The organism is Saccharopolyspora sp. CA-218241 (genome assembly GCF_050954615.1).
In the GTDB taxonomy this organism is placed as follows: domain Bacteria; phylum Actinomycetota; class Actinomycetes; order Mycobacteriales; family Pseudonocardiaceae; genus Saccharopolyspora; species Saccharopolyspora cebuensis.
In genome coordinates this window covers 2,540,354-2,655,696 of sequence record NZ_CP191860.1, presented here as the reverse complement: position 1 = coordinate 2,655,696, position 115,343 = coordinate 2,540,354, and the positions used below count along the sequence as shown (strand labels likewise).

Annotated in this window: 90 protein-coding genes, 1 tRNA gene, 3 rRNA genes and 6 pseudogenes (2 of these 100 running past the window's edge); 37 read left to right on the top strand and 63 right to left on the bottom strand. The window is 72.4% G+C overall.

Going from position 1 to position 115,343, the window contains the following annotated elements; all coding sequences use genetic code 11:
* A protein-coding gene (locus ACQP0T_RS12745; protein ID WP_433873701.1) for a long-chain-fatty-acid--CoA ligase crosses the window boundary here: on the top strand, nt 1-232 show its 3' end. The gene continues 1,319 nt to the left of window position 1, outside the view; 232 of the gene's 1,551 nt are visible here — the last part of the coding sequence; the start codon falls outside the window, past its left edge; its stop codon occupies nt 230-232.
* Between the two features lie 5 nt (nt 233-237).
* Here ACQP0T_RS12745 and ACQP0T_RS12740 read toward each other — a convergent pair whose 3' ends face one another.
* Nucleotides 238-732, bottom strand: coding sequence for a MarR family winged helix-turn-helix transcriptional regulator (locus ACQP0T_RS12740; protein WP_433873220.1), 495 nt, complete (start codon nt 730-732; stop codon nt 238-240).
* Between the two features lie 100 nt (nt 733-832).
* Between ACQP0T_RS12740 and ACQP0T_RS12735 the strand changes: the two genes are divergently transcribed.
* Complete coding sequence (locus tag ACQP0T_RS12735) at nt 833-1,756, top strand: NAD(P)/FAD-dependent oxidoreductase (RefSeq protein ID WP_433873219.1); 924 nt, start codon at nt 833-835, stop codon at nt 1,754-1,756.
* Between the two features lie 43 nt (nt 1,757-1,799).
* On the opposite strand, the gene ACQP0T_RS12730 is transcribed toward ACQP0T_RS12735, so the two are convergent.
* The 4 genes from ACQP0T_RS12730 to ACQP0T_RS12715 form a co-directional block, all read right to left on the bottom strand.
* On the bottom strand, nt 1,800-3,569 hold the full coding sequence (locus tag ACQP0T_RS12730) for an acetyl/propionyl/methylcrotonyl-CoA carboxylase subunit alpha (protein ID WP_433873699.1): 1,770 nt from the start codon (nt 3,567-3,569) through the stop codon (nt 1,800-1,802).
* Nucleotides 3,570-3,630: 61 nt separating this feature from the next.
* A complete protein-coding gene (locus ACQP0T_RS12725; protein WP_345366811.1) occupies nt 3,631-3,876 on the bottom strand; it encodes an acyl-CoA carboxylase subunit epsilon in 246 nt (81 codons plus the stop codon).
* Nucleotides 3,877-3,902: 26 nt separating this feature from the next.
* Nucleotides 3,903-5,543: an acyl-CoA carboxylase subunit beta gene (locus tag ACQP0T_RS12720; protein ID WP_345366813.1), complete on the bottom strand. Its 1,641-nt coding sequence runs from the start codon at nt 5,541-5,543 to the stop codon at nt 3,903-3,905.
* Nucleotides 5,544-5,780: 237 nt separating this feature from the next.
* Nucleotides 5,781-7,001, bottom strand: coding sequence for a TetR/AcrR family transcriptional regulator (locus ACQP0T_RS12715; RefSeq protein WP_433873217.1), 1,221 nt, complete (start codon nt 6,999-7,001; stop codon nt 5,781-5,783).
* A 92-nt stretch (nt 7,002-7,093) separates the two neighbouring features.
* Here ACQP0T_RS12715 and recQ point away from each other — a divergent pair, with 92 nt between their 5' ends.
* Nucleotides 7,094-8,950, top strand: a complete 1,857-nt coding sequence (gene recQ, locus ACQP0T_RS12710) for a DNA helicase RecQ (RefSeq protein WP_433873216.1) — start codon at nt 7,094-7,096, stop codon at nt 8,948-8,950.
* Nucleotides 8,951-8,966: 16 nt separating this feature from the next.
* Here the strand turns inward: recQ and ACQP0T_RS12705 are convergent, their stop codons facing one another.
* Together ACQP0T_RS12705 and ACQP0T_RS12700 are read right to left on the bottom strand one after the other, a co-directional pair.
* A complete protein-coding gene (locus ACQP0T_RS12705) occupies nt 8,967-9,479 on the bottom strand; it encodes an XdhC family protein (protein WP_433873215.1) in 513 nt (170 codons plus the stop codon).
* A gap of 51 nt (nt 9,480-9,530) precedes the next feature.
* Complete coding sequence (locus ACQP0T_RS12700) at nt 9,531-10,169, bottom strand: class I SAM-dependent methyltransferase (RefSeq protein ID WP_433873213.1); 639 nt, start codon at nt 10,167-10,169, stop codon at nt 9,531-9,533.
* A gap of 293 nt (nt 10,170-10,462) precedes the next feature.
* Here ACQP0T_RS12700 and ACQP0T_RS12695 point away from each other — a divergent pair, with 293 nt between their 5' ends.
* Nucleotides 10,463-12,982 (top strand): ATP-dependent Clp protease ATP-binding subunit, encoded by a 2,520-nt coding sequence (locus tag ACQP0T_RS12695; RefSeq protein ID WP_433873211.1) that lies wholly within the window; start codon nt 10,463-10,465, stop codon nt 12,980-12,982.
* Between the two features lie 559 nt (nt 12,983-13,541).
* Nucleotides 13,542-13,826: a DUF3040 domain-containing protein gene (locus tag ACQP0T_RS12690; RefSeq protein ID WP_433873209.1), complete on the top strand. Its 285-nt coding sequence runs from the start codon at nt 13,542-13,544 to the stop codon at nt 13,824-13,826.
* Between the two features lie 377 nt (nt 13,827-14,203).
* On the opposite strand, the gene rrf is transcribed toward ACQP0T_RS12690, so the two are convergent.
* The 4 genes from rrf to ilvA form a co-directional block, all read right to left on the bottom strand.
* Nucleotides 14,204-14,320, bottom strand: a 5S ribosomal RNA gene (gene rrf, locus ACQP0T_RS12685).
* A gap of 131 nt (nt 14,321-14,451) precedes the next feature.
* Nucleotides 14,452-17,539: ribosomal RNA gene (locus ACQP0T_RS12680) — 23S ribosomal RNA — on the bottom strand.
* A gap of 258 nt (nt 17,540-17,797) precedes the next feature.
* Nucleotides 17,798-19,320: ribosomal RNA gene (locus ACQP0T_RS12675) — 16S ribosomal RNA — on the bottom strand.
* Together the 16S, 23S and 5S rRNA genes form the textbook arrangement of a ribosomal RNA operon.
* Before the next feature lie 491 nt (nt 19,321-19,811).
* Nucleotides 19,812-21,065: a threonine ammonia-lyase IlvA gene (gene ilvA, locus ACQP0T_RS12670; protein ID WP_345364257.1), complete on the bottom strand. Its 1,254-nt coding sequence runs from the start codon at nt 21,063-21,065 to the stop codon at nt 19,812-19,814.
* 257 nt (nt 21,066-21,322) lie between these two features.
* Here ilvA and ACQP0T_RS12665 point away from each other — a divergent pair, with 257 nt between their 5' ends.
* The 3 genes from ACQP0T_RS12665 (at nt 21,323) to ACQP0T_RS12655 (ending at nt 23,737) form a co-directional block, all read left to right on the top strand.
* Entirely contained in the window at nt 21,323-21,817 is a 495-nt protein-coding gene (locus ACQP0T_RS12665; RefSeq protein ID WP_433873207.1) for a DUF4287 domain-containing protein, read from the top strand.
* Nucleotides 21,818-21,832: 15 nt separating this feature from the next.
* On the top strand, nt 21,833-22,630 hold the full coding sequence (locus tag ACQP0T_RS12660) for an MBL fold metallo-hydrolase (protein ID WP_433873206.1): 798 nt from the start codon (nt 21,833-21,835) through the stop codon (nt 22,628-22,630).
* A 72-nt stretch (nt 22,631-22,702) separates the two neighbouring features.
* Nucleotides 22,703-23,737, top strand: a complete 1,035-nt coding sequence (locus ACQP0T_RS12655) for an alpha-hydroxy acid oxidase (RefSeq protein ID WP_433873204.1) — start codon at nt 22,703-22,705, stop codon at nt 23,735-23,737.
* Nucleotides 23,738-23,753: 16 nt separating this feature from the next.
* Here ACQP0T_RS12655 and ACQP0T_RS12650 read toward each other — a convergent pair whose 3' ends face one another.
* Nucleotides 23,754-25,181 carry an aldehyde dehydrogenase family protein gene (locus ACQP0T_RS12650; RefSeq protein ID WP_433873697.1) on the bottom strand — a complete coding sequence of 476 codons (1,428 nt, stop codon included), beginning with the start codon at nt 25,179-25,181 and terminating at the stop codon, nt 23,754-23,756.
* A gap of 176 nt (nt 25,182-25,357) precedes the next feature.
* Between ACQP0T_RS12650 and ACQP0T_RS12645 the strand changes: the two genes are divergently transcribed.
* Nucleotides 25,358-26,074 carry a DUF2267 domain-containing protein gene (locus ACQP0T_RS12645; RefSeq protein ID WP_433873202.1) on the top strand — a complete coding sequence of 239 codons (717 nt, stop codon included), beginning with the start codon at nt 25,358-25,360 and terminating at the stop codon, nt 26,072-26,074.
* A 233-nt stretch (nt 26,075-26,307) separates the two neighbouring features.
* Here the strand turns inward: ACQP0T_RS12645 and ACQP0T_RS12640 are convergent, their stop codons facing one another.
* The 3 genes from ACQP0T_RS12640 to ACQP0T_RS12630 form a co-directional block, all read right to left on the bottom strand.
* Nucleotides 26,308-28,554 carry a molybdopterin-dependent oxidoreductase gene (locus ACQP0T_RS12640; RefSeq protein ID WP_433873201.1) on the bottom strand — a complete coding sequence of 749 codons (2,247 nt, stop codon included), beginning with the start codon at nt 28,552-28,554 and terminating at the stop codon, nt 26,308-26,310.
* A gap of 95 nt (nt 28,555-28,649) precedes the next feature.
* Nucleotides 28,650-29,306 carry a transcriptional repressor LexA gene (gene lexA / locus ACQP0T_RS12635; protein WP_433873199.1) on the bottom strand — a complete coding sequence of 219 codons (657 nt, stop codon included), beginning with the start codon at nt 29,304-29,306 and terminating at the stop codon, nt 28,650-28,652.
* Between the two features lie 29 nt (nt 29,307-29,335).
* On the bottom strand, nt 29,336-29,764 hold the full coding sequence (locus ACQP0T_RS12630; protein ID WP_433873198.1) for a phosphatase domain-containing protein: 429 nt from the start codon (nt 29,762-29,764) through the stop codon (nt 29,336-29,338).
* Nucleotides 29,765-29,902: 138 nt separating this feature from the next.
* Here ACQP0T_RS12630 and ACQP0T_RS12625 point away from each other — a divergent pair, with 138 nt between their 5' ends.
* The gene (locus tag ACQP0T_RS12625; protein ID WP_433873196.1) at nt 29,903-32,896 is read left to right on the top strand and encodes a GH116 family glycosyl hydrolase; all 2,994 of its coding nucleotides are present in this window, start codon (nt 29,903-29,905) and stop codon (nt 32,894-32,896) included.
* Nucleotides 32,897-32,978: 82 nt separating this feature from the next.
* Entirely contained in the window at nt 32,979-33,434 is a 456-nt protein-coding gene (locus ACQP0T_RS12620; RefSeq protein WP_433873194.1) for an NUDIX hydrolase, read from the top strand.
* Between the two features lie 9 nt (nt 33,435-33,443).
* Here the strand turns inward: ACQP0T_RS12620 and ACQP0T_RS12615 are convergent, their stop codons facing one another.
* The 7 genes from ACQP0T_RS12615 to ACQP0T_RS12585 are packed head-to-tail and all read right to left on the bottom strand — an operon-like array spanning nt 33,444 to nt 40,103.
* Entirely contained in the window at nt 33,444-34,064 is a 621-nt protein-coding gene (locus ACQP0T_RS12615; RefSeq protein ID WP_345364234.1) for an L-threonylcarbamoyladenylate synthase, read from the bottom strand.
* Between the two features lie 46 nt (nt 34,065-34,110).
* Nucleotides 34,111-35,634, bottom strand: coding sequence for a carboxylesterase/lipase family protein (locus ACQP0T_RS12610; protein ID WP_433873191.1), 1,524 nt, complete (start codon nt 35,632-35,634; stop codon nt 34,111-34,113).
* Entirely contained in the window at nt 35,631-36,449 is an 819-nt protein-coding gene (locus tag ACQP0T_RS12605; RefSeq protein WP_433873190.1) for an alpha/beta fold hydrolase, read from the bottom strand. The genes ACQP0T_RS12610 and ACQP0T_RS12605 overlap by 4 nt, the downstream gene beginning before the upstream one ends.
* A gap of 9 nt (nt 36,450-36,458) precedes the next feature.
* Nucleotides 36,459-37,172: a YqjF family protein gene (locus tag ACQP0T_RS12600; protein ID WP_433873189.1), complete on the bottom strand. Its 714-nt coding sequence runs from the start codon at nt 37,170-37,172 to the stop codon at nt 36,459-36,461.
* On the bottom strand, nt 37,172-38,200 hold the full coding sequence (locus tag ACQP0T_RS12595; RefSeq protein WP_433873187.1) for a type III polyketide synthase: 1,029 nt from the start codon (nt 38,198-38,200) through the stop codon (nt 37,172-37,174). The genes ACQP0T_RS12600 and ACQP0T_RS12595 overlap by 1 nt, the downstream gene beginning before the upstream one ends.
* Before the next feature lie 5 nt (nt 38,201-38,205).
* Nucleotides 38,206-39,387 carry an acyl-CoA dehydrogenase family protein gene (locus ACQP0T_RS12590; protein ID WP_433873185.1) on the bottom strand — a complete coding sequence of 394 codons (1,182 nt, stop codon included), beginning with the start codon at nt 39,385-39,387 and terminating at the stop codon, nt 38,206-38,208.
* 5 nt (nt 39,388-39,392) lie between these two features.
* Nucleotides 39,393-40,103 (bottom strand): methyltransferase domain-containing protein, encoded by a 711-nt coding sequence (locus ACQP0T_RS12585; RefSeq protein WP_433873183.1) that lies wholly within the window; start codon nt 40,101-40,103, stop codon nt 39,393-39,395.
* Between the two features lie 27 nt (nt 40,104-40,130).
* Between ACQP0T_RS12585 and ACQP0T_RS12580 the strand changes: the two genes are divergently transcribed.
* The gene (locus ACQP0T_RS12580) at nt 40,131-40,943 is read left to right on the top strand and encodes a UbiA family prenyltransferase (protein ID WP_433873181.1); all 813 of its coding nucleotides are present in this window, start codon (nt 40,131-40,133) and stop codon (nt 40,941-40,943) included.
* A 5-nt stretch (nt 40,944-40,948) separates the two neighbouring features.
* On the opposite strand, the gene ACQP0T_RS12575 is transcribed toward ACQP0T_RS12580, so the two are convergent.
* Together ACQP0T_RS12575 and ACQP0T_RS12570 are read right to left on the bottom strand one after the other, a co-directional pair.
* Nucleotides 40,949-41,287 carry a plasmid stabilization protein gene (locus tag ACQP0T_RS12575; RefSeq protein ID WP_433873180.1) on the bottom strand — a complete coding sequence of 113 codons (339 nt, stop codon included), beginning with the start codon at nt 41,285-41,287 and terminating at the stop codon, nt 40,949-40,951.
* Nucleotides 41,288-41,345: 58 nt separating this feature from the next.
* Nucleotides 41,346-42,749, bottom strand: a complete 1,404-nt coding sequence (locus ACQP0T_RS12570) for a serine/threonine-protein kinase (protein WP_433873178.1) — start codon at nt 42,747-42,749, stop codon at nt 41,346-41,348.
* Between the two features lie 168 nt (nt 42,750-42,917).
* On the opposite strand from ACQP0T_RS12570, the gene ACQP0T_RS12565 reads away from it, so the two are divergent.
* Nucleotides 42,918-42,991, top strand: a tRNA-Pro gene (locus tag ACQP0T_RS12565).
* 68 nt (nt 42,992-43,059) lie between these two features.
* Here ACQP0T_RS12565 and ACQP0T_RS12560 read toward each other — a convergent pair.
* Together ACQP0T_RS12560 and ACQP0T_RS12555 are read right to left on the bottom strand one after the other, a co-directional pair.
* On the bottom strand, nt 43,060-43,524 hold the full coding sequence (locus ACQP0T_RS12560) for a tyrosine-type recombinase/integrase (protein WP_433873176.1): 465 nt from the start codon (nt 43,522-43,524) through the stop codon (nt 43,060-43,062).
* A gap of 564 nt (nt 43,525-44,088) precedes the next feature.
* Complete coding sequence (locus tag ACQP0T_RS12555) at nt 44,089-44,721, bottom strand: Na+/H+ antiporter NhaA (RefSeq protein ID WP_433873175.1); 633 nt, start codon at nt 44,719-44,721, stop codon at nt 44,089-44,091.
* A gap of 204 nt (nt 44,722-44,925) precedes the next feature.
* On the opposite strand from ACQP0T_RS12555, the gene ACQP0T_RS12550 reads away from it, so the two are divergent.
* From ACQP0T_RS12550 to ACQP0T_RS12540, 3 genes are all read left to right on the top strand, one after another.
* Nucleotides 44,926-45,423, top strand: a complete 498-nt coding sequence (locus ACQP0T_RS12550; protein ID WP_433873173.1) for a GbsR/MarR family transcriptional regulator — start codon at nt 44,926-44,928, stop codon at nt 45,421-45,423.
* Between the two features lie 77 nt (nt 45,424-45,500).
* The gene (locus ACQP0T_RS12545) at nt 45,501-46,736 is read left to right on the top strand and encodes a cytochrome P450 family protein (protein ID WP_433873172.1); all 1,236 of its coding nucleotides are present in this window, start codon (nt 45,501-45,503) and stop codon (nt 46,734-46,736) included.
* 124 nt (nt 46,737-46,860) lie between these two features.
* The gene (locus tag ACQP0T_RS12540; RefSeq protein ID WP_433873170.1) at nt 46,861-47,052 is read left to right on the top strand and encodes a ferredoxin; all 192 of its coding nucleotides are present in this window, start codon (nt 46,861-46,863) and stop codon (nt 47,050-47,052) included.
* Nucleotides 47,053-47,324: 272 nt separating this feature from the next.
* Here ACQP0T_RS12540 and ACQP0T_RS12535 read toward each other — a convergent pair whose 3' ends face one another.
* Both ACQP0T_RS12535 and ACQP0T_RS12530 read right to left on the bottom strand, forming a co-directional pair.
* Complete coding sequence (locus ACQP0T_RS12535) at nt 47,325-48,533, bottom strand: cytochrome P450 family protein (protein ID WP_433873169.1); 1,209 nt, start codon at nt 48,531-48,533, stop codon at nt 47,325-47,327.
* A 16-nt stretch (nt 48,534-48,549) separates the two neighbouring features.
* Nucleotides 48,550-49,386, bottom strand: coding sequence for a TauD/TfdA dioxygenase family protein (locus ACQP0T_RS12530; RefSeq protein WP_433873167.1), 837 nt, complete (start codon nt 49,384-49,386; stop codon nt 48,550-48,552).
* Between the two features lie 155 nt (nt 49,387-49,541).
* Here ACQP0T_RS12530 and ACQP0T_RS12525 point away from each other — a divergent pair, with 155 nt between their 5' ends.
* Nucleotides 49,542-50,564 carry a methyltransferase gene (locus ACQP0T_RS12525; protein WP_433873166.1) on the top strand — a complete coding sequence of 341 codons (1,023 nt, stop codon included), beginning with the start codon at nt 49,542-49,544 and terminating at the stop codon, nt 50,562-50,564.
* A gap of 2 nt (nt 50,565-50,566) precedes the next feature.
* Here ACQP0T_RS12525 and ACQP0T_RS12520 read toward each other — a convergent pair whose 3' ends face one another.
* From ACQP0T_RS12520 to ACQP0T_RS12500, 5 genes are read right to left on the bottom strand one after another with little or no spacing between them, the layout of a single operon-like run.
* Nucleotides 50,567-51,850: an FAD-dependent oxidoreductase gene (locus ACQP0T_RS12520; RefSeq protein ID WP_433873165.1), complete on the bottom strand. Its 1,284-nt coding sequence runs from the start codon at nt 51,848-51,850 to the stop codon at nt 50,567-50,569.
* A complete protein-coding gene (locus ACQP0T_RS12515) occupies nt 51,847-53,523 on the bottom strand; it encodes a prenyltransferase/squalene oxidase repeat-containing protein (RefSeq protein ID WP_433873164.1) in 1,677 nt (558 codons plus the stop codon). The genes ACQP0T_RS12520 and ACQP0T_RS12515 overlap by 4 nt, the downstream gene beginning before the upstream one ends.
* Complete coding sequence (locus ACQP0T_RS12510; protein WP_433873162.1) at nt 53,520-54,524, bottom strand: UbiA family prenyltransferase; 1,005 nt, start codon at nt 54,522-54,524, stop codon at nt 53,520-53,522. Before ACQP0T_RS12510 ends, ACQP0T_RS12515 begins: the two co-directional genes overlap by 4 nt.
* Nucleotides 54,514-55,530, bottom strand: a complete 1,017-nt coding sequence (locus tag ACQP0T_RS12505; protein ID WP_433873160.1) for a polyprenyl synthetase family protein — start codon at nt 55,528-55,530, stop codon at nt 54,514-54,516. The genes ACQP0T_RS12510 and ACQP0T_RS12505 overlap by 11 nt, the downstream gene beginning before the upstream one ends.
* Entirely contained in the window at nt 55,527-56,621 is a 1,095-nt protein-coding gene (locus ACQP0T_RS12500) for an aminotransferase class I/II-fold pyridoxal phosphate-dependent enzyme (RefSeq protein ID WP_433873695.1), read from the bottom strand. The genes ACQP0T_RS12505 and ACQP0T_RS12500 overlap by 4 nt, the downstream gene beginning before the upstream one ends.
* A 515-nt stretch (nt 56,622-57,136) precedes the next feature.
* On the opposite strand from ACQP0T_RS12500, the gene ACQP0T_RS12495 reads away from it, so the two are divergent.
* Together ACQP0T_RS12495 and ACQP0T_RS12490 are read left to right on the top strand one after the other, a co-directional pair.
* Complete coding sequence (locus ACQP0T_RS12495; RefSeq protein WP_433873159.1) at nt 57,137-57,676, top strand: pyridoxamine 5'-phosphate oxidase family protein; 540 nt, start codon at nt 57,137-57,139, stop codon at nt 57,674-57,676.
* A 179-nt stretch (nt 57,677-57,855) separates the two neighbouring features.
* A complete protein-coding gene (locus ACQP0T_RS12490; RefSeq protein WP_433873157.1) occupies nt 57,856-58,107 on the top strand; it encodes a hypothetical protein in 252 nt (83 codons plus the stop codon).
* A gap of 674 nt (nt 58,108-58,781) precedes the next feature.
* Here ACQP0T_RS12490 and ACQP0T_RS12485 read toward each other — a convergent pair.
* Both ACQP0T_RS12485 and ACQP0T_RS12480 read right to left on the bottom strand, forming a co-directional pair.
* Complete coding sequence (locus ACQP0T_RS12485; RefSeq protein WP_433873156.1) at nt 58,782-59,834, bottom strand: NAD(P)-dependent alcohol dehydrogenase; 1,053 nt, start codon at nt 59,832-59,834, stop codon at nt 58,782-58,784.
* 124 nt (nt 59,835-59,958) lie between these two features.
* Nucleotides 59,959-60,504: a TetR/AcrR family transcriptional regulator gene (locus ACQP0T_RS12480; protein ID WP_433873155.1), complete on the bottom strand. Its 546-nt coding sequence runs from the start codon at nt 60,502-60,504 to the stop codon at nt 59,959-59,961.
* 563 nt (nt 60,505-61,067) lie between these two features.
* Between ACQP0T_RS12480 and ACQP0T_RS12475 the strand changes: the two genes are divergently transcribed.
* Genes ACQP0T_RS12475 through ACQP0T_RS12465 form a run of 3 tightly spaced genes read left to right on the top strand, consistent with a single transcriptional unit; the run spans nt 61,068 to nt 64,141 of the window.
* A complete protein-coding gene (locus ACQP0T_RS12475; protein ID WP_433873154.1) occupies nt 61,068-61,997 on the top strand; it encodes a ParA family protein in 930 nt (309 codons plus the stop codon).
* Nucleotides 61,994-62,737 carry a hypothetical protein gene (locus ACQP0T_RS12470; RefSeq protein WP_433873153.1) on the top strand — a complete coding sequence of 248 codons (744 nt, stop codon included), beginning with the start codon at nt 61,994-61,996 and terminating at the stop codon, nt 62,735-62,737. Before ACQP0T_RS12475 ends, ACQP0T_RS12470 begins: the two co-directional genes overlap by 4 nt.
* Before the next feature lie 6 nt (nt 62,738-62,743).
* Nucleotides 62,744-64,141, top strand: coding sequence for a hypothetical protein (locus tag ACQP0T_RS12465; RefSeq protein ID WP_433873151.1), 1,398 nt, complete (start codon nt 62,744-62,746; stop codon nt 64,139-64,141).
* Nucleotides 64,142-64,192: 51 nt separating this feature from the next.
* Here the strand turns inward: ACQP0T_RS12465 and ACQP0T_RS12460 are convergent, their stop codons facing one another.
* The 3 genes and pseudogenes from ACQP0T_RS12460 to ACQP0T_RS12450 form a co-directional block, all read right to left on the bottom strand.
* Nucleotides 64,193-64,483, bottom strand: a complete 291-nt coding sequence (locus ACQP0T_RS12460) for a hypothetical protein (protein ID WP_433873150.1) — start codon at nt 64,481-64,483, stop codon at nt 64,193-64,195.
* Nucleotides 64,484-64,497: 14 nt separating this feature from the next.
* Entirely contained in the window at nt 64,498-65,067 is a 570-nt protein-coding gene (locus ACQP0T_RS12455; protein ID WP_433873148.1) for a hemerythrin domain-containing protein, read from the bottom strand.
* A 600-nt stretch (nt 65,068-65,667) separates the two neighbouring features.
* Nucleotides 65,668-66,548, bottom strand: a pseudogene (locus ACQP0T_RS12450) (manganese catalase family protein).
* A gap of 1,150 nt (nt 66,549-67,698) precedes the next feature.
* Between ACQP0T_RS12450 and ACQP0T_RS12445 the strand changes: the two are divergent.
* Complete coding sequence (locus tag ACQP0T_RS12445) at nt 67,699-68,823, top strand: aromatic acid exporter family protein (RefSeq protein WP_433873146.1); 1,125 nt, start codon at nt 67,699-67,701, stop codon at nt 68,821-68,823.
* A gap of 309 nt (nt 68,824-69,132) precedes the next feature.
* Here the strand turns inward: ACQP0T_RS12445 and ACQP0T_RS12440 are convergent, their stop codons facing one another.
* On the bottom strand, nt 69,133-71,019 hold the full coding sequence (locus ACQP0T_RS12440) for a heavy metal translocating P-type ATPase (protein ID WP_433873144.1): 1,887 nt from the start codon (nt 71,017-71,019) through the stop codon (nt 69,133-69,135).
* Nucleotides 71,020-71,191: 172 nt separating this feature from the next.
* On the opposite strand from ACQP0T_RS12440, the gene ACQP0T_RS12435 reads away from it, so the two are divergent.
* The 3 genes from ACQP0T_RS12435 to ACQP0T_RS12425 all read left to right on the top strand — a co-directional run bounded on the left by ACQP0T_RS12435 (nt 71,192) and on the right by ACQP0T_RS12425 (nt 73,341).
* Nucleotides 71,192-71,554, top strand: a complete 363-nt coding sequence (locus tag ACQP0T_RS12435; protein ID WP_433873142.1) for an ArsR/SmtB family transcription factor — start codon at nt 71,192-71,194, stop codon at nt 71,552-71,554.
* Nucleotides 71,555-71,713: 159 nt separating this feature from the next.
* Nucleotides 71,714-72,526 carry a class I SAM-dependent methyltransferase gene (locus ACQP0T_RS12430; protein ID WP_433873141.1) on the top strand — a complete coding sequence of 271 codons (813 nt, stop codon included), beginning with the start codon at nt 71,714-71,716 and terminating at the stop codon, nt 72,524-72,526.
* Nucleotides 72,527-72,771: 245 nt separating this feature from the next.
* The gene (locus ACQP0T_RS12425) at nt 72,772-73,341 is read left to right on the top strand and encodes a flavoprotein (protein ID WP_433873140.1); all 570 of its coding nucleotides are present in this window, start codon (nt 72,772-72,774) and stop codon (nt 73,339-73,341) included.
* Nucleotides 73,342-73,354: 13 nt separating this feature from the next.
* Here the strand turns inward: ACQP0T_RS12425 and ACQP0T_RS12420 are convergent, their stop codons facing one another.
* Genes ACQP0T_RS12420 through ACQP0T_RS12360 form a run of 13 tightly spaced genes read right to left on the bottom strand, consistent with a single transcriptional unit; the run spans nt 73,355 to nt 89,773 of the window.
* On the bottom strand, nt 73,355-74,998 hold the full coding sequence (locus ACQP0T_RS12420; RefSeq protein WP_433873138.1) for an ABC transporter substrate-binding protein: 1,644 nt from the start codon (nt 74,996-74,998) through the stop codon (nt 73,355-73,357).
* On the bottom strand, nt 74,995-76,713 hold the full coding sequence (locus tag ACQP0T_RS12415; RefSeq protein ID WP_433873136.1) for an ABC transporter ATP-binding protein: 1,719 nt from the start codon (nt 76,711-76,713) through the stop codon (nt 74,995-74,997). Before ACQP0T_RS12415 ends, ACQP0T_RS12420 begins: the two co-directional genes overlap by 4 nt.
* Nucleotides 76,710-77,504: an ABC transporter permease gene (locus tag ACQP0T_RS12410; RefSeq protein WP_433873134.1), complete on the bottom strand. Its 795-nt coding sequence runs from the start codon at nt 77,502-77,504 to the stop codon at nt 76,710-76,712. The genes ACQP0T_RS12415 and ACQP0T_RS12410 overlap by 4 nt, the downstream gene beginning before the upstream one ends.
* Nucleotides 77,501-78,499 (bottom strand): ABC transporter permease, encoded by a 999-nt coding sequence (locus ACQP0T_RS12405; protein ID WP_433873132.1) that lies wholly within the window; start codon nt 78,497-78,499, stop codon nt 77,501-77,503. The genes ACQP0T_RS12410 and ACQP0T_RS12405 overlap by 4 nt, the downstream gene beginning before the upstream one ends.
* Entirely contained in the window at nt 78,496-79,941 is a 1,446-nt protein-coding gene (locus ACQP0T_RS12400) for an amidase family protein (protein ID WP_433873130.1), read from the bottom strand. Before ACQP0T_RS12400 ends, ACQP0T_RS12405 begins: the two co-directional genes overlap by 4 nt.
* Nucleotides 79,938-80,960: a methyltransferase gene (locus tag ACQP0T_RS12395; protein WP_433873128.1), complete on the bottom strand. Its 1,023-nt coding sequence runs from the start codon at nt 80,958-80,960 to the stop codon at nt 79,938-79,940. The genes ACQP0T_RS12400 and ACQP0T_RS12395 overlap by 4 nt, the downstream gene beginning before the upstream one ends.
* Nucleotides 80,957-81,859: an NAD(P)/FAD-dependent oxidoreductase gene (locus ACQP0T_RS12390; RefSeq protein WP_433873127.1), complete on the bottom strand. Its 903-nt coding sequence runs from the start codon at nt 81,857-81,859 to the stop codon at nt 80,957-80,959. The genes ACQP0T_RS12395 and ACQP0T_RS12390 overlap by 4 nt, the downstream gene beginning before the upstream one ends.
* Nucleotides 81,860-81,887: 28 nt before the next feature.
* On the bottom strand, nt 81,888-82,358 hold the full coding sequence (locus tag ACQP0T_RS12385) for a group II truncated hemoglobin (RefSeq protein ID WP_433873126.1): 471 nt from the start codon (nt 82,356-82,358) through the stop codon (nt 81,888-81,890).
* Nucleotides 82,355-83,242: a GNAT family N-acetyltransferase gene (locus ACQP0T_RS12380; protein ID WP_433873125.1), complete on the bottom strand. Its 888-nt coding sequence runs from the start codon at nt 83,240-83,242 to the stop codon at nt 82,355-82,357. The genes ACQP0T_RS12385 and ACQP0T_RS12380 overlap by 4 nt, the downstream gene beginning before the upstream one ends.
* A gap of 18 nt (nt 83,243-83,260) precedes the next feature.
* A complete protein-coding gene (locus ACQP0T_RS12375) occupies nt 83,261-84,394 on the bottom strand; it encodes an acyl-CoA dehydrogenase family protein (protein ID WP_433873123.1) in 1,134 nt (377 codons plus the stop codon).
* Nucleotides 84,391-85,119, bottom strand: coding sequence for a thioesterase II family protein (locus tag ACQP0T_RS12370; protein ID WP_433873121.1), 729 nt, complete (start codon nt 85,117-85,119; stop codon nt 84,391-84,393). The genes ACQP0T_RS12375 and ACQP0T_RS12370 overlap by 4 nt, the downstream gene beginning before the upstream one ends.
* The gene (locus ACQP0T_RS12365; RefSeq protein ID WP_433873120.1) at nt 85,107-86,687 is read right to left on the bottom strand and encodes a GMC family oxidoreductase; all 1,581 of its coding nucleotides are present in this window, start codon (nt 86,685-86,687) and stop codon (nt 85,107-85,109) included. The genes ACQP0T_RS12370 and ACQP0T_RS12365 overlap by 13 nt, the downstream gene beginning before the upstream one ends.
* Entirely contained in the window at nt 86,684-89,773 is a 3,090-nt protein-coding gene (locus ACQP0T_RS12360; protein WP_433873118.1) for a non-ribosomal peptide synthetase, read from the bottom strand. The genes ACQP0T_RS12365 and ACQP0T_RS12360 overlap by 4 nt, the downstream gene beginning before the upstream one ends.
* Nucleotides 89,774-90,085: 312 nt before the next feature.
* Between ACQP0T_RS12360 and ACQP0T_RS12355 the strand changes: the two genes are divergently transcribed.
* The 3 genes from ACQP0T_RS12355 (at nt 90,086) to ACQP0T_RS12345 (ending at nt 94,004) form a co-directional block, all read left to right on the top strand.
* Complete coding sequence (locus ACQP0T_RS12355) at nt 90,086-91,540, top strand: class I adenylate-forming enzyme family protein (protein ID WP_433873116.1); 1,455 nt, start codon at nt 90,086-90,088, stop codon at nt 91,538-91,540.
* Between the two features lie 65 nt (nt 91,541-91,605).
* Entirely contained in the window at nt 91,606-93,048 is a 1,443-nt protein-coding gene (locus tag ACQP0T_RS12350) for an MFS transporter (protein ID WP_433873115.1), read from the top strand.
* Entirely contained in the window at nt 93,045-94,004 is a 960-nt protein-coding gene (locus tag ACQP0T_RS12345; protein ID WP_433873114.1) for a class I SAM-dependent methyltransferase, read from the top strand. The genes ACQP0T_RS12350 and ACQP0T_RS12345 overlap by 4 nt, the downstream gene beginning before the upstream one ends.
* 917 nt (nt 94,005-94,921) lie before the next feature.
* On the opposite strand, the pseudogene ACQP0T_RS12340 reads toward ACQP0T_RS12345, so the two are convergent.
* From ACQP0T_RS12340 to ACQP0T_RS12295, 10 genes and pseudogenes are all read right to left on the bottom strand, one after another.
* Nucleotides 94,922-95,200, bottom strand: a pseudogene (locus ACQP0T_RS12340) (trehalase-like domain-containing protein); the annotation flags it as partial.
* Between the two features lie 38 nt (nt 95,201-95,238).
* A complete protein-coding gene (locus tag ACQP0T_RS12335) occupies nt 95,239-96,219 on the bottom strand; it encodes an SDR family oxidoreductase (protein ID WP_433873113.1) in 981 nt (326 codons plus the stop codon).
* A 441-nt stretch (nt 96,220-96,660) separates the two neighbouring features.
* Complete coding sequence (locus ACQP0T_RS12330) at nt 96,661-97,569, bottom strand: DMT family transporter (protein WP_433873111.1); 909 nt, start codon at nt 97,567-97,569, stop codon at nt 96,661-96,663.
* 107 nt (nt 97,570-97,676) lie between these two features.
* The gene (locus tag ACQP0T_RS12325) at nt 97,677-98,555 is read right to left on the bottom strand and encodes a (Fe-S)-binding protein (protein ID WP_433873693.1); all 879 of its coding nucleotides are present in this window, start codon (nt 98,553-98,555) and stop codon (nt 97,677-97,679) included.
* 282 nt (nt 98,556-98,837) lie between these two features.
* Nucleotides 98,838-100,561, bottom strand: a pseudogene (locus ACQP0T_RS12320) (FAD-linked oxidase C-terminal domain-containing protein); the annotation flags it as partial.
* Nucleotides 100,562-100,829: 268 nt separating this feature from the next.
* Nucleotides 100,830-102,637 (bottom strand): annotated as a pseudogene (locus ACQP0T_RS12315) (thiamine pyrophosphate-requiring protein).
* Nucleotides 102,638-102,785: 148 nt separating this feature from the next.
* On the bottom strand, nt 102,786-103,832 hold the full coding sequence (gene nrfD / locus ACQP0T_RS12310) for an NrfD/PsrC family molybdoenzyme membrane anchor subunit (protein ID WP_433873109.1): 1,047 nt from the start codon (nt 103,830-103,832) through the stop codon (nt 102,786-102,788).
* Entirely contained in the window at nt 103,829-104,770 is a 942-nt protein-coding gene (locus ACQP0T_RS12305) for a 4Fe-4S dicluster domain-containing protein (protein WP_433873107.1), read from the bottom strand. Before ACQP0T_RS12305 ends, nrfD begins: the two co-directional genes overlap by 4 nt.
* Before the next feature lie 3 nt (nt 104,771-104,773).
* Nucleotides 104,774-108,028 (bottom strand): formate dehydrogenase, encoded by a 3,255-nt coding sequence (gene fdh, locus ACQP0T_RS12300; protein WP_433873106.1) that lies wholly within the window; start codon nt 108,026-108,028, stop codon nt 104,774-104,776.
* 295 nt (nt 108,029-108,323) lie between these two features.
* Nucleotides 108,324-108,767 carry an ArsI/CadI family heavy metal resistance metalloenzyme gene (locus ACQP0T_RS12295; RefSeq protein WP_433873104.1) on the bottom strand — a complete coding sequence of 148 codons (444 nt, stop codon included), beginning with the start codon at nt 108,765-108,767 and terminating at the stop codon, nt 108,324-108,326.
* A gap of 82 nt (nt 108,768-108,849) precedes the next feature.
* On the opposite strand from ACQP0T_RS12295, the gene ACQP0T_RS12290 reads away from it, so the two are divergent.
* Nucleotides 108,850-109,209, top strand: coding sequence for an ArsR/SmtB family transcription factor (locus tag ACQP0T_RS12290; RefSeq protein WP_433873102.1), 360 nt, complete (start codon nt 108,850-108,852; stop codon nt 109,207-109,209).
* 85 nt (nt 109,210-109,294) lie between these two features.
* A pseudogene (locus ACQP0T_RS12285) lies at nt 109,295-109,372 on the top strand (arsenate reductase ArsC); the annotation flags it as partial.
* A gap of 60 nt (nt 109,373-109,432) precedes the next feature.
* Here ACQP0T_RS12285 and ACQP0T_RS12280 read toward each other — a convergent pair.
* Nucleotides 109,433-109,699, bottom strand: a pseudogene (locus ACQP0T_RS12280) (alcohol dehydrogenase catalytic domain-containing protein); the annotation flags it as partial.
* Between the two features lie 154 nt (nt 109,700-109,853).
* On the opposite strand from ACQP0T_RS12280, the gene ACQP0T_RS12275 reads away from it, so the two are divergent.
* From ACQP0T_RS12275 to ACQP0T_RS12250, 6 genes are all read left to right on the top strand, one after another.
* Nucleotides 109,854-112,382 carry a LuxR C-terminal-related transcriptional regulator gene (locus ACQP0T_RS12275; RefSeq protein ID WP_433873100.1) on the top strand — a complete coding sequence of 843 codons (2,529 nt, stop codon included), beginning with the start codon at nt 109,854-109,856 and terminating at the stop codon, nt 112,380-112,382.
* Between the two features lie 199 nt (nt 112,383-112,581).
* The gene (locus tag ACQP0T_RS12270; protein ID WP_433873098.1) at nt 112,582-112,839 is read left to right on the top strand and encodes a hypothetical protein; all 258 of its coding nucleotides are present in this window, start codon (nt 112,582-112,584) and stop codon (nt 112,837-112,839) included.
* Complete coding sequence (locus tag ACQP0T_RS12265) at nt 112,806-113,759, top strand: WXG100 family type VII secretion target (protein WP_433873096.1); 954 nt, start codon at nt 112,806-112,808, stop codon at nt 113,757-113,759. Before ACQP0T_RS12270 ends, ACQP0T_RS12265 begins: the two co-directional genes overlap by 34 nt.
* 15 nt (nt 113,760-113,774) lie before the next feature.
* Entirely contained in the window at nt 113,775-114,122 is a 348-nt protein-coding gene (locus ACQP0T_RS12260; protein WP_345364109.1) for a hypothetical protein, read from the top strand.
* Nucleotides 114,119-114,934, top strand: a complete 816-nt coding sequence (locus ACQP0T_RS12255; protein WP_433873094.1) for an ESX secretion-associated protein EspG — start codon at nt 114,119-114,121, stop codon at nt 114,932-114,934. The genes ACQP0T_RS12260 and ACQP0T_RS12255 overlap by 4 nt, the downstream gene beginning before the upstream one ends.
* A 225-nt stretch (nt 114,935-115,159) precedes the next feature.
* On the top strand, nt 115,160-115,343 hold the beginning of the coding sequence (locus ACQP0T_RS12250) for a YbaB/EbfC family nucleoid-associated protein (protein ID WP_433873092.1). It continues 224 nt past the right edge of the window; the window shows 184 of its 408 coding nt (coding positions 1-184); its start codon is at nt 115,160-115,162; the stop codon falls past the right edge of the window.

Sequence of the window (115,343 nt, the reverse complement as noted above, 5' to 3'; positions counted from 1 at the left end):
CGACGAGCGCTGGGGCGAAACACCGCTGGCGGTGCTGGCCCCGCGCGAGCAGCAGGACCCGCCCACCGCCGCCGAGGTCGAGCAGTGGTGCCTGCGGCACCTGGCCCGGTACAAGCGGCCCCGGCGGATCGCGGTGCTGCCCGCGCTGCCGCGCAACCCCAGCGGCAAGGTGCTCAAGACCGAGCTGCGCGCCGACCACGCCGCCGGACGCCTCCAGGTCGAGACCGCCTGACCCGCTCACCGCTCCGCATCGGCGTCCAGGTGCGCCTCCATGACCTCGGCGAGGCGCGCCAAGGCGTCGACGACGCGCTGCCGGTCCGACCCCAGCCCGGCCAGCACGTCCGCGTGCGCGGCGAGCTCGCGCGGGAAGAGCTGATCGATGGCGTCCTCGCCGGTCGCCGTCATGCTGATCAGGGCGGCGCGCCGATCAGCGGGATTGACCGAGCGGGCGATGAGACCTCGCTTCTCCATCTTGGCCAGGGCCTTGCTGACCCCGGCCCGCGACATGCCGAGGCGGAAGGCGAGCCCGCTGGCGGTCACCGGCTCGTCGGCGTGGCGGAGCGGGACGAGCAACTCCACCTCGGCGGCGGTCAGCGCCGCCCCCTCGTAGAGCGGTGCAACCGCTCGGTCGAGCGACGCGACGACGCGCTTGACCTGCGCCACCACTTCCATCGGCGACGTGTCGAGTCCGGGGTTGTGCTCGCTCCACAGCTCACGGGTGCGTGCGCGCATCGAAACCATTGATCACCTTTCGTTAACCAGCGAACTACATGTTAACTTCCTGGGCGCCGGGAACCGCCAGGACGGCGGGGAGCGACAGCGGAGGTGCTCGATGGAATACGACGTGGTGGTGGTCGGCGGCGGCGCGGCCGGACTGGCGGCCGGCACGATGCTGGGCCGATCCCGCCGACGGGTGGTCGTCGTCGATGCCGGTGAACCGCGCAACGCCCCGTCCGGGCACCTGCACGGATTCCTGTCCCGGGACGGGACCCCACCGGCAGAGCTGTTGGCGATGGGCCGGGACGAGGTGACCCGCTACGGGGGTGAACTGCTCACCGATCGGGTCCGCGGCATCGAACCCGGGTTCGTGGTGCGCCTGGCAGGCGGGAGGGCGTTGACGACCCGCCGGGTGCTGGTGGCCACGGGCTTGCGCGACGAGCTTCCCGACGTTCCGGGCGTGCTGGAGCGGTGGGGCGACGATGTGCTCCACTGCCCCTACTGCCACGGGTACGAGGTCCGGGACACGCCGATCGCCGTGCTCGGTGGCGACAACCGCCCGTTCACGCTGCACCAGGCCCACCTGGTGCGGCAGTGGTCCGACGACGTGGTGTTCTTCCCCCACCGGATCGAGCTGACCGACGAGGAGCGGGAGCGGCTGACCGCGCGCGGAATCCGGATCGCCGACGGGGAAGTGGCCCGGGTCGTGGCCGACGACGGCGGTGTGTCCGGTATCGAACTCGCCGACGGTCAGGTGGTACCGCGGGCAGCGGTGTTCGTCGGACCTCGTTTCGTGCCGCACGACGAGCTGCTGACCGGCCTGGGGTGCGAGCTGGGCGACAACGGCTGGGTGGCCGTCGATCCATCGGGCCGCACCAGCGTCGACGGACTGTGGGCGGCGGGCAACGTCGTGGACAGCCCGGCCCAGTTGATCAATGCCGCGAGCGCCGGATCGACCGCCGCCATCGCCCTCAACCACGACCTGCTGGCCGCCGACGTCGACCGGGCCGTCGCACAACAGGACCCGGCCGGCGTCTGACGGAGCCGGGGACGCACCCGCTCGGTGCGTCCCCGGTCGGTGGTCAGCCCTTGATCTCGCAGAGCGCGGTGCCCTGCGTGACCGGGTCGCCCGGCGCGGCGCTCAGGCCGGTGACGGTGCCGGCCTTGTGCGCGGTCACCGGGTTCTCCATCTTCATCGCCTCGAGCACCGCGATGAGGTCCCCGGCGGCGACCTCGTCACCGTCGGACACCGCCACCTTGACCAGGGTGCCCTGCATCGGCGCGGTCACCGCGTCACCGGAGGCCGCGGCCTTGGACTTGCCCGCCGACCGCTTGCGCGGCTGGGGCTGCCCGCCGCCCGCGCCGCCGCCGGTCGCCGCGAGGGCGGCGGGCAGCGTCACCTCCAGCCGCCGACCGCCGACCTCGACCACGACGGTCCGGCGCGGCTCGGTCTCGTCCTCGGCCGGGGCCCCGCCGGTGTGCGGCTCGATGGTGTTGTCGAACTCGGTCTCGATCCAGCGGGTGTGCACGTCGAACCCGTCCGCACCGGTGAACGCGGGGTCGCGCACGATCACCCGGTGGAACGGCAGCACCGTCGCCATGCCCTCGACGACCATCTCGTCGAGCACCCGGCGGGAGCGCTCCAGGGCCTGCTGCCGGGTGGCGCCGGTGACGATCACCTTGGCCAGCAGCGAGTCGAACTGCCCGCCGATCACGGTGCCGGTCTCCACGCCCGCGTCCACCCGCACGCCCGGCCCGGCCGGGGCGACGTAGCGGGTCACGGTGCCCGGGGCGGGCAGGAAGCCGCGACCGGCGTCCTCGCCGTTGATGCGGAACTCGAAGGAGTGGCCGCGCGGCGCCGGGTCCTCGGTGATCTCCAGGTGCCGGCCCTCGGCGATGCGGAACTGCTCGCGCACCAGGTCCATCCCGGTGGTCTCCTCCGAGACCGGGTGCTCGACCTGCAGCCGGGTGTTGACCTCCAGGAACGAGATAGTCCCGTCCTGGCCGACCAGGAACTCCACGGTGCCCGCGCCGTGGTAACCGGCCTCGGCGCAGATCGACCGGGCGGCCTCGTGGATGGTGCGGCGCTGCTCGTCGGACAGGAACGGCGCCGGGGCCTCCTCGACGAGCTTCTGGTGCCTGCGCTGCAACGAGCAGTCGCGGGTGCCGACGACCACGACGGTGCCGTGCTGGTCGGCGAGCACCTGCGCCTCGACGTGGCGCGGGCGGTCCAGGTAGCGCTCGACGAAGCACTCGCCCCGGCCGAAGGCGCTCTCGGCCTCGCGGACCGCCCAGTCGTAGAGCTCCGGAATCTCCTCCAGCGAACGGGCCACCTTCAGGCCCCGGCCGCCACCGCCGAAGGCGGCCTTGATCGCCACCGGCAGGCCGTGCTGCTCGGCGAAGGCGATCACCTCGTCGGAACCCGACACGGGGTCTTTCGTCCCCGGGACCAGCGGCGCCCCGGCGCGGGTGGCGATGTGCCGGGCGGTGACCTTGTCGCCGAGGTCGCGGATGGCCTGCGGCGACGGCCCGATCCAGAGCAGCCCGGCGTCGAGCACGGCCTGGGCGAAGTCGGAGTTCTCCGACAGGAAGCCGTACCCGGGGTGCACCGCGTCGGCGCCGGAGCGCTTGGCCGCGTCGATGATCTTGTCGATGACCAGGTAGCTCTCCCCCGGCGTGCTGCCGCCCAGCGCGAAGGCCTCGTCGGCCAGCCGCACGAACGGCGCGTCGGCGTCGGGTTCGGCGTAGACGGCCACGCTGGTGATGCCCTCGTCCTGGCAGGCGCGGATCACGCGCACCGCGATCTCACCGCGGTTGGCGACCAGGACCTTGCCGATCGGCGTCACGTCCACAGTGGTCAACTCCTCTTCGTCCGGCGCGACGCCGGGATAGCGTTTCGAAGCTCGTCGGGGTTCAGCACGGCAGCCCGGAGGCCCGCCACGCGTGCGGGCCCGGCCGCAGCGGACGGCGGCCCGCCGGGTACCGCAGCGCGGCAGCCGGGTCGCCCCAGCGCGACATCGGTCGCTCGCCCGGCTCCGCGGGGACGTTCGCGGCCGCCACCGCGCTCAGCGCGGCGGTCAGCGCGGCGATCTCGACGTCGTCGGGGGCGCCGCGGACGATGCGCAGCACCGGCCGCTGCGGGTCGGCGTCGTCGCTCATGGGTTCCTCCGGTCCTGGCGCCCGCGTCACAGCGGGATGTTGCCGTGCTTCTTGGCGGGCAGGCTCGCCCGCTTGTCGCGCAGCATCCGCAGCGAGCGCGCCACGTAGCCGCGGGTGTGCGACGGCGGGATCACCGAGTCGACGTAGCCGCGCTCGGCCGCCACGTACGGGTTGCACAGGGTGTCCTCGTACTCCTGCTGGAGCTCCGCCCGCACCGCCTCGACGTCCTCCCCGGCCTCGGCCGCCTCGGCGAGCCGCCGCCGGTGCAGGATGTTGACCGCACCCTGGGCGCCCATCACCGCGATCTGGGCGGTCGGCCACGCCAGGTTGATGTCGGCGCCGAGGTGCTTGGACCCCATCACGTCGTAGGCACCGCCGTAGGCCTTGCGGGTGATCACGGTGACCAGCGGCACGGTCGCCTCGGCATAGGCGTAGAGCAGCTTGGCGCCGCGCCGGATGATGCCGTTCCACTCCTGGCCGGTGCCCGGCAGGAAACCCGGCACGTCGACGAAGGTGAGCACCGGGATGTTGAAGGCGTCGCAGGTCCGCACGAACCGGGCGGCCTTCTCGCTGGCGTCGATGTCCAGAGTGCCGGCGAGCTGGGTCGGTTGGTTGGCGACCACGCCGACCGGACGGCCTTCCACGCGCCCGTAGCCGGTGAGGATGTTCGGCGCGAACAGCGCCCCGACCTCCAGGAACTCGCCGTCGTCGACGACCCGGGAGACCACCTCGTGCATGTCGTAGGGCTGGTTCGCCGAGTCCGGGACGAGGGTGTCCAGCTCGCGGTCGTCGTCGGTGATCGCGTCGGCGATCGCACCCGCGCCGGTGTCGGCGCCCTCGAAGACCGGCGCCTCGGCCAGGTTGTTGCTGGGCAGGAACGACAGCAGTTCCTTGACGTAGGAGACCGCGTCCTCCTCGTCGGTGGCCAGGTAGTGCGCGTTGCCCGAGGTGGAGTTGTGGGTGCGGGCGCCGCCCAGGTCCTCGAACGTCACGTCCTCGCCGGTGACGGTCTTGATCACGTCCGGACCGGTGATGAACATGTGCGAGGTCTGGTCGACCATCACGGTGAAGTCGGTGATCGCCGGCGAGTACACCGCGCCGCCCGCGCACGGCCCCATGATCAGGGAGATCTGCGGGATCACGCCGGAGGCGTGGGTGTTGCGCTTGAAGATCTCGGCGTAGAGGCCGAGCGCGGCCACGCCCTCCTGGATGCGGGCACCACCGGAGTCGTTGATCCCGATCAGCGGGCACCCGGTCTTGAGCGCCAGGTCCATCACCTTGACGATCTTCTCGCCGAACACCTCGCCCAGCGATCCGCCGAAGACGGTGAAGTCCTGGGAGAACACGCAGACCTGGCGGCCGTCGACGGTGCCGTAGCCGGTGACCACGCCGTCGCCGTAGGGCCGGTCGGCGTCCATCCCGAAGTTGGTGGTGCGGTGGCGCGCGTGCACGTCGAGCTCGACGAACGACCCGGGGTCCAGCAGCATGTCGATGCGTTCCCGCGCGGTCTTCTTGCCCTTGGCGTGCTGCTTGTCGACCGCGCGCGCCGATCCCGCGTGCACCGCCTCGTCGTTGCGCCGGTACAGATCGGCCAGCCGCCCGGCCGTCGTGTGGATGTCCGGCACGTCAGCCGGCGGCTGTCCGACCGGCTCCGTCGCGCTGCTCATGCAACCAACCTGTTCTCGTCACCTGCTCACCCGTGGTCCACCGCCGCGCACGACCACGGCGCGGGCCGGACCGCCCGGTACCGCGATGCCCGGGACGCCCGCCCGGGCAGACCTCTTCGGCAGGCGAGCCTAATCGAACGGAATCGCGGAGGTCAATTTCCAAGTGACTGTTCGATAGCCGTAGCCGACCCTGCACGCTGCGCTGAGCTGGCCGTTCCTCAGTTAAGTGAATCACCCCTAGCTCGAAGCGACATCGGCGGGGACCGGCGTCTCCAGCATCAGCGCGACACCGACCCGCAGCAGCGCCTCGGCGTCGCGCACCGCCCCGGTCCGCGCCATGTCGTTGGCCGCGGTCAGCGCCGACTGCACCAGCACCCGGGACCGCAGCGGGTCCAGCTCGGGCCGGGCCTCCCGCAGCAGGCCGACCCACTCGGCGACGTAGGCGTGCTGGGTCTGCCGCGCCCGATGCCGTTCGGCGTCGGGCAGGTGGTTGACCTCGCTGACCAGGATGTCGATGAACCGGCCGTGGTCGTAGGCGAAGCCGATGTAGGAGCGCAGCAGCGCGCGCAGCGCCTCGTCGGCGGCCGGGGTGGCGGCCAGGGTGCGCTCCAGGTCCACCTCCAGCCACGCCATGCCCCGGTTGAGCACCGCCTGCAGGAGTTCCTGCTTGCTGGCGAAGTAGTTGTACAGGCTCGGACCGGCGATCCCCGCCGCCGCGCCGACGTCCTCGGTGGTCACCTCCGCGTAGCCCCGGTCGGAGAACAACCGGGCGGCGGCCGCCAGCAACCGCCGCCGCCGCGAGGCCCGCCCCGCCAGCAACCGCTGGTCGAACTCCGCCGGGCGCGGGGCGCTGCGGGCCAGCGCGGCGGCGGGCTGCTCGCCGATGACCACCACCATGTCGCGCAGCAGTTCGGCGAACTCCCGCTTCGGCAACTGCACCTGGTGGTAGGACGGGCTGGTCAGCACGCTGAACATGCACCACGCCCGGAACCGGGCCTCCTGCCGCGACAACCCGGGGCGGAACGCCTCGGCCACCCCGGCGAGCCCGGCCGCCACCCCGCGCAACTCCTCGCGCAGCACCGCCCGCTGCTCGGCGGGCAGGTGCCGCGCCTCGCGCTGCCACAGCACCCCGAGCTGCCGGTGCTCCAGCGCCGCGTCGGCGAGCGCGCCGACCACGTCGCCTACCTCGCGGTCGCGGATCGAGCGGCTGATCTCGCTGAACGGGCGCATCTCGTCGAGCACCAGCCGGGTCAGCAGCTGCTGCTTGCCCGGGAAGTGCCGGTACAGCGCGGAAGTGCCGACCCCGACGGCCTCCGCGATGTCGCTCATGCCCACCCGCGCGTAGCCGACCCGGTAGAACAGGTCCGCCGCCACCGCAGTGATCATCGCCCGCCGGTTGCGCGGCCGGGTGCCGCGGGCCACCGGCCCGGCCGCCTTGGAGGTCACCACCTCAGCCATCGTCCCACCCGCCATCGCACGCCTCGGAGCCCGCGAGCATACGGCCGACCCACCGGCCGTGCCGTTGCGGAGCCGGGCACTAGGATGCCCGGGTGGCTTCGCCTGATCTCGCCCCCGGTCTCGACGCCGCCCGCGACGTGCTGCGGCGCGTCTTCGGCTACGAGTCGTTCCGCGACACCCAGCAGGAGATCGTCGAGCAGGTCGTCGGCGGCGGTGACGCGCTCGTCCTGATGCCCACCGGCGGCGGCAAGTCGCTGTGCTACCAGATCCCGGCGCTGGTGCGGCCCGGCACCGGCGTGGTGATCTCCCCGCTGATCGCGCTGATGCAGGACCAGGTCGACGCGCTCACCACGCTCGGCGTGCGGGCCGGGTTCCTCAACTCCACCCAGTCGCCCCAGCAGCGCGCCCAGGTCGAGGCCGACCTGCTCGCCGGTGAGCTGGACCTGCTCTACCTGGCCCCGGAACGGCTGTCGATGGACTCGACGCTGCGGCTGCTGGACCGCCGCGAGATCGCGCTGTTCGCCATCGACGAAGCGCACTGCGTGTCCCAGTGGGGCCACGACTTCCGCCCCGACTACCTGGCGCTGTCGGTGCTGCACGAGCGCTGGCCATCGGTGCCCCGCATCGCGCTGACCGCCACCGCCACCGAGGCCACCCGCGAGGAGATCGCCACCCGGTTGAAGCTGACCGGCGCGCGGCGGTTCATCGCGAGCTTCGACCGGCCCAACATCCAGTACCGGATCGTGCCGAAGAACGATCCGAAGAAGCAGCTCCTGCAGTTCCTCCGCGCCGAGCACGCCGGGGACGCCGGCATCGTCTACCGGCTGACCCGCTCCGACGTGGAGAAGACGGCCGAGTTCCTGGTCGCCAACGGGATCGACGCGGTGCCCTACCACGCGGGGCTGGACAGCGCGACGCGCGCGGCGCACCAGTCCCGCTTCCTGCGCGAGGACGGCTTGGTCGTGGTCGCCACCATCGCGTTCGGGATGGGCATCGACAAGCCGGACGTCCGCTTCGTGGCCCACCTCGACCTGCCCAAGTCCGTCGAGGGCTACTACCAGGAGACCGGCCGCGCGGGCCGGGACGGCGCCCCCTCGACGGCCTGGCTGGCCTACGGCCTGCAGGACGTGGTGCAGCAGCGCAAGCTCATCGACAACTCCGACGGCGACGCGGCGCACCGCCGCCAGCTCAGCGGGCACCTCGACGCCATGCTCGCGCTGTGCGAGGCCGTCGACTGCCGCCGCACCCAGCTCCTCGCCTACTTCGGCGAGCGCGCCGAGCCCTGCGGCAACTGCGACACCTGCCTGACCCCGCCGGAGTCCTGGGACGGCACCGTCGCCGCGCAGAAGCTGCTGTCGACGGTGGTGCGGCTGGACCGCGAGCGCAACCAGAAGTTCGGCGCTGGCCAGGTCATCGACATCCTGCGCGGCAAGACCACCCAGAAGATCACCCAGTTCCGGCACGACGCGCTCAGCGTGTTCGGCGTCGGCTCGGACCTGGGCGACGGCGAGTGGCGCGGCGTGATCCGGCAGCTCCTCGCCCAGGGCCTGCTTGCGGTCGAAGGCGACTACGGCACGCTGGTGCTCACCGAAGCCAGCTCCGAGGTGCTGCGCCGCGAGGACCCGCGTCCGGTGCGGCTGCGCCGCGACCCGGCACGTCCCGTCGCCGGGGCGCGCGCGAAGGCGCCGAAGGCCGCGAAGGTCGCGGCCGAGGACCTGCCGCCGGAGGCCGAACCGGTGTTCCAGGAGCTGCGGGCGTGGCGCACCGCCACCGCCAAGGAGGAGGGCAAGGCCCCCTTCATGATCTTCCACGACTCGACGCTGCGCCAGATCGCGGCGGTGCACCCCACGACGCTGGAGCAGCTCAGCGCGGTCAGCGGCGTCGGCGAGCACAAGCTGGAGAGCTACGGGCAGGGCGTGCTGGACACCCTGTCCGCCACGACCGCCTGACCTGCCGCGGACCGGCTCAGAACTCGAAGCCGCCGGGTTTGCCGTTGCGGTCGGCGAGCAGCCCGGCCAGCGTCGCCACGGCGATCTCGGCGGGGCGCCGCGAGCCGATGTTGAGGCCGATCGGCCGGTGCACGGTGAGGATCTCGGCCTCCCCCACGCCCAGGTCGCGCAGCGCCTCGACGTGCGGACCGCGGTGGCGGGGGTTGCCCATCACCCCGATCCACCGCGGCCCGCCCGCCAGCGCGTCGCGCAACGCGGGCCCCAGCTCCGGGCGGTGGTGGTCGGTCACCACCACATCGGCCGAGCCGTCCAGCTCGGGCATCGAGGCCACCACCGGCACGTCGAGCGCGGCGGCCTCCGCCGCCCGCCCGGCCTCGGGCTCGACGAGGACGGGCCGGAAACCGGCGTCGCGCGCGTAGCGCAGCAGGTACCCGGACACGGGAGAGGCGAACACGGCCACCAGCACGCGGACCTCGGGATCGTCCGCCGCCCCGCCGTGGGCGACCCCGCAGGCGGAATCGTCGATCATGCGGTCAGTCTGCCAGCCGCCCCGGCCGCCATGAAGCCTCTACCGCACCCGTCAGAGCCGGACGGCGGTGGCCAGCCAGGCGGGCGAGTCCACGAGGGCGCCGGGCTCGACGCCGAACGCCTCGGCGGACTCGCCCCGGGCCACGCCCCGGTAGCTGCTCGGCCGCAGCTCCACCAGCCGCCACCCGGCACCGAAGGCCTCCCGGAGCACGGGCTCACCGACCTCCGGCCCGAACCCCGGCCCGGTGTCGGCCAGCGCCAGCACGTGCACCGCCGCCCCCGGTCGGCACACCGCGTGCAGGCTCCGGACGTAGGCGGCGCGCTCGACGTCACCGAAGATGTGGAACAACGCGCTGTCCACCACGGTGTCGAACGGCCGGTCGCCGAGCTCCGCCGGGAGCCGGAGCGCGTCGGCCACCTCGAACCGCGCCTCGATCCCCCGTCGCCGTGCGCCGTCCCTGGCCAGATCCACGGCGGCGGGCACCAGGTCCACGCCCAGGACGTCGTAGCCGAGCGCGGCGAGGTGCAGGACGTGCTCCCCGGTGCCGCAGCCCGGGTCCAGCACCCTGCCCCGGATGCCGCCCCGGCGCTCCAGCTCGACGATCGCCGGCTGCGGGGCGTCGATCACCCAGGGCGGGGAACCCTCGGCGTAGGCCGCTTCGAAGGTGCTCCCGGGAACTGACTCCGCCATGACGACTCCTCTCCACGCGACGACCCTCGCCGCTGCGCCCACCCTCCGACTTGCACCGCGCTGGAGGTCAAGCCGGGCGCCGAGCACCGGAATCACAGCGCGCCGCGACCTGTTCCCGCGAATAGGGCGGTGCTCGCCAGGTCCGGACCGGAGCGGGGCCGCGACGCCGGGCGGTGTGAGAGCCGACACAAGATCCCCGGCTCGGAACAACCCGCACGAGACTGACGTTGGTTGATAGCAGAAGGCTCAACTTGGTGGCGGCGGACCTTGGCAACCGTCGCGAGGAGGTAATCATGGCGACGTTCTTCGGACCGGCCGGCTTCGGGTCGGGACCGTTCGACGAGTACTTCGCGCGCTTCTTCGCCGGCAGCGACGCCGCGCCCGGCTCCCGTCGGATCGACATCACCGACCTGATGACCGAGCAGGCCCAGCAGCTCCTGGCCGAAGGGGCGCGGTTCGCGCGGCAGCGCGGGCAGAACGAGCTGGACGCCCTGCACCTGCTGTGGGCCACGACCAAGCACCCCACCACCAGCGACATGCTGGGTCGGGCCGGGGTGAACACCGACGAGCTGGCCACCGAGATCGAGGGGCACCTGCCCCGGGCCGCCGAGCCCGCCGGCGGGGACGGCGCCATCGCGCTGACCCCGGAGGGCAAGGCCGCTCTGGCCGATTCGCACCGGGTGGCCCGCGCCGTCGGCTCGACCTACATCGGCCCCGAGCACGTCCTGCTGGCGATGGCCGCCAACCAGGAGTCCTCGCCCGGCCGACTGCTCGGCTCCGCGGGGATGACACCCGAGGGGATGCAGGCCGCCGCGCGCGGCGAGCGCACCGAGCAGCGCACCGCCGAGCGCCCCGGTGAGGACACTGGCACTCCCACGCTGGACCAGTACGGCCAGGACCTGACCGCCAAGGCGCGCGCGGGCGAGCTGGACCCGGTCATCGGGCGCGCCGACGAGATCGAGCAGACCGTCGAGATCCTGTCCCGCCGCACCAAGAACAACCCGGTGCTCATCGGCGAGGCGGGCGTCGGCAAGACCGCGATCGTCGAGGGCCTGGCGCAGCGGATCACCAACGAGCAGGTGCCGCAGGCGCTGCTGGGCAAGCGGGTCGTGCAGCTCGACCTGTCCGGCATGCTGGCGGGCACCCGCTACCGCGGTGACTTCGAAGAGCGGATGACCAAGGTCATCGACGAGATCGCCGAGCAGCGCGACCGGCTGATCGTGTTCATCGACGAGCTGCACACCGTGGTCGGCGCCGGTGGCGCGGAGGGCGCGGTGGATGCCGGGAACATGCTCAAGCCGCGGCTGTCCCGCGGTGAGCTGCACGTGGTGGGCGCGACCACGCTCGAGGAGTACCGCAAGAACATCGAGAAGGACCCGGCGCTGGAACGCCGCTTCCAGCCGGTCCAGGTGCCGGAGCCGACCGTGCCCGACACGATCCTGATCCTCGGCGGGCTCCGCGAGCGCTACGAGGAGCACCACCGGGTCCGCTACACCGAGGAGGCCGTCGAGGCCGCCGCGCGGTTGTCCGACCAGTACATCTCCGACCGCTTCCTGCCGGACAAGGCGATCGACCTGATCGATCAGGCCGGCGCGCGCAAGCGGCTGGCGGCGGTGTCGAACACCCGCGCGGGCGAGCTCGCCCAGCGCATCGAAGAGCTCGAGGAGGAGAAGGCCGAGGCCGTCGCCGCCGAGGAGTACGAGCGGGCGTCGACGGTGCGCGACCGGATCCAGCAGGCGCAGACCGAGCTCGACGGGCTCGGCGGCGTCCCGACCGACGACGTCCTGGAGGTGACCGCCGAGGACATCGCCGAGATCATCTCCCGGTCCACCGGGGTGCCGGTCAGCCAGTTGACGGAGCAGGAGAAGGTGCGGTTGCAGCGCCTGGAGGAGGAGCTGCACGAGCGCGTCGTCGGGCAGGACAGCGCGGTGCGCGCGCTGTCGCGGGCGGTGCGCCGGTCCCGCAGCGGTCTGGGCGACCCGGACCGCCCGGTCGGCAGCTTCCTGTTCCTCGGCCCGACCGGGGTCGGCAAGACGGAGCTGGCCAAGGCGCTGGCCGCGACCCTGTTCGGCGACGAGCGCCGGATGGTGCGGCTGGACATGAGCGAGTTCCAGGAGCGGCACACCGCCAGCCGGCTGGTCGGCGCGCCCCCGGGGTACGTTGGGCACGGCGAGGCCGGTGAGCTGACCGAGGCGGTGCGGCGGCAGCCGTACTCGGTGGTCCTGCTCGACGAGATCGAGAAGGCCCACCCGGACGTGTTCAACACGCTGCTGCAGGTCCTCGACGACGGCCGGATGACCGACGGCCAGGGCCGGACCGTGGACTTCCGCAACACGGTGCTGATCATGACCAGCAACCTCGGGTCCGAGGTCGTCTCCAGCCGCGGGGGCGCGATCGGGTTCAGCACCGGCGAGGGCGAACCGGACCTCGACGAGCGGATCATGCCGAAGCTGCGGGACGTGTTCCGCCCCGAGTTCCTCAACCGCATCAACGAGATCGTGGTGTTCAAGCGGCTGGAGGGCGACCAGTTGCGGCTGATCACGCGCAAGCTGCTGGACCACACCGTCGAGCGGCTGAGCAGCCGGGACATCGGGGTGGAGTTCACCCCGGCGGCCGTCGACTGGATCGCCGAGCGCGGCTACCAGCCCGAGTTCGGGGCCCGGCCGCTGCGGCGGGCCATCGAGCGCGAGGTGGAGGACCGGATCAGCGACCTGCTGCTGGACGGCGCCCTCGACGAGCACGACTCGTTGCGGGTCGACGTCGAGGACGGCGAGCTGAAGTTCACCGTCGCCGGTCGCACCCCGGTGGCCTGACCGGAACCGCGGACGAAGGGCGGACGCACCTGGTGCGTCCGCCCTCTCGTGCGTTCGGCACCCGTGCTGACCTGCGGCGCCGTTTCACGACCTGCTCCCGGGGGTAATCAGAGGTCACCGGGAGTCGTCGACGGAGGGGCCCAACCCGATGCCGAAGTGGGATGCGGTGGCATCCGGCCGGTCGGAGCGCCGAGCGCACCGTCCCGGGGACCACCGCGGCGCCGTCGTCGGCGGTGCCGACCGGACGTGGCCTTTCCCCAGGCCCGGCGATGCCCGCCTCGCCGCCCTCCCGGATGCGGTTCCCGGCGGTGCGCACGTCGTCCGGGCCAGTCCCGCCCGGCCCCGTCCGGCGTCCAGCAGTCCGGCGGCGGGTGGTTCGTCGAGGTGGCCGATGCGGGTCTCGGGCCACGCGGTGCGCCAGGTCCGTGGATCGCGGCGACGGCCCCCGGCACGCGGATCTCGCGAGCACGATCGACGGCCCGGGCCGTACGGCCCATCACAGCGGCATCGCATGCAGTGCACCATCTGTTCAACCGGCCGAGGACCTGCGGAGGTGGCCATGCTCCCCAAGGACGAACAGCGCCGCCTGAGGGAGATCGAGCAGCAGCTCAGCACCGACGACCCCAAGCTGGCCCGCCGGCTCGGTGAAACCGGGCCGATCGAGCGCGTGCGCGCCGGGCTTTCCCTCACGACCGTGCTGGGCGCGTTGGCGGCGGTGCTCGCGGTCGCCTGCCTGTTCCTCGGCGAAGGCGCGGGCATGTTCACCGCCACGGTGCTCGCAGTCGTGCTCTTCGCGCTGCGGCGCTGGTCGATGATGCCGCACGGCGACGAGGAACAGGCCTAGCCGGCCGCGCGCGGTGACCCCGCTGCACCGGCAGCGAGCAGCGCGTGGTCGTGGTCGGCACGGTCCTCCGGCCGGTGCGACCGCTACGGCCGCTGGCACCGCCCCTCCGGACAGGCCGTCCCGGCAGCGGGAGCCGTCCCGGGGCTCTCCCCCACGCCGCGCCGTCCGGGCACCTCCGCTGTGGCGAGAGACGCCAGCCACTTCCCGACACCACTCGGTGACCCGAACTCCCTCCAGCCGCGACGCGGTCCGGGGGCGCAGACAAAAAAGCGGGACCCCCAGGCCCACCAGGCCCCGGAACCCCACACACAATAAAAAGAAAGGGGCGGGGCACGAAGAACCCTCGTTCTTCGTGCCCCGCCCCTTCCATCGTAATGTGTCGGCGGTGTCTTACTCTCCCACACCCTCACGAGTGCAGTACCATCAGCGCTAAGGAGCTTAGCTACCGGGTTCGGAATGGGACCGGGCGTACCCTCCCCGCCATCGCCACCGACAACCCACACCCCCACACCCCGGTGGGGGAAACCCATGAGCAGCCGCCAACCAGCGGACACACAAAACAATCCAGTTATCAAACACGTCCCGGGTTGTTGTCCCAGAACCATACAGTGGGTGCAAACATCTCGTGAACAAGCCCTCGGCCTATTAGTACCCGTCCACTCCATCCGTTACCGAACTTCCATGCCGAGCCTATCAACCCAGTCATCTCCTGGGAGCCTTAACCCCACAAAGGGGGCAGGAGACCTCATCTAGGAACAGGCTTCCCGCTTAGATGCTTTCAGCGGTTATCCCTCCCGAACATAGCCAACCAGCCATGCACCTGGCGGTACAACTGGCACACCAGAGGTTCGTCCATCCCGGTCCTCTCGTACTAGGGACAGCCTTCCGCAAGTCTCCAACGCGCGCGGCGGATAGGGACCGAACTGTCTCACGACGTTCTAAACCCAGCTCGCGTGCCGCTTTAATGGGCGAACAGCCCAACCCTTGGGACCAACTCCAGCCCCAGGATGCGACGAGCCGACATCGAGGTGCCAAACCATGCCGTCGATATGGACTCTTGGGCAAGATCAGCCTGTTATCCCCGGGGTACCTTTTATCCGTTGAGCGACACCGCTTCCACCAGCCAGTGCCGGATCACTAGTCCCTGCTTTCGCACCTGCTCGACCCGTCAGTCTCACAGTCAAGCTCCCTTATACACTTACACTCAACACCTGATTGCCAACCAGGCTGAGGGAACCTTTGGGCGCCTCCGTTACCCTTTAGGAGGCAACCGCCCCAGTTAAACTACCCACCAGGCACTGTCCCTGAACCCGATCAGGGCCCGAAGTTAGATGCCCAGAACGACCAGAGTGGTATTTCACCAACGACTCCACACCCACTAGCGTGAATGCTTCCCAGTCTCCCACCTATCCTACACAAGCCGAACCAAACACCAATACCAAGCTATAGTAAAGGTCCCGGGGTCTTTCCGTCCTGCCGCGCGAAACGAGCATCTTTACTCGTACTGCAATTTCACCGGGCCTGTGGTCGAGACAGCGGAGAAGTCGTTACGCCATTCGTGCAGGTCGGAACTTACCCGACAAGGAATTTCGCTACCTTAGGATGGTTATAGTTACCACCGCCGTTTACTGGCGCTTAAATTCTCCGCTACACCCCAAAGGGGTTCACGGGTCCTCTTAACGTTCCAGCACCGGGCAGGCGTCAGTCCGTATACCTCGCCTTACAGCTTCGCACGGACCTGTGTTTTTAGTAAACAGTCGCTTCTCCCTGGCCTCTGCGACCACCACCAGCTCCCCCAGCACGTGGGTTCACCAGCAATGGCCCCCCTTCTCCCAAAGTTACGGGGGCAATTTGCCGAATTCCTTAACCACAGTTCACCCGACCGCCTCGGTATTCTCTACCTGACCACCTGTGTCGGTTTCGGGTACGGGCCATGCACACACTCGCTAGAGGCTTTTCTCGGCAGCACGGGATCACTCACTTCACCACCACGGCTACGCATCACCCCTCACCCCCATGGTGTGCGGATTTCCCTACACACCGGGCTACAGGCTTACACCAGTACAACCACTCACTGGCAGAGCTACCCCCCTGCGTCACCCCATCGCTTGACTACTCCGGCATCAGGCCCCATGCCAACCACGACACAAACCCGAAGGTCCACGCCGCGTCGGGATGGTTAGTCTCAACCGTTCCATCACGGACGCGTGCACACGGGTACGGGAATATCAACCCGTTCTCCATCGACTACGCCTGTCGGCCTCGCCTTAGGCCCCGACTCACCCTGGGCGGACGAACCTTCCCCAGGAACCCTTAGTCATCCGGCGGCAGAGATTCTCACTCTGCACTCGCTACTCATGCCTGCATTCTCACTCCCGCACACTCCACACCACGATCACTCGGGCGCTTCACCGCATACAGGACGCTCCCCTACCCAACAACACCCCACAGGGCATCGCCGGCATGGCTTCGGCGGTGCGCTTCAGCCCCGCTACATTATCGGCGCAGGACCACTTGACCAGTGAGCTATTACGCACTCTTTCAAGGATGGCTGCTTCTAAGCCAACCTCCTGGTTGTCTCAGCGATCCCACATCCTTTTCCACTAAGCGCACACTTAGGGGCCTTAGCCGATGCTCTGGGCTGTTTCCCTCTCGACGACGAAGCTTCTCCCCCGCCGTCTCACTGCCGCGCTCCAACCCGGGCGTATTCGGAGTTTGGCTGACCTCAGTAACCCGCGAAGGCCCATCAGCCAACCAGTAGCTCTACCCCACCCGAGCACCACACGACGCTGCACCTAAATGCATTTCGGGGAGAACCAGCTATCACGAAGTTTGATTGGCCTTTCACCCCTACCCACAACTCATCCCCCAGGTTTTCAACCCTGGTGGGTTCGGGCCTCCACACGGTCTTACCCGCGCTTCACCCTGGCCATGGGTAGATCACTCCGCTTCGGGTCTGCACCACGCGACTCCACGCCCTCTTCAGACTCGCTTTCGCTCCGGCTACCCCCCAACGGGTTAACCTCGCCACGCAGCAGCAACTCGCAGGCTCATTCTTCAAAAGGCACGCCATCACCCACCACAAGGACAGGCTCTGACGGATTGCAGGCACACGGTTTCAGGAACTCTTTCACTCCCCTCCCGGGGTACTTTTCACCATTCCCTCACGGTACTATCCACTATCGGTCACCAGGAAGTATTTAGGCTTAGCGAGTGGTCCCGCCAGATTCACAGCACCCTCCACGGAAACGCTGCTACTCGGGAACACCACCACACACCCAGCATGCATTTTCGCCTACGGGACTCTCACCCACTCCGGCCAGGCATCCCAACCTGTTCAACTAACACACACCGACGGTGCTGAAGGGCAGACAGACCCCTCCAACAGTGCCCCACAACCCCGCACACGCAACCCCTGTCCGGTCTCCCACGCGCACGGTTTAGCCTCCTCCGCTTTCGCTCGCCACTACTCACGGAATCACCAGTGTTTTCTCTTCCTGCGGGTACTAAGATGTTTCACTTCCCCGCGTTCCCCCCAACACCCTATACATTCAGATGCTGGTAACCCGGCATCACCCGGGCTGGGTTACCCCATTCGGACACCCTCGGATCACAGCTCGGTTGACAACTCCCCGAGGACTCTCGCGGCCTCCCACGTCCTTCATCGGCCCCTGGTACCAAGGCATCCACCATGTGCCCTACATTACTTGGCCACAAAGATGCTCGCACCCACTATACAGTTCTCAAACAACAACCCAAGACAACACACCCACACAGAGCGTGCCCTCTCAGACACCCAACAGCGAACCATTCTTGATCACACCAGTGCTGTTCCACAATCCCTCAAGCACCCCACGGCAGGAACACACACGGTCCCTCCACCACAGGCCACTCCACCACCCCCACCACAGCACCACCAACAAAGGGCGACCACTGCACAGGGCCTCGGCGGGTGTTTTCGTGCTCCTTAGAAAGGAGGTGATCCAGCCGCACCTTCCGGTACGGCTACCTTGTTACGACTTCGTCCCAATCGCCAGTCCCACCTTCGACCACTCCACCCCAACAGGGTTAGGCCATGGGCTTCGGGTGTTACCGACTTTCATGACGTGACGGGCGGTGTGTACAAGGCCCGGGAACGTATTCACCGCAGCACTGCTGATCTGCGATTACTAGCGACTCCGACTTCACGGGGTCGAGTTGCAGACCCCGATCCGAACTGAGACCGGCTTTAAGGGATTCGCTCCACCTCACGGTATCGCCACCCTCTGTACCAGCCATTGTAGCATGTGTGAAGCCCTGGGCATAAGGGGCATGATGACTTGACGTCATCCCCACCTTCCTCCGAGTTGACCCCGGCAGTCTCCCGCGAGTCCCCACCATTACGTGCTGGCAACACAGGACAAGGGTTGCGCTCGTTGCGGGACTTAACCCAACATCTCACGACACGAGCTGACGACAGCCATGCACCACCTGTACACCAACCACAAGGGAAACCCCCTCTCAGGGGCAATCTGGTGCATGTCAAACCCAGGTAAGGTTCTTCGCGTTGCATCGAATTAATCCACATGCTCCGCCGCTTGTGCGGGCCCCCGTCAATTCCTTTGAGTTTTAGCCTTGCGGCCGTACTCCCCAGGCGGGGCGCTTAATGCGTTAGCTACGGCACAGAAACCGTGGAACCGATCCCCACACCTAGCGCCCAACGTTTACGGCGTGGACTACCAGGGTATCTAATCCTGTTCGCTCCCCACGCTTTCGCTCCTCAGCGTCAGTATCGGCCCAGAGACCCGCCTTCGCCACCGGTGTTCCTCCTGATATCTGCGCATTTCACCGCTACACCAGGAATTCCAGTCTCCCCTGCCGAACTCAAGTCTGCCCGTATCGACCGCACGCCCACAGTTAAGCTGCAGGTTTTCACGGCCGACGCGACAAACCGCCTACGAGCTCTTTACGCCCAATAAATCCGGACAACGCTCGCACCCTACGTATTACCGCGGCTGCTGGCACGTAGTTAGCCGGTGCTTCTTCTACAGGTACCGTCACCCGAAAGCTTCGTCCCTGTCGAAAGAGGTTTACAACCCGAAGGCCGTCATCCCCCACGCGGCGTTGCTGCGTCAGGCTTTCGCCCATTGCGCAAGATTCCCCACTGCTGCCTCCCGTAGGAGTCTGGGCCGTGTCTCAGTCCCAGTGTGGCCGGTCACCCTCTCAGGCCGGCTACCCGTCGTCGCCTTGGTAGGCCATCACCCCACCAACAAGCTGATAGGCCGCGGGCTCATCCTGCACCGCCGGAACTTTCCACACCCCACCATGCGGCAGAATGTCCTATCCGGTATTAGACCCCGTTTCCAGGGCTTATCCCAGAGTGCAGGGCAGATTACCCACGTGTTACTCACCCGTTCGCCACTCATCCACACCCGAAGATGCTTCAGCGTTCGACTTGCATGTGTTAAGCACGCCGCCAGCGTTCGTCCTGAGCCAGGATCAAACTCTCCAACAATGACTGTTGAAACAATCCCAGCAGACACTCCAACCACACCCCCACACACAGTGCAAAGGCCGGCGAGCGCCATACTCAAAGAAACCCCAAAAAAGGGGCTGTTCATCATGAACACTAGCCAAAAACAGTTCGCTGTTGAGTTCTCAAAGAACACACCCACACCACAACCACACACCCAAGCATGCAGTCGCAGGGAGCAATTCCCATGTCGTTTCGGTGCTGATCACCCTAGCAGGCCCGAAACACCGGCTTTCCCGGGGGGTCCCCGTTCCAACCCGGCCGCTTCACGCCACCGCATCGAGTTCTCAACGGACAGCCCACTCTACCACCCGAAAGCAGGAGCTTGGTTCGCCATCCCCGCCAGCACCCGGTCCGTTTCCCGGCCCGTTCCGCGCTGACCTGAACAACTCTACACACCCCGTCGAACCCCCTGCGAACCACCCCCCGATCAAGGGTGAACGCGCAGGTCAGGACGAAGATCGGCGGGCTCGTCAGAGCAGGAACGAGAACAGCGGCGAGCCGGGCGACACCTGCTCGATCTGCAGCGGGCTCTCCTTCATCCGCTTGAGCAGCTCATCGAGCTCGCCGGCGTGGTCCAGTTCGATGCCGACCAGCGCGGGCCCGTGCTCCCGGTTGTTCTTCTTGACGTACTCGAAGGCGACGATGTCCTGCCCCTCGGCGAGCACGTCGTCGAGGAAGTGGCGCAACGCCCCCGGCTCCTGCGGGAAGGAGACCAGGAAGTAGTGCCGCAGCCCCTCGTGCACCAAGGAGCGCTCCACGACCTCGGCGTAGCGGCTGAGGTCGTTGTTGCCACCGGAGACGACGCAGACGACCGGTCCGCGCGGGGCCCGCTCCAGCGGCATCCGCGCAGCCGCGCTGGCCAGCGCACCCGCGGGCTCGGCGATGATGCCGTCGGTCTGGTACAGGTCCACCATCTCGGTGCACACGGCGCCTTCGGGCACCGCGACGAGCTCGTCGACGAGGTCGCGGGCCACCCGGTACCCGAGGTCGCCGACCCGGCCGACCGCCGCGCCGTCGACGAAGGTGTCCACGTGCGGCAGCGCGACCGGCCCGCCGTTGTCCAGGGCGGCGCGCAGGCTGGTGGCCCCGGCCGGCTCGGCGCCCACCACGTGCACGTCCGGGAAGTGCTCCTTGAGCCACAGCACGACACCGGCCAGCAGCCCGCCGCCGCCGACCGGGACGATCACCGTGTCGATCGGGCCCTCGTGCTGCTCGGCGATCTCCAAGCCCACGGTGCCCTGCCCCGCGATGGTCCGCGCGTCGTCGAACGGGTGCACGTAGACGGCGCCGGTGCTCCGGCCGTCCTCCTGCGCGGCGACGCTGGCCTCGTCGAACGAGCTGCCGACGATCACCGGCTCGACCCACTCCCCGCCGATCGCGGCGATGCGGCGGCGCTTCTGCCGGGGCGTGTTGGTGGGCAGGTACACCCGGCCCTTGATCTGGAGCTCGCGGCAGCTGAACGCCAGGCCCTGCGCGTGGTTGCCCGCGCTCGCGCAGACGACACCGCGCTCGCGCTCCTCCGGCCCGAGCGAGGAGATCAGGTTGAACGCCCCGCGCATCTTGTAGGAGCGGCAGAGCTGCTGGTCCTCGCGCTTGAGCCGGACCGGGACGCCCAGCTCGGCGCTCAACCGGCTGCTCTCGTCGAGCGAAGTCCGCCGCGCGACCGGCCTCAACCGGGTGGCGGCGCGGTAGATGGCTGCGGGGGTCAACTCGTCGTACACCACTCGATACTAAGACCGCTCGACGGCTGCGGTGCGGAGCGGGGCGCCCTCCCCGGGGCACACCGTGGCGAGCGTCACCGGGATGGGCTGACCTGCTGCGGAGTCCCTGCGCGGCCGCCGGGGTGGTCCCCGGGCAGGGCGAAGACCGCCCTCGGGATCGCGCGGCGGGCGGGGCATCTCACCCGGACCAGCGATGCGCCGGGTGCCCCGGGCCCCGCGCGCGAGTGGCCGGGGTCACGTCGGCTGCTTACCCTCCGGGCATGGCGACGACGAGCACCTCAGCGGCGATCGGGAGCGTGGTGGTGCGCACCGGCCGGACCCTCGACGAGTGGGTGCGGATCGTGCGGGCGAGCGGGCTGGACCCGCACGACCAAGAAGCCGTGCACCGGTGGCTGCGCACCGAGCACGGCCTGCTGCGCGGCCCGGCGTGGACCGTCGCCGACGCGGCGGCGCGGGCGAGCGCGGGTCCGCGGCCGGTCGTGGAGCGGTTGCGCGACGTGGTCGAGCAGTTCGGCGACGACGTGGTGGTCGACGAGGACGGCGGCCGGGTGCTGTTCCGGCGCGGGCACCCCTTCGCGTCGGCCGCCGCGCGCGGTGCGGGGGTGCGGCTGGAGCTGCGCTTCGCGCATCCGCCGGGATCGGACCGGATGGCCGAGGCGGCGGACGGGGTGCACCGGCTGGAGCTGGGATCGGTGGCCGAGATCGACGGTGAGGTCGAAGCCCTGCTGCAGGTGGCATACTCGCAGTGCGGCTGATCACCGGAGGCGCCGATGTCCGTCCTGCCCGTGTGCGTCACCTGCGGCACCCAGTACGCCGAACCTCGGCCGGAGTGTCCGATCTGCGAGGACGAGCGGCAGTACGTCCCACCCTCCGGGCAGCGGTGGACCGATCTGGAGTCGCTGCGCGCGGGCGGGCACGCGGCGGTGGTGCGCGAGCAGGGCCCTGAGGTGATCGGGCTCGGCTGCGAGCCCCGGTTCGCGATCGGGCAGCGGGCGCTGCTGATCAAGGCACCGGGCGGCAACGTGCTGTGGGACTGCGCGGCCTACCTCGACGACGCGCTGGTCGAAGCGGTGCGGGCGCACGGCGGGGTGTCGGCGATCGCGATCAGCCACCCGCACTACTACACGACGATGGTCGAGTGGAGCCGGGCGTTCGACGCGCCGATCCACCTGCACGCCGCCGACCGGGAGTGGATCGGCAGGCCGGATCCGGCGATCCAGCTGTGGGACGGCACCACCGCGACCTTGGCCCCGGGCCTGACGCTGCTGAACCTGGGGGTGCACTTCGCGGGCGGCACGGTGCTGCACTGGGAGCGCGGCGCGGGGGCGCTGTTCAGCGGCGACATCGTGCAGGTCATCCCGGACCGGGAGCACGTGGCGTTCATGTACAGCTACCCGAACCTGATCCCGGAGCGGCCCGGGGTGGTGCGCCGTGCCGCCGAGCTGCTGGCCGACTACCGCTTCGAGGCGCTCTACGGGGCGTGGTGGGACGCGGTGCTGCCGGACCGGGCCTCGACCATCGTGCAGCGATCGGCCCGGCGCTACCTCGACTTCGTCCTGGAGCGCTGAGCGGCCGAACCGCACCGCTGTGCGCCGATCGGCCCTTATGCCGCGTCGCGGCGGGCTCGCATCATGCAGGGCATGGTGCAGAACCCACCGGCTCCGATCACCCCGGAGGACGAGGCGGCGGCTGCCCGGGCGGTGCTGAGCGATCCGGTCTGGGCGTTCATCACCGGGGCGGCGGGTTCCCGGGAAGTGGCCAAGCACGCCAACCGCGAGGCGTGGGACGAGGTCTTCCTCGGCCACCTGCTGCCGCGCGACGTGTCCCGGGTCAGCACGGCCACCTCGGTGCTCGGCGCCCCGGCCGCGGCGCCGTTCGCGGTGGCGCCGATGGGCCTGCCCGCGCGGATCTGGCCGCACGGCGACCTGGAGATCGCCGCGGCCTGCGCCGAGACGGGGATCCCGCTGGTGGTCTCGACGATGGCCTCGGCCCGCGTCGAGGACATCGCGAAGTCCGGGGCGCGCTGCGCCTTCCAGCTCTACTGGCTGCGCGATCCGCGGGCGCGCCGGGAGCTGGTGCGCCGCGCCGAGCAGGCGGGGTGCAGCGCGCTGGTGATCACCACCGACGCGCCGGTGCGGCGCGGCAGCGAGCGCGAGCGGGCGGCCGAGTTCAGCCCCGGCGCCGACGTCGCCCCCGCGATGACCGACGACGTCGAGATCGATCCGTCGCTGGACCTCGCCGACGTGGAAGCGGTCGTCGGCGCCACCTCGATGCCGGTCTACGTCAAGGGCGTGCTGTCGGCGGCGACCGCGAGCCGCTGCCGCGAGGCCGGTGCCGCCGGAGTGGTGGTGTCCAACCACGGCGGCAGGCAGCTGCCGTGCGCGGTGCCCACGGCCACCGCGCTGGAACAGGTGGTGCGCCACGGCCCCGGAGGGCTCGACGTGCTCGTCGACGGCGGGATCAGCACCGGCACCGACGTCCTGCGGTCCTTGGCGCTGGGCGCGACCGGCGCCCTGGTCGGCAGGCAGGTGCTGTACGGCCTGGGCCGCAGCGGGATGCAGGGCGTGCTCGGCGTGCTGCAGCGGATCAGCGCGGAGCTCGCGGAGCTGCTGGTGCTCACCGGCTGCCCGGAGGTCGCCGACGTGGCGCGGCTGCCGGTGCTCATCCGTCCGTGAGGGCCGGTCCCGCCCGTCAGGTGCCCGGCAGCACGGGCGGGACGAGGTGGACGACCTTGGTCGCGGTCATCTCGTCGAGGAGTTCCGGGCCGAAGCCGAAACCGCTGCCGCTGGCGCCCCTGGGCTGCGCGGCGCCGCCCGGGGCGCCGCCGAATACCTCGTTGATCTTGACCGTGCCCACCCGCAGCGCGCGCCACGACCGCTGGGCGTGCGCCATGTCCGGGGTGAGCACGGTGGCCGCGAGCCCGTGCCGGTCGGCGGCCGCCTCGCGCAGCGCCTGGTCGAAGTCGTCGACGACGCGCACTGCGGCGACCGGACCCAGCACCTCCTCCCGCAGCACCTCCATCTCGGGTCGGCAGTCGGTGAGCACGGTCGCCGGGTAGTAGCTGCCGTCGCCGTCGGGGAGCACACCACCGGCCAGCAGGGTCGCTCCGGCGTCGAGCGCATCGCGGACCTTGCGGTGCACCTCGGCGCGGTGCTCCTCGGCGACCAGCGGGCCCATCGGGATCTCGTCGGCGGCGGGTGACCCGAAGACCCGGCGGCGCGCTTGCTCGACCAGCGCCGCGAGGAAGTCCTCGGCCAGGTCGCGGTGCACGTAGATGCGCTCGACGGAGGTGCAGATCTGCCCGGAGTTGGCGAACGCCCCCACGGCGGCCTGCTCCGCGGCGTGCTCGGGGTCGATCCCGGCGTCGACGATCAGCGCGTCGTTGCCGCCGTTCTCCAGCAGCGTCTTGGCCCCGGTGGCGGCCGCGGCGGCGGCGATGCTGCGCCCCGCGGCGGTGCTGCCGACGTGCGCGATGACGTCCAGCGTCGAATCGGCGACCAGCTCCGCCCCGCACCGCGGCCCGCCCGCCACCGAGCCGAGCAGCCCTTCGGGCAGGTGCGCGGCGAGGACCCGGTTCAGCAGCACGCCGGTCCGGACGGCCCGTTCGCTGGGTTTGTGCACCACCGCGTTGCCGGTGACCAGGGCGGCGCCGAGCACTCCGCAGGCCACGGCCACCGGCTCGTTCCACGGGGTCAGCGCGGCCACGACGCCCCGCGGTTCGTGCACCATCAGGTCGGTGGCGTCGTGGTCGCCGTTGAGCGAGCGGCCCCGGTGCACCGGCCCCAGCGCGGCGTACTCGTCGAGGGTGCCGGCCGCGGCTTCCACCGCGGCCCGGGCCTGCTCACGCGGTCGGCCGGTCTCCCGGTGCTCGGTGGTGGCCAGCTCGTCGGCGGCGTCGCGGACCGCGTCGGCCAATCGGGCCAGCACCGCGCCGCGCTCCCCCGCGGGCACCCGGGCCCACTCCGCCTGGGCCCGGTGGGCGGCGGCGACGGCCGCGGCCACCTCGTGCCTGCCCGACCCGACGATCGAATCGATGAGCTCGCCGTCGAGCGGGCTGCGCACCTCCACGACCTCGCGGTCCTCGTCCCACGACGTCGCCTCGACCAGCCCGCCGGACATCGACTCCGCTGCCACCGCACGGTCCACGCGTTCCTCCTCGCACTCGGTTCCGGTCCTGGGATTGCCCGCGGGGAGCCCCGGTCAATCCCCGCACCGCTCGATCAGCCGACCGGTTTGGTCCGGCGGCGCCCGGGCAACGCCGAGGGGAGCAACGTCCGGCGCGTGGGGGAGGCATCATGCCCGTCCAGTACCAGCAGTTCGTGGAAGGCGTCCGGGAACGGGCCGAGCTGGGCTCGGCGGCCGACGCCCGCGAGGCGACCGTGCACACGCTCGAAGCCCTGGCCCGCCACCTCGACACCGTGGACCGCCAGCAGCTCGCCACGGTGGTGCCCGGGGCCATCCGGGAGTCGGTGCACTGGGACGTCGCGGTCGACCAGGAGCAGGACGTGATCGCCGAAACCGCCCGCGAGCTGGGTCGACCGCCGGAGCAGGCCCGCTACGTGGTGCAGGCGGTGCTGTCCGAGATCGCCGCCGAGGACGACGCGCTCACCGCCTCGCTGGAGCACCGGCTGCCCGACGAGCTCGCACCGCTGTTCGCGGCCCCGGGCCAAGGGCCGCCGCCGGAGTGGTCGGCCGCCGCGGCCGAGCCGCGCCCGCGACCGCTGGACCAGGACGAGCTGGCCCGGACCCTCGCCGAGATGCCCGGCTGGACCGGCACGACGGAGCGCATCGAGCGGACCGCGAGCCTGCCCCCGGAGCGGTGGAAGCCGGTGTTCAACCGGATCGACGCCGCCCAGCAGGAGCTCAGCCACCACGCCACCATCGACGACCACGGCGACGGCACCGTCTCGTTCGCGCTGTCCACCCGGTCGCTCGGCGCGGTGACCGAGCTCGACCTGCAGCTCGCCCGGCGCATCGACGACGCCATCGCCGACATCGGCTCCGGCGGCTGACCGCGGCCCAGGAATGCGCGGTCAGCCCGGTGGTGTTGCCCGGCCAAGGTGGTTGAGCAGCAGCTACCGCGATGTGGGACGAGGAGCTGCTCATGGCCGCTTTCGGATTCAGCGGCCCCGACCGCGGCGCGCGGACGGGGCTGTGCGGGGTGTGCGGGCAGGACGCCCGGTTCCGGCCCGTGCCCGGCGCCCCGGGTCGGCGGGCGTGCGCCCGCTGCGGCGCGCACCGGACCTCAGCCGTGGGCGCGCACCGGGGGTAGCGGTCCGTCCCACCGGGTGACCTCCACGCGGCTGAGCTGGCCGGTGGCGCCCTGGCCCAACCGGGACGTGCCCTCGTCGGTGGTGAGCACGTTCGGATTGCCGTGCACGCAGGTGGCGACCTCCGGAGCGCTGGGGTCGAACCACGCGCCAGTGGACAGCTGCACGACCCCGGGCCGCAGCGCCTCGCTGAGCACCGCCCCGGCCAGGCAGCTCCCGCGCTCGTTGTGCAGCCGCACCACGTCACCGTCGGCGATGCCGCGCGCCGTCGCGTCGTCCGGGTGCAGCCGCACCGGTTCCCGGCCGCGCACCTTCGACCCGGTGCTGAGCGCACCGTGGTCGAGTTGGCTGTGCAGGCGGGTGGCGGGGTTGTTCGCGATCAGGTGCAACGGGTACGCCGACTCGGCGGGCGGCAGCCAGGTCGGGTGCGGGGGGCAGTCGTCGTAGCCGAACGACTCGATCGTCCGGGAGCGCAGTTCGATCCGGCCGCTCGGCGTGGGCAGCGGGTGCGCCGCGGGGTCGGCGCGGAAGTCGGCGTAGAGCACGTGCTCGGCGTTCGGGACGACCAGGTCCACCCGGCCGGTGCGCCAGAACCCGGCGAAGTCCTCCTCCGGCGCGACGTCGGCGGGCAGCGCGGCCCGCCAGGTCTCGTAGAGGTGCTCGAGCCACTGCCGCTCGTCGCGGCCCTCGGTGAACTCCGCGGCCGCGCCCAGCCGCTCGGCCAGCGCGCTGAAGATCCGGTAATCGTCGCGGGACTCCCCGACCGGGTCCAGCACGCGGTGCATGGCCACCACCGCGCTGTCGTGCCGGGCCGCCCCGATGTCGTCGCGTTCCAGGGTCGTGGTGCTCGGCAGCACGATGTCGGCGTGGCGGGCGGTGGCGGTCCAGAACGGCTCGTGCACCACCACCGCGTCCGGGCGGGTGAAGGCGCGGCGCAGCCGGGCGAGGTTCTGGTGGTGGTGGAACGGGTTGCCGCCCGCCCAGTGCACCAACCGGATGTCCGGGTAGGTCAGCACCGACCCGTCGTACTCGACCGCTTCGCCCGGGTGCAGCAGCAGGTCGGCGATGCGCGCCACGGGGATGTGGTCGGGCACGGGGTTGCGGCCCTGCGGCAGCGTCGGCAGCGGGTAGGGCAGCGACACGTCGCCGACGCCGGACATGCCGCCGTAACCGTGTCCGAACCCGCCGCCGGGGAGCCCGACCTGGCCGAGCAGGCAGGCCAGCGCGATGCCCGCCCACAGCGGCTGCTCGCCCCGGTGGGAGCGCTGCAACGACCAGCTCAGCGTGATCATGGTCCGGTTCCGCGCCATCTCCCGCGCCAGGTCGGCGATGACCGGCGCCGCGATGCCGCAGATCCCCTCGGCCCAGTCGGGGGTCTTGGCGGGACCGCCGTCGCGACCGAGCACGTGGTCGCGGAAGGCCTCGAAGCCCTCGCAGCAGCGCCGCAGGAACGCCTCGTCGTGCCGGCCCTCGGTGATCAGCACGTGGGCCAGCGCCAGCATCAGCGCCGTGTCCGTTCCCGGCACCGGAGCCAGCCAGTCGGCGTCGAGTTCCGCGGCCAGATCGTCGCGCAGCGGGCTGACCAGCACGAACCGCGCCCCGCCCCGGCGGGCCGCGGCCAGGTGCCCCGGCGTCCGGTGCCGGGTGGCTCCACCGGAGTTGACCTGCGAGTTCTTCGCCGGGATGCCGCCGAAGCAGACGAACAGCCCGGTGTGCCGGGTGAGCACCTCCCAGGTCGTCGGCGTGGTGACCGGGGCGTCGTCACCGACCACGCGTCGCAGCAGCGGCAGCGCGGCACCGTAGCTGTAGTTGCCGACCGACCAGGTGTAGCCGCCGGTCACGCCGAGGAACCGGTGCACCTGGCTCTGGGCGTGGTGGAACCGTCCCGCGCTGCTCCAGCCGTAGGACCCGCCGTAGACGGCCTGCGGGCCGTGCTCGGCGCGGACCCGCGCCAACTCCCCCGCCACCAGGTCCAGCGCCTGCTCCCACGGGACCGGGACGTGCTCGTCGCGGCCCCGGGCGTCGTCCGGACCGGGACCGCGTTCCAGAAAACCGCGCCGGACGTGCGGGCGCAGCACCCGGGACCGGGTCGAGGCGGGCACGTTGCGCAGCAGCGCGGACGGCTCCGGGTCGACGGGATCGGGCCGCACGTCCAGCCCGTCGCGTCCGGCCGCCGCGTGGAAGGCGCCCCAGTGCGCGCTGTGCTGGCGGTGCTCGGCCATGGGGCGGCGCTCCTGTCGGTCGTGGTCGGCCGACTCACGGTCGCCCGGCGCGGGACCGATGTCAAAGGCCCGCCGCGCATCTCACAACGCGCCGGTCAGATGCTGCGCAGCACCGAGACGACGATGCCCAGCACCGCGGCGCCGGCACCGTCGATGACGTCGTAGGCCGGGTTGCGCGGTTCGAGCAGGACCTGGCCGCCGCGGCGCCGGTACACCTTGACGGTGGCCTCGTCGTCGATCATCGCCGCGACGATCTGCCCGGAGTGGGCCTCGGGCTGCTGCCGCACCACCACGACGTCGCCGTCGCAGATCGCGGCGTCGATCATCGAGTCGCCGCGCACCCGCAGCGCGAAGACGTTGCCGCGGGCGGCGAACTCGCGGGGCAGCGCCAGCACGTCGTCGGCGTGCTGCTCGGCCGTGATGGGGGCGCCCGCCGCGATGTCCCCGACCACGGGGACCGGCACCGAATCCCCGGAGGTCTCCGATTCCCCGCCCGCCCGGAGGAACGGGCGCACGTCGGTCGGCCGGGACAACCCGGAACCGCGCCGCAGGTACCCCGCCTCCTCGAGCCTGGCCAGGTGCCGGGCCACAGAGGACGGTGACCGCAGGCCGACGGCGTCGCCGATCTCCCGGGTGCTCGGCGAGTACCCGTACCGGACCACCCAGTCCCGGATCGCGGCCAGGATCTGCTGCTGCCGCGGCGGCAACGCCGAGGCGTCCTCGAACACCCCGTGATCGTCGAATGCGGTCATCCGCCGAATGGTAGAGGGCAGCGGGCCGGTCAGCCGAAGCGGGCCGCGTACCGGCGCTGCCACGGCGTCTCGGCGGCGTGCCGGCAATAGCGCTCGCGGACGTAGGCCACCGCCTCGGCCCGGGGCACCCCGTCCAGCACGGCCAGGCAGGCCAGCGCCGTGCCGGTCCGGCCGCGCCCACCGCCGCAGGCGACCTCCACCCGCTCCCCCGCCGCGCGCTCCCACACCTCGCGCAACGCCGCGTCGGCCGCCGCGCGGTCGGCGGGCAACCGGAAGTCCGGCCAGCGCAGCCAGCGCGATTCCCACCGCGGCGGTGCGGGCCGCTTCCCAGCCAGGTACAGCCCGAAGTCCGGCAGCGGGCCGTCCGGCAGCCCGTGCCGCAGGCCCCGGCCGCGCACCAGCCGTCCGGAGGGCAGGCGCAGCACCCCGGCCGCGGTGGGTTCCCAGGGTCCGGTCACGGCGCCGAGCGTAGTCGCCCGGAGCGGCACCGTGCTCAGAACAACAACCGTGCTCCGATCAGCTGATGATCGGTGCGTCGCGATCCTCGGGTGCGGGAAACTGCGCCGACCCGGCCTCCGACGGCGAGGAGCGCTCCCGTGCCCGCTGAGCACCCGCACCACGACGCACTGCCCGAGCACTGGTGGCGTTCGCTGTCCGAGCGGGGCACCGGGAGCGCGCTGCGGGCCGCCGACGCCGCCTTCGTCGGGATGCCGGTGGGCGGCATCGGCTGCGGACAGCTCTACCTCGGCGCGGGCGGCAGGCCGTGGCTGTGGGACGTGGACAACCGGCGGCCCCCGGGCAACGTCCAGGACGCGCACTACCTCGACCCGCTCACCCCGAGCTCGCCCTTCGACCACGCCGTCGCGGTGCGCACCGGCGGCCAGGACCGGTGGCTGGACGAGCGCGACGTCCCGGACGCCGTCTTCGCCGGCCGTCCCCCGCTGGCCGAGGTCGACTACGGCGGCGAACCGGTGCGGATCGCGCTGCGGGCCTGCTCCCCGTTCGTCCCCGGCGAGGTCGAGGACAGCTCCTACCCCGCCGTCGTGCTGGAGTACACCGCGACCAACGACGGCACCGAACCCGCCGACGTGGTGCTCGCCGCCTTCCTGGAGAACCCGGTGTGCCTGGACAGCAGGCAGCGGCGCCCGATGCGGCTGCACGCCGGGGAATTCCGCGCCGGCGGCGCGCGCGGCGTGCAGTTCAGCGCCACCGAACCGCCCCGCGCGGGGCATTCCCGGCCCGACATCGTCGTCGAGGACTGGGACGAGGAGACCGACCGGGGGTGGACCGCGACCGGGGACGCCTTCGGCGACGGCCCGGTGCGCCTCGTCGACCGTCCCGACTACCAGGGCGAGTCCGGTGCCTTCGGGCAGCGCATGGTCGATTCCCACGCCAGCGCGCCGGGTTCCGACGCCCCAGCCCGCGACCGGGCCACCGGTACGCTGCGCAGCGCACCGTTCCGGCTCGACCGCGACTACCTGCGGTTCCGGCTCAGCGGCGGGTTCTTCCCCGGTACCTGCTGCCTCAACCTGCTCGTCGACGGTGCCGTGGTGGGCACCGCCACCGGCTCCTCCCGCGACCAGCTCGCCGACCGGGTGCTGCACGTGGCGCCGTGGGCGGGGCGCGAAGCGGTGATCGAGCTCGTCGACGCCGAAACCGGTTCGTGGGGGCACGTCGGCGCCGGGCGCATCGTGCTCAGCGACCACGCCCCGAGCGGACCGCCGCTGGCGGAGCTGCCCGACCACGGCACGGTGGCGCTGGCCGCCTCCGGCGCGGACCGGATCAGCACCACCCCGGCGCTGGCCGCGTGGGACACCCCGAGCGCGGTGCTCGACGCCCGGCCCGCCGAGGTCGAGCCGGACGGGGTGCGCGACCGCTCGGCCGGTGCGGTGCGGGCCGAGCTGCGGCTGGCTCCGGGCGAGCAGCGCACGGTGCGCTTCCACCTGGCGTGGTCGTTCCCGGTGCCCGACCGCGAAGGGCTCGGCTTCCTCACCGGCGCGGCGGGGTTGCGCAGGCACTACGCGGAGCGCTTCGACGTGGCCGCGGACGTGGTGCGGGAGCTGGTGCTGCGCGCCGAACCGCTGATCCGGCGCACCGCCGAGTGGGTGCGCACCTGGTACGAGGACAGCACGCTGCCGTGGTGGCTGCTGGAGCGGGTCGCCGCCGGCACGACGATCCTGGCCACCTCCACCTGCTACCGGTTCGCCGGCGGCCGGTTCTACGGCTGGGAAGGCGCCTACTGCTGCGCGGGCACCTGCACCCACGTGTGGCACTACGCGCATGCCGTGGCCGGGCTGTTCCCGGACGTCGAGCGCGACACCCGGGAGCGGGTCGACCTCGGCATCGGGTTCCACCAGCTCACCGGGCAGGTCAGCATGCGCGGCGAAGCCGACCGGGGTCCGGCGGTGGACGGTCAGGCGGGCACGGTGCTGCGGATCTACCGGGAGCACCGGATGAGCGCCGACGACGGCTGGCTGCACCGGATGTGGCCGCGCACCAGGCAGGCCGTGGAACACCTGATGCGCCACGACGCCGGGGCCGACGGGGTGCTCGACGGTCCGCAGCCCAACACCCAGGACGCCACCTGGTTCGGCCGGATCAGCTGGCTGTCCGGGCTCTACGTGGCGGCGCTGCGCGCCGGGGAGGCGATGGCCCGGGAATGCGGGGACGCCGACTTCGCCGCGCGGTGCGCGGAACTGGCCGAGCGGGGCACCGAGGTGCTCGGCGGGCAGCTGTTCAACGGCGAGTACTACGTCCACGAGCTCGATCCCGCGCGGCCCGGTTCGGTGAACACCAACCGGGGCTGCTTCGCCGATCAGCTCCTCGGCCAGAGCTGGGCCGAGCAGCTCGACCTGCCCCGGGTCTTCCCCGCGGCGCAGACCCGCATCGCGCTGGAGAGCATCTGGCGGCACAACTTCGTCCCGCGCCCGCTGGAATTCCGCGAGGCCAGCCCGATCCCGGGCGGCCGGACCTTCTACGACGCCGACGTGCCCGCCCTGGTGATGTGCACCTGGCCGCGGGGCGGCGGCGAGGAAGCGGGGGCGAACTGGTCGACCAGCTACCTCAACGAGGCGTGGCACGGCATCGAGTACCAGGTCGCCGCGCACCTGATCGCCGAGGGCATGGTGACCGAGGGGCTGGCGGTGGCCCGCTCGGTGCACGACCGCTACGACGCCTCCCGCCGCAACCCCTACAACGAGATCGAGTGCAGCGACCACTACGCCCGGTCGATGGCCAGCTTCGGCGTCTACCTCGGCGCGCTGGGCTTCGAGCACCACGGTCCGCGCGGCCACCTCGGCTTCGCGCCGAAGATCCGGCCGGAGGACTTCGCCGCCGCGTTCACCACCGCTGCGGGCTGGGGCCGCTACGCCCAGGTCCGCGGCGCGCGGCGGCGCAGCGAGATCGACCTGCGCCACGGCCGGTTGCGGCTGGCCAGCCTGGCGCTGGACGTCGCCGCGGCGCCGACCGAGGTCGCGCTCGACGGTGCGCCGGTGCCGCACGAATCGCAGGTCGCGGCCGACCGGGTGCTGATCCGGTTCCCCGAAGCACTGCACCTCGAGGAGGGCCAGCGGTTGGTGGTCGAGTTCTGACCCCGCGCTCCGGACCGCCGCAGCGGCGTTCCTCAACTTCCGGGGGAACCGCCGACCGCGCCGCCCGGACTAGGATCGAGGCGTGGCGAACGGGTTCAGCGTGGTGCCGTCGGCGTACGTCCTGCTCCGCCGAGCCGACGAGGTGCTGCTGCAGTTGCGCCGGGGCACCGGCTACCGCGACGGGTTCTGGGCCTGCGGGGCCGCCGGGCACGTCGAGCGATCCGAATCCGTGCTGGACGCGGCGCGGCGGGAGGCCGCCGAGGAGCTCGGGATCACCGTGGCGCCGGAGGACCTGCGGCCGCTGACGGTGATGCACCGGACCGGCGGCGACGGTCGGCCGGTCAACGAGCGGGTGGACTTCTTCTTCGAGTGCCGCCGCTGGTCCGGGCAGCCGCGCCTGGTCGAACCGGACAAGGCCGCCGAGCTGCGCTGGGCCGGGCTCGGCGCGCTGCCCGACCCGGTGGTCCCGCACGAGCTCGACGTCCTGCGGCTGCTGGGCACCGGTGCGGTCGCGCCGCTGCTCACCCACGGGTTCTGAACGAGTCCGCTACTCGAACCGGCTCGGATCACCGCCGCCGCGCCGCACCACCTCGGGTTCGCCGGTGGAGAAGTCGACCACCGTGGTCGGCTCGACGCCGCCGTCCCCGGAATCCAGCACCGCGTCGAGCTGGTGGTCCAGCCGCTCCTTGATCTCCCAGCCCTGCGTCATCGGCTCGTCCTCGCCGGGCAGCAGCAGGGTCGAGGACAGCAGCGGTTCGCCGAGGGCGTCCAGCAGCGCCTGCGTCGTGACGTGGTCGGGGATCCGGATGCCGACGGTCTTCTTCTTCGGGTGCAGCAGGCGGCGCGGCACCTCGCCGGTGGCGGGCAGGATGAAGGTGTACTGGCCGGGCGTGGCCGCCTTGATGGCGCGGAACACCGCGTTGCTGATGTGCACGAACTGGCCGAGCTGGGCGAAGTTCTGGCACACCAGGGTGAAGTGGTGGCGGTCGCCGAGGTTCCGGATGGCGCGGATGCGTTGCATCCCCGAGCGGTTGCCGAGCTCGCACCCGAGCGCGAACCCGCTGTCGGTCGGGTAGGCGATCAGCCCGTCCCGCTCCAGCAGGTCGACGATCTGGCCGATCGCCCGCGGCTGCGGGTTGCGCGGATGCACGTCGAAGTACTTCGCCATCCACCGAGCATAGGCGCCGCCGGCCGCCGGCGGCGCACGACCGCCCTCAGCCGAGCAGCGGCAGCGGCGCGAAGACGTGGTCCCGCCAGATCCGCCGCGACGTCTCCTCCGGGTAGCCGGTGACCGCCGGGGGCACGTCGAGCACCCGGGTCGGCCGGTCGTCCAGGTCGTAGGCCGGCCACCCCGGGTCACCGCCGACGGCGAACGCCACCCAGGCCGCCCGGACGTGCGCGGACAGCTCCTCGGCCGCCGGGGTGAAGTCCGCGCCGATGAGCCGGGCGCCCAGGTCCGCACCGGCGGTGCCGAACACCAGCGGCACGTCGAGCCCGTGGCAGGCGCCGCGGGGGCCGTCGGCGGCGGGCGCGGTCCAGGTCAGCTCGTAGAGGTGCGCCCGCCCACCGCCCGCGAGCTGCGCTTCGGCCAGGTGCAGGCTGGGCATCCGGAACAACCAGTCCGACCGCACCAGCTCGTCGAGCCGTTCCGGACCGGCGTCCGGGTGGGCCTCCCGGTAGCGGCGCGCGCCGTCCGGTCCGGGCGCGAAGACCCGCAGCGCGGTGGCGGCCTCCTGCTCGGTCACCGCGCCGAGCCGACCGTCCAGCCAGGTGAACAGGCGCTGCTCGTCGCGAGTGTGCCCGACCAGCAGGTCGACGTCGCGGCCGGCACCGGCCGCCAGCGCCTGCCACGGCGCGACCGGCAGCACCTCGCCGTCGACGACCGGGGCGAACGGGGTGGTCGTGCGCGCGACCGGACCCCAGCGGTGCTCGTGGCTCCCGAGGTCCGCGGCGACCGCGTCCCCGGCGGCGACCAGCCGCGCCGGTTCCACCTCGGCGAGCTCGGTGGCCGACGGCCGCCGCCCGGCCGCTGCGGCCAGGACCGCACCGACGTCGGCGGCCAGCGGGGCCGAGAAGAAGGTCCCGGCCACGCTCTGCGCGATGACCCGCCCGAACAGGCCCGCCGCGCTCGGCATGGCCAGCAGCGCGGCGGCGGATCCGGCGCCCGCCGACTCGCCGAAGATCGTGACGCGGCCGGGATCGCCGCCGAAGCCCCGGACGTTGTCCCGCACCCACTCCAGGGCGGCGACCTGGTCCAGCAGTCCCCGGTTCGGCGGCGCCCCGTCGAGCTGCGCGAAACCCTCGACCCCGACCCGGTAGTTCAGCGTGACGACCACGACGCCGCCGTCGCGCGCCAACCGGGCACCGTCGTAACCGGGTTGCGACGAACCGCCGAGCAGGTACGCCCCGCCGTGGATCCACACCAGCACCGGCAGCCCCGCATCGCGCCCGGGGTCGGGCGACCACACGTTGACGGTCAGCCAGTCGTCCCCGGTGCCGCCGGGAATCCCGATCGGCTGCGGGGGCGGTGGACCGAAGTCCGACGCCGCGCGAACCCCGTCCCACGGCCGGACCGGCTGCGGTGCGGCGAACCGGCGCGGGCCGACCGGTGCGGCGGCGAACGGGATGCCGAGGAACACCCCCACCCCGCCGGACCAGCGACCGCGCACCGCGCCGGACGCGGTGCGGACCTCGGGAGCGGCCGTCGCGGCGTCCTCCCGTCGCGCGCGGGCGGTCACCGCCCGTCCCGCTCGACGCCGGTCCCGGACGCGGGCATCGGGTGCCGGGACAGGAAGTCCAGCACCACCTTCGCGGCGAGCTCCCGCTGCTCCTCGAAGTAGGCGTGCCGGGCGCCGTCGAGCAGCACGAGCTCGGCACCGGGGATGTCGCGGGCCAGCAGCCGCGCGTTGTCCGGCGGGGTCAGCAGGTCGTCGGTGCCGTGCAGCACGAGCGTCGGCGCGCCGATCCGGCCGAGCTCGGCGGCGGCGTCGTGGGCGTTGCTGGCCCGCAGGTGACCGCGCCGCGCGGGCAACCGCATCGGCGACCCGAGCGTGCGGTGCGGTCCGGGGTGCGCGCGCGTCCACTCCGGGGTGTACATCAGCTCGGCGAGCGCGCGCCGGGCCTCCGGACCCGCGCCCACCAGCGACCGGGACACCTCCGCCGAGGCGCGCACGGCCGCCGCCCCGCCCGCCGAGGTGCAGCCGAGCACCAGCGCACCGACCCGGTCCGGGTGGTCCAGGGCGACCCGCTGGGCGACCTTGCCGCCCATCGAGGTGCCGTAGACGTGGGCGCGGGCGAGGCCCAGCGCGTCGAGCACCGCGATCACGTCGGCGGCGAACCGCCGGGTGCTGTACTCCGCCTCCGCGGGCGAATCGCTGTCCCCGGTGCCGAGGTGGTCCAGCACGACGGTGCGGTGCGCGGCGGCGAAGTCGTCGCGGACGGAGTCCCACCAGCGGTGGTCGTTGGCCTGCCCGGCCAGCAGCACCAGCGGTGGACCGGACCCGATCGCCTCGTACCAGATCCGGGCCCCGTCGTGACTCCTCGCGTGCGGCACGACCTCATCCTAGGGGCGGCGCGGCGGGAGCAGAGCCGGGAATCCGAAGCGGGCGCTCACCCCGGCCCCGACCAGGACGTGCGGCCACCGCGGCCCGGTGGCGCACCCGGCGAACAGCGGTGCCAGCCCCCGGTGCGACAGGCCGAGCAGCTCGGCGGAGCGCAGCCGCCACGGCTCGTGGGCCACCGGCAGCCGCACCGTGCGCCCGGCGCGGGCGAAGTGCAGCGCCCAACGGGCCGTGAGGAACCGCTCCAGCGGGCCGGTTTCGACGGCCTCGCCGGGGCGCACCAGGAACCGGACCCGCAGCCCGCGCCGCTCGGCCCGGTAGCCGAGGGTGCCGCCGTCCCGTTGCTGCCGCACCCGCGACCCGCGGCACGGCAACCCGGACAGCATCCGCAGGCCCGCCCCCAGCTCCGGTCGGGACAGCTCCATCGCGAGGAACACCTGGCCGCGCCCGCCCGTCCGGTCGACGCAGTAGGTCCGCACGTTGAGCTGGGTCATCCCGCCCAGCGGCACGCCCGCGAGGCGGATCACCGGCATCCGCAGCGCCACCACCCCGAGCCAGCCCGTCCCGGCGAAGACGTCGGGACGGGTGCCGGGCGGCAGCAGCGGGGCGAGCCGGTCGGGATCGCACGGCCAGTGCAGGAACACCGCATCGCGCCAGAGCTGCGAAGTCGGCGCCGGGCCGATGCGGTGCGGCGCGGTGTCGCCGGTCGGCCCCATCAGCCCGCGCGCAGCAGCGCGGCGTAGAGGGTCAGGCCGGGACCGAAGGCCATCGCGACGACGGGACCACCGCCGTCCAGCGCACCGCCGCGGCGCAGTTCGTCGACGACCAGCGGCAGCGTCGCCGAGGAGCAGTTGCCGTGCTCGGCCAGCACCGACCACGAGGCGTCCAGCGCTTCCGGCGCCAGCCCCAGGGCCTCCCGGACCGCGTCGAGGATGCGCGGTCCGCCCGGGTGCACGGCCCACGCGCGCACGTCGTCCGGGCCGTAGCCGTTGCGCCCGAGCAGGTCCGCGGTGACCTCGGTGACGTGATCGGCGAGCACGTCCGGGACCTTCGGCGAGAGCCCCATCCGGAAGCCCAGGTCGGTGATGTCCCACGTCATGTACGCGCTCGCGGAGGTGTCGGTGCGGGCGTCGACGTCGAGCAGCTCCAGCCCGCGCCCGCCCGGGCGCACCACGAGGGCCACCGCCGCGTCGCCGAACAACGCGTGCGGCACGATCTGCTCCGGATCGGAGGTCGGCGGCTGCAGGTGCAGCGAGGTCAGCTCCTCGCACAGCAGCACCGCCGGGCGGTCGCGGGCGGCGGTGAAGTCGCCCACCGCGCCCAGCCCGGGAACCGCGGCGTAGCAGCCCATGTGGCCGATGCACAGCCGCTGCACCCGGTCGGGCAGGGCCAGCGACTCGGCCAGCCGGACGTCCAGCCCCGGAGTGCTGTACCCGGTGCACGAGACCACCGCGAGCAGGCCGATGTCGGCGGCGTCGAGTCCGGCATCGGCCAGCGCGGCGGTGATCGCCCGGTGCCCCAGCGGCGGGGCCTCCTCGGCGTAGCGGCGCATCCGCCGCCCGGTCGACCACCCGGAGACGTCCTCCAGCACCGGGTTCACCGCGGCGTGCCTGCGGCGCAGGAACGGGGCGCGGAAGATCCGCTCGGCGACCCGGGAGCCGCCGAAGTGGTCCCGGAAGAACCCCTCCCACAGCACGTCCTGCGCCACGGCCGCGGGGAACGCGGTGCCGATGCCGGCGATCACCGGCCTCACCACCGCGGGGTCTCGCTGTCCCGATCGGGATCCCCGCCCAGCGCGGCGACGCCCAGCCAGTCCGCGCAGACGTCGGAGGTCGCCGGTTGCAGCGCGCCGCAGCGGGCATCGCGGTAGATCCGCTCCAGCGGATGTCCTCGCCGGGTCGCCGAGGCCCCCGCCGCCTCCAGCACCGACGAGCTCACCGCGGCCGCCGTGTCGCCCGCGACCAGCTTGGCGCGGAACACCCAGCGGTTGGTCTCGCGGTCGCCGGGCCGCTCGGCCACCCGACGCGCCGCCTCGAGCACCACCGCCTCGGCCGCCGCGACCGCCGCGTCGGCGCGCCCCATCCGCGACCGCACCTGGGGCAGCTTCCCCAGCCCGCGCTCGTGCAGGTGCTCCGCGCCGGCCAGCAGCGCCGACCGCGCCACCCCGAGGTACACCGCCGCGTAGGAGGCGACCAGCCACTGCGGCATCACCTGCGCGAGCGCCAGCGTGATGCCCTCCACGCCGCCGAGCAGGGCGGTGGGTTCCACCTCGACGTCGAAGTGCACGTCGTGGCTTCCGGTGGCGCGCATCCCCATCGAGTCCCAGGTGGGTTCCACCCGCACCCCTTCCCCGGCCGGCACCAGGAAGTACGAGACGAGCGGCTCCTCGGCCGCCTCGTCGCGGGCGGTGACCAGGTAGGCGTCGGCGTGCCCGGCGCCGGAAACGAACGCTTTGCTGCCGGTGATCCGGTAACCGCCGTCGCTGCGGCGGAACCCCGTGGTGGTGCGGGACAACCGCGATCCGGCGCCGCGCTCGCTCATCGCCACCGAGTACAGCGCCCCGGCGGCCGCGCGGCGCAGCACCCGGTCGCGGGCGTCGACGAACCCGCCCGGGGCGCCCATCTGCCGGATCAGGTCCTCCGGGGTGTGCGCGAGGGCTCCGGTCACCGAGGCGTGCATGTTGAAGATCAGCGCGGTGGACCCGGCTCCGGTGGCGATCCCGGCGGCCACCGCCGCGTAATCGGCGAACGTGGCGCCGAAGCCGCCGTGCTCCACCGGGACCATCAGCCCCAGCAGCCCCCATCCGCGCAGGTCCGCGAAGTCCTCGGCGGGGAAGGTCCCCGCGTCGTCGTGGGCGGCGGCCCGCTCGGCGAACCGGGGCACCAGCTCCCCGACCGCCTCCGAGACGACCGACACCGGATACGCCGTCACCCCTGTCACCCCCGTTTGCACCCGACCCCCTGGAACAGCACCGCCGTGCTCGCGCACGGCACCATCCGCACGTCCTCGGTCCGCCCGCCCCACCAGCCGAGCAGGTCGCGGACGCTCGGCCGCATCCCGCGCAGCCGCAGCTCCACGCCCCGCGCCGCGGCCAGCTCGACCAAGGCGCGCCGGTCGACCAGCAGCGCGGGATCGTGCGTCCCGCGCGGCGCGATCCCCGGCAACCGCTCGCCCAGGCCGATCGCCACCCACCGGCACCGCGCGGTGGCGGCCAGCGCGTCGAGCACCAGCACCCCGCCGGGCCGCAGCAACCGGCACGCCTCGCCGACCGCGGCGGGCAGGTCGGTGACGTGCTCGAGGATCTCCCCCGCCACCACGCAGTCCGCGCAACCGTCGGGCAGCGGGACCGCACCGACGTCGGCGAGCACCGGCTCGACGCCGTGCGCGGCGGCGGTCCGCAGCGCCGAGGCCGAGCGGTCCACCCCGACGTGCCGATAACCGCTCAGGTGCGGGGCCAGCAGACCACCGCCGCAGCCGAGGTCGACCAGCACCGCGCCCGGCCGCGGCGCGGGCGGGACCAGACCGGCGCGGGCGGCGGCCAGCCAGTGCAGCATCGCGAAGGCCCCGCGCCGGTGCCACCACTGGTCGGCGAGGGTCTCGTAGAGCTCGGGATCGTTGCGGCGGACGGCCTCGCCGGAGCGTGCCATGCGCTTCAGGCTGGCACACTCGGCCAGGTGCGGCACTTCGCAGCGCCGGCCCTGCTCCGCGCCTCGCACCCGGTTCCGACGGTGGTGGTGTCGGCGGTCGCGGCGGCCTTGGCGGCGTCCACCGGCGCGGGTCCCGGGGCGCTCGTGGTGGTGACCGCGGCGGTGCTGGCGGGCCAGCTCTCGGTGGGGTGGCTGAACGATCTGGTCGACGCCGAGCGCGACGCGGCGGTCGGCCGCCGGGACAAGCCGGTGGCGAGCGGGTGCGTGTCCCGGCGCGCGGTGCTGATCTCGGTGCTGGTGTCGGCGGTCGCGGCGATCGGGCTCTCGCTGCCGTTCGGCGCCGCCGCGGCGGCGGCGCACCTGCTGGCGCTGGGCTCGGCGTGGGCCTACGACCTCGGGATGAAGACCGGTCCGCTGTCCGTCGTGCCCTACGCGCTGTCCTTCGGACTGCTGCCGGTGTTCCTCTCCCTGGCCGCCGGGACGGTGCCGCCGCCGTGGCTGGTCGTGGCCGCGATGCTGCTGGGCTCGGCCGCGCACTTCGCCAACGCCCTGCCCGACTTGGCCGACGACCGCGCCACCGGTGTGCGCGGGCTGCCGCACCGGCTCGGGGCGCCGACCAGCGCCGGGGTCGCGGCAGCGCTGGTGTTCGCCACCTCGCTCGCCCTGGGCTGGTCGGCCCCGCTACCGGTCGCGGTCGGCCCGCTGCTGGTGCTGACCTCCGGACTGCTGCTCGCAGCCGGGCTGCTGCTGGGCAGGCGGCCCGGCTCCCGAGCGGCGTTCGGCGCCGTCCTCGTCGTGGCGCTGGTCGACGTCGGAGTCCTGGTCGCGACCGGGGCCTGAGCGTGCTACTTCTTGCGCCGCAGCGCCTGCTCCAGCTGGGACTTGGTCATCGTGGACCGGCCCGGGATGCGGGCCCGCTGGGCGTCGGCGTAGAGCTGGTCCTTGGTGCGGCCACCCGGACCGGTGCGGTTGCCGGATCGGATCCCGCCCCGGCGCTGCGGCGGGACGTCCTGCGTGGCGGTCTTGCTGCGCCGCTTCGACTCACCCCGCTGCGCCCGGTTCTTGTTGACCGTCCTGGCGGCGATCTCCTCGGCGCGGCCGCTCCTGGTGCCGCGCTCCTCGGCCTGGTTCTTGATGTGCTCGTACTGGCGCTCGCGCTTGGAGTTCCAGGCTCGCTGGGGCATCGGTGACACCTCCCGCGTCGGGTCCAGGCACCGACTACCCACCGCGATCGGCACCGAATCACCGGCCGATCGGGAAGTACTCGGTCCACCGGGTCTCGGTGACGCGCTTGCCGTCGTCCCACAGCTCGACCTGGAACCGCATCCGGCCCTTCTCCGAGAGGTTGAACTCGCACTCCACCTCGGGACCCCCGCTGCCGATGTCCCGGCATTCCTCGGTGCGCCCGTAGTCGGTGGCGACGTCGGTGCGGATCGACATGCCGTCGGCGCGGGTGTCGTGGGCGTAGACCCGGTCGCCGTAGGGCTTGAAACAGCCGGTGCCGCGTGCGACACCTCCGTGCTCCAGGGTGCGGCAGTAGCGGGTGGCGCGCGGCACCGCCGGTTCGGACTCGGCTTCGGTCCTCGGCGGCGGTTCGAGCCCGGGCGAGGTGGCCGGGACCTCCGCGGAGGCCGACGTGGGCGCGCTCGTCGCGGCAGCGCTCGGCGGACCCTCCGGTGCGGCCACCCGTCCGGCGATCTCGGTCGGCCGCGAGGCGAGCAGGGCGGCCACCGCGCCGACCACCACCACCGCGGCGACCGCGGCGAGCCACGGCCAGCGCCGCGGTCCCCGGGACGGCTCACCGGCCACCGCGTCCGAGCCCAGCGGGACCGGGCTGGTCAGAGCCGCCCGCGCGGCCCGGGCCAGCTCCCCGGCGCCGGCGAACCGGTGGTCCGGGTTCTTCGCCATACCGCGCTGGACGATCCGGTCGAACCCCGGCGGCACGGCCGAGCGCAGCGACGTCGGACGCGGCGGCGGGTGGTTGAGGTGGGCGTTGATCATCGAGGCGGCGGTGTCCCCGGCGAACGGCTTCGCCCCGGTCAGGCACTGGTGCAGCACGCAGGCCAGCGAGTAGACGTCGGAACGCGGATCTCCCGGCGAGCCGTCGAAGCGCTCCGGCGCCATGTAGTCGAGGGTGCCGATCGCGAAACCGGTCGAGGTCAGCGTCGTTCCCGTGCGCACCGAGTGCGCGATGCCGAAGTCCACCAGGTAGGCGAACCCGTGCTCGCCGAGCAGGATGTTGGACGGCTTGACGTCCCGGTGCACGAGCCCCTGGGCGTGCGCGGCGTCCAGCGCCTGCGCCACCTGCTCGACCACGCCCACCGCCTCGGCGGCAGGCATCGGCCCGGCCCCGGCCAGCCGCGACCCCACGTCACCACCATCGACCAACCGCATGTCCAGGTACATCCGGCCGTCGATCTCCCCGTAGGAGTGAATCGGGACGACGTGCGGCTCGTTGAGCCGGGCCGCGGCGTGCGCTTCCCGCTTGAAGCGCTCGCGGAACTCGGGATCGGCGGCGGCGTGCTCGGCCAGCACCTTCAACGCCACGATCCGATCGTGACGGGTGTCGTAGGCGCGCAGGATCTCGCCCATGCCGCCGCGCGCGATCACCCCGTCGACCCGGTACGGCCCGAACTGCCACGCCACGGTGCGCCACTCCCCCCGCCGACAACGACGGATCATCCTATGCGCCCGCGCCAGCACCCCGCCGACACCCACCCGAACCCCGACGACCAGCGGAAACAGCCGAACCCAGCCCCCGATGATCGCCCGTTCGGCGGTGCGCTAAGCTGGTTCCACACCGCAAGCGGTGACCGGGACGTAGCGCAGCTTGGTAGCGCACTTGACTGGGGGTCAAGGGGTCGTGGGTTCGAATCCCGCCGTCCCGACGGTCGTGATCAGGGCCGATGCCACAGGGCATCGGCCCTGATCTCGTTGTGCCTGTCTAACTGCCTGTCTATCGCTCGGGCTTGAAGACGGTGTCCATGACCGTCCCGCCTCCCACGAGCACCGGGCCCAGCTCCTTCCGGTAGACCCGCTCGGTCACCGCGGTCCCGCTGCGTCCCACGATCCGCGCGATGTCCTCCACCGGGACGCCGGAGGCCGACTTCACCGAGACGAAGCTGTGCCGCAACTCGCGCGGCGCCCACTCGTCCGGCGGCAGCCCGGCGGCCTTGACGCCCCTGCGGAAGTCGCGGCGCACGTTGTGCAAGTCGAGCTGCGTGCCGGTCCAGGACGGGAAGACCAGCCCGCAAGGGTCCCACCGGCGGCCGGCGCGCTGGGCCGCCGCGACCTGGCGCAGGCGGTGCAGGCGCAACGCCACGACGCAGCGCATCGGCAGCGCCAGCGTCCGCCGGGACTTCTTGGCCTTGATGTCCCCACCCGCTCGGACGGAGTGCCACACCTCGATGCTGCGCGGCACCGACAACTGTTTTTTTAACGACTACCTGCGATTCTCTGCGGCAGATTCACCCATGCCGCTCGTGCGCTGCGCCGGGACGCTACGTGGCTTGACATTCCGGCGCGGTGGAGCGATTCGCGCGATGCTGTGGTGACGATTCGACGGCAGGTTCTCAGCGGCAGAGCCCCAGGGCCTCGTTGTGCGTAGAAAACCTGAGGGTCGACAGCGCCGTTGCCGGTGTCGATTTGGAGGCGCAGGTGCGGCTCGGTGGACTCGCCCGCGGTTGCCGACTTCGGCGATGAGCGCCCGTAGGCTTCCGCCGGCGGCGCCCGAGCCGAAGAGATAGCAGGCGGCGACGAAGATGGCGTCGTGCGGGCGATAGCGCGAGGATGAGGCGACCCCGCCGGGCGGAAGGGTGCAGCCTGCGACGACGGAGTCGAAGGCGGCTGGAGAATCTGCGTCAGAGTTTCGGTTATCGCTATGAGAATGGGAAAGCACCTGGCAGGGCGGCTGCGGCGTCGCGAGCCATGAAGGCCACGTCTGCGTCACGCGATACGGGCTGGCGAGCCTAGGCCAGGTCGTCGCTCAGCCCTGGGAGCACGTGGCAGCCCGAGGCAGCGCGGTTCCCGAGCACGTCCGTCGCATCGCGGCGGACGCGGCCGCCGATGAATCCGTCGTCCTTGCCCGGTTGGCAAGCATGAGCGCCGCCGAAGCAAGCTGCTCCGGCCGCGCGCCAGCGTCGGGATCACCACCACCCAAGCGCCAAATGTGTCGCCGGAAGAGCTTGCCGCGCGAGTCGGTGAACCAGTTCGGCCCCTGCACACCGACCGACTCCAGCGGCGCGTTGACCGCCCCGGAGCCGGAGAACAGGAACAGGAAGATCACCGAGATCGCCACCGAGCTGGTGATCGAGGGGAAGTAGAACACGGAGCTGGTTACCGCCACGCCGCCGATCGCGGCGGCAACGGGAAGCGCCGCTCGACACGGGCCCCGGAGATCACCGGCGACGAACCCGCGCCTGAGTTCCAGGCCCGCGACGAAGATGAGGGCGAGCAGGCCGTCCGCGGTCCATTGCGCCAGGGTCAGTCCGCGGTGCAGCGCGGCCGGTCCGATCTTCCACGCCGCCAGGCTTGAGTACGCCTCGCGCCACGGCGAGTTCGCCCAGAACGGCGGGCTTCGGGCCAGGAACCGCGCCTGAGGAGGCAGCGGGCACGGCACGCTGTGGGGCTGGCACGAGTCTCCTGCGTCCACGGCTCATCGAACGCCGACCAGCCTTCCCGGCACGCCTACTCGCCAGCGTACGTGGCGCCCTCACGCGTGCACCGCGACCGCAGCCGGTGTGCCAGGCCACGACGCCTCGCCCGCAGCGGAGCCGGAGAGATTTCATTGATTTGTGAAACGCGTGGTGTTTATGATGAGTATATGACTGCTGAAGGAGGCGAAGACTCCAGCGCCCGGCTGCTGCGTTACGTCGAGCGCTTCGCCCAGGTGCTCGAGGAGTCCGGCGTCCCGCGGATGCCGGCTCGGGTCTTCGCCTACGTCCTGGCCGAAGACCGCGACCGCTACACCGCCAGCGAGCTCGCCGCCGGCTTGCGGGTCAGTCCGGCGGCGATCTCCGGGGCGGTCCGCTACCTCGTGCAGGTGGGGCTGGTGACCAAGGAACGCGAGCCCGGCATGCGCAGCGACCTGTACCGGATCGACGACCGGGACATCTGGTCACGCATCTTCCTGCAGCGCTCGGACCTGCTCAGTCACTACGAGAAGGCCGCCGCGGAGGGCGTCGAGACGCTGGGGCCGGATACCCGCGGCGGTCGGCGGATGCGGGAGAGCCAGGAGTTCTTCGCGTTCCTGCGTGCCGAGTTGGACGCGGTGATGGCGCGCTGGCGCGAGTACCGGCCCCAGCTCGATCTCGACCGCTGAGGTCCGTTCCTCGCCCGCTACCGCGGCAGCAATCCGACCGTTCACCCACCACGAGCAGCGCCGCATGGAGGTCCGAGATGACCAGCTCGACAACGCCGATGACCGAGGGGCTGCCACCCCTCGGCAGCCCCGAGTTCGCCGCCGACCCGCAGCGGCACTACACGTGGCTGCGTGAGCACGCCCCCGTTGCGCAGACCCGGATCGATTACGGACCGGTTTCCCAGCCCGCCTGGGTGCTCGCGCGCTACCAGGATTGCCGGGCGATGCTCACCGACCCTCGCCTGCCCCGCTCGCCCGGCGACGGCTCGGCGATGGCAGCCGGGCTACCCGAGCACATCCGGATGGTGAGCCAAGAGTCGCTCATCATGAAGGACGGAGCCGAACACAAGCGCCTGCGCGCACTCGTGGCCAAACCCTTCACCCCGAAGGTGATCGAACGACTCGGTGAGCGGGTCCGCGCGCTGGCCAACCGAAGGCTCGACGCACTGGTCGGACAGGACGTCGTCGACCTGCGGCAGGAGTACGCCTTGCCGATCCCCTTCACAGTCATCGCCGAGATGGTCGGGGTGAACGAGGCCGATCGCGCACGGTTCCAGCTCGGCGTGGCCGCCATGCTCAGCGACTACGAGGGCACCCGGGAGGACTGGGACGCCAAGATCCGCGACCTGGTCGACTTCGTGCGCGAGCTGGTGGCCCGCAAGCGCGCCGAGCCCGCCGAGGACATCCTCACCGGCCTGGTCCAAGCCGAGGAGGACGGCGACCGCCTCTCCGAGGACGAGCTCGTGGCCATGGTGTTCACCCTGATCGTCGCCGGCTACGAGACCACGTTCAACCTGATCACCAACGCGGTGGTCACCCTCCTCGACCACCCTGAGGACCTCGCCCGCCTCCGCGAGGCACCCGAGGACACGGCGCTGTGGCGCTCGGCCATCGAGGAGATCGTGCGCTTCGCCGGACCGGTCGGGGGTACCAAGCCGGCCACCGCCATCGAGGACATCACCTGGTACGGGCAGACCGTCCCCGCCGGGTCCGTGGTGATTCCGCTGCTGGCCTCGGCCAACCGAGACCCGGCGGTCTTCGACGAGCCGGACCGGTTCGACATCACGCGAACGCCCAACCACCACCTCGGGTTCGGTCACGGCCAGCACTTCTGCCTCGGGGCCAGCCTCGCCCGCATGGAGGCCCGAGTGGCGGTGCAGGTGCTACTCGCCCGGCACCCGGCGATCACCCTGGCCGTCCCGCGTGACGAGCTGGCTTTCGAGCCGATGCCGCTGTGGACCCGATACCAACAGCTGCCCGTCCACCTGGGCTGAACGTCAGCCGAACGGCACACGCGCGTGCCCGGCACAGGACCCGTGAGCTCATGCTCCTGACGCGGTGGTCGAGGAAATCGCGTCGGCCCCACCGAGGAGCGAACCGCAGGGAAGGAGACGCACGATGCGTATCGAGGTGAACTGGGATCGGTGCGCCGGCAACGGCCTCTGCGAGTTCGAGACCGACAAGTACTTCGAGGTCCAGGACAACGGCAAGCTTGACGTGCTGCAGTGGGAGGTTGACGGGGACGACGAGCAGAACGTCCATCGCGCAGTGGCGGCCTGCCCCACCGAGGCGCTTTCGATCACGGAATAGGGAACCTTGTCCGAAATGCGGGTACTCGACGGTCCGCTGATGAGGTCTGTTCCGGGGCGCACGAGCGCCACGAGAACGTCGCCTCGGTCAACCCCTGCTGGCGGCCGGTTCGGGCTCGGGGCGGTGGGATCGTGTGGTCGGTCCGCCCATGTCACGACGGGGACGTTCTCGGGTGACCGGACCCACCGGCGTGGCTCGTCGGCAGCGGTCGCCCGACCGATGGAGCGGGACCGGGTCCGGACGGGCGGACCGGGGAGTCCGCCCGTCCGGCATCACACCCCGAGCAGCACCGGGAACGTCCGGGGGGCGTGGACGTGCACGCTGCGCCGGAAGGTCAGCACCTCGTCGGGTCCGGCGGCCCGGAGGTCCGGGAAACGCCGGAACAGCGCGGTCAGGGCGATCTCCGCCTCCAAGCGCACGAGCGCCGCGCCCAGGCAGCGGTGGATGCCGTGGCCGAAGGCGACGTGGCCGGCCGGATCGCGGTCCGGGTCGAGCCGGGCCGGATCGGAGAACCGGTCGGGATCGCGGTTGGCGGCTCCGGTCGAGAGCGTGACCGAGGCACCGCGCGGGATCGCGGTCCCGCCGATCTCCAGGTCCTCGGTGGCGAACCGCAGCGAGGCGTTGAGCGCGGGCGAGACCCACCGGAGCAGTTCCTCGACCAAGCCGGGGACGGTATCTGGAGAGGTCACCCCGGCCCGGGCAGCCGGGTCGGCCAGCAGGGCCCGCACGCTGTTGGTGATGAACACCGCCGTGGTCTCGTGGCCGGCCATCAGCAGCAGCATCGCCATCGCGACGATCTCGATGTCGGAGAGCCGTTCCCCGTCCTCCGAGGCCGCGATGAGGCCGGAGAGCAGCGCGTCGTCCGGGTCGTCGCGGCGGAGGGCGACGAGTCCGCCGAGGTAGTCGGCCATCTGCGCCGAGGCCCGGGCGAGTTCGGGTTCGGGGCACTCGTCGATCAGGATGGTCGACCAGTGCGCGAAGTCCTCCCGGTCCAGCTCGGGCACGCCGATCAGCTCGCAGATGACCTCCATCGGCAGCGGGATCGCGTAGCGGGCGACGAGGTCGACCGGCTCGTCCCCGGGGAGCCCGGCGAGCAGGTCGTCGGCGAGGGACTCGATCCGCGGGCGCAGCGCGGCCAGCCGGCGCGCGGTGAACGCCTGGGTGACCAATCGGCGCAGCCGGGTGTGCTCGGGCGGATCGAGCGAGGTCAGCATGTGGGACATCGGTGCGGGCAGGCCGGGCGGGGCCGACGCGCGCTCCTCGGCGGGCAGGGTGGCGCGCCAATCCTTGGCCAGCCGGGGATCGGCCAGCCCGGCGCGGACGTCGGCGTAGCGGGTGACCAGCCAGGTCGGTCCGGTCTCGAAGGTCACCTCGCGGACCGGGGCGTGCTCGCGGGCGTGGGCCAGGGTGGCGTGCGGGTCCCGCCAGTAGGACTCGAGGAAGGCCGCCTCGGTGACGGCTCCGGGGGTGGGCTCGCTCATCGGTGCCTCCGTTCCCTCAGTCCTTGACCGCGGTCGCGCTCATCCCGCTGAGCTGGTGGTTCGGCCAACGCGGCGGATCGCCCGCGGGGGTGTCGCCGAGCACCGTGACCCGGCGGCCGACCCGGCGCCCGGAGTAGTCGTTGACGGCGTAGTGCTGGGTCGCGCGGTTGTCCCACACCGCGACCGCGCCTTCGACCCACCGGTACCGGCACACCCGCTGCGGGCTCTCCGACACCGCGAACAGGTGGTTCAGCAGCGCCGCGCTCTCCTCGGCGGTGAGCTGCGGGATGCGCCGGGTGAACATGCGGTTGACGTAGAGCGATCGGCGACCGGTCTCGGGGTGCACCCGGACGACCGGGTGTTCCGCCTCGCTGCGGTAGGAGCCGGCGGGGTGCTCGAAGAGGTGGATCGCGGTGAGACCGTCGACCAGCTCCCGGATCGGGGCGGACAGCGCCTCGTAGGCCAGGTGCTGGTTGCTCCACATGGTGTCCCCGCCGACCTCCGGGCACTGCACGATCTGGAGGACCGAGGCGATGGGCGGGGACGGGGAGAACGTGACGTCGGTGTGCCAGACGTCGGCCTTCGCGCCCTGGTCGGAGTCGAGGACGACGATCTCGTCGTGCCCGGGCAGCTTCGGCAGGAACTGGTGGACCTCGAGCGGGCCGAAGCGGCGGCCGAACGCCTCGTGGGCGGCGGGGTCGAGCCCGGCCGCGTCCGGGAAGAACAGCACCAGGTGGTCGAGCAGCAATTTGTTGATCTGGGCGAACGAGCCGTCGTCGACGTCGGCCAGCGCGATGCCCCGGACTTCGGCTCCGAGCGCCCCGGAAATGGGTCGGACGTCGAGAGGAATCATGTTCATCTCCCTTTCTCGCGTATTCTTCGGGTCCGTTCCGCGGCGCGCGGAACGGAATGGAACCGGATGCCGAAGGGGCTTGCCCGCATCCCGGCGCGGTGCGATCGTCACGGGGAATCCCGAATTCGAACGTGACCATCCAGGAAAGGATTGCCGTGGCCAGTGGGACCACCGATTCCGCGTCCGGCACCACCGCTCTCGCCGCCCTCGTCGACCTCGCCACGCCCTTCGCGGTGCGGACCGCGGTCGCCCTGCACCTGCCCGAACTCGTCCGCGACGGGCACACCACGACGGCCGGGCTGGCGCGGGCATCCGGGGCCGATCCGGACGCGCTCGCCCGCCTGCTGCGCCACCTGGTGGCGGTCGGGTTGTTCGCCGAGCCCGCGCCCGGCGAGCACGCGCTCACCGCGGTGTCGCGGGCGCTGCTGGACGACCGCAACGCGCTGCTGCGCGCCTGGCTCGACGCCGATGGGCCCGGTCTGAAGATGGACCTGGCCTACGGCGGGATGCTGCACGCCGTCCGCACCGGCCGGTCGGCCTACGGCGCGGTGCACGGCACCGACTTCTGGTCGGACTACCGCGCCGACGAACGCCTGCGGTTGTTCTTCGGCGCCACGATGGCCGGGTTCTCCTGGCAGACCGGCCCGGAGGTCGCCGCCGGGTACGACTGGGGGCCCGTGTCGAGCGTGCTCGACGTGGGTGGCGGCACCGGGGCGCTGCTGGGCGCCGTGCTGACCGCGCACCCGCACCTGACCGGAGCCGTGCTGGACCTGCCCGAGGTCCGGCCGGAGGCCGAGCAGTACCTCGCCGGAGCCGGGCTCGCCGACCGCGCGGCGTTCGTCGGCGGTAGCTTCCTCGAGCCGCTGCCACCGGGCTACGACGTGCTGCTCGTCTCTCGGGTGCTCACCGACTGGCCCGACGACGACGCCACCCGGATCCTGCGCCGCTGCGCGGACGCGGTCAGCGGTGACGGCCGGGTCGTGGTGGTGGAGGTCCTCGCCGGTGCCGAGCACGCCAAGAACAACGCGTCGTTCGACCTCCAGTCGCTGACCCTGCTCGGCGGCCGCGAACGCCGGCCGGAGGACTTCGACGCCCTCGCCGCCGATGCCGGGCTGGTGCCGCGCGGGCGGCGGGACGGCGCCGGCGGTCTGGTGGTCCTGGAGTACGCCCGCGGCTGAGCTCACCGGTTCGCCGCCCCGGATCCGGCGGGGTCCGGGGCGGCGGGCACCCAGGCGGGCAGCCTGCCGGAGCGCGGGTCGGGCAGCACCCCGACCTGGTGCAGCCGGTCGAGCGGGGACAGCCGCCGCACCCCCAACCCGGACATGGTGTGCATGACCTCGTGGCGGATGCGGTCGTTGCCGCCCGTCCCGGCGAGGGCCCGGCGGCCGACCCAGGACCGGCTGGTGATCATCCGGGCCGCGTTGTGGCTGGTCCGGCCGATGTGCCGGAGGTCCTGCCGACGTGCGGCGTCGTAGCGGCGCAAGGCGTGGTCGACGACGTCGGCGGCGAGCGAGCCGCCCTGGCGCAGCACCGCGGCGAGCTGGTGGGCGTCGGCGATGGCGCTGTTCATGCCCTGCGCGGCCATCGGGTGCACCGAATGGCCGCTCTCCCCGACCAGGGCGAGGCCGGGGGCGGTCAGCGTGGCGGCCAGGGAGCGCGACACCGGCAGCACCTGCCGGTCCCCCGCCCCGGCGCGGAACGCCTCGGCCAGCGGGGCCAGCGCGGGGCAGCCGTCCAGGACCCGATCGGTCCACCGGCGCAGCCCGGTGGCATCGAGCCCGCGCAGCTCGTCCGGCCCGACCTGGACGTAGAGCCGGGCACGGCCGCCGGGCAGCGGATAGCGCAGCCGCAACCCGTTCTCGGTGACGTAGGCGGAGAAGTCCGGTTCCACCTCCGCCACGCCGTCGAGCTCGAAGGCCGCCAACCGGTGCGGGTAGTCCTGGCGCGGCGCGGTCAGCCCGACCGCGCGCCGGACCCGCGAGGAGATCCCGTCGGCGGCCACGACCAGCGACGCGGGCACGTCGCCGTCGTCGCACCGCACCCCGGTCACCCGGTCCCCGGTGCGCAGCGGCTCGCGGACCACCACCCCGCGCCGCACCTCGACCCCGGGCGGCAGCGCGTCGGCCAGCGCCGCCAGGATCGCCGGGTAGTCGTGGGCCAGCAGCCAGGGCTGCTCGGTCGGGAGCCTGCCGTAGTCGAGGACCATCCGCGGCCGGCCATCCGCGGCCCGGGCGACCAGTTTCGTCAGCCGCAACGCGCCGGCCCGCTCCAGGCGGTCGGCCACGCCCCACTCCCGCAGCACGGCCAGCGAACCCGGTTGCAGCACCTCCCCCTTGGCCACGGGCTGGGGCGCGGGGCGCTTCTCCAGCACGAGGACCCGGTGCCCGAGCCGGCCCAGCGCGCACGCGGCGGCGAGGCCGGCCACCCCCGCACCGCAGACGACGACGTCGTGCCGGGCGCTCATCGGATCGCCTCCCGATACCGGCCCAGCGCCCGGAGCGCCATGCCGTGGGTGAACCCCGGGTTGGCGTACCTGCTGACCCGACGGACGTACTCGTGCACGGGCTCCGGCCGCCACCCGCCCCCGGGCAGGCGGGCGTCCAGCAGCCACCGGATCGCGGTCTCCACCGAGGCCGGGTCGGCCCCCGCCGCCAGCAGCGACGACACCACCCACCCGGTCTCCTCGACCGTTCCGGGAGCCCCGTGGCCATCGCCCCAGGAACCGTCGGCGTTGCGGGCGCGGGTCAGCCATTCCCTCGCCCGCACCGCCGGCGCGGCCCCCGCCTGCCCGCACCGGGCGAAGGTCTCCAGCACCGCCGCAGTACCCATCGCGTGCTCCCGGTACCAGACCGACTCGAAGGCCCCGTCGCGGAGCTGCGCCCGGCCCAGCCAGCGCAGCGCCCGCCGGATCCGACGGTCACCTGCGGCGACGCCCGCGTCGAGCAGGGCGTCCACGGCCTGCGCGGTGGTCATCGGGCACGGGCCGCTGTTGGCGACCCGGGTGTTGCGGACGCAAAGCCCCCAGGAACCGCGGTCGTCCTGCCGGTCGCTGAGCCACTCGACGCCCCGCCGGACGGCGTCGGCCTGCCCCGTGCCGGGCAGCCGGGACAGCGCGGAGACGATCTCACCGGTCTCCAGCACCGCCGGCCACCCCCGGCTCCCGGTCCAGCCCCAGAACCCCGGCGGGCATCCGAACGCCAGGAAGGGCTCGTGCTGCTGGTTGCGGACGAACAGCTCCCGCGAGGCCGCGAGCCGGGGATCGTCCCGGTAACCGGCCTCGATCAGGCCCCGCACCGCGTACATCGTCCAGGCCGAGTCCAGCGGGGTCGTGGCCCACGAGCCGTCGGGGTGCATCCCGCGCCGCAGCCACCCGACCGCCGCGTCCACCATGTCCTGCCCCAGACCGGCCCGCGCCAGCCCGGTGCAGACCAAGCCGGTCACCCAGGCGTCCTCGGACCAGGACCCGACGGCGCCCTCGTGCTCGTAGGCCTGCCGGATCACGCGCAGCGCGTGCGGCTCGGCCCGGCGGGCCAGCAGCCGCTGCACCCGGGTCAGCGGGCGGTGCCGGGTCTGCGCGAGCCCGAGCGCCGAGGCCATCGGCAGCCGCAGGTCGAACACCCGCCGGTACAGCGCCGGCAGCATCGCCAGCTCCAGCGGGAAGCGGCGCATGTCCTGCGCGGCGAGCCAGCCGGCGAACCCGTAGAACTGCCGGCACCACAGCAGGACCTCCGGGTGCGGGATCGCCTCCAGCCCGCCGCGGTCGTCCATCCACCGCCGGCCCGCCGCGACCTGCTCGGCGCTGCCGACCGGATCCACCAGGTGCAGCGTCGCCGCCGACACCGCCGTCGGGCCCTGCTCGCTGGCCAGACCGGGCACCATCGCCCACCCGCCGTCGTCGTCCTGGGTGCGGCGCAGCCGCTCGGCACCCGCGGCGATCAGGTCGGCGGCACCACCCGGGTCCGCGAAGTGCAGCGCGGTGACCGCACCCGCCGTCGCCAGCGTGGACCGCAGGCCGTCCGCGCCGAAGTCGAAGACCCCGTCCGGCCGCTGCGCCCGCAGCAGCGCCTCGGCGCCGCCCGCGATGGCGGTCGGGAGTTCGTCCGGGATCCGGCCGGTACCGGTGCGGACCGATCTCATGGCGTGTCCTCTCCGCCCCCGGCGGTGGCCGGGAACTCGTGCCGGGCCCGCATCCGGGCCTGCATGACGATCGAGAAGGCGAGCGCGGGCACCAGCAGCGCCACGGCGGGCCCGAGGCCGACCGCGCCCGCCACCACCGCACCGGCGAGCACGAGCCGCTCGGCGACCAGCAGCTCGTGCGACCGCAGCGCGCGCCGCGCCGTCGCGGCCCCGGGGCGGACCGCTGCCAGGGCGCACCCGCCGACGACCGCCGCGACCGCGAGCAGCCCGAGCTGCGCACCAGGTCGCGCCGCGTGGACGGCGCCGAGGCCGACCGTCACCGTCCCGGCCGCCCACAGCGCGGCGGCCAGCCGCACCGCCACCACCGGCCCGTGCCGCACCGGCACCGACCGGTACCCGCCGGCCCGGTCCCCGTCGACGTCGCGCATCGTGCCGATCAGGTTGGACGCCGTGTCGTGCAGCAAGAACACCACCGCCGCTGGGACGATCGCCCAGGGCGGCCACGGAGCCGCGGTCATCGCACCGATGACCAGGGCGAGCGCCGACAACGCCCCCCGGCTGAGGTTCCCGGCCAGCCCCATCCGCTTGAACACGGTGCTGTAGGCGACGATCCCGCCCATCGCCAGCGCGAACACCGGCAGGATCCGCCAGTTCACCGCGAGCGCCGCCACCAACGACGCCACCGCGCAGCCGACGCCGCAGGCCACCGCCGTGGTCGGCGCCAGCCGACCGGAGGGGATCGGTCGCTGCGGCTTGGCGATCGCGTCCAGGTCCCGGTCGAAGTAGTCGCCGAGGTAGTGCCCCGCGAGCCAGCCCAGGGCGGGCACCAGCGCGGCGACGACGAGCTCGGCCGCCTCGCGCCCGCCCGCGACCAGGGCTCCGGCCAGCCCGAGCAGCGCCGGGTAGCACGTCGTGTAGGGCCGCCAGGTCTGCCAGTGCGCCGCCACCCGCCCGCCGCGCACCGGGAGCGCGGCGGGGCGGCCGTGCATCTCAGCGGTCACGATCGGCGGCGATCGTGGCGATGCGGGCGAGCCTGCGCGCGGCAGCGGGCCGGGGCAGCTCGTCCAGCCTGGCGACGGCGCGGTCGGAACGCTCCCGGGCGCCCCGGCGGGCGGTGGCCAGCGCACCGCTGCCGGTCACGGCGGACCGGAGCACCTCGAGCGTCTCGTCCGCGGGGAGCGCGCCCGACAGCGCGGTCTCGACGGCCTCCCGGTGCTCGGGTCCGCCGTCGCGGTGGGCGAGCAGCACCGGCCAGGTCGGCCGGAGGTTGCTCGCGTCGCTGGTGGTGGGTTTGCCCGACGCCCGGGAGTCGACGAGGTACGGCAGCAGGTCGTCGTGCAGCTGGAAGGCGATCCCGGTGTGGTGGCCGTAGTCGCCGAGCAGGTCGACGTGCTCGGGCGTACCGCCGCCGAGCAGCGCACCGGCCCGGCACGCAGCGCGGAACAGGGCCCCAGTCTTGAGCGCGGCCACCTCGAGGTAGTCCGCCAAGGCGCTGCCCGTCCGCCCGGCACCCGGCGGCTCCAGCGCCGCCTCCCGCACCTGCCCCCGGCACAGCTCACCGCCCGCGCGGGCGAGCTCGGAGATGACCGCCACCACCGTCCGCGGCGGCGCGTCGCACTCGGAGACCGCGTCGAACAGCTCGAACAGCAACGCGTCACCGGTCACGATGGCGTCGGCGACGCCGTAGCGGGCGTGCACCGAAGGCTGGCCGCGGCGCAGGTCGTCGCCGTCGATGATGTCGTCGTGCACCAACGACGCCACGTGCAGGTGCTCGATCGCCACGGCGGCGGGGAGCGCGGCGGCATCGCGACCGCCGACCGCCTCGGCCGACGCGACGAGCATCATCGGGCGCAACAGCTTGCCCGGCGCCAGCATCGCGTAGCGGGTCATCTCGTCGAACCGGTCGCCGGACTCGGGACGCCTGCGCCCGAGCGCGTCGCGGATCCCGGCGAGGTCGTCGTCATCCGCGCCCGGGCGGAGCGGGACCGTGCTCATCGTTTCGGTCATCGGACGGCCTCCCCCGCGAACCCGTCGGAGCGGTCGCCCTGCCCGGCGAAGCCGCGGGCCGCCGCGAGCACGGCGTCGTTGGCGACCGGGAGGCCGGTGCTGACGCGCACCCCGGCTCCGGCGATCTCCCGCACGGCCACCCCGTGCGCGGCCAGGTGATCGACGAACTCCTGGTTGCGCGATCCCAGGCGGACCCACAGGTAGTTGCCCCCGCTCGGCGGGACGTCGAAGCCGAGCCCGCGCAGGTCGCGGCGGACCCGGTCCCGCTCGGCGGCCACCTCCCGGCACTGGCGGCGCATCCGCCCACCGGCGTCGAGCGCGGCCAGCGCCGCCGCCTGCGCGACGGTGGGCACGCGGTGGAACGGCGTCGTCCGGCGCAGCGGCGCCACCACCTCCTCGGCCCCGGTGAGGTAGCCGACGCGCAGGCCGATCAGGCCGTGCGACTTGGAGAACGTGCGCACCGCCGCCACCCGCCGGTCGACCTCCGCCAGCTCCGCCGCGTCGGCGATCGCGTCCGGGTCGGCGAACTCGCGGTAGGCCTCGTCGACGAGCACGAGCACGTCCGGCGGCAGGGCGTCGAGCAGCGCGGCCAACCGGTCCGGGCCGAGCACCTCGCCGGTGGGGTTGTTCGGGTTGCACACCAGCACGACCCGGGTCCGGTCGGAGACCGCCGCGGCCACGGCGGCGAGGTCCTGGCGGCCTCCGGGGTCGTCGGGCACGGCGACCGGCTCGGCGCCGGCGTTGCGGATCAGCAGCGGATAGAGGTCGAACGACGGCCAGGTGTGCAGCACGGTGCTGCCCGGCCCGGCGTGCGCGGCCAGGAACTGTTGCAGCAGCGCCCCGGAGCCGGCACCCGCCACGACGCGCCCGGGGATCGTCCCGAGTTCGGCCGCCAGCCGGGATTCCAGCCGCGCGGCGAGCGCGTCACCGGTGAGGTTGATCGAGGCGAGCGACGTCGACGCGGCCTCGTGCACACCCGGCAGCATCGGCCAGTGATTCTCGTTCAGAGACAATTGGTGAACGATCGGGGTCAATTCACAAACCTTCCCTGGCGGAACGGAATGGCAAGGCCCCCGAACTCCCCCTCGCACAGGGATCTCGGCGCCGAATGTATCGATCACGGAGCAATGAAGTCAAGGATCTTAATCGCCTTCTGCGCGCAACATCCGCGCAATTCCGGTGCCACCGGAACGGCGGTTGCGGTTACCGATATCCGGCAATGTCAAGCATTTCCGGTAACGCGATTTCACTGGAGATGAGCGCCGGTTGCGATGCTCGGCGGTTGCGCGACCGGCGAGCGCCGGTACGGCCCCGTGCCGACCGGGAGCGGCACCGCTGGACCGCGCATGCGGTTCGCAGCCTCAGCGATCCCCGCGCGGAGGAGCCGCGACGCCGGTGCGGGGCCGCCCGAGGTCCCGCCACGCACGTGAGGATGTCAGCCCGGCCCCACCGTGTCGGTCCGGGCTGTCCCCACCGGCGCACGGTCTGGTCGCGCACCGTCATCGACCCACGTCTCCGCGCCGCGATCATCGACCCACTCGCCCACGCCCGGTCGGCGACTGCGCGCTGAGCCGACACTGTCGGTGGGAGCTGGTTACCTGACCGGATGTTCGAAACTACCGACGAGCTCCACAGCCTCCAGGTCCTGCTCGACACGTCTTGGGCCGGCTCCAGCAGCCACCTCAAATCGATCGTCCGGCCAGGTGAAAGCACCTTGGACGCCGAACAGGTCGTCCGAGTCTGCCAAGGCATGTGCACCCTGGCCATCGCCACAGTCACCCGGCGCGGTGAGCCACGCATCAGCGGCGCTGACGGGCACTTCCTGCACGGCAGTTGGATCGTCGGCACCCACCGCCAGGCCGCCAAAGCCCGCCATCTCGCGGCGCGGTCCGCCATCAGCGCGACCTTCATGCGCGGCGAGCAGCTCGGCATCTTCACGCATGGACACGCCGTTCCGCTGAACCCCGAGGCGACGAGCAGCGACCCGACTTGGCCGACCGTCCGCGACTACCTCGTCCACCACTACGACGGCGACGGCGACGATCCGTTCTGGGACGAGAACGTGTGGTACCGCATCGACCCCAACTGGATGGTCGCCTACAGCGCCGACCCCGCCGGACTGCCCGACCAACAACCATCAGTCTGAAGGAGTTCGCCCGGGTCCGCCTCCGGCCGTCACTCCGACGGGCGATTGCTGACGCACTTCGAAGTGCCTTTTGCAAGCCCCGCTCACTCACTCATGATGTTGTTACGCACTACTAGTGAGGTGAGCAGGATGGTTGAGCGGTCAACTCGGTCCGGGGGTCGAAGACCGGCCGACAGGCGGTGCTGATCTCCGCCCGAGGCGGCAGCTGCGCTCCCGGTGCGCCCAACCACGGCCCCGACTACGTGGTGCCCACGACCGAGACCGCGCTCGGACATGAGGGGCAGCTGGGCCTCGATGTGACCACCGTGGTTCCCGAGCTGACACTGGCACTCCACTCGCCGTCCCTGGCCGAGCTCCTCCCGAAGCACGAGGCATCCCTGCCCGACGCCCACGACCGCGCCCGCCAGCTCGCCGCGATGATCACCGCCTGATTCCCAACGGCCGCGGAACCACAACACCCGCGACGGCTGAGCAGCCCTACGCCGTGGCGAGACGCTCCGCTGAAAGGTCGCAGCCCGAAGTGACCGGGCCGCGGCTCGAATCCCGACGGCGCAGTTCAGGCCCGCCGGGTTTCGAGCCGGACGAGCGGTGTCGCCGCTGCGGATCCGAAGGCAGCCGTCGCCACACCGCCGTGCGGCGGTTGGCCACGAGCCGCTGGGCCGGCGGCCGGACCACCTTGGTCATCACAGCCACCCACCGCAGCGGCTGGCGGCGTTCTGCTGGCCGTTCATGGCAGGTGTGCGGGGTACCCGCAACGCCGCGGATCCGGCGAGGAACTCGCCGCGGTCGTGGACGCGGCGACCCGGTGGCGGGTGGCAGGGCAGCCCGCAGCCCACACCGGGTTCGTTCGCTGACGGTCGGCACAGCCGATCGGACCCTCCGCGGTGCTGACCCGGCCAGAACGCATGCGGTCAAAATCCTGTGCCCGTACACGAGGAACGTCTGCTGGACACACGGACCTCGCTACCACCGCATGAACGCCCGATGTCACCGCCACGCGCCGGCAGAGCTGCCGAGGTGCCCGACCGCCGGGCTCCCCGCAACTCGCGGAGCCTGGCGACCTCGGGCACCACCGCGCTCCGGGCGCCCTTCCTCGTGCACAGCATCAGGGCGTGCTCCGCCGGAGCCGCGCCGGGGTCCACCCGCTCATCGTGAAGTCGACGACGGCTCGGTAGCGGGCGCGGCCGTTGCGGACGTGATCGAGTGCGTCGTCGATCCGTTCCGCGGGGAAGACCTCCACTTCGGCGCGGATGTCGTGCAGGGCGGCGAAATCGAGGAGCCGGCGCGTGACGACCGGGGGCCCGACCACGGCCGACACCAGCGACTTCTCGGCGGGGAGGACGCTGATCGGGCTGATGGTGAAGGGGCTGGCCGGGAAACCGACGACGCACAGCTTGCCGCGCGGGCGCAGGGCAGCGAAGTAGTCGTCCCAGGGCAGGTCGGCGCCGACGGTGTCGAGCACGAAGTCAAACTCGTCGCGGACGCGCGGCAGTTCGCGGGCGTTGCGGAAGGCGTGGGCGCCGAAGCGGAGCGCGTCGTCGGCCTTGTCGTCACTGGTGGAGATCGCGGTGACGTGGCAGCCCCAAGCGGCGAGGATTTGCAGTGCGAGGTGCCCCAGGCCACCGATACCGACCACGGCGACGCGGTCGGTGGGGCGGACGCCATGCTCGACGACGACGTTGAACACGGTGGTGCCGGCGCACAGCAGCGGACCGGCCTCCTGGGATTCCAGGGCGTCCGGGATCGACGGGACGTGGCGCCAGTCGCTGGCCCGCACCTGGCTGGCGAAGGTTCCGCCCATGCCGCGCAGGACCGTGTCGTCCCGGTCCGGGCACAAGTGCTGTGAACCGGTGAGGCACCATTCGCACCGCGAGCAGGAACCCGCGATGGCGCCGACGCCGACCCGCTGACCGATGGGCAGCAGCTGCGGGTCGACGGCGGAACCGATGGCGCTGACCACGCCGATGGCCTCGTGCCCGGCGACGAGCGGGAAACGCGCGTAGCCGTGGTGGTCGTCGATGATCCCCAGGTCGGTGTGGCAGATGCCACTGTGGGTGACGGTGACGTCCACCTCCAGCGGACCGAGCGGCCGGGGCTCATACTCGTGCAGCTCAGTGGGCCCGCTCGCGTGCTTCACCGCATGGGCTCGTACGGTCATGGTGCGCTCCTGTTTCGCAGTCGGTCGTTGTGTCGTCCGGTGACCGGCGCCGGTGGGTCGCGGTGGTCCCGGCCCGCACCGGCCGGATGAAGCCGCTGCCGGAAGGGCGGTTCCCCCGGGGCGGTCAGCCGGAATGCCCGCGGGTGATGATGCGGGCGGCGGTGTGCAGGGCCTCGTACTGCCGCGCGGTATCGCTGCCGGACTGAGCGACCGCCGGGTTGATCAGGTAGAGGTGCTCGGCCAACTCGGTGGCGCTCAATCCGGCGTCCCGCCACTGGGCTTCGACGCCGGTGACCCGCAGCAGGTCGGCGATCTCGGCGACCACGTCGTCGTGGAGCCGGTCCAGCAACGGGCCGCTGATATCGGCGGCGGTCTGCAGGAGTTCGCGCACGACGGCGCGGTCCGCGTCGACCGCACCCCCGTGCAGAGCGGTCATCGCCAGGGCCAGCCGCTGGGGCAGGTCGACATCTTCGCGCTCCAGCGCGGTCAACGCCGCGGTGCGGACCTGGCCGACCATGCGTTCGATGGTCGCGTGAAACAGCGCCTGCTTGCCGGGAAAATGCAGGTAGAGGCCCTGTCGTGAGAAGTCCGCGGCGCGGGCGACCTCGTCCATCGAGGTCTTGCGGTACCCGAAGCGCAGGAACACCTGGAGCGCCGCGTCGAGAATCACTTCCTCACGGCTCGCCGGGACGGAGCCGGCCTCGCGACCGTGACCGGCCTCAGCACTCCTGCTCGCCATACCTGTTCTCCTCCCCGCGGCAACCAGTATGCATACTTGACTATATAGCACTATCTTGTCAAATATGCCCAGCGAAGGTGCTTCCGCGACGCCACCGGTCCCGCACACGCGTGGCGACGTGCCCGCAGCTTCATGCCCAGCCGTCCGACCTCGGACCACGTCGCTGCCCAGCTGCAGAACGCGCAGGCGGCCGCGCCGTCTCGGCCATGTCGACGAGGTCGTGCTACGTGACGCCCCGGGGAAATCCCGGCGCACTCCTCCGCCTCGCCAGGAGTGAGTGCCAACCACCTCCCGCCCCAGCGGCGTCCCGCGAACCCGTTGCGGCGAACGGGCCAGCACCCTGCGTACATTCGTGTCGATGCGACTGCTGGCCGGTTGTCCTCCTGGCGCGGTCTCTGCAAAGGTCATCGAGCCAGATCGACGAGTGATATCGAGCATCGTTCACCGCATTGTGGGGCGCCGAGGAGCGTGGGGAACTTTTGCGGATCGTAGCTGTGATGAACTACAAGGGCGGAGTCGGGAAGACGACTCTTACCGCGAATCTCGGCGCGGTCGCCGCGAGCCGCGGTTTGCGCGTGCTCCTCATCGACCTCGACCCGCAGACCAACTTGACCTTCTCCTTCTTTTCGATCGATGAATGGCAGGACCGGATCAAGGACGAGGGGACCATCAAGCAGTGGTACGAGGGCGAGATGCCGGGGCGGAACATCTCGCTGGCGGATCTCGTTCTCACCCCAGGACCGGTCAACAAGGCGCTCGGCGGCACGACCGGCAAACTCGACCTGATCTCCTCCCACCTCGGTCTTATCAACATCGACCTCGAACTCGCCGCGCTGCTCGGTGGAACCACCACCCTGAACGCGTCGAAGCGGAGATTCCTCGATCTGCACGGCTGCCTCCGGCGCGCGCTGGAAGACGAGCACTTCGGCCAGTACGATCTGGTGCTTCTCGATTGCGCACCGAATTTCGGGCTCGTGACCAAGACGGCGATCGTCGCCAGCGAGCACGTACTCGTACCGGCCAAGGCGGACTACCTGTCCACGTTGGGACTGGATTACCTCGTGGGCAATTGCGATGAGCTGAAGCAGCAGTTCAACGACTTCGTCGACCACCGGGGCGGGTCCGACGACCACCGTCCGATCACCTCCGAGTTCCTCGGCGTGGTCTTCACCATGGTGCAGATATATTCGCAACAGGTCACCGCCGCTCAGCAGACCTACATCGATCAGGTGCACCTGAATTCCCGGGTACCCGTGCTGAAGAGCAAAATTCGCAACAGCACTCGCCACTTCGGCAGCTCAGGGGAGGGCGGTGTACCGGCGATGCTCCGCGCCACGAGCAAGGACGAGGTCGTCAGGGAGTTCGACGAGCTGGCCGACGAGGTCCTGGGTGCGCTCGCGTTGTCCTCGGGCGGCGACCGATGAACGACCTGCGGAAGCTCATCGCGCTGAACGCCCGGTGGTACGAGTTCCTGGCGGAACAGGACGATACCGCGCTCGACGACATCATCAGCGGCACGTCCCGGTTGGCCGCTCTCCGCGATGATGGGTCACAGGCCGGCCCCGAACCGCGCCGGGACGCCCGAAGCAGTCCCCCTGCCGCACCACCGTCCCGCGGTCCGTTGCAGGCGGCGCAGGACCTCCCGAAGCTGAGTTCGGCGACCGAGCGGCGGGATTACCTGCACGCGGCGGGGTTCTCTGTGCCAGGGCTGCGGAAGGTGGCCAAGCTGTGCGGTCTCACCCGCTACAGCAAGCTCACCCGCACCGCGCTCCTGGACCTCCTCGCCGACTTCGGTCCCGACCGGGTCGACGAACCCGTGGCTCACCGCGACACCCAGGACTCCGGGCGACTGGACGATCCCGGGGCCGAAGGGACATCGACCGAGCAGAAGGCCCGGCCTGCGAACCCGGTGCCGCCGAGCGGAACCGCGCGAACGAACGCCGAGGCCGTGGCCATCGCCGCGCGGCTGCGCGAGACCGACACGGAAGAAGAGGGCTCCAGCTACCTCGACTCGCTGGGCCTGGACCGGGAGGCCCTGCTGGCCGTTGCCGCCCAGTTGCAGCTCACCCGGGTGGAACGCCTGTCTCGGGCGGAGCTCAAGCGGAGAGTGCTCAACCAGGCGATCGGTGCCCGGCGCAAGTTCGCCGGGCTGCGGAAGTGGTGAGCACGGATGGCTTCGGACGCGGCGGCGGACAATGACGAGACGAGCCGCCGCGCGAAGTACCTGATCGACGGTCGCCGGGTCATGGTGTCGGATCTGCTGGAAGCCGGCCTGATCCAACCCGGCGCGGCGCTCAGGTTCGCACGCAACCGCATCGGGACAACCCATTGCGCGACGGTGACGGACAAGGGCCGGATCCGGCTCGAACCCGACGGCGAGGAGTTCCGTTCGCCTTCCCGGGCGGCCATGGTCGCGGCGGGGATGCGGGCCGTCGACGGCTGGCGGGCATGGACGGTGGTCGGGCAGGACCGGTTGCTGGACGCGGTTCGCCAGGAGCTGCTCGACCGGACGATGGTCGGGGTTCCTCGGCAGCACGAGCACGCCACGCGGCAACATGTCCACGACCGCCTGCGGCAGGCACGTCGGCGCGCCGAGGACGCCGATCCCGAGCTCCTCTCCGTCCGCGAGCTCCTCGCGCTCTGGGGAGCGACCGATCGTGGTGACCAGGTTGGCCAGATCGAAGCGGATCTGGCCAACCACGGGTTAGTGACCTCGCCCAGCTTCCGCGCGGTGACGCTCGATGCGGTGATCACGCTGACCACGCCACCCGACGACGCCGCGGGGAGCGAGACCGCCGAGGCTCCGGATGACGGCCACGTGCAGGTCGCCGAGAACGACGAGGGGGACGACGACCTGAATGTCCGCCTCACGGTGGGAAACCTCTCGCCATTGTGCGGGGTGGAGTCCGTCGGCCCCAACAGCACGCTGGCCGAGGCGATCACGAAGCTCTCCCTCAACGACTTCTCCCAGCTCGCGGTCCTCAGCGGCCCGCGGAACGTGCGCGGCGCCGTGACTTGGCGCTCGATCGCACTCGCGCTGCAGCAGAAACCCGACGCGAGTGTCGCGGACGCAATCAACCCGCGCGTGGAGGTGGTCTCCTACGACCGCGACCTCTTCGAAACCCTCCCCGCGCTGCAACAGCGCGATTTCGTGTTCGTCCTGGACGAGACGAAGGCGATCAAAGGCATCGTCACGACGGCTGACGTGGCACATCGCTACGGCGAAATGGCCACACCCTTCTTCCAGGTGGGCGAGCTGGACCAGACGTTGCGCTGGATCTTGACCCGCGCCTTCGACATCGGAGAGGTCCGCTCGGTCTGCGGCAAGCACGTCACGAGCTTCGAGCGGCTCACGATGGGCGACTACCAGCGGGTTCTGGAGAACAAGGAGATGTGGCAGACGTTGGGTTGGCCCCTGGACCGATCCGCTTTCATCGCACGTCTGGAGGAGATTCGTTCGATCCGCAACAAGGTCATGCACTTCCACTCCGACCCCGTACCCGAGGACGCCGTGGACAAGCTGCGGAACTTCACCAACCTCCTTCGCCACTACCGCGACCTGGCATAGATCTCGCCGCAATCGGCCGACCGCTGTCCAGCGCGTCCAGCGCCCGGTGCGCTACGGCGCCTGCTCGCCCAGGCGGGCACGCAGTTCGGGCAGGAACTCGGGGTCGTTCTCGTCCACCTGGTCCAGATCGATGTCGTGCGGCAGCGACGTGACCGGGAGCTGCTGCAACAGGCACTTCAGGGATTCGCTGACCAATCGCTGCTCGTCCACTCCTTCGAGGAGCAATTTGTCGCGGAACCGGTCCGAGACCACCACGCGGTGTTCAGTGACCTGCTCGCCCTCGTGCACCTCGGCCGCGAACTCCCCGGTCCCCAGCTTGAGCACGCGCACTTGTTCGCTCATCCGGAGCCCCCAGCTCACCTTCCGCGCTGCGACAGCGCGTCGCGCATCCGGTCGATCAAGCCTGCGCCCGGATCGAGGATCATGTTCGCGGGCGGTGTTTTCGGTGCCGACGGGTGCGGTCGAGTCGGTGCGACCTCCTTCGCCCGGACGATCTTGGCGCCGAGCTCCTGCAGCTCTTCCTGGTCGCAGGCCTGCTGCAACCGTGGGAACAGGTCGCGCTCCTCGTCCTCGACGTGGTGCCGGATCTCGCTGATCAGCTTCCGGACCTTCTGGTCGAACTCGGCTTCGCTCGGGCTCAAGCTCTCGAGTTCTTTCAGGATCTCTTCGGCTCCGACGTGCTCCTCGATCTCGTGATCGGCCACCGCGTCGCCGTCCGGCAGGCTCTTCCGCGCCGTCGGGTAGAGGTACTGCTCTTCAGCCACGGAGTGCCGGACCAATTCGGTGATGATGTGATCGACGAGCGCGCGACGGTGCTCATCGGACAGCCCACCACGCTCGTAAGTTCCGAACGCCTCCTCCACCGCACGGTGATCCTTGACCAGGACGTCGATGAGATCACCCTTGTGCGTGGTCGCCTGCGCCATGACCAACCTCCTGCATTACCGATCGGTTCCCGGGCTGGGAACCGCACCCCCGAGACTGCCCGCAGGACGGCTATCGCCAAACCGCGATCACATGGACCAGGCAGCTATGGACGCAGAGTCGTGAACCACTGCGCCCGACGCCGGCACGGGTGCCCTCATCGTGCGCCCACCAATGCGGCACGGTGCCCATCCGCGTGACGGGACGCACTGCCGAAGTGCTCAAGCACCGTTCGCAGTCGTGCCTGCACGCGACCTTGCTCGTCCTCCTCGCGCCACCGGTTCCGTGATCGCGGGCAGCGGACTCGGCAATCGTGGTTCCGCGCACGGACCGGGTGGAGTGCGGTGCGGGTGCCTCCGCCGGGTCGCTCCCCTCGGTGTGCAGCTCGTGCCCTGCCGCGCGCGTGTCCGGCGAGGTGATCGCCAGGCACCGGTCGGGGACGTAGCAGTGCGGCGCGGCACCCGAGGGGTGCGGCGGATCCGATTGCACGGGCGTACCTCCGATCGCATCGTCGAATGCGAGGAGCCCCGTGCGCGCGGTGCACGCGCACGGGGCAGGAATGCGGGAGGCGCTGCACGCGCCTCCCCGATGGACCGAGGCGGTCATTCCTTCTTGAGCTTGTCCTGCGCCGTCCCGGCCGCCTTCTCCATCGCGTTGGGCAGTTCCGTGGTGCCGTAGAACCGGGAATCCGGGTGCGTGGGCGAGGGCATCGGGGCGGTGGTGGTCGTGCCGTCGTGGTAGCTGAACTCGCCCTTGCCGTCGGGGGCCGGGCCGGACGCCCACGGGCCCTCGGACGCCTTCCCGCCGTCGCTGAAGTTCAGGTACTGGTAGGCCACGTCGCGGTGCTCGTTGGCCAGCGGGAAGTTGCTGGGCACCGGCAGCTCCTCGGCGCCCTGCTCCCGGAGCTCGGCCGCCGCGGCCAGCCACTGGTTCTGGTGCATCGTGTCCCGGGCCAGCAGGAACGACAGCATGTCCCGCACGCCCTTGTCATCGGTCATGTGGTAGAGCCGGGCGACCTGGGTGCGGCCCTGCATCTCGGCGTTGGCGTTGGAGGTGAAGTCCGCCAGCAGGTTGCCGCTGGCGGTGATGTAGGCGCCCTGCCAGGGATTGCCCATGCTGTCGACCGGGCGGGCGCCCGCACCGGCCACGATCGCCTGCTGCACGTCGGTACCGCCGACCACCGCCGCCACGGTCGGGTCCGCCTGCACCGCTTCCTCGGTGATCCCCAGCGGCGACTTCTCCAGCAACTGCGCGATCATCGTGGCCAGCATCTCCACGTGGCCGAACTCCTCGGCACCGATGCCGAACACCAGGTCGCGGTACTTGCCCGGCACGTGCATGTTCCACGCCTGGAACATGTACTGCATCGCCACCGTGATCTCGCCGTACTGGCCCCCAGCACCTCTTGCAACTTGCGGGCGTACACGGCATCGGGCTGTTCCGGCTCCGCCTTGAACTGCAACTCCTGCCGGTGGAAGAACATCAGACCTCCTGGAATGGCGACTGGGTGCCGTGAAGGGTGGCCGTGCCGGGACCGGACGCACGCGGCACCACCGCTTCGAGCAGCCGTCCCGCCGCGCACGGCAGAGCGTAGGACCGCACCGGCAACACCGCATGATCAGCGAGCCCGCCTCCGGTCCGGGGAACAGGCACCGACACCCGCACGGTCCGAGCGGCGCTGGGCGGGCGGCCCTCCCGTCCCGCCGGTCGAGCCGGCATGGACATTCCCTCCTCGGTGGCCGTTCGAAGGCGTTCGAGCACCACGGCCGCTCCGGGATTCCCCTCGGCACGCCGTTCAAACCCGCGCGCCAATTCGGCTGGCGACGACCGCCTGCGCGGCTCGCCTTAGATCCCGGCGTGTCCGATGTCCGCGACTCGGCATGCCGCGGAAGCCAAGCGGAAAGGCTCCGGGATCCGGTCCCGCGCAGGACCGACGCGCCGGTGTTGGCCGCACCGCTCGCTCGAATGTCCGGCGCTGGTGGAGCAGTTCGTCCAGTGGGTCCTCGATGCGCGCGATGTCTTCGGAATCCACCTGGAACAGCCAGCGCTGGGCACCCATCAGCAACATGGCCTGGAACACGAGCTGGAGCCATTCCGATTGCCAGTTCTCGAAGGTGGCGGAGAAGAAACCGGTACAAGAAAGCAGCCCACTCGAACGGCTGACCGTGCTGCGCTTGGGTGTCGGCGAACTCGACCAGGGAGGCTGTCCGGCCTGCGCGACATCGCTGCCCTACCCCTTCGTCGTCGCGAGCGGTGCGGTCGGACAGCGCCACCCGTCCACGCAGGACGTGCCACCCGGCCCTGCGCGAGCGGCCCCGCAGCAGGACGCCGCTCGGGCGCCTCCCGCAGCTACCCGGTACGGCGGCACGGCAACCGGCCGGACCGAGCGAGCCGCCATGCGGCGCCTCCCAGCGGGCGGGCCTCGGACTGGAACCGCAGCACCGCCCGGACCACCGGGCGTGTCCTCACGCCTGTGTCCCGGCGCGGCCACGACGCGTGAACCCGTGCCTGTTCGGGTAGCGCAGGTTGGCGTCATGGTCTTGGTGGTGCCTTCTCGCGAGGGGTGTCGGATGGGTGTGGAAGGTCAGAACCGGGGCTCGCAGGACGGCGTGGGCACGGGGCGAGCAGGACGCATGCTGCGTGGTGGTATGACCCTCTTCGGGCGTTTTCACGGTTACGCCGATACCGGGCTGCTGGTGGTCAAGAGCGCGGTGGCGGCCACGGTGTCGTGGTGGATCGCCGCGGAGTTGCTGCAGGCGCAGGCGGCGTCGTTCGCGCCGTTCTCGGCGCTGCTGATGGTGTACATGACGGTGTCGAGATCGGTGCACCACTCGGTGCGGTACGTGATCGCGATGGTCGGGGGCATCATCCTGGCCGGGGCCCTCACCACACTGCTGGGCGAGGGCATGCTCACCTTCCCGCTGATCGTGCTCGTCGCCCTGCTCATCGGGCAGTGGCGGCGGCTGGGCAGCCACGGTTGGCAGGTGGCGGTGGCGGTGATGTTCGCCTACCAGTACTTCGCCCAGGCCACCGACTGGCGCGCGAGCTGGATCCAGCTCGGGGTGCTGTGCGGGCTCGTGGTGCTCGGTGCGGTCATCGGGGTGGTCACCAACCTCGTGCTCGTGCCGCCGTTGCGCTACCAGCCGGCCGAGGACAACGTCCGGTCGCTGAGCCGGTCGGTGACCGACTGCCTCGCCGAGTTCGCCGACGCCGTGAACGAAGGCCTGCCGCCCCGGGACCGGGCGCAGGAACTGTGGGAGCGCACCCAGGAGCTGTCCCGCCTCGCGACGCAAGCGCGGCTGAGCGTGGACGACGCCGCCGAGTCCCAGCAGTACAACCCGCGCAGGCTGCTGGCCCGGGCGCCGTCGTTCACGGGGCACTACTTCACGGTCAACGCGCTCGCCCGGGTGGTCAACGACCTGCAGTCGGTCGCCCGCGCGCTGGACACCGACGACGAGGCCGACGCGGCCTCGCAGCAGCAGTGGCTGGGTTCCTACGGCGAGCTGCTGTCCTCGGTGGCCGAGGTGTGCCGCCTGCTGGGCGAGGTGCACTCCGCGGCCGACCTCGGCGAAGACGGCGAACTGGCCGAGCGCCTCGACCGGACCCAGCGGTGCTGCCAGGAACTCGGCAACCGCCTGGAACGGGAAGGACTCGACTCACCGGACCGCTGGCCGACCTTCCAAAGCCTGTCCACCGACGCCCACCGCCTCGTCGACGACCTCGCCAGCGCCCGCGACGAACTAGCCCAGCTGACCTGACAGCAGCCCTGGTGGGCAGCCGGGCCGCACGGGGCCGCCGCGCCCACCGGCCCGGGGGCGCGTGGCCCTCCGCCCCTCGACCACCACCCCAGCCCGCGTCGCACATCGCGCAACCGTCGGCCTCGACGATCGGGAAGCGCAATGCTCGGTGGCACGATCAGCATGCGCAGGAGCGGGATCGGATCCCGGCTTGTCACCGCAGCTGCTCCATGAGCCAGCCAGCGCGCACGGGGTCGGGACGGCCGCGCACACTCGCCAGCACGGCCGCCCGGTCGCCCTCCGCCCGGTTCGACCGCGGCGAACGTGCCCTCAGCGCGGCGCCTTCTGGAGCGCTCGTTCCCAGGCCGATCGGCGGAGCAGCCGCAACCCGTTGAGCGCGACCAGGATCGTGGAGCCCTCGTGCCCGGCCACCCCCAGCGGCATCGGCAAAGTCCCCACCAGATCCCACACCACGAGCACGGCGATCATCGTGCCCGCGAGTGCGAGGTTCGCCTGGACCACCCGCCGTGCTCTCCGGGACAGGGCGATGGCTGCGGGAAGTGCGGCGAGATCGTCGCGCACGACGACGACGTCGGCGGCCTGCACGGTCATCCCGGATCCGGTGCCTCCCATGGCGATCCCGGTGTGCGCGGCGGCCAGGGCCGGTGCGTCGTTGATGCCGTCGCCGACGGCCGCGACGCGCTGCCCCCGGTCCTGCATCTCCCGCACGGCGGCGATCTTGTGCTCCGGCAGCAGGTCCGCCCGGACATCGGTGATGCCCACGCTCGCGGCGACCCCGCCGGCCGCGGCGGCGTTGTCGCCGGTGAGCAGCACCGGAGTCCGCCCGGTCAACCGCGTGAGCGCGTCGGTCGCCGATGCGGATTCGTCCCTGATCTGATCTCCGATGCCCAGGACCGCGACCGCCCGGCCGTCGAGCAGCACGACCACGGCGGTCAATCCGCCGCCCTGGAATTCCTCGACGGCTGCCGCGTCCTCGGCGCCGAGCAACGCGGGCGAGCCGACGCGGACGTGGACACCCTCGACGTGCGCGGACACGCCCCGGCCCGGCTGGGCGGCGAAATCCTCCGCACTGGGCAGTGCGAATCCGCGCTCCCGCGCCGCGCGCACGATCGCCACCCCCAGCGGGTGCTCACTCGGGAACTCCGCCGCGGCGGCCACGCGCAGCACCTCGTCGCCGGTCATCTCCACGCCGGGCACCACGCGGATCTCGGCGAGCCTCGGCACGCCCCGGGTGAGGGTTCCGGTCTTGTCGAAGCAAACCTGCGTCGTGGTGCCGAGCTGTTCCATGACGACGGCGGACTTCACGAGCACGCCGTGCCGCCCGGCGTTGGCGATTGCCGCGAGCAGCGGCGGCATCGTGGCCAGCACCACCGCGCACGGCGAAGCGACGATCATGAAGGTCATCGCCCGCAGCAACGCGCTCTCCAGGTCTTCACCCCACAGCAGCGGCACGGTGAAGACCGCGATCGTGGCGATCACCATGCCGATGGAATAGCGCTGCTCGACCTTCTCGATGAACAGCTGCGTACGGGCCTTGGTCCGGGTGGCCTGCTCGACCAGAGCGGCGATGCGTGCCACGACCGTTTCCCCGGCAGGACGCATCACCCGCACTCGCAGCGCCCCGGTGCCGTTGACGGTTCCCGCGAACACCTCGTCGCCTGCGGTGCGGTCCACCGGCAGGGGTTCACCCGTGATCGTCGCTTGATCGACCTCGCTCGCCCCGGACACGACCACGCCATCGGCGGTGAGCCGCTCGCCCGGGCGGACCAGCACGACATCACCGACCGCGAGCTCACCTGCCGCTACGACCTCCTCCACGTCGCCCGGACCGAGCCGGGTGGCCGTGTCCGGGGCCAGATCCAGCAGCCCGCGGACCGAATCCTCCGTACGAGCGGTGGCCAGCGCCTCCAGCGCTCCGGAGGTCGCGAAGATCACGATGAGCAGCGCGCCTTCCACGACCTGCCCCAGAGCCACCGCCGCGACGGCGGCGACCACCATCAGCAGGTCGACGTCCAACGTCTTGTCCTTGAGCGCCCGCAACCCGGCCAGCCCCGGCTCCCACCCGCCGGCCGCGCAGCACGCCAGGTACAGCGCCCACCACAGCCACGCGGGCCCACCGGCCCACTGCGCCACCAGCCCCGCCAGGAACAGCACCAGCGCGGCCGAGGCCCACCGCACCTCCGCCAAGGCGAACAACCGCGTCCTCCCCGACGACACGTCGGGGCCCGGCCGCACGGTCGGCTCTGCAGAGGCGGACGACGCCGCCGGCGGAGAAACCACTGGACACCTCCACGGGTTCGAGTCGAAGCACGACCATAGCAGAACGAATGAATACGTCTTCATGCATAGGTGGGGCTAGACTGCTGCCATGGGACACGGCGCGCAGGAACAGGACCGGCCGACCGCACGGCTGGACGCCGACGCCGCCGCACACGTCGCGACGACCCTGCAGGCGCTGGCGACCCCGAGCCGATTGCTGATCCTCACCGAGCTGCGGCACGGTCCGCGACAGGTGACCCCGCTCGCCGAAGCGGTCGGCATGGAGCAGTCAGCGGTCTCCCACCAGCTCCGACTCCTCCGCAACCTCGGCTTGGTCGTGGGCACCCGCTCCGGGCGCCACATCGTCTACAGCCTCTACGACAACCACGTCGCCCAGCTCCTGGACGAGGCGATCTACCACAGCGAACACCTCCGCCTCGGCGTGGCCGACCGCCCTACCGGTAGCCGCTGAGGCCGTCGGCGAGCTCCTTCCCCGCCGGCTGTCGCGCCGGACGCAGAGGGCGCGCCGGAGCCGCGAAGGCGCCCCGCCGCCGGTAGGCGTCCGCCGCGGCTCGGCACCACGGCGGCTGAGCTATCGACAACGATTATCAGTACGGTCTAGTGTGGTCGCGTGACCCGACATGAGGATGCGCGGCCCCGAGAAGCGTTCGCCGCGGCGGATTTCGCGGCGTTGGGCGAACACCTGTGGGATCCGATCGGCGCGGACACCACGGCGGCGGCCGACCCCCGCCCGGGGCAGCGGGTGCTCGACGCGTGCTGCGGTACCGGCGCCTCGGCCCTGCCCGCCGCCCGTCTGGTGGGCGCCGAGGGGGTGGTCGACGCCGTGGACGTGTCGGCGTCGATGGTCGACGAACTGCGCAGGCGCGCCACCGGGCTGCCGCAGCTGCGCACCCATCGCGCGGACGTCACGACGTGGGACGGCACCGGGTACGACGTCGTGCAATCGGCGCTGGGCATCTTCTTCTTCCCCGACATGGCGGCGGGCACCCGGCGGCTGATCGGCATGACCCGTCCCGGCGGGCGCGTGGTGTTCACCATCTGGCGCGCGGGTGCGATGGCGGCCGCGGGCGAGCAGCTCGGCCGCGCCGTCGCGGACCTCACGGCGAGCACCCCCCGCGCGCGGGAGCCCCACCTGTTCGATCGGATCAACCGGCCGGCCCCCTTCGCGGCATGGCTCGCCGGGCTGGGCATGTCCGAGGTGGACGTGGCGATGCGCGAGCACTCGCTGCCCATGACCCCGGAACTCGCGTGGCTTGTCGTGCTCGGCTCGGGCTTCCGCGGAGCGCTGACCGGACTCGACCCGGAGGACGTCGCGCTGGTGCGCGATCGCTACCTCGGGCACCTGCGCGCCGAGGGGATCGACGACCTGGACGCCACCACCCTCATCGCGACCGGCACGGCACCGCGGACCACCCAGCCCTGAGCCAGGCGCCCCGGCCGAGTGCTCCGCGCGGCGCTGGAGCTCGGGGACACGACTTCGTCCGCGCGCCGGCGGGCTCGTGCACGCCGGGCAGTCCGGTGCGCCTGGCCGGACCTCCATCCGCGAGCGACGCTCATCAGCGGCGAAAGAATCGTCCCGAGATATCGGGACAAACGCATGGTCGAATGCGGATCCGTCAATTCGAATAATCTCTTGACCTCCATCGATGCGGTTTCAATAATGACGAGGTGAGCAATTTCGCGACTCCAGAAACACGATTTCTCATCGGTGCGACCGGTTCGATCGCGGTGACCCGGCTGCCGGAGTACCTCGGTGCGTTGCGAACCGCGTTCGGCGGCTCCTACACCGTGCTCATGACCCACACCGCGACGAATTTCCTATCGCCGCACGCGGTGGGTCTGTCGGCGGAACGGGTGATCGCCCGGGAAGCGCCGGAGGACTGGCCGACCGACAAGCCGTCCCGGCTGGCCGCCGACCACGACATCGTCCTGGTGCTGCCCGCCACGGCGAACGTCCTGTCCGCCGCCGCGGCAGGCGCGGCACCGAACCGGCTGACGACGGTGCTGCTGGCGACCGAACGCCCGGTGCTGTTCTTCCCGCACATGGGAACCGCGATGTGGCGCAATCCAGCGGTCCGGCGCAACGTTGCTCAGCTCAGGGAGGACGGCCGAATCGTCGTCGACCCGGTCGAGCATGCGGACCGGGACGTCGTGACCGGGGTGGTCGCGACGCACCCGGCGCTGCGCGAGCCGGACGGCGTCGTCACCGCCGTCCGCCCCGCGCTCGCCGCGTCCTGAGCGCTGAGCGGGCTCAGCCGGCGCCTCCGACGAAGGAACGCTTGTCGGCGACCGACGGGACCAGGCCCGCGATGCCGCCCGTCGGGAACACCCAGCCGTCGAACTCGGTGGTGGACACCACCGTGGTGAGCGGCGGATGCACCAGCGGCAGCATCGGCAGCTCGGCGGCGGCGATCTCCTGGATCCGCGCCGCAGTCCGGACCCGCTCCGCCTGGTCGAGCTGGGCGCGTTGGGCGACCACGAGGTGGTCCATCTCGGGGTTCCGGTACCCCTGGGCCCGCTGCAACGCCTGGGACTCCGACGAGTACAGCTTGCCGAGGCCGTCGGGCTGCTCGTCGGTGTTGGTCCCGCCGAAAGTCGTCATCGAGAGCTGCAACCGGCCTTCGCTGACCCGCTGCTGGAACGCGGGGAGGTCGACGACGACCGGGGTGACGCGGATGCCGACGGCGGCGAGGTCCGCACCCACGAGCTCGACCGGCCCGAGCGGCTGGGCTCGGCTGACCAGGAGCTCGTACTCCATGGGTTTCCCGTCGGCGTCCCGACGGGTGCCGTCCGGGCCACGGCGGTAACCGGCCGCGTCCAGCTCGGAGTCTGCGGCGGCCCGGTCGAACTCGATCTCCGGGACGGCGGCGCGGTACGGATTGCTCGGCGGCAACGGGCTGGTGGCGGCGACCAGGCCGGCTCCCTCGAAGACCCGCTGGTTGATCGAATCCCGGTCGATCGCGCGGGCGCAGGCGCGCCGGAAGCGCGGATCGGCGAACGCCCCGCCGGCAGCGAGGTTCCAGTACAGCGCGGTGAGCGTGTGACCGGGAGCCTCGACGATCCGAAACTCCGGGCGGTCCCGGAACGGGGCCAGCGCGCTCGGCCGCAGCCCGGTACCGGGGCCGACACCGCCCGCGGCATCGACCTCCCCGGCGAGCAGGGCCGCGAGCTCGTCGTCGACCGGGCGATGCTCGATCCGCCGGACCGCCGGGGTGCCCGCGAAGTGGCCGTCGACGGCCTCGTACAGGGCGGCACCGGTGCTGTCGGCCGGGGAAACAGCCCGGTACGGGCCGGTGCCGACCAGCACCTCGGGCCGCCGCTCACCGGCCGGGTCCGTGATCGGCTCCCACACGTGACGCGGCACCACGAACATGCCGGCCGCCACGTTGAACTGCTCGAAGGTCCAGTCCGGGCGCCGCAGCACGACCCGCACCGAGTGCGGTCCGAGCCCCTCCACCCGCTCGATGTTCGCCATGTTCGGCCTGTTGATGACCGAGGGCGGCAGCACCGCGCCGAATCGGCGCTGGTGCTCGAAGGTGAACACCACGTCGTCCGCGGTGAACGGTCGGCCATCATGCCAGGTGACGCCCTCGCGCAGGCCGATGGTGTAGGTGCGGCCATCCGCCGCTCGGTCGAACGTCGTCGCCAGCCACGGGATGTACGCACCGCTCGGGTCCTTCCAGAGCAACGAGTCGTACAGGTAGGACGCTTGCAGGAGACCGACACCGCCGCGGTAGGCGAACGGGGAGGGGAAGCCGACGTTCGGGGCGGGCAGGCGCAGCGTTGCGGCGCCCCGGCCGGTGGCGGGGCCACTCGCCCGGCAGGCGCTCAGCGCGAGCCCGCCGAGCAGGGCGCCGGTGCCGGCCAGGACGGTTCTGCGGGAGATGCGGTTCACGGTGTCGTTCCTCCGGATTCGTGCCTGTCGGGTTCCGCGCTCGCCCCGGCGCGGTCGGAGAGGGCCGATGAGGCGGCGATCAGCCGGCGCGCGGTCCGGCTCGCCGGTGCGGTGCAGATGCGTTCGGCGGAGCCCTGCTCGACGAGGCGGCCGTCGTCGAGGACCAGGACGCGGTCGCAGACTTTGCGGAGCAGTGCGAGGTCGTGCGAAACGAGGAGGAGCCCGAGGCCGGACTCCACCTGTCGTTCCCGCAGCACCAGGATCATGCGGGCCTGCTCGGACGGATCGAGCAGGCTGGTGGGCTCGTCGGCGACGAGCAGTTCCGGCCCGGCCAGCATGGCGCGGGCGACCGACAGCCGTTGCAGCTGCCCGCCCGAGAGCCGGTGCGCGATCGTGTCCAGCAGCGCCCGAGATGCTGGCAACCCGACCGCGGTGAGGGCGGCGGTGAGATCGCCGTCCTCGCCGAGCACGTCGAGCGGCTCCCGCAGCACCTCGCGGACCGTCATCCGGGGCGAGACGGAATCGCGCGGATCCTGTGCGACGAGCTGGATGCGGGGGCGGTCCGCCCGTCCGAGCGGCAACGCCGTGCCGCGCAGCGCGACTCGCCCCGCCGCCGCCGGGTGCGCCCCGGCGATGACCCTGGCCAGGGTCGTCTTCCCGCTGCCGGAGGGACCGGTGAGCCCGACCGCCTCGCCGCTGCGCAACGCGAACGACACCGCGTCGACGGCGGTGCGGGCAGCGCGCCCGCGGCCGTGCACGGCCGACGCCTCGGTGACTTCCAGCAGCGTGCGCCGACCGCCCAGGTGGCAGGCGACCTGCCGTTCGCCGGGCAGCACCACGCCCGGGACCGGCTGGGCGCAGATCTCTTCGGCTTGGGCGCACCGGGGCCGGAACGCGCAACCCGGCGGCAGCGCCCGCGGGTCCGGCGGGACGCCGCGCACGGGGCGCAGGTCGCGGGTCGTCGACATCGTCGGGTAGGCGGCGATCAATGCCGCCGCGTAGGGATGGGCGGGGTCCCGCAGCACGTCGGCGGTCGGGCCGTGCTCGGCGACCGCACCGGCGTAGAGCACCACGGTGCGCCCGCCCAACCGGGCCGCGGCCCCGAGATCGTGCGTGATCACCAGCAGCGCGGTGCCCCGATCCGCCGACAGCGATGCGAGCTGCTCGGTCAACGCTGCCGCCGCGACCGGATCCAAGCCCGCGGTCGGCTCGTCGAGCACCAGCAGGTCCGGGTCCAGCGCGAGCGACCCGGCGAGCGCGGCGCGGCGGCGCTGCCCGCCCGACACCTCGTGCGGGTACCGGTGGAGCAGCGACGGGTCGAGTCCGCACTCCCGGGCCAGCTCCTCGGCGCGGTCCCGGGCCCGGCGACGGCCGAGCCCCCGGCGGACCCGCAGCGGCTCCCCGATGGAGTCCCCGAGAGTGCGGAGCGGGTGCATCGGAGCACCTGCCAAGGCGACCGCGACGACCTCGCCGCGCAGCGGTCGCGCCACCTCCTCGGAGGCGCCGACGAGCTCGGTGGCGCCGAGCCGGACGCTGCCGGTCGCCTCCGGCACCAAGCCGGCCATGCAGCGGGCGAGCGTGGACTTGCCCGCCCCGCTCTCCCCCAGCACGACCAGCGTGCCGCCTCGGTCGAGGTCGAGGTCGACGCCGCGCAGTGCGGATACACCACCGTCGAGGTGCACCGACAGATCGCGGACCCGCAGCAGGCCGGTCATCGGTCCGCCCCCGCCGGTCCGGTGGCGAGCAACGCGAACGCCACCGAGGTCACCGCAACGGCCAGCCCCGTGGGCAACACCCACCAGGTCCACGCACCGGTGAGCAGCACACCGGGCTCGCCGAGGGCGCGGTGGAGGTCCAGTCCCCAGCTCACCGCAGTCGGGTCACCGAGGCCGAGGAACGCCAGGCCCGCTTCCATCAACACCGCTCCGCTCGCGACGAGCATCGCCTCGGCGGCGAGCAGCGGTGCCACCGCGGGCAGCAGGTGCCGACGGGCCAGGTGCAGCGGACCGGCGCCGAAGCCGCGTCCGACGTCGACGTACCCGGCGCGGCGCAACACCCGCACCCGCCCGCGCAGCACCCGGGCCATCGGAGCCCACGCCAGCAGGCCGATCAACACCGGCACGGTGACTCGGCCCGGTCCGGCGAGCACCGCGACCAGCACGATCAACGGCAACCGGGGCACCGCCAGCGCGATGTCGACCACCCGGTCGGCGATCGCACCCGCGACCCCGGTGGCCAGCCCGGCCACCACTCCCGCGCTGACGCCCAGCGCGGTCGCGACGCCTGCCGCCAACCCGGCGGCAGGCAGCGACCACCGCGCCCCCCACAGCAGTCTGGAGACGACATCGTGGCCGAGGGCGTCGGTCCCCAGCAGGTGCGAGGCCGACGGTCCGGCCAGCGACGGACCGGCCGGGGCGTCCGGGGCGAACGGCGCGAGCAACGGCGCGGCGAGCGCGACGAGGCAGAGCAGGACGAGCACGATGCCGCCCGCTCGGGCCGCGGTCACCGCCGAACCCTCGGGTCGAGGCACCGGTGCACCAGGTCCGCGAGCCGTCCGGTGACCAGCACGCCGACGGTGAGCAGCACGAAGCAGCCTTGCAGGACCGGATAATCGCGGTAGTTGATCGCTTCGGACATCAGCAGCCCGACGCCCGCGTACCGGAAGACGGTCTCGACCAGCACGGTGGCGGTGACGGCCGTGCCCAGCGCCACCCCCCACGCCGCGATGACCGGCGGCAGCGCGGTGCGGGCCGCATAGCGGCGCCGCAGCACCCGCCACGGCAGCCCGGCCGCGCGTCCCGCGAGCAGATGGTCGGAGCCGAGTTCACCGACCATCGCGGCTCGCATGAGCAGGAACTGCGCGGCGGCGAACGGCAGCCCCAGCGTGAACGCGGGCAGCGCCAAGTGCGCGGCGATGTCCGAGAGGTGGCCGATCGGCCCCGGATCGGCGAATCGGGTGCTGGTGCCCGATAGCGGGAACCAGCCCAGCCACACCGCGAAGACCGCGATCAAGGCGCTCCCGGTGACGAACACCGGCACGGCGCGCACCGCCGCGGCGACCACGACGAATGCGGTATCGAGCCGGCTCCCGCGACGCCAGCCCGCGACCGCGCCGAGCAGGACGCCGACGAGCCCGCCGAGGAGCAGGGCCGTCCCGACGAGGAGCGCGGTCCAGGGCAGCCGCTCGGCCAGCAGCCCGGTCACCGGGACGCCATCGCGGATCGACACGCCCCAGTCCCCGGTGACCAGCCCGGCCAGGTAATGACCGAACTGCTCGACCGGAGGCCGGTCGAGGCCGTAGTAGGCGGCCAGCGCGGCCCGCAGCCGCTCGTCCGCGACCAGGTCCGGCGACCCGGCAGCGAACAACGCGTCCACCGGGTCGCCGGGCATGGCGCGGGGCAGCGCGAAGTTCAGCGTCAGCAGTCCGGCGAACGCGGCGGCGTCCACCGCGAGCACGCCCACCGCGACCCGTGCCCGCCGCCGCACCGAAGAGGTGGTCACCGGCCCTCCGCCGTCGTACCGGGGACGTGGAGCACCCGCTCCACCAGCGCGGCGATTCCCAGCAGCCGGTCCTCATCGCCCGCGGCCCCGATCAGCTGCCCGCCCAGCGGCAATCCACGCGCGGTCCGGCCCACCGGTAGGGCCACCGAAGGCAGTCCGAGCGCGGTGGCCGGCGCGGCCCAGTCCAGCAACCGGCGGTAGGGCTCGGGGCGGCCGTCGGTGTCGATCGTCCGGCGGGCCGGCGGGCGGTCGGTGTCGTGCGGGATCGCCGCGACCGGTGCGGCGGGGACCAGCAACGCGTCCCAACTGCCGAGCAACGCGGAGACGTCGTCGCGCAGCCCGGCCAGCACGGCCGCCGCGGCGACGCGGTCGACCTCGGGTGCCGTGGAGTGCACGATGGCGGCGTCGCCACCGTACCGGGAAGCACCGTCGGCGACGGCCCGCGACGCGGCGTCCCGCCGTGCCCGCATCCGCTGCGCGGCCTCTTCCGGCATCCCCTGGGCGAGCAGCGGGAACAGCAACGCGAAATAGGCGTCGAGCAGCACGTCGCCGGGGACCGGAGGAGGCACCACCTCGACGTGGTGCCCGGCGTCGGCCACGGCCGCGGCAGCGGCGTGCAAGGCCGCGACCACCTCGGCGCCGCTGAGCAGGTGCGGATCATCGCACCACAGCCCCAGCCGCAGCGGGCGGTCGGCCGGTGCTTCCGGTCGCGGCCGGGTGCCTGCCAGCACCGACCACAGCAGCCGCAGGTCCGCGGCGGTGCGGGCCATCGGCCCGACCACCGGCAGGTCCGCACCGGGGTGTCCGGCCGGCGGGTCCGGCGGAATTTGCCCGCCCGAGGGCAGTCTCCTCGGCCCGGGTTTGAGGGCCAGGACCCCGCAGAACGCCGCCGGGGTCCGCAACGAACCGCCGAGATCGCTGCCGATCTCCAGCGGCGTGAAGCCGGCGGCCAGCGCGGCCGCTGCTCCACCGGACGATCCGCCGGGGCTCAGCGCCGGGTCCATCGGATGCGTGGTGCGGCCGTACACCGCGTTGTAGGTCTGGACGTCGCCCAGCATCGGCGGCACGTTGGTCTTGCCCCACACCACCGCACCGGCCGAACGCACCGCGGCGACGACGGCCGCGTCCGCGCACCGCGGCGACCGCCCCGCCAACTCCGGTGAACCGCACACCGCGGGCAGGCCCTCGACGTCGAAGCAGTCCTTCACCGTCATCGGCAGTCCGGCGAGCCGGCCGAGCTCCGCGCCGCGGGCGCGGGCGTCGTCGATCCGGGCGGCCTCGGCGCGAGCCCGCTCCCGGTCTTCGGCGACGACCGCGCCCAGCACCTGGTCCACCGCATCGCGGCGGGCCAGGTGGGCGTCGAGGAGTTCGACCGCACCGAGCCGACCCGCCGCGAGTTCGGCGAGCTGCGCCGTCGCGGACAGCGAGGTCGGGTCCGTCACCGCACCGTTCCCCGTTCGTCAGCAACCGCGAACGCACGCACCTCGTAGGTCACCCCGAACGGGCCGCGCGGGCACGGCACCGCACCGGCCGGCTCCAGGCCGACCACCGCGGTCAGCTCGGCGAGATCGTCGTCGGTGCGCTCCCGACCGCCGAGCAGGACCAGCATCTTCAGGTCCAGGTGGGTGGCCCAACCGGAGTCCTCCGGGCGCCCCTCGACGACGAGCACGCGCGCACCCGGCGCGGCCGCGTCGGCGACCGCGCGCAGGATCGCCGTCGCGTGCTCGTCGTCCCAGTTGTGCAGCACGGACGCGAGCACGTAGTGGTCGGCTCCGACCGGCAGCGGGTCGGTCAGGAAGTCCCCGGCCACGCGCGCCACCCGGTCACCGAGCGGCGCGAGCACCGGCTCGGCGGCGGCGAGGGTGTCCTGCTGCTCGAACAGCGTCCCGCGCAGGTGCGGGTGCGCCTGCAGCAGCGCGGCCAGCAGATCACCCCGACCGCCTCCGACGTCGACCACGTGCGTCGCCTCGGACCAGTCGTACTCGGCGAGCATCCCGCCGTAGTCGACGGCGTCCGCGCTCATCAACCGGTCGAACGACGCCTGCAAATCCGGTGTGCCTGCGAAGTCGGCGTACAGCGGGCGGCCGTGCACCTGCTCGTGCGCGGGCCGACCGCTGCGCACGACGCCCGGCAGCCGCGCCCACACCTCGTCCATCCGGCCCGCCGCCCCGGACATGTCCAGCCAGTCCGCCATCCGCGACGGGTGCCCCGCACGAAGCGTTTCCCCCGCCTCGGTGAGCGCGTACCGGGCCGGTGCCGTTTCGGCGAGCACGCCGCGGGCGGTGAGGTGCCGCAGCAACCGCAGCATCGCGCCCGGATCGGCGCCGGTCGCGGCGGCCAGCCCGGTCGCGTCGTCGACGCCCGTGCCGATCAGGTCCGGCACGCCGAGGGTGACGGCGGTCCGCAGCGCCCACGGGGTGCTCAGGTCGGCCATCGCGAACACCTGCGCGCCCGGGTTCATCCGCGTTCCTCCACCGCGTTGGCGACGTCTTCCATCACCAGCTCGGTGTTGATCGCGAACGCCGCAGCGGACCCGTTCCCGGCGGCGGTGACGACCTGCGCCCGCGGGTCCACGACGTTGCCGACGGCCCACACGCCCGGCACCGAGGTCTTCCCCGTGCGGTCCACCGACACCCAACCGTGCTCGCTCTCGGCGCCCAACGCGGTGAGCAGGGCGTCGTTGGGCACCATCCGCGGGAACACGAACACCGCCCGCCGGTCGATGCTGCGACCCCCGTCGAGCGCGACGCCGGTGAGCACGTCGTCGGTGACCACGATCCGCTCCACCGCCCCCTCGACGACCTCGATATCGCGGGCGGCGAGCTGAGCGGCCTCCTCCTCGGAGGTGGGGCGGGTGTGCGGCAGGTACACCAGGTCCGCCGACCACTGCCGCAGCAGCAAGGCGTGGTGCACGGCACCGGGACTCGTGCCGAGGACCGCCAGCGGCTGGTCCCGGACCTCCCAGGCGTGGCAGTAGGGGCAGTGCAGCAGGTCGCGACCCCATCGCTCGGCCACGCCGGGGAGGTCGGGCAGCTCGTCGCGCAGCCCGGTGGCGACCACCACCCGCCGCGCGTGCAGCGGAGCACCGCCTGCGCGGTGCACGACCAGTCCCGGCTCCAGCTCCTCCACCCGGTCGTCGATCAGGTCGACGCCGTAGCCGGCCAGCTCGGCCCGGCCGGCACCGAGCAGCTCGGCCGGAGCGACGCCGTCCCGGCTCAGGAAACCCTGCACGTGCTCCGACGGAGCGTTGCGCGGCTCACCGGTGTCGAGCACGGCGACGCGACGCCGCGATCGGGCCAGCACGAGCGCGGCGTTCAGGCCGCCGGCGCCTCCGCCGACCACCACCACGTCGTAGGTCATCTCGGAACTCCTCCTCGTCGGATCGGGGTCAGTCGGTACCGGGCGGGGTCTCGCCCCAGCCCCAGTGCGGGGTCGTGGTGCGGCGCGTGAGCGTCGCACCGGGTTGGGAATTGGCCATCGCGCGGCGCGAGCCCCACTCGACGTACGAGGCGAACGCGGCGCGGAACTCCGCGTCGTCGGGCAGGCCCGCCTCGTCGGCGGCGGCCAGCATGAGCGCCACCCACCGGGCGCGCTGCTCGGGCTTGATGCCCTTGCCGACGTGGTGGGCGCGCATCACCGCGAACCCGCCGCGCTCCTCGGTGTAGGCGGACGGGCCGCCGAACACCTCGCCGAACCACAGCGCCACGTGGTGCGGATGGTCCTCGGACATGCGCGCGAACAGCGGCGCGAGCAGCGGATCGCGGAGCACCTCCCGGTAGAAGACCTCCATCAGCCGTTCGAACGCGGGCGCCCCGCCGGCCCACTCGTACAAGGTGGGCGGGGTCCCGGCGGCGCTCACCCGAGCTCCAACGAGCCGATGGCGTACACCGCGTCACCGCGGTGCGTCGGTGGAGTGCCGCGGTACATCCGGACCACCCGGAACTCCTCGGTGAGACCGCGCCCGGCGAACAGCTCGGCCGCGGCGGGCTGGACGTCGGGGGCGAACGCGGACACCTCGCCGCCACCCGGGACGTGCTCGACGAGCGCGTCGAACAGGGCCGCGGCGGTGCCGGGGGTGTCGGCCGACAGCGGGCCGATCCGCCACCTCGTCGGCGCCGGCCGGAGCACGCCGAACCCGGTGATCCGGTCACCTTCGCGGACGGCGAGTGCGACGTGCCCCGGCGCGGTCAGCCACCGGGTCAGGAACGCGGGCCGGCGAGCCGGGAAGACTCCGCCGTCGTAGTCGATGACGGCGTCGCGGAACGCCTCGGTGACCGGCTCAGGGGCCGGGCCGGACACCGCCGGGCCGGCGGTGCCGGTGACCACGCCGACCCAGTGCAGGGTGTCGTGGGCGGGCCCCGAACCGTCCTTGGAGTAGTTGCGCACCTGGACCGGCATCGCGTCGCCTGCGGTGACCCTGCTCCCGGAGTGGGGGCTCGCGACCTTGCACACACCGCGGCCGTAGCCCCGACCGCGCAACGCCGGGTCGACCAGGTAGTGGCCCCACACCGCGTAGTGCTCGGAATAGTTGACCAGCGACACCGCCGAAACCGGGCGCCCGTCGACCTCCCCGATGAAGAATCCGTCCGGATCGGTCGGCAGGAAGCAGGCCGAGTCCTGGAAGCCGATGTTCCAGCCCTCGCCGTCGCCCCATTCGTTGACCGTGACCCAGTCCTGCGCGGTCGCGCTGCGCACCGTGAAACCGGTGAGGTCGTAGCGACCCCGCCGTGCTGCGGACACCATCGTTGTCCTCCTCCGTCCCTAGAGGCCGAGCGAGCGGCCGATGAGCTCCTTCATGACCTCGGTGCTGCCGCCGTAGATGGTCTGGACGCGGCTGTTCAGCCACTCCCGTCCGGCGGGCGAACCATCGAGGTAGCCGTGCCCGCCGTGCAGCTGCAACGCCCGGTCCGCGATCCGCACCTGCAGTTCGGTGGTCCACCACTTCGCCTTCGCCGCATCGGTGACGGTGAGCTGGCCGGCATCGAGGGCGTCGATGCAGTGGTCGACGAAGACACGAGCGATGGTCACTTCGGTGTCGGCGGTGGCGAGCGTGAAGCGGTTGTGCTGCAACGCCCCGATCGGGTTGCCGAACGCGTGCCGCTCGCGTGCGTGCTCGACCGCGCGGGCCAGGGCCAGTTCGGCCGAGGCGAGCGCGACCGCGGCGATGCTCAGGCGCTCCCTGGGCAACCCGCCCATCAGTGCCACCGCCCCGGCCCCTTCCCTGCCGAGCAAGTTCGCCGCCGGCACCCGCGCACCGTCGAATTCGAGCTCGCCGACGTCGCTGGCCCGCCACCCGAGGGTCGGTAGGCGTGCGCCGCGGTGCAGGCCCGGGGTGCCCCGCTCCACGACGAACAGGCTGATCCCGCGCGTGCCCGGCGCGTCGGAGGTGCGGGCGGCGACCACCGCGAGATCGGCGTGCTCGCCGTTGGTGACGAAGGTCTTGGCACCGGTGAGCCGGTAGCAGTCGCCGTCGCGGACCGCGGTGGTGCGGATGCCGGCGAGATCCGACCCGCCGGTCGGCTCGGTCAGCGCGATCGCGGCGACCAGTTCGCCGGTGCACGCCCCGGGCAACCACCGGCGCTTCTGCTCGTCGGTGGTGCGGGCGGTGAGGTAGGAGGCGACCACGTCGTTGTGCGCGACGATCCCGGGGGCGGTCACCCCGGCGCGGACGAGTTCCTCGGAAAGCACGGCGGTTCGGCGGAACCCGGGTTCCCCGCCACCGCCGTGCTCCACCGGGACCCCGGTCCCGAGCAGACCGGCCCGGCCCACCGCCTGCCAGAACGAGCGGTCGACGATGCCCTCGGCCTCCCACCGGTCGTGGAACGGCACCGCGTGCTCGGCCAGCACCGCGCGGCAGTGCGCCCGGAACTCATCGAGCGCGGCCGGGGCGGTCACGGCGCGACCGCCGGGCGCAGGTCGGCCGCGAGCGCGTCGAGCACCGGCGCCGGGTCCTGGACGGCGGCGAAGTGCCCGCCGCGCAGCGTCAGCTCCCGCACCGGGCCGGTGGTGTGCTGCCCCCAGTCGCGCATCGACGCGGCGGGGGCCCATTCGTCGCGGTCGGCGGCGACGATGGTGAGCGGCAGGTCGGTGACCAGCCCGGCGAGGTCGGGGAAAGCGCTGCGCAACCGGTAGTCGTCCCGGAACCGGGCCAGGATCATCGCGGTCACCGGGCCACCGTCGAGCAGTTCGCCGGGGGTGGCGCCGTCGGCGGCGATCCGGTCGCGCAGCGCGGCGTCGTCGAGTCCGGCCGCGCGGTCGGTTCGGCTGTGGTGGGTCGGTGGCAGACCCGCGGAGAGCACGGCCCGATCCGGCCGGGCACCGGTCGCGGCGAGCCGGGCGGCGACGGCGAGCGCGACGACCGCACCGAAGCTGTGCCCGAACACGGCCCAGCGTGCGGGCTTCGCGGCACCGGTGAGGTCGTCGGCGACCCACCGGGCCGAGGAGGCGATCAGGGCGTCGAGCCCGGTCGCGGCCGGTTCGGCGCGGCGCGCGCCGCGGCCCGGTCGATCGACCGCGCGGATGTCGAAGCCGCGCGCGGCGGCCTGGTCGGCCCAGGGCCGGAACACCGTCGTGGTGGCCCCGGCGTGCGGGAAGCAGTAGAGCGGGATCAGGTCGGGCACGGCTGCGCCTCCATCGCGGCGGAGACCCGCTCCGCCAGCATGATCGTCGTCAGGTTGGTGGGGACTCCGGGGATCGCGGGGAACACCGAGGCATCGACGACCCGCAGACCGGGCACGCCGTGCACCCCGCACCACTGGTCGACCACGGTGGTGGGGTCGTCGGCGGGGCCCATTCGGGCGGTGCCGGTCGGGTGCCACCCGGGCGCGGCGAGGTTGCGGACGGCCGCGCGCAGCACCGCGTCCTCGGCGATGGTGCGCTCCGACCAGAACAGGACCTCGTCGATGGCCGGGCGCACGCCCGGCGCGTGCAGCAGTCGCCACGCGGTGCGCACGCCGGCGCTGAGCCGTTCGAGGTCGTCGGCGTGCTCGACGATCGCGAGGTCGATCTGCGGGAGCGCACTCGGGTCCGTACTCGTGATGGCGACCCGGCCTCGGGAACGGGGGCGCATCAGCATCACGGACATGCCGAGCAACCGCGCTCCCCCGGTGCGCCCGGCCAAGGCCGGGATCGTCGCCGGGTCGGTGTGGTGCAGCAGCCCGACCTGGACGTCGACGGTGTCGTCGACCCCACCGGGCAACCTGGCCGCGACGTCGCGCCAGCGCCGCCCGACCGGGGCGGGCTGGTCGGCGGACGCCCGCGCCCACAGCACGACCGAGGCGTGGTCGGTGAGGTTGTTCCCCACGCCGGGCAGGTCCGCGACCACCGGCAGCCCGAGTGCGCGCACGGTCGTGGCGTCCCCGATGCCGGAGCGGAACAGGATCGGCGGGGTGCCCACGGCGCCGGCGCACAGCACCACCTCGCCCGCGACCACCCGTTCCGCCCCGTCCGGTCCGACGAGTTCGACCCCGGTCGCCCGCCCGCGGTCGAACAGCACCCGGTTCACCTGCACCCCGGTGCGCAGCGCGAAACCCGGCCGACCGCGCGCACCGGCGAGGAACGCCGCGGCGGCATCGACCCGGCGCGCGTCCGCGACGGTGGCGGGGACGCGCCCGGCAGCGTGCTCGGTGCCATCGTTGAGGTCGTCGCGCACCGGGACCCCGATGCCGGCGCAGGCGATGAGGAAGGCATCGTCGACCGCCGCGACCTCTTCCGATGCCGGACGGGTGACCGGCATCGGGCCGGTGCGGCCATGTCCCGGCCCGCTCGCGTCGCGGTCTGCCTCGATCGCGTTGAACCACGGCAGGACGTCGTGCCACGCCCACTCCGGGTTCCCCGCCGCCGCCCAGGCGTCGACATCGGCGGGCAGCGCCCGCAAGCCGACGGCACCGTTCACCGCGGAGGACCCGCCGACCCCCTTCCCGAGCCGGTAGGGGAAGCGGCACCAGCGCGCCCGGTCCCCCGCCGTCGCACGCGCGGCCGGGGTCCGGAGGTTCGCCTCGTACGCCCAGTTGTGGCCTTCGAGCACGAGCCGCCCGGGGTCGGCGAGCGGGTGCGACGCCGGCATACCGGCGGGCTGGTCGGTGCCCGCCTCGAGCAGCAGCACCCGGTGTCCCCGCTCGGCGAGCCGCCCCGCGACCACGCATCCGGCCGAGCCCGCTCCGACGACGACCTGGTCCCAGACGTTCACCGTCGCGCTCCGGCGGCCTCGGCGACGATCCCGGCCACCGTCGCCACATCGGCGTTGGTGAACAGCGCCTCGACCAGGTCCTGCTCCGTACCCGGGCCGATGCCGAAGCGTTCGCGCACCTCGCGCAGGATCGCGACGGCGTGCAGCGAGTCGCCTCCGACGTCGAAGAACCCGTCGGCGGCCCCGAATTCGTCGTGCCCGAGCCCGGCGGCCCAGATCGCGAGCAGCTCCCGCTGGACCGGATCGTCGGGAGCGACCGCCGGCCCCGGCTCGTCGTCCGCCGCCCACGGCAGCGGCAGCGCCGCGTGATCGATCTTGCCGTTGACGGTGAGCGGCAGCGCCGCCAACGGCAGCACGTGGCTGGGCACCATGTAGGGGGGCAGCTCCCCGGCAGCGGCCGCGCGCACCGCCGTCGGATCCGCCGCAGCCGGGTCGTCCACGACGAGATGTGCGACGACCTGCCGATGGCCGGTTCGCGGGTGGGCCGGTGCCGCCACGACCACCTGCCGCACCTCCGGCAGCCGGGCCAGCACCGTCTCGATCTCACCGAGCTCCACCCGGAACCCGTTGATCTTCACCTGGTGGTCCTCCCGGCCGAGGATTTCGATGTCCCCACCGGGCCGGAACCGCCCGAGGTCGCCCGTCCGGTAGCGGCGGGCACCGGTGCGCGGGTCGGTGACGAAGCGTTCCGCGGTGCGCTCCGGGTCGGCCCAGTAACCGGCCGCGACGCCGGTCCCGCCGATGTGGATCTCGCCGACCGCCCAGGTCGGGCGGGGATCGCCCCAGCGGTCCAGCACGTGCATCGTCTGGTTCGCCAGCGCCTTGCCGTACGGGATGCTGGTCCAGTCCGGATCGACCTGGCCGACCCGGTGGTGGATCGACCAGATCGATCCCTCGGTGGCGCCGCCCAGGCTCACCACGTCCACGCCGGGGACCGCGGCGCGCAACGCATCCGGCAGGTCGAGCGGAATCCAATCGCCGCTCATCATGACCAGCCGCAGCGATGCCGCCCGCGGCTCGCTCGGACGCAGGGTGTCCGCCCAGATCCGCACCGGCGCGGGGACGCTGTTCCAGATCGTCACCCGGTGCCGCTGCACGAGCTCGCTCCAGTGGTCCGGGTCGGCACCCCGGGCCCCATCCGGTACGACGAGGGCACCGCCCGCCCCGAGCACGCCGAACACGTCGTAGACCGACAGGTCGAAGCCCGCCGGGGCGAGCGCGAGCGCGCGATCGGTGGGACCGACGCCGAACCGGGCATTGACGTCCTGGACCGTGTTGGCCGCCATCCGGTGGTTGATCATGACGCCTTTCGGCTCCCCGGTGGAGCCGGACGTGAAGATCACGTAGGCGAGGTCGTCGACGCCTTGCGGGCTCTCCGGCGCGGTCGGGTCGGCCGCACCCACCTCCGGGGCATCCGTGGTGATCAGGACCACGTCGTCCGGTTGTTCCCCGACCGCGTCCGGTTCCGCGATGACGACCGGAACACCGCAACGGCGCATCAGGGCATGCCGTCGGTTCCGGGGCAGCTCGGGATCGACGGCGACGTAGGCCCCGCCCGCGTGCAGCACGCCGAGCAAGGCTGCGATCAGCCCGGCGCCCGGCCGCAGCGACACCGCGACCAGCGCGCCGGGAGCGAGGTCGGTGACCGCCTGGATCCGCCGACCGATCCGGTGCGCGAGCGCGGTGAGCTCGGCGAAGGTGGTGCTGCCGGTCACGTCGATCACAGCGGTGGCATCGGGGTCGCGTACCGCCGCAGCACCGACGAGATCGTGCAACCGGGCGGGCGGAATGGGGGCGGCGGTCGCGTTGGCCGCTTCCTGCTCCGCGGCGTGCGCGGTGGGGAGCGGCACCGCTGATCCTGGCCGGTCCCACGCGTCGGTCCCGGTCGCGAGCTGCTCCAGCAGCTCGACGTGCGCGGCGGCCATCGCTTCGACCACGCCGTCGGGCATCGATCCCGTGGCCGCGTTCCACACGAGCAGTAGGCCGCCCGCGTGGTCGAACACCTGCTGTTCCAACCGCACTTGCGGAGTGCGGGTTCCGATGGTCACCGGTCGGCCGAACGCCGACAGCGGGTCCTCGCCGCGAGTGCGGGCATCGGTGAACACCACCGGTGCGGTCGGCCGGTTCCCGGTGCGACGACCGAGCTCGCGCAGCACCCGGACCCCGGAGAACACCCGGTGCTCGTGGTCGGCGCGCAGCGTGGCCCCGAGCGCGGCGGTCCGCTCGGCGAACGTGCTGCCCGGCTCGGCTGCGACCGCCAACAGTGACGGCGTGGCCAGGTTTCCGACCCCGGCCTCCGGCGTCATCGCGAGGCGCCCGGTCACGGTCAGCAGGAAATTCGGCTCTTTCGCCCAGGTGCGCAGCACCTCGGCGCAGGCGGCGACGAGCACGTCGCCGGGCTCCAGGCCGCGTTCGCCCGCGGCGCTGCGCACCGCCGCCCAGGTGCGGGCGTCGACGGTGGCGCGGTGGTGGTCGGTGCCCGCCTCCTGCGCGGGTGAGCCCGCCAGCGGCAGCTCGGGGAAAGCCGGGAACTCGTCCGAGCGGGCCGTCCAATAGCGTTCCGCGGCCTCGAGATCGCCGGGGGCGCCGGCGCGCACGGCCTCCGCGAAGCTCGGCGCCGGACCGTCGTCGCTCGCGCCGTCGTACCGCCTGCGCCATTCGGCGAGCAGCGCGAGGGTTCCCGGCACGTCGAGGACGAGCAGGTCGGCGCCGATCAACAGGTGCGGGCCGGCCGAACCACCGAGGACCAGCACGGCGTCCAACGGCGGTCCACCCGCGGTGCCACCGCGAACCTCCTCGAGCAGCCGGTCGGCCTCGGGAGTCCCCGCCTGCACGGCGCGCAAGCGGGCCCGCACCGCATCCGGAACCACTCGCTGCGTCCTGGTGTCGGCATCTACGACGGTGGCCGCGGCATCGTGCCGGGCGGCGGTGGCCTGCAGCGCGGCCTCGAGCCGATCGCCATCACCGGGGGCTCCGTCGTAGCCGACGACGAACCGGGCGGGGCTTCCGCCGAGTTCAACGCCGGAACGGGTTCCGAACAAGTACGAGATCTGCACATCGGTCAACGCGAATCCGTCCTGCGCCATCGCAGGAACAGCACGCATCGACTTTTCGGAGACAGTGGACTTCACTGTGAATCCCCCAACGATTCGGAATCGCGGATTCTGCGGACCACAGTGGATGCTGCGCATCGCGATGGGCCCGAGGAGCAGCGACATAGTAGGCATACCGGATCGTCACCCACAAGGATGGAATTGCGCCTTTTTTAAACCACGATCAGATGCACATTTCAAAATATATCAATAGTCGCGCCGGTTGCATTTTCGACGGTTCTGGACCACATTTCCGATGCGGCCGCGCCGGCGGCGCCTCGCCCATCTCGCTGCGAACGGAATCCCATGTCCTTCCGCACCCGACTGTCCGCGCTGCTGGGCACCGCCCGCGGTGACGTTCCGGTTCTGATCTCCGACGACCACTCCGTGACGTGGGACGACCTGCGCACCAGCACCCGGGCGCTGGACGAGCGGCTGACCCCGCTCGGTGCCGGCCCCGGCACCCGCGTCGGCCTGGCCTTGGCCAACCGGACCGGAACGATCGCCGCGCTGCTCGCGCTCCTGGCGACGGAGCGGTTACCCGTCCTGCTGGACCCGATGCATCCCACCGCCGGGATGCACGACGGCGAAGGGCGCCCGCGCGCGGCGCTGGTGATCACCACGACCGGCATGCCACATCCCGGTGCCAGGACGATCACGGTCGACCACGACGGCCGCCCCCTCGCGGACCCGGCGCCGGACCTGTCCGGCCCCGTCGCCGAAGTCGCCGCGCCGAACACCGCGCTGGAACTGGTCACCTCCGGCACGACCGGCCCACCCCGCCCGGTCGCGATCACCACCGAGCAACTCGACGCGACGATGGGCCCCACCCCGGAAACGAGTCCGGAACCGGGGCGAGCACCATCGCTGCTGGCCGCACCCGCGTCCCACGTCAGTGGACTGTGGACGGTGCTCGGCGCCGTCCACGCCGCACGCGCGCTCGTCCTGCTCCCTCGATTCGCCGCCGAACCGTGGGCGCGGGCCGTGCACCACCACCGGGTGCGGGTCGCGTTCCTCGTCCCGGCAGCCCTGCACGCGGTGCTGGACGCGGACATCGACCCGGCGCTGCTCGATCCCCTGGAGCTGGTCACCACGGGCGCGAGCCCGTGCCCCCCGGAATTGGCCGCCCGCTTCCAGGACCGGTTCGGCGTCCGGGTGCTGCCGACCTACGGCGCGACGGAGTTCGCCGGGGCGGTGGCGGGCTGGTCCCGGGCGCTGCACGAGCGGTGGTGGCCGGACAAGGCCGGCAGTTGCGGTCGCGCGCTTCCGGGCGTCGCGCTGCGGACGACCGCGCCCGACGGAACGGTGCTGCCACCCGGCGTGCCCGGCCGGCTGGAGGTGCGGGGAGCGCGCACGGGCTCCGCGCCGACCCGCTGGGTGCGGACCGCGGACCTCGCCAGCCTCGATGCCGACGGCTTCCTCGTGATCCACGGCCGAGCCGACGGGGCGGTCCTGCGCGGCGGGTTCACGGTGCTGCCCGAGGACGTCGCCCGGGTCCTGGAACGGCATCCCTCGGTCCGCGAGGCGGCGGTGACCGGGCTCCCCGACGAGCGGCTCGGCGAAGTGCCGGTCGCCGCTGTGCTGGCCGAACCGGCGGGCCCGCCGCCGGACCCGAGCGAGCTCCAGGCGCACTGCCGCGCCCGGCTGAGCCCGGTCGAGGTGCCGGTCCGGATCGTCGTCCTGGACTCCTTGCCGCGGACGGCATCGGCCAAGGTGGATCACCGGGCGCTCCGGGCCGACCTGACCAACCTCGCCGACTAATGAAAATAGTTGTCACTTTCAGCTAAGCTCGCACCGGCCGTTGTCCCCGACCCGGAGGTGTCCCCGTGCCGACCGCCGGTACCCGCTCCCGCTGGACACTCGTGGTGGTGCTCACCGCGGTGTTCGTCGACCTGCTCGACGCCAGCATCGCCTCGGTGGCGTTGCCCGCCATCCGCTCCGACCTCGGAGCTTCCGAAGCGGACCTGCAGTGGTTCGTCGCCGCCTACGTCCTCGGCCTCGGAGCCGGGCTGATCACCGGCGGCCGCCTCGGCGACCGCTACGGACGCCGCCGGCTGCTGCTGTTCGGCATGGGCGCGTTCGTCGTCTTCTCGATCGCCTGCGCGCTGGCCACCAGCCCGGCAGCCCTGATCGCGGCACGCGCCCTGCAGGGCATCGCGGCGGCGGCGATGGTGCCGCAGGTGCTCGCGATCATCCGCTCCGACTTCGAGGGTCCCGCTCTGGCCCGCGCCTTCGGCGCCTACGGCGCGACGGTCGGGCTCGCCTCCGTCGCGGGTCCCCTGTTCGGCGGCATCCTGGTCGACGCCGACCTGGCCGGTCTGGGCTGGCGGGCCATCTTCTGGATCAACGTCCCCATCGGGCTCGCGGCGATCGCCGCCGGACTCGCCGTCATCCCCGAGTCGCGGGAACGCCACGCCCGCGGCCTCGATCTGCCGGGGGCCCTGCTCGGTGCCGCGACCGTGCTGCTCCTGCTGTTCCCGCTCGTCCGAGGCCGCGAACTGGGATGGCCGGGCTGGTTGCTCATTCCGGTTGCCGCCGCGGTGGTGACGGGCGCGGTGTTCGCGCGGTGGCAGCGCCGGACCGCCGCCGCCGGGGGCGACCCGCTGGTCGAGCCGTCCCTGCTGCGCGACCGCGGCTTCATCGCCGGCCTGGGCACCGCCTTCCTCTTCTTCGGCGGGATCGGGGCGTTCTTCCTGGTCCTGGTGATCTACCTGCAACTGGGCACCGGGCGGTCCGCGCTCGACTCGGGGCTCCTGCTCGTGCCCTACGCGCTCGGCTCCGCGATCACCTCGGTGCTCGCGGTGCGGGTCCGGCCGATCGCCGGGCGCGGTCAGCTCGCGACCGGGGCCCTGCTGCTGGCCGCGTCGAACCTGCTGCTGCTCACCGTGGTCGCGGTCGTACCGGTGCCGGCGTGGTGGGCGCTCGCCGGTCCGCTGGCGCTCGGCGGGGTCGGGCTCGGCCTCACCGCACCGCCGCTGACCGGTGTGGTGCTGGCCGGGATCGAACCGCGCACGGCGGGCGTGGCAGCCGGGGCGCTGAACACCGTGATCCAGGTCGGGTCCGCCGCCGGTATCGCGGTGTTCGGCACGATCTTCTTCGCCACCGCCGAATCCGGCGGCACGACAGGAGCCTGGCGGGAAGCGCTCCTCGCGACCCTGCCTTGGACCGCGCTCGCCTACGCCTTGGCCGCAGCACTCATCGGCCTGCTCCCCCGCCCGTCACCCGCAACGCCGAAGACCGATGCCGACCACCACGCGGAGCTCTCGTGAACCCAGACCCCACCACCCCAGGCACCACCACGCTGCGCGGCCACTCCATGATGGCCGAACCCGGCCACGCCACCGACTGGCGCCATCTGCTCGCCCACGAAGCCGCCGTCGAAAGCGGGCTGTACGACGCCCTTCCCGGGACGGCCGCCGAGGTGGCGGAGCGGGCCGGCTTGGGTCTCGACGCGACCCGGGCCGTGCTCGGCCTGCTGGTGGTGGCCGGCTACGCCACCGCCACCGGCACGCGATTCGAACGGGTGCCCCAGGACCCCGAAGCGGAGGCCCTGCTGGTCACCCAAGCCCGCGCACTGCGCCGCTGGTCCCAAGTGCTCGGCCCACGCCTGCGCTCCCGCACCGCCGGACCGGAGGCTGCTCGGCCACCGGCTCCGCTCCGGCTGGACACCCTGGCCGCCGTCGCACGTCCGGTCGTCGGGCCGGTGGTGCGCGCCTGTCTGAACCGGTTGCCCGCGGGCTCCCGGGTCCTCGACCTGGGCGGCGGCCACGGGGCGTTCGCCCGCGGGTTCGCCGCCCAGGACGTTCCCGTGGTCCTGCAGGACCTGCCGGCGGTCGTCGACCGCGTCGGTCCGGGACTCGCCGCCGACGGCGTCCAGGTCCACGCCGGTGATCTGCACGAAGACCTCGCGCCTGGTCCGTTCGGTGTGGTGCTGCTCTCGACCGTGACGAACATGTTCAACGCCCGGCTCAACCGCGACCTGCTCGCCGGGGTGCACGACATCCTGGTCCCGGGCGGGTCCATCGCGATCGTGAGCTACCTGCGCGGACGCACCCCGATCGCGGACGCGTTCGCGGTCCAGATGCTCTGCTTCTCCGATGGCGGCGATGCCCACGACGAAGACGTGTACCGGACCTGGCTGGGAACCGCGGGCTTCACCGACATCGAGGTCAACGACCTCCGGGAACCACCGCAATCCATCGTCGTGGCCACCCGCAGCGGCTGAACCCGGGGCGCATTCCCCGAGCCGGCGCCTCGCCGCTGCTCGTCGAACCTGAGCCTTCGCCGGCCGTCCGGCCATCGGCCTCGCACCGACCGGGACACTGCCACGTCGAACCGATGGGTGTCGTAGTGGACCCTTGCGGACGCATCCGGCGCGCCGGATCCAGCCATCGTGCGGACGACCACCAGTGCCTTCCTCCCCCCTCGCCTGCCACGAGCGTGGATCGGAGGCGAACGGCGGTAACCGGGCACGGAGACGAGCCGGTGCAGCTCCGCCGGAGCGGGTGCCCCCGAAAGCGTGTAGAGCGGTCGCACGTCGGGCGCGGTGCTGCCCATCGCACCCAGCAGCCACGACAGGGTGGCATGCACCTCTTCCTCGAGCCCGATGCGTTCCATCACGTCGAGCGCGAAGGAGGCGTCGCGCACCCATCCGAACCGGTAGTCGAAGTTGAGCTCGCCCCCGAGCCGCTCGGGCAGGGAGGTCGTCAGCCCGGAGCTGAGAACGCGCTCGGGCAGTACTGTGAGCCCTTTGAGCAGCAGCGCGCTGTGCCGCACCGCCTCCGCGTGCGGCCCCGCGTAACGGATGCCGCCGCACCAGCGCCGCCAGTGGTCGATCGTGCCGTCCAGGCGAGCCCGTACGGCGGTGGCGTCCGGCATCCACAACAGGTCCTCAGCGGCGACGATGCCGAGCAGCCGGCTTTCTCCGCCGCTGATGGTGACCTCGCCGCCGACCGCGCTCCCGTCGAGCAGGTCCGGTGCCATCCCGTCCTCGACGACCACGAGTCGTGCGGCTCGGACGTCGATTCGTGGCCGGCCTCGGTACCAGTGGGCGCGGGGGGAGGCTCCGGCGAGCTGGTGCCCCGGCCGCAGGGACCACCGCACCGGTACCTGCCCGGTCAGGCCGTCGACCCGCCGGGCCAGCTCGACCCAGGGCAGTGGGCCTTCGGCTCCTCGGTTCAGCGAGTCGGTCACCACGATCGTCCCGCTCGGGCAGGAGAAGGTCGTTTCGAGCACCAAGGTGCCGGGCAGGTAGCGCTGGCTGGCGGTGTGGGCGACGGTCGGTCGCAGCACGATCGCGCCACCTGCTGCCGGGTCCAGCACGGCGGCGCAGATCGGTGGGGAATCCAGCCGCGGGGTGGCGAGCCAGTCGATCGCGCCGTCTGCGGCCACGAGCGCCCCGGTGTGACCGTCACCGAGCATCCCGTAGTAGCCCAACGGGGCGTAGCCGTCGGTCCGCTTCATCGTCCACGCCGCACCCGGGCGGAGACCGCGCCTGCGACTGCCGCGCAGCCCAGTCCGGTCAGGAGTACCCGCCGGTGCATCGACAACCAGGACTGCGGATCTCGGCGGTGTTGCCGGTCGGTGAACGGCCCCTCGGCGCCGGCATCGACGGTTTCGTCGGCGCAGACGAACACGTTGGGCCCCGAACGCGGCGTCCGTTGGCTGGTCTGCTGGGACGGCACTCCGGAACGGGCGAGGTAGCGGTCGAGCAGCTTCGGTGCCAGCCGCTCGCCGAGGACCGTGTAGACGGTGGAGATCCCGACCCACATGTTGCGCCTCGGGTGCTCAGCGAGGAACCGAACGGCGCGCGCGGCCACCTCGGGGGCGAAGATCGGCGGTAGCGGCATGGGGTTGCCGGGCATCCGGTTGAGGTTCCAGCTGAATTGCGGGGTGTTGAGCGCCGGTAGCTGGATGGTGCACAACCGCACCCCGCTCCGCTCATGGGCGAGCTCGGCGACGACCGACTCCGTGAAGCCCTTCACCGCGTGCTTGGCGCCGCAGTAGGCGGCCTGCAGCGGGATCGACCGGTATGCCATGGCCGACCCGACGTTGATGATGACCCCGCGATCGCGCGGGCGCATGCGCTGCAAGGCGACCCGGCAGCCGTGCACCTGCCCGTAGTAGGTGACCTCGGTGATCCGGCGGTACTCGGCACTCGCAGTATCCCAGAAGAACGCCAGCGCGCCGACGAACGCGGTGTTCACCCACACGGCGATCTCGCCGAGCTCGCCCTCGACGATCTCGGCCGCCCGCTCGACCGCGTCCTCGTCTGCGACATCGGTGGGCACCGCCAACGCGCGGCGACCGGCGCGGCGCACCTCCTCGACGGCACCGTCCAGCCCAGCGCGGCCCCGGGCCAGCACCGCCACGTCGTAGCCGCTCCGCGCGAACTCGCGCACGATCGCGCGGCCCACCCCGGCCGAACCTCCCGTGATCACCGCGACTCCCGACCGTTCTGCCATCGTCACCGCCCCGCTGCCCGTTCCGGTGCCGGTTCATCATCTGCCGTTGCGTCGCCACCCGCAGAGCGATCCCGCGCCGACGGGACCGGCCAGGCACGGGAAGCGACCCGCGCCGGATGCGCGGCCTCGACGGCGCCCACCGGGCATCCGGGGGCCTCCCGGCGAATGCTGGTGCACGTCCGCGCGCCGCCGCACGCGCTGCCAGCCCGTACCCCGGCATGACCGGGAGCCGTCGAGCGGAGTCCTTTGGTCTCGCCAAGACGTCGTCGATCCGGCGAGGAGGAGTGCGGTGTGGTCCGGTGGCCTCGGGGTGCCGTGAGCAGCTGCCCGATCGCTCGCCCGGGCGCTGATCACCGGCGAACGGCCTTCGTCGCTCGACGACCCGCTCCGGCCGTGATCGCCTCGCACCCGGTGGGCTCACGTGGCCTTCCTCCCGGTGCGGCGGGTCCGTCCCTTCCGCTCCGCCGAGCCCCGGCCGGTGGCGGGCCCTTCGCCCGTGGTCGCGTCCGGATCGAGCAGGTCGGAACGGGCGAGCAGGATGGTCCCGGCGACGATGCACAGCGCCCCGGCGACGCTGCCGATCACGAACCAGCCCCCGCGGCCCTGTTCGCCGAATACGGCCAAGCCCCAGACCACCGACACCAGGGGATTCATCAGCGTGAACCCCGGCTGGGAGGCGACGAGCTGGCCGGCCTGCAACGCGTTCTGCAGCAGGAAGAACGAGATCGGTCCCAGCACCGCGACGCCGTAGGTCTGCCAGGTCGTGAGCAGCTCCCCGCCCCGGGCGACGGCGGCGCCGACACCGGCGATCAGCGCGGAGTTCAGGCCGAACGTGGCCCCGGTGGCGATGCCGAGCAGCGCAGCCCGGTGCTCGCGCTTGCCGCGGTAGCCCAGCACCACCAGTACCGCGATCGCCGCGGCACTGACCCCGATGCCGAGCGCCCACGCGCCGAGCGACACCCGGGCGGCGTCACCCCCCGACGGCGCGAGGGTCGCGATGAACGCCGCCAGGCCCACCGACTGCAGCCCGATCGCCCACCGATCGCGAGCCGGCAGTCTCCCCCCGAAGACCCACGAAGCGAGGAGCAGCGTGAACGGCAACTCGGTCACCAGCAGCGGTTGCACGAGCGCGATCCGGGAGACCGAGATCGACACGGCGTGCAGCAGGAACCCCACGATCATCGTGCTGATCCCCAGGAACCAGACCGGGCGGCGAGCCAGGTCGGTGAACATCCGCCAGGAGAACCCGGCCGAGGCGGGTTCGGCCTTCGTAGCGTAGCGCTGCAGCACCGAAGCCGTCGCGTTCAACAACGCTGCCACCAGCATGAGGCCAACACCGAGCATCACTCACCGCTACCCGTCCGCCCCGGACGCCACAACTCGGGACCGGGCTCGGGATGTCGACCTGGCGAGCGGGAGCACGTGGCCGTGCGTCACGGTCGTGGCCGCTGCCAGCAGAGCCGGCCGACCGCACTGATCAGTCCTAGTGCCGCGAGCGGGGCCGCGACCCTGGCGATCCGCCGGGCACGGGACGGTGCGGGCCGGTCCGGACCCGCCTCGGTGCGCGTGCGCATCACTTCGGCGAGGTGCCTGGCGTGGCGGCCGGTGCCCGCATCGTGGATCTGGGTCTTGCAGGAGAACCCGTTGGCCACGACGGACACGTCCTCGGCCGCTCGCCGCACGGCGGGCAGGATCGCCTCTTCCCCGCAATCCATCGAGATCCGGTGCTTGCCCGCCTCGAAACCCCACGATCCGGCGAGGCCGCAGCAACCGCCGCTGACCGGGTCCACGGACAGGCCCATCCGGGTGAGCAGTCGCTCGTCCGCTTCGACGCCGCCGGTGGCGCGCTGGTGGCAGTGCCCCCAGAGCAGGGCCTTCCCGCTCAGCTCCGGCACGGGGAGACCGAACTGTTCGAAGAACTCCGCGAAGTGGTAAGAGTTGCGCACCAGCCGCCGGGCGTCGTCGTCGTGCGGCAGCACTCGCGGCAGCTCGTCCTTGAACACCGCCAGGCAGCTCGGTTCCATCCCGACGATCGGGGTGTCCGACCGGACGTGCTCGCGCAGCACGTCGATCACGCGGCGCAGGTAGCGCTCGGCGGCGTCGAGGAATCCGTAGTCGTAGAGCGGTCGTCCGCAGCACAGGTGCCCCTGGGGCAGGATGACCTGCCATCCAGCCTCCTCGATCGCCTCCACGCAGGCCACACCGACCTCGGTGTGCAGGTGGTTGTTGAACGTGTCCGGGAACAGCACGACCGGCCTGCCGTGCGGATTGGTGGTGCCACCGCGCCTGCGGTACCACTCCTGCAACGTCATGGGCGCGAACCGCGGGAGCGGCCGACGGCGGTCGATCCCGGCGATCAGCTTCGCCACGCCCGCGAGCCCGGGGGTCTGCGTGGCGACGTTGACGAACTCGGGGAAGCGGGAAGCGATCCGGGCGGCCTGGTCGATGAACCCGAACGCGTAGGCGTACCGGGGGCGCCAGCGCCGCCAGGACCGGTAGTGGTGGTACCGGAACTCGGCCTTGTAGGTCGGCATGTCCACCTGGACCGGGCAGTCGCTCGTGCAACCCTTGCACGCCAGGCACAATTCGAGCCCCTCGGCGACCTCGCGGGATTGCCAGCCATCGGTGATCACCTCGCCCCGCAACATCTCGAACAGCAGCCGGGAGCGACCGCGGGTGGAATGCTTCTCCTCCCGGGTGACCTGGTAGCTCGGGCACATCGTGGGAGCACCGTGGGGGTTGCGGCACTTGCCGATGCCCACGCAGCGCAGCGTCGAATGCGCGAAGTCGCCGTCCTCCTCGGGATAGGCGAGCTTCGTCCGCGGACGCGCGGGGTTGAAATCGGTACCGAGCCGCAGGTCCTCGTCCATCCGGTAGGCGTCGACGACCTTGCCGGGGTTCATCTTCCCGTCCGGGTCCCAGATCGCCTTGAACTCCCGCATCGCCTGCAGCAACGTGGGCCCGTACTGCTTGTCCAGCAGTTCGCCGCGCTGCTGCCCGTCGCCGTGCTCGCCGGAGAGCGTGCCCCCGAACGAGACCACCAGGTCGGCCGCTTCGGACATGAACCTGCGGTAGTCCGCGATGCCCTCGGAGGTGCGCAGGTCGAAATTCATCCGGGAGTGCAGGCATCCCTCCCCGAAGTGCCCGTAGATGGCGCCGCGGACGCCGTGGCGGGCCATCAACGCCTGGAGCTCGGTGAGGTAGCTGCCCAGCTCGCCCGGAGGGACCGCCGAATCTTCCCAACCCGGCCAGTTGTCCTCGTCGCGAGCGAAGGCGGTCGAGCCCAGGCCTCCCTCGCGGATCTTCCAGATGTCCCCGCTGTGGCCGCCTTCCTGCGCGCTTTTGACCACGGCGATGTGGTCGCGCCGATGTCCTCTGGTCTCCGTCAGCCACCGCGAGAACTCGTGGGCGCGGGAGGTCGACTCCGCGCTGTCGTCCGCGCCGAACTGCACCAGCAACCACGCACCGGGTTCGGTGCCGGGCAGTTCGGCCAGCTCGGTGATGTGCTTGCCCTGCTGGCGCTGGTCCCGGACCAGTTCCTCATCGAGCGCCTCGAGCGCGATCGGGCGCCACCGCTCGACGATCTCCGCGACGTGCTCGGCCGCTTCGACGAGGGTGGCGTACTCCACGACGACCAGGGTGCGCTGCAACAAGGCGGGGGTCAGCAGCAGTTGCGCCTGCAGGGCCGTCACGCACGTGCTTTCGGTGCCCACCAGGGCACGTGCGACGTTGAACCCCTTTTCCGGCAACAGCTCGTCCAGGTTGTAGCCCGACACCCGCCGCGGGAGCTGCTCCACGGGCGGGTAACCGGCGCGGATCTGCTCGGCGTAGCGATCGCGCAGCGCACGCAGTTGCGCGTAGATCTCCCCCTTGCGGCCGCCGGCGGCGATGATCGAGTCGAGCTCGTCCTCCTCGTCGACGCCCACCCAGAACCGCTCCCCGTCGTAGGTGACGACCTCCAAGGCCTGCACGTTGTCCGACGTCCGCGGTCCCGGCCCGTACAGGTGGGACTGCACCGAGTGCACGCCGCAGGAGTTGTTGCCGATGTTCCCGCCGATCACGCAGCGGGAATGCGTCGAGGGGTCGGGGCCGAACACCAGGTCGTGCTCGCCGGTGCGGCGGTTCAGTTCCTCGTTGATGACCCCGGGTTCGCACGTGACCGTCCGCCCCCGACGTCGATCTCGCCGATGCTGGTGAGGTACTTGGAGTGGTCGATCACGACGGCGTAGTTCACCGTCTCGCCGGACAGGCTGGTCCCGCCGCCGCGGTTGAGCACGGGAGCACCGAACCCGTGGCAGATCCGGTGGGTGGCGACCACGTCCTCGAGGGTTTTCGGCACCACGACCCCGATGGGCACCTGGCGGAAGTTCGAGGCGTCGTTCGCGTACAACGCCAGCGAACCCGGGTCGAACCGCACTTCGCCGGCGACCGCGGAGCGCAGCGCCTTCCGCAGCCTCCTAGCGTCGACGGTGACCCGGTCCCGCGGTGGGCCACCCAGCACGGGTGCGCCCTCGGCCGGCACCCGCACCGTTCCGTCCCGCCACGCGTTCACCGAACCACCATTCCCCTCTCCACCGGCGAGCCGGTCAGCTCGGGTTGCCGGGGAGCTGGCCCTTGACCGATTCGGTGAATTCGTGCATCTTCTGCTTGGCGCCCTTGGTGGCGATGCCCCAAGCTTCGGGGTCGCCCTCGCGGAGGGCTTTCGCGGCCTTCCTGGCCTGCATCTTCTTGATGTGCGGCGGGATCGGCGGGATCTCGGGATCGACCACGACTTCCAGCACGACCGGCCCCTGGGCCGCCAGCGCCTCGTCCCACGCGTTGCCGATCTGCTCCGGGCTCTCGCAGCGGATCCCGGTGAACCCGAGCAACTCAGCCCACTTCGCGTAGGGCACGTCGGGGATGTTCTGCGATCCGGGGAACTTGGGCTCTCCGGCCATCACCCGCTGCTCCCAGGTGACCTGGTTGAGATCCCGGTTGTTGAACACGCAGAAGATCAGCGGGGAACGGTTGAGCCGGTCCAGGTAGCGCTTGACGGTGATCAGCTCGAGCATCCCGTTCATCTGGAACACCCCGTCCCCGACCAACGCGATCACCGGACGATCCGGGTAGGCGAACTTCGCGCTGATCGCGTACGGCGCGCCCGGACCCATCGTGGCCAGGTTCCCCGCCAACGACGCCCGCATCCCGGGGCGGAGCTTGAGGTGCCGGGCCCACCAGTTGACGACCGAACCGGCATCGGTGGTGAGGATGCACTCGTCGGGGAGCCGTTTCGACAGCTCGTGGGCGACCAGCTCGGGGTTGAGCGGGTCCGCCTGGTCATGGGCCCGGTCGTCGAGCACCTGCCACCACTCCGAGACCTCCCGCTCGATCCGCTCCCGCCACGAGCGGTCCTGCTTGCGCCGCAACATCGGGATCAGTTCGGTCAGCGTGTCCCGCGAGTCCCCGACGAAATGGGCCTCCATCGGGTACCGCACCCCGATCATCCGGCCGTCGATGTCGATCTCCACGCCCCGGCACTGGCCTTCCACCGGCAGCCATTCGGCGTACGGGAAGCTCGTCCCGACCATCAGGAGGGTGTCCGCGCCCATCATCATCTCGTGGCTGGCCGTCGACCCCGACAACCCGACCGGCCCGGTCACGTACGGCAGTTCGTCCGGCAGCACCTCTCGGCCCAGCGAGGTCTTGGCCACCTCCGCACCGAGCAGGTCGGCGACCTCGGCGACCTGATCGGTGGCCTCGGCCGCCCCCTGCCCGACCAGGATCGCCACCCGCTTTCCCGCGTTGAGCACGTCAGCGGCCTTGCGCAGCTCCTGCTCCGGCGGGATCACCCGCGGCTTGGTCCAGCCCACGCTGGTGAACACCGCGCCGTGCGCACGCGGCGGTGAGGGCATCGCCTCGGCCATGGCCACGTCCTCCGGCACGATCACCGCCGCCCCGTGCGGTTCGACAACGCCACCTTGCACGCCCGGTCGATCAGTTGCCGCGCCTGCGCCGGGTGCATGCACGTCTGCACGAACTCCGCCACGTCCTTGTACAACGTGTTCGGGTCGATCTCCTGCTGGAACGCCGATCCCAACGCGATCCGCTTCTGCTGCCCGATGATCGCCACCACCGGCTGGTGATCCGACTTCGCGTCGTACAACCCGTTGAGCAGGTGGATCGTGCCCCCACCGGAGGTCGCCATGCAGCACCCGAGCTCCCCGGTGAACTTCGCCTACGCGGTGGCCATGAACGCCGCCATCTCCTCGTGCCGGGTCTGGATCAACTCCGGATCTCCGTCGGCGCGATTCAACGCCCCCAGCAAACTGTTGATCCCATCTCCCGGATACCCGAATATCCGACCGATCCCCCACGCACGAAGCCGTTCCAGGATGAAATCAGCAGTCTGCGGCATGAGCCCGTCCCTCCTCCGCGGTCGCCCCCACCGACATTCGCACGAACCCCACCACACCGCAGGATCCATCCACCATTGCGCCGGCCCTTCGCACGGACACGCGGAAATCGTTCATTGCCGACGGGCTTGGCGGTCCGTTCGCGGGGCGTCACCGCGGTCGGTCGTCGTCGGGCGCGGCGCAGCACCCGGGGTCCTCCTGCGCACGTCGACGCACCCGTTCCCGCTGGGGCACGACGACGTACTTCGGGTCGTCCGCCGAAGCCAGGCCGGCGTGGAAGACGCCCCACCGCGTTGCGGCCGAAGCGACGAGCAGCGCCGTGCCGCTGAGCGCGCTCGCCAGTCGGTTCCGGCGACCCGCGAAGGCTCCTGCCATCCCGGTCAGCGACAGCAGTGCGCTCGCGCGCAGGTAGCGGGCCGCTCGCCCGGAGGAGTACGGCTCGGCGACCATGCCGATGCGGCGCTTCATCCGTTCCAGCGCGGCGAGCTCGCAGGCGACCCCGAACCCGGCCAGCACGCGCGCCGGAGCGGCCTGCTCCGGAGGCGCGGTGAGTCCCAGCCCACCGGCCGCGGCCGCTGCGGAACCGGCGAAGACGAACGGCATCTCGGGGTGTCCGTCGTGCCACGCCGGTACCGCGGTGTCGCTGAGCAGAGCTGCGGTGTACGTGGCCACGGCGGGGCCCGCCAAGGCGGCGGCGGCCGTGGCCGCGGCTCCGGTCGGCCGGGCGCGACCGGTCACCGCCGAGGCGGCTGCCACACCCGCGCACGGCACGTAGCCAGCGAGCAGCCACGAACCGACGCTCATCGGCGAGGTGGTCTTGAACACGCGCAACATGTTCAGGAATCGCGCCGGCCGCCCGAGGTCGTGCACCAGAGCGGCGATGGACAGGGCTCCGCCGGTCACGGCGCCGCACTTGGTGATCACCGACAGCGCGGGCCGTGCGGTGAGATCGGCTCCGGCCGCCAGCAGGGAACTCGCTCCGGCCAGGCCGCCCAGGAAGAGGTAGCCGGGGATGTCCGGGGATTCCCAGGTCGGGCTGTTGAGCACGGGTTGGCCGTAGTAGGAGGTGAATTCCGCACCGGGCACGACCGGTTGCTCGCCGGTCCGGCGGCGCCCGCCTCGCTTCCCGCCGGTGATCGCCTCCCGGTCCGGGCGCGTTCCGCGCAGGCCGCGGCGGGTGACCTCGGATCGGCTCACAGTCCCCTCCGGGCGGTGATGGTGAACGCGGCCGCGGTGGCGGCCGCGAGCGCGGCGGCCGCGGCGCCCACGCGGCGCCACATCGCCGGCAGGTCGCGGGTGGTGACCACCGGATCGGGCGGGAGTCCGTAGACCTCGGGCTCGTCCAGCAGCAGGAAGAACGCACCGTCGCCGCCCACGCCGTCACCGGGATCGGCACCGTAGAGGCGGGCGTCGGTGATCCCGTGCTGGTGCAGCCGCCGCACGCGCTGGTCCGCGCGTGCGCGCAGTTCGTCGAGCGGCCCGAATTGGATGGAGTCCGTGGGGCAGGCCTTGGCGCAGGCCGGTTCCATCCCCTCTCCGAGGCGGTCGTAGCACAGCGTGCACTTCCACGCCCGCCCGTCGCCCTGCCGCTGGTCGATCACCCCGAAGGGGCACGCGGGAATGCAGTAGCCGCACCCGTTGCAGATGTCCTCCTGGACCACCACCGTGCCGAACTCGGTGCGGAACAGCGATCCGGTCGGGCACACGTCCAGGCAAGCGGCGTGGGTGCAGTGCTTGCAGACGTCAGAAGCCATCAGCCAGCGGAACTCGCCGCGGTCACCGGGCGCGGTCGGCGTGGTCGACGCCTCGTCCGGGGCGGTGCCGGCGCCGTGCGCGGCGAGTTCCAGGACGTCGATGTCGTGGTGCATGCCGACGTCCTGCACGCCGAGCGGTTTGCGCTGCTCGATGAAGGCCACGTGCCGCCAGGTGTCCGCACCGAGCCCGACGGTGTTGTCGTAGGACATGCCGGTGAAGTCGAGCCCGTCCTCCGGCACGAGGTTCCACTCCTTGCACGCGACCTCGCAGGCCTTGCAGCCGATGCACACGCTGGTGTCGGTGAAGAAACCCATGCGCGGCGGCGGGTCGTCGTAGCCGGTCGCGGCCGCCGGATCGGGCAGATCCACCTCTCGGCCCATGTTTCACAGCTCCGTTCCGGTCTGATCGGTGATGCCAGCCCTGCGTTGGTAGTCGTGCACCAAGGCGATGCGGTCCCGCCCTTGCGGGCGGCGACCGGGCCGGACGTCGCAGGCCAGTGCTTTGACCTCCTGGATGTGCGTGTTCGGGTCCAGCGACATCGAGGTGAGTTCGTTGGCGGAGTCGCCGGTGGTGTAGCCGTTGCGGCCCCAGTGGTAGGGCAGGCCCACCTGGTGCAACGTGGTGCCCTGCACGGTCAGGGGCGTCATGCGGTCGGTCACGAGCACTCGCGCCTCCACCGCCTGCCGAGGGGTGACCACGGTGGCCCAGCCGAGGTGCTGCAGGCCGCGCTGCCGCGCCAGCTCCGGGGAGACCTCGCAGAACAGCGCCGGCTGGAGTTCGGCCAGGTACGGCAACCACCTGCTCATGCCACCTGCGGTGTGGTGCTCGGTGAGCCGGTAGGTCGTCAGCACGTACGGGAAGACCTCGCTGCCCGCTCGGCCGCCGGTGGGTTGGAAGCGGTTGTCCGGGTGCCGGAAGGGCAACACCTGCCGCACCGGGTTGCGCTGCTGCGGGTGCAGCAGGTTGGCGAACGGGGAATCTTGCGGCTCGTAGTGCGTCGGCAGCGGCCCGTCGGTGAGCCCGGCGGGCACGAACAGCCACCCCTTGCCATCGGCCTGCATCACGAACGCGTCCGTGCCCGACAGCGCTTCCACGCCGAGCGCGTCCTCCGGCGGCCGGTAGTGCGGGGACTTGTCGGCCTGGAAGTCCGGGACGTCGTGGCCGGTCCACGACCCGGCTTCGGCGTCCCACCACACCAGCGCCTTGCGCTCGCTCCACGGCCGGCCGGCCTCGTCGGCGGCCGCCCGGTTGTAGAGGATGCGGCGGTTGGCCGGCCACGCCCATCCCCACTCGTTGGCTACCCAGTCCTGCTGCCCGGTCGGTTTGCGCCGAGCGGCCTGGTTCACCCCGTCGGCGTAGACGCCGCAGTAGATCCAGCACCCGCAGGCGGTCGATCCGTCGTCGGCGAGCTGCTCGTAGTGCGCCAGCGGAGCCCCGTCCGCGTCCCAGCCGTTGATCTCCGCGAGCACCGCCTCGGCGTCCGGCTCGGCCAACGGCCCCTCGGTCGGGTAGTCCCACGTCAGGTCGAGCACCGGCCGATCCCGCTCGTCGGTGGATCCGGCGAGCGCGGCCCGCACCCGGCGGCCGAGGTGGTACAGGAACCACAGGTCGCTGCGCGCGTCCCCGGACGGCTCCACGGCTTGGTGGTGCCACTGCAGCATCCGCTGGGTGTTGGTGAAGCTGCCGTCCTTCTCGGTGTGCGCGGCCGCCGGCAGGAAGAACACCTCGGTCCTGATGTCCTCGGTGCCCAGCTCGCCGGTGTCGATCTCGGGTCCGTCCTTCCACCAGGTCGCGCTCTCGGTGAGCGAGAAGTCCCGCACCACCAGCCAATCCAGCTCGGCCATGCCCTTCCGCTGCAGCTTCGCGTTGGCCGACCCGACCGCCGGGTTCTCCCCCAGCAGGAAGTAGCCGGTGCACTCCCCGGCGAGCTGCGCCAGCGCCGTCTCGTAGGTGCTGTGGCTGCCGGTCAGCCGCGGCAGGTAGTCGAAGCAGAAGTCGTTGTCCGGCACGGCCGCAGCGCCCCACCACGACTTCAGCATGCTGACCAGGTACGCCCGCATGTCCGCCCAGTAGCCCTTGTCCGTGGATTCCCCTTGCACGAACGAGTTCAGGTCTTCGTTGGCGTGCGCGTGGGGCATCGGGATGTAGCCGGGCAGCAGGTTGAACAACGTGGGGATGTCCGTGGACCCCTGGATCGAAGCGTGCCCGCGCAACGCGAGGATCCCGCCGCCCGGCCGGCCGATGTTGCCCAGCAGCAGCTGCAGCACCGAGGCGGCCCGGATGTACTGCACGCCTACCGTGTGCTGGGTCCAGCCGACCGAGTACACGAAGGAGCTCGTCCGGTCCCGGCCGGAATTCTCGGTCAGCAGGGCGCAGATCCGCAGGAACTTCTCCGGCGGGATGCCGCAGACCTGCTCGACGAGCTCGGGGGTGTAGCGGGCGTAGTGGCGCTTGAGGACCTGGAACACGCAGCGCGGGTGCTGCAAGGTCGGGTCGGTCGGAGCGGTGGAGCTCGCGTGCGCGCCGCCCGACCCGTGCGCCTCACCCCGTCCGGCCTCGCGCACGGCGCCGCGCACCCGGTCCTCGTACTCCCGGTCCCGCTTGCCCGCCGCGGCCTGCACTTCGGTCCCCTTGTACTGCCAGGTCCGGAAGTCGTAAACCCGGCTGTCCGGATCGAGCCCGGAGAACACCCCTTCCAGATCCTCGGTGTCCTCGAACTCCTCGGTGATGATCGTCGCGGCGTTGGTGTAGGCCAGCACGTACTCGCGGAAGTCCGCGCCGCTGCTGAGCACGTGGTTGATCAGGCCGCCGAGGAAGGCGATGTCCGTTCCGGCCCGCAGCGGCACGTGCACGTCGGCGAGCGCGCTGGTGCGGGTGAAGCGGGGATCGACGTGGACCACGGTGGCGCCGCGGGCCTTGGCCTCCATGACCCACTGGAATCCGACCGGATGGCACTCGGCCATGTTGGAGCCCTCGATGATGATGCAGTCGGCGTTCTGCAGGTCCTGCTGGAAGGTCGTGGCGCCGCCGCGCCCGAAGGAGGTGCCCAGACCGGGCACCGTCGAGGAGTGTCAAACGCGCGCCTGGTTCTCGATCTGCACCGCGCCCAGGGCGGTGAACAGCTTCTTGATGAGGTAGTTCTCCTCGTTGTCCAAGGTCGCCCCGCCGAGGCTCGCGAAGCCGAGCGTGCGCCGGGTGCGCGCCCCGTCGACCTCCCACTGCCAGCCCCGATCCCTGGACCGCAGCAGCCGGTCGACGATCATGCCCATGGCGGTTTCGAGGTCGAGCCGCTCCCACTCGGTGCCGTGCGGGCGCCGGTACAGGACCTCGTGGCACCGGGCCGAGCCGGTGGTCAGCTGCAGCGACGCCGCGCCCTTCGGGCACAACCGACCACGGCTGACCGGCGAGTCGGGATCGCCCTCCACCTGGGTGACCCGTCCCTGCTCGACGTAGACGTTCTGCCCGCACCCCACCGCGCAGTACGGGCACACCGACTTCACGACCTCGTCGGCCGAGGACGAGCGCGGCACCAGCGAACGGCTGCGCGCGCTCTGCACCGCTGCGCCGCGTCCGGTGCCGTCCTTCCCGGTGAGCTGCCGGTACACCGGCCAGCCACCGAACAGGTCACGAACCCCCATCGCCACCTCCGCGCACGCCTCCCCGAGAGGCAGTGTGCGCCGAACCGGACGCACCCGCAGACCGCCAGCCCGAAGACGCGCGCCGGCACTTCTCCAGGTGCCGGCCCCCGCCCTCGACAACGCGCTCGCGCACCTCGTCCGAGCAGCGACCACGGCCGCTTCGCCCACCGCTACGGTTATGGAGCTGGTGCGAACGAACTCGACACCACCAGTCGCTCTGTTCGGTCCATCGAGCGGCACCCGGTGGCCGGGCGGCGCGGCTCTGCCGTGCGGGCGGCAGCCGCGCCGACCCGGGTCAGACCCGTGCCGGGTCGGTCTCGTCGGTGCAGCATTCTGGCGCTTCAGCTTCGACGGGTGCGGAGCTGAAGGTGGTGGAGTCGGCCTTGACGACGTAGACCTCCCAGGGCTCGCGCCCGGGACCGTGCACCCAGACCTTGTCCTGCTTGGCGTAGCAGCAGGTCGAGTCCTGCTCGACATCGGTGAACAACCCGAGTGAGCTCAGGCGTTCGGTGGCGTCGTTGACGTGTTCGGTGCTCTCGACCTCGATGCCGAGGTGATCCATGACCGTGTCCTGACCGGACTCGCCTTCGAGCAGGACCAACTTCAGCGGGGGCTCCGCGATGGCGAAGTTGGCGTAGCCGGGCCTGAGCTTGGCCGGTCCCGCCCCCAACAGCTTCGAGTAGAACGCGATGGAGCCTTCCAGGTCGCCGACCCGGAGGGCCAATTGCATCCGAGACATCGGAACTCCTTGTTTCGATGAAAATCTAACCAGACTGCGTGGCCAGCTTGCCCCTTGTCTCGATGGATGTCAAGATAGATGCATGTCGAATCAAGGGCGGGATGAGGAGCTCTGCTGCTCCCCCGTGATGCGGGAACCGCTGACCGCCGAACGGGCGAGCGAGTTGGCGCGGGTGTTCAAGGCGATCGGCGAGCCGGTACGGCTGCGGCTGCTGTCGCTGATCGCCTCGCACGCGGGCGGTGAGGCGTGCGTGTGCGACCTGACGGGCGCGTTCGAGCTGTCCGGCCCGACGATCTCGCACCACCTCAAGGTGCTGCGGGAAGCCGGCGTGATCGAGGGGGAGCGACGCGGGACCTGGATCTACTACCGCGTGCGCCCCGAGACCCTGCGGTTGGTGTCGGAGACCCTCGCCCCCGCCGGTGGGGGAGCCGTCCCCGCATGACCGGAACGACCCACGAGCCGGCGAGCGCGGCGGTGGCCGCGAGGCTGTCCACGCTCGACCGGTCCCTGCCGATGCCCCCGAGGTCCTGTTCGTCCGCGCCCACAACGCGGGCCGCTCGCAGATGGCCGCCGCACTCCCGCACCACCACGCCCCGTCGGCAGTGCCGAACGCGACCGGGACCGCCGAGGCCGTGGCGAAGTCGACCTCGTCCGGAACCGGGAAGGCGTGCGACTCGGGGACGGCCCTGAGCTCGGCGTGCGAACCGCCCAGCCGAACATGCCACCCGGTGACCCGGCGCGAACCGGGTGGTGCCGCACCCCACCGCCTCGACGGTGCCCGCGGCGCTGCGGCCGACGACCTGGGGCGCGCCGGACGCCGGCGCGGACCGCCGCCGCTGGACGTCACCGCCCTCGATGCTCACCGCCCGCACCCGCACCAGGACCTCGCCGTCCGCCGGGCCGGGGTCCAGGACCTCCTCCAGCCGGAACACCGCAGCCAGCACCGCTCGCACCTCCCTCCGGCGGCGCGGGGCGCACCGCCGGACCCGAGCCTCGCAACCCTGCCGGACGACCCGGCGCCGCCCGGAGTTTCACCGGAACCGGCCTCGGGCGGGGCGTTCCGCGCGTACGCTCTGCCGCGAGGTCATGGTGGAGCTGGCAGGACGGGGCGGGTCGCTGCGCCTGCTCGCCGATGCCGCGGCGGCAGCGCGGGAGGGGCGGGGCGGGCTCGTCATGGTGCGCGCGGACCCCGGCCTCGGCGTCACCGCCGTGCTGGACGCCCACCTGGCGGCGATGCGCGACGCGGGCCTGCGCACGCACCGGATCCCCGTGCTCCCGCCGAGCGGGCGCACCGCGCTGTCGGCCGGCCGCCCGCCGGACTGGTCCGGGCCCGCCGTGGTGGTCATCGACGACCTGCACCGGGTGGACGACGCGACGCTGCTCGCGCTGCACGGGATCGCCGACGAACTGACCGGGCGGGCGCTGCTGATCGTCACCGGGCGGCATCGCGGCGCGTCCCCGGAACGGTTCGCGCGGCTGGACCGCGACGCGGTCGTGCACGACCTCCCGCCGCTGGACGACGACGCCGCGCACGCGGTCCTCGCCGCGTCGATCGGCGGTGACCCGCCGGAAGCGCTGCTCCAGCTCGCCGCGGGCGCGGGCGGCAACCCCTGGCTGCTGACCCGTCTCGCCGACGAGCACCGGACGACCGCGGTGGCGACCTGGGCGACCGAGCTGGCGGGCGGGGACGCCGCGCTGCTGCGCTTCGCCGCCGTCCTGGACGAGCCGACCTCGGTGGACGAGCTGGCGGACGTGGCGGGCGCGGCCCCGGTGGAGGTGCTGGCCGGCGTCGGGCGGCTGGCCACGCTGGGGCTGGTGGTGGCCGAGGCCGGCCAGGTGCGGCTGCGGCATCCCCTCGTGCGGGAGGACGTGGCGACGAACTCCGCCGGGCTGCGCGCCCCGGTGGCGCGGGCGCTCGCGACGCGCGGCGCGGCGCCCGAAGCGGTCGCCGGCCAGCTCGCGCGGACCCCGGTGGACGCGTGGACCGCGGCGTGGCTCGACGAGCACGCCGACGGGCTGGCCCTGCGTCCCACCCCGCACGTGGTGGAGCTGCTGCGCCGGGCCGTGTCCCGCCTCCCGCAGGGGAACTCGCGGCTGCACCCGCTGCGGGCGGCGCTCGCCGAGGCGTTGCTGTGGTCGGGGCGCGCGGACGACGCCCGGCTCACCGCGACCACCAGCCTCGCAGCGCGGCCCGACCCGGCCACCCGGCAGCGGCTGCGCGCGGTCCTCGCCCTGGCCGCCATCTGCGAGATGGACGGCGCCGCGGCGTCCGCGGCCCTCGACCCGGAGCGCCACGACGGGGAACTGCCCGCGCGACTCGCCGCCATCGACGCCTACGCCCGCCTGCTGGCCGCGGACCTGGAGGGGGCCTCGTGGGCGATCGCGCAAGCCGCACCCGCCGCCGCGCACGATCCGCTCGTCGAGGTGTACCTGCTCAACGTCCAGGCCGTCGGGCGGTGCCTGACGCGCGACCTCACCGGCGCGCTGGAGCTGCTCGACCGGGTGGACGCCCTGCTCGACGTCGCGGTCCACGACCGGGGCCAGTGGCTGATGTCGCGGCTGATGCGCGCGGTGGTCCAGGACCTGCGGCACGACCCCGCCGTCTTCGACACGGTGGCGGAGGCCCGCCCGATGGCCCGGCTGATCGGCCGGGGCCTGCTCGCCTGGCTGCACACCATCGCCGCGCTGGCCTCGTGCAACGATGGCCGCTGGGAGCGGGCGATGGACGAGATCAGCGCCGCCGTGGCGATGGACGACCAGTACGGGCTGGGCGGCCCGCTGCACGGCCTGGCCAGCTGGATCCTGCTGCACCGAGGGGACATCCCGGGCGCGCGCCTCCACGACGAGCTCGCCGGGCAGGCCCCCGGGCGCGGGGTCGCGATGTTCTACGAGCAGATCACGGTGGTGTGCAGCGCGCAGGTCGCCGACGCGGTGGGCGACCAGGAGCGCGCGCTGGCGCTCGTGCGCAGCGTCTCCGACGGCGGCGTCGGGGTGCACCACGGCCACGCGGTGGCCGGGGTCTGCGCCGCGCTGGTCCGGGTCGCGGTCCGGGGCGGCGACCGGGAGCTGGCCGCCACCCTGGTCGAGCAGCTCAAGCCCTGGAACAGCGGGGGTTCCAACGCCGAGCGGGGCACGCTCGCGTACTGCCAGGGCCTGCTCGACGGTGACGCGGACGTGCTGCTGGACATCGCCGGGGAATTCGCGGGCACCGTGTCGCCGATGTTCGCCGCACGCGCCACCGAGGACGCGGCGATGGTCCTGGCCACGTCCGGCCGGTCCGCCCGCGCGCGCACCACCTACCAGGCCGCGATCGACGCCTACCGGGCGCTGTCGGCCACCCACGCCGTCCGGCGCGCCGAGGCGGAGATGCGCTCCTTCGGCCTGCGGCGCGGCGCGACCGAACCGCGCCGCAGGCCCAAGCACGGCTGGGACGCGCTCACCGCCGCCGAATACCGGGTAGTCGAACTCGTCGCCCAGGGCCTCACCAACCGGGAGGTCGCCGAGCGCCTGGTCGTGTCGGTGCGGACCGTGGACTCGCACGTCTCGCGCGCCCTCGCCAAGCTCGGCTACTCCTCGCGCGTCGAGATCGCGCTCAAGTTCGAGCACCGGGAGTAGCGGGGACGGCCGACATCGGCGATGTTGCCGATGTTTCCGCGGCCGTCCGCTGCTGGACTGGTGCCGTACCCCGTCGCGGGGAACCCGGCCGCACTCCCGTCCCCGGTGGTGGCCGACCACGCGGCGGGAAAGCGTTTCCGCCACTCGGCCGGTGCCGAACCGGTGCACCGGCCGACCGATCGGGAGGCAGAGGCTGGACATGACTAGCGATCCCGGAGCGATGGACGTGCTGGACATCGCGTCCGCCGGCGTGCAGGAGCTGGCCGACGCCGCCACCTCGGTGCTGGGCGAGGCCGGGGCCGTCGGCGAGCTGGTGCAACCGGTGGTGGACGCCTTGCGCAACGTGTGGGAGGGCTACTTCGGCTCGCCGATCCCCCGGGCGGGACGAACTGGAACTCCTACAGCCACGAAGAGCTGCACGGGATGCTCTGGCAGAACGCCGACGTCGGGGACGTGAGCGCCACCGCCGCCGAATGGGAGCGGCACAGCACCGCGCTGGTGGAGCACGCGGACTCGCTGCGCCACCAGGGCGGCGCCCTGCGGGCGAGCTGGAGCAGCACCTCCGCCGACCTGGCCGTGGACCGCCTCGGCACGCTGGAGCAGCGCACCTCCGGCATCGGCGACCGGGCCGGGACCGTCCAGCGGGCGACCCAGGACGCCGGGGACGCGCTCGCCGTCGCCCGCAACACGATGCCGCCACCGCCGGGCGACGCGCTCGGCCTCGCCGCGTCCAGCGCCGCCGCCGGTGCGGGTGCCGGTGCCGCGATCGGCGGGGTGCTCGGCGCGGGCGCGGGCGGCGTCGGCGCCGGTCCCGGGGCCGTGATGGGGGCCGCGATCGGCGCCGTGGCCGCCGGGGGCGCGAGCCTGTTCCTGGCCAGCGTCGCCGCCGCCGAGAAGAAGGCCGAGGCGGTGCACGTGATGCAGCGCTACGAGGACGACCTGCGCCGCAGCAGCCAGGCGATCAGCTCGGCGGGCGGGGCCGGAGCGCGCGCGACCGAGGTCGGGGACGGGACGGAGACCGGTGCCGGGACGCCCGCTGCTCCGGCGCGAACCACCGCCGCGGGCGTCTCCGGAGGTGCGGCGGCGGGCGGGGGGACGCCGTGGGGGCACCTGGTCTCGGCCGACCCGCTGGCCGGTGGGCGCAGCGGGCTCCTGGATGCCGCGCTGCCCGCCCGGGGCGCGGGATCGGGCCTCGCCCGGGGCGCGGGCTCCGGCCTCGCCGCCCGCGCCGGGGGTGCCGGCGGCATGCTGCCGCCGGGCGTGGGACGGCGGGGCGAGGACGAGGACGAGGTGGTGCACCAGAACCGGCTGCCCACCCTGGACAACGGGCTGTTCGACGACGACCGGCCGGCCAGCGAGCCGGTCATCGGGCTCTGAGACGGGAGCGGACCCTTGAACTCTCCAGCGAACCCCGGACCGGGGTACCAGGTCGCACCGCAGGACCTGGCGACGCGCGTCACCGAGCTCACCGGGATCGGTGAGCGGATGCACGGCCTGGTGACCTCCGCGGGCCGGCTGGCCGAACGGCTGCCGATGCTCGGCACCGCACCACCCGCGATGCACCTGGCGATGCGCCTGCGCGAGGCCGCCGGCCGGTCCGGCCTCACCAGCGAGATCAGCGCGGCCGACACCGAGCTGGCCGGGTTCCGCTCGGCGCTGGACGCGACCGTCACCGGCTACGTGGCGGTCGACGACCGCACCGCCGAGGAGCTGCGCGCCACCGGGGGTGACCGCCCATGACGACCGCCCGCACCGCCCAGCGCGGCGCGACCGGACTCGGGCCGGTCGAGCTGGACCTGCTCGCCACGCACGCGGGGGTCCCGCTCCCCTTCCCCCTCCGGGTGCCGTCCTTCGGGCGGATCGACGGGGAGCGGGAGGTGCTGTTCGGCGTGGCGGGGCGGACGCTGCGCGCCCGGGGGCTCGCCGACGACGACGGGCCGACCGGTGCGGCCGCCGAACTGGTCACCGCGCTGTGCGAGCACCGCGGCACGGTCGACCTCGCGCTCACCGGCGGGCCGGGGTCGCGAGCCGTCGTCGCGTTGGTCTACCGCTCGTGGGCGCTCATCTGCGAGCAGCCGTTGCGCGGCGAACCGGCCGACGAGGTGTCGGTCCGCCGGGTGCCCGCGCACGCGCTCGCCGACCCCTTGCTCGCGGCCGTGCCCGATCTCGACGCGGCCCGGTCGCTGCCGATCGCGCTGCCCGAGCAGGTGATCGACGAGGCGGGCCGGGTGCTGGCGGAGGCCGGGGAGGACGCGGCGGGGGCGCGGTCGCTGCGGGACCTGGTCCGGCGGTGCGGCGGCGACCCCGCCGCGCTCGACCGGCTCACCGGGGTGCTGGCGCAGCCGACCGGGCGGGGCCAGCTCGGCGCCACCCGGCGGACCGGCACCGGGAGCTCCCGGTCCGGCGCGGAGCTGTCCTGGTTGGACGGTCCGCTCGGGCGGCTCCGGGTGGACCGCGCCCGGGACGGCTGGGTGAGCATCAACCCGTTGCGGCGCGCGGATCTCCGGCGCGAGCTGGACGCACTGGCGGCGATCGCCCGGGCTCCCCGGTGAATCCGCGCGGGAACCGATTCCGAGCCCTTGCGGAAAGCGGCGGAGCTGCTTTGCGGTGGGGCAGGCAACCGGCGCCACCGCGGGTTCTCAGTCGTCGCCTCGCGAGGACGCCCTGACGCTGTGTACGCGCTTGTACATGGCGCCCGGAGCGAGGCGGCGACTGAGGTTCCGCCACCCGCACCGCCACGCAGATCTTCTGAGAGCAGTCCTTACGGAGGGAACATCGTGGAAGCAGCAGCGCAGTGGCTGGCGGGCTACGACGAGCAGCTCGCGCGAACGGCCGCGAACGCCAAGGCGGCGGACGAGAACCTGCGGCGGGTGAGCGGCAGCGCCACCTCACCGCGCGGCGAGGTGTCCGTCCGCGTCGGTCCCAGCGGCGCGCTGGAGGCCATCGAGCTGACCCCGGCGG

What these genes read in the sequence shown, in the direction of transcription:
- ACQP0T_RS12740 (WP_433873220.1), bottom strand. Translation starts at nt 732, where the DNA reads ATGCGCGCACGCACCCGTGAGCTGTGGAGCGAGCACAACCCCGGACTC.
- ACQP0T_RS12735 (WP_433873219.1), top strand. Translation starts at nt 833, where the DNA reads ATGGAATACGACGTGGTGGTGGTCGGCGGCGGCGCGGCCGGACTGGCG.
- ACQP0T_RS12725 (WP_345366811.1), bottom strand. Translation starts at nt 3,876, where the DNA reads ATGAGCGACGACGCCGACCCGCAGCGGCCGGTGCTGCGCATCGTCCGC.
- ACQP0T_RS12720 (WP_345366813.1), bottom strand. Translation starts at nt 5,543, where the DNA reads ATGAGCAGCGCGACGGAGCCGGTCGGACAGCCGCCGGCTGACGTGCCG.
- ACQP0T_RS12715 (WP_433873217.1), bottom strand. Translation starts at nt 7,001, where the DNA reads ATGGCTGAGGTGGTGACCTCCAAGGCGGCCGGGCCGGTGGCCCGCGGC.
- ACQP0T_RS12705 (WP_433873215.1), bottom strand. Translation starts at nt 9,479, where the DNA reads ATGATCGACGATTCCGCCTGCGGGGTCGCCCACGGCGGGGCGGCGGAC.
- ACQP0T_RS12700 (WP_433873213.1), bottom strand. Translation starts at nt 10,169, where the DNA reads ATGGCGGAGTCAGTTCCCGGGAGCACCTTCGAAGCGGCCTACGCCGAG.
- ACQP0T_RS12695 (WP_433873211.1), top strand. Translation starts at nt 10,463, where the DNA reads ATGGCGACGTTCTTCGGACCGGCCGGCTTCGGGTCGGGACCGTTCGAC.
- ACQP0T_RS12690 (WP_433873209.1), top strand. Translation starts at nt 13,542, where the DNA reads ATGCTCCCCAAGGACGAACAGCGCCGCCTGAGGGAGATCGAGCAGCAG.
- ACQP0T_RS12665 (WP_433873207.1), top strand. Translation starts at nt 21,323, where the DNA reads ATGGCGACGACGAGCACCTCAGCGGCGATCGGGAGCGTGGTGGTGCGC.
- ACQP0T_RS12660 (WP_433873206.1), top strand. Translation starts at nt 21,833, where the DNA reads ATGTCCGTCCTGCCCGTGTGCGTCACCTGCGGCACCCAGTACGCCGAA.
- ACQP0T_RS12655 (WP_433873204.1), top strand. Translation starts at nt 22,703, where the DNA reads ATGGTGCAGAACCCACCGGCTCCGATCACCCCGGAGGACGAGGCGGCG.
- ACQP0T_RS12650 (WP_433873697.1), bottom strand. Translation starts at nt 25,181, where the DNA reads ATGTCCGGCGGGCTGGTCGAGGCGACGTCGTGGGACGAGGACCGCGAG.
- ACQP0T_RS12645 (WP_433873202.1), top strand. Translation starts at nt 25,358, where the DNA reads ATGCCCGTCCAGTACCAGCAGTTCGTGGAAGGCGTCCGGGAACGGGCC.
- ACQP0T_RS12640 (WP_433873201.1), bottom strand. Translation starts at nt 28,554, where the DNA reads ATGGCCGAGCACCGCCAGCACAGCGCGCACTGGGGCGCCTTCCACGCG.
- lexA (WP_433873199.1), bottom strand. Translation starts at nt 29,306, where the DNA reads ATGACCGCATTCGACGATCACGGGGTGTTCGAGGACGCCTCGGCGTTG.
- ACQP0T_RS12615 (WP_345364234.1), bottom strand. Translation starts at nt 34,064, where the DNA reads ATGGCGAAGTACTTCGACGTGCATCCGCGCAACCCGCAGCCGCGGGCG.
- ACQP0T_RS12600 (WP_433873189.1), bottom strand. Translation starts at nt 37,172, where the DNA reads ATGGGGCCGACCGGCGACACCGCGCCGCACCGCATCGGCCCGGCGCCG.
- ACQP0T_RS12585 (WP_433873183.1), bottom strand. Translation starts at nt 40,103, where the DNA reads ATGGCACGCTCCGGCGAGGCCGTCCGCCGCAACGATCCCGAGCTCTAC.
- ACQP0T_RS12575 (WP_433873180.1), bottom strand. Translation starts at nt 41,287, where the DNA reads ATGCCCCAGCGAGCCTGGAACTCCAAGCGCGAGCGCCAGTACGAGCAC.
- ACQP0T_RS12550 (WP_433873173.1), top strand. Translation starts at nt 44,926, where the DNA reads ATGACTGCTGAAGGAGGCGAAGACTCCAGCGCCCGGCTGCTGCGTTAC.
- ACQP0T_RS12545 (WP_433873172.1), top strand. Translation starts at nt 45,501, where the DNA reads ATGACCAGCTCGACAACGCCGATGACCGAGGGGCTGCCACCCCTCGGC.
- ACQP0T_RS12540 (WP_433873170.1), top strand. Translation starts at nt 46,861, where the DNA reads ATGCGTATCGAGGTGAACTGGGATCGGTGCGCCGGCAACGGCCTCTGC.
- ACQP0T_RS12535 (WP_433873169.1), bottom strand. Translation starts at nt 48,533, where the DNA reads ATGAGCGAGCCCACCCCCGGAGCCGTCACCGAGGCGGCCTTCCTCGAG.
- ACQP0T_RS12530 (WP_433873167.1), bottom strand. Translation starts at nt 49,386, where the DNA reads ATGATTCCTCTCGACGTCCGACCCATTTCCGGGGCGCTCGGAGCCGAA.
- ACQP0T_RS12520 (WP_433873165.1), bottom strand. Translation starts at nt 51,850, where the DNA reads ATGAGCGCCCGGCACGACGTCGTCGTCTGCGGTGCGGGGGTGGCCGGC.
- ACQP0T_RS12515 (WP_433873164.1), bottom strand. Translation starts at nt 53,523, where the DNA reads ATGAGATCGGTCCGCACCGGTACCGGCCGGATCCCGGACGAACTCCCG.
- ACQP0T_RS12505 (WP_433873160.1), bottom strand. Translation starts at nt 55,530, where the DNA reads ATGACCGAAACGATGAGCACGGTCCCGCTCCGCCCGGGCGCGGATGAC.
- ACQP0T_RS12495 (WP_433873159.1), top strand. Translation starts at nt 57,137, where the DNA reads ATGTTCGAAACTACCGACGAGCTCCACAGCCTCCAGGTCCTGCTCGAC.
- ACQP0T_RS12485 (WP_433873156.1), bottom strand. Translation starts at nt 59,834, where the DNA reads ATGACCGTACGAGCCCATGCGGTGAAGCACGCGAGCGGGCCCACTGAG.
- ACQP0T_RS12470 (WP_433873153.1), top strand. Translation starts at nt 61,994, where the DNA reads ATGAACGACCTGCGGAAGCTCATCGCGCTGAACGCCCGGTGGTACGAG.
- ACQP0T_RS12465 (WP_433873151.1), top strand. Translation starts at nt 62,744, where the DNA reads ATGGCTTCGGACGCGGCGGCGGACAATGACGAGACGAGCCGCCGCGCG.
- ACQP0T_RS12460 (WP_433873150.1), bottom strand. Translation starts at nt 64,483, where the DNA reads ATGAGCGAACAAGTGCGCGTGCTCAAGCTGGGGACCGGGGAGTTCGCG.
- ACQP0T_RS12455 (WP_433873148.1), bottom strand. Translation starts at nt 65,067, where the DNA reads ATGGCGCAGGCGACCACGCACAAGGGTGATCTCATCGACGTCCTGGTC.
- ACQP0T_RS12445 (WP_433873146.1), top strand. Translation starts at nt 67,699, where the DNA reads ATGCTGCGTGGTGGTATGACCCTCTTCGGGCGTTTTCACGGTTACGCC.
- ACQP0T_RS12435 (WP_433873142.1), top strand. Translation starts at nt 71,192, where the DNA reads ATGGGACACGGCGCGCAGGAACAGGACCGGCCGACCGCACGGCTGGAC.
- ACQP0T_RS12415 (WP_433873136.1), bottom strand. Translation starts at nt 76,713, where the DNA reads ATGACCGGCCTGCTGCGGGTCCGCGATCTGTCGGTGCACCTCGACGGT.
- ACQP0T_RS12395 (WP_433873128.1), bottom strand. Translation starts at nt 80,960, where the DNA reads ATGAACCCGGGCGCGCAGGTGTTCGCGATGGCCGACCTGAGCACCCCG.
- ACQP0T_RS12390 (WP_433873127.1), bottom strand. Translation starts at nt 81,859, where the DNA reads ATGACCTACGACGTGGTGGTGGTCGGCGGAGGCGCCGGCGGCCTGAAC.
- ACQP0T_RS12380 (WP_433873125.1), bottom strand. Translation starts at nt 83,242, where the DNA reads ATGGTGTCCGCAGCACGGCGGGGTCGCTACGACCTCACCGGTTTCACG.
- ACQP0T_RS12360 (WP_433873118.1), bottom strand. Translation starts at nt 89,773, where the DNA reads ATGGCGCAGGACGGATTCGCGTTGACCGATGTGCAGATCTCGTACTTG.
- ACQP0T_RS12355 (WP_433873116.1), top strand. Translation starts at nt 90,086, where the DNA reads ATGTCCTTCCGCACCCGACTGTCCGCGCTGCTGGGCACCGCCCGCGGT.
- ACQP0T_RS12330 (WP_433873111.1), bottom strand. Translation starts at nt 97,569, where the DNA reads ATGCTGGTGGCAGCGTTGTTGAACGCGACGGCTTCGGTGCTGCAGCGC.
- ACQP0T_RS12325 (WP_433873693.1), bottom strand. Translation starts at nt 98,555, where the DNA reads ATGACGTTGCAGGAGTGGTACCGCAGGCGCGGTGGCACCACCAATCCG.
- ACQP0T_RS12305 (WP_433873107.1), bottom strand. Translation starts at nt 104,770, where the DNA reads ATGGGCCGAGAGGTGGATCTGCCCGATCCGGCGGCCGCGACCGGCTAC.
- ACQP0T_RS12295 (WP_433873104.1), bottom strand. Translation starts at nt 108,767, where the DNA reads ATGTCTCGGATGCAATTGGCCCTCCGGGTCGGCGACCTGGAAGGCTCC.
- ACQP0T_RS12290 (WP_433873102.1), top strand. Translation starts at nt 108,850, where the DNA reads ATGTCGAATCAAGGGCGGGATGAGGAGCTCTGCTGCTCCCCCGTGATG.
- ACQP0T_RS12275 (WP_433873100.1), top strand. Translation starts at nt 109,854, where the DNA reads ATGGTGGAGCTGGCAGGACGGGGCGGGTCGCTGCGCCTGCTCGCCGAT.
- ACQP0T_RS12270 (WP_433873098.1), top strand. Translation starts at nt 112,582, where the DNA reads ATGACTAGCGATCCCGGAGCGATGGACGTGCTGGACATCGCGTCCGCC.
- ACQP0T_RS12265 (WP_433873096.1), top strand. Translation starts at nt 112,806, where the DNA reads ATGCTCTGGCAGAACGCCGACGTCGGGGACGTGAGCGCCACCGCCGCC.
- ACQP0T_RS12255 (WP_433873094.1), top strand. Translation starts at nt 114,119, where the DNA reads ATGACGACCGCCCGCACCGCCCAGCGCGGCGCGACCGGACTCGGGCCG.